Source organism: Subtercola lobariae (genome assembly GCF_014640255.1).
GTDB classification, from domain to species: domain Bacteria; phylum Actinomycetota; class Actinomycetes; order Actinomycetales; family Microbacteriaceae; genus Subtercola; species Subtercola lobariae.
In genome coordinates, this window is record NZ_BMGP01000002.1 from 171,843 (window position 1) to 284,997 (window position 113,155).

The following is a 113,155-nucleotide window of genomic DNA, read 5'->3' on the forward strand; positions in this document are numbered from 1 at the left end:
AAAGACTGGACGTCTTATTAGATGAACGTCTTGAAAGAGTGAGTTGTACAACGATGCGGCGAAAGCTGGGTGGGCTGCAGTGATGAACAGCCCACCCAAATTCGACTATTGGACCGGGACCACCGTCCAGGCGATATCCACGATGGGATTCGTGGGGCCGATGTCCACACCTGTGATCTTCGCCGGGTCTGAGATCGCAACAGCCTTGCGTGTGTAGATGTTGGAGAAGTAGCCAAGCTGCATGCCGGCAAGCCATGCTTGGTTATAAAGATCCGATGCCTCTGAACCGCTCGCAGCTTGCGCCTTTGTCACTAGAGCCGTGATGGAGTCGTCAGTAATCCCAAACGGATTCATTGTCGTCTTGCCGCCTGTGTAGAAGGCTCCCGAGTCTGTGAACGGAGTCAGTCCGCCCCAAGTAAAGATCGAGACGGGATACTTGCCAGCAAGAATGTCCGCATACATCTGGTTTTGGTCCGTGTAGGTCGTCAGATTGGCCTTGATTCCAACCTGGGCCCATTGCTGTACGACCGCCTGCGCCATCAGGTTTGTGTTCTGAATGGAACCAGTTGACACATCGAAGCTAATTCCGTCCGGGTATCCTGCTTCCGCAAGCAGCGACTTTGCCTTTTCGGGGTCATAGCTGTACGCAGCGTCGAGATTGTCTTCGTAACCGGGGAAGCCTTTTACTACCATGGACGCTCCCGGGACGCCGTATCCGTTGTAAACCGCTGTCGCGATGGCATTTCGGTCGACAGCGTACGACAGTGCCTGACGAACGCGAGGATCTTTCAACGCGGGAACTATTGTGCCGTCGCGATCCTGAACGTTGATTCCGGTAAGGCCGTACGCACCGGTGCTTACCGTGAGGCCGGATGCCTGGGCAGCGGTTCCGGTAGTCGCGTCGCCATTCATCAATTCGGCTTCACCGTTTTGCACTGCCTGCAGTGCCGTAGCCGTCGTACCCGCTACCTTCAGGACAATCTTCTTCCAGTGGATTTTCGAAGGGTCCCAATAATTGGTGCTGGGTACGTAAGTGTAATGGTCCCCAACGACAGTGTCCTGGGCGTCCAGTACATAGGGACCAGCGCCGAACGTCGAGCTCTTCATCGACTCCGGGTTGGCGATCCCTGTCGGATTCATAATTGAAGCAAGACGAAACCGCTGCGAAAGAATGCTCGGCAACGAGTCATTCGGCGTGCTGGTCTTGATGACTACGGTGTCGGGACCCGAAGCGGTCACGTCGGTGACTGTGCCAAGGAAGTTCTTATTGACGCCATTAGCCCGTGAATAGTTCAAGGACTGCGCAACCGCATCGGCGGTCAGCGGAGTGCCGTCTGCAAACTTGACGCCATCGCGGATGGTTAGTTGGAACGTTGTGTTGTTGTCCGAGTAGGCCCATGAGGTCGCGAGGTCTGGTTGGATTTGCCCGTCGGCCGTCATTCGAGTTAGCGAGTCGTATGCGGGGATGATGTACAGGGCGTTGACAGGATCGACGCCTTCTCCAGTTGGATCGAGGCTCTTTGCCGAATATGGCGTAGCCACGGTCAAGGTATCGCCTTGCTGAGCGGAACCTGAATCTGTGGAGTCGGGGGTACCCGCGGAGCAGCCTGCTAACGCGAGTACTCCACTGGTGACGATGGCGAGCAATACCGCCGTGCGCCGTTGCACTTTCTTAATTGCCATGGAATTATCCTTAATAGGTTTGGGTGGTACGGAACCGCGTGTGTTGGACGCGGAATTGCTATTGCACCTCCTTTTTTTGTCGAGCCTCTGGCTGCTTAGCTCTTCGACTCGGATGCCAGGGCAGCCCAAGCAGCGCGCCGCTCTCGTTGAATTGCCGGGTCTGGATCTGGTTCGGCAGCGAGGAGTCTTTGTGTGTACGGATGCTGAGGGTCCGCGTACACCTGTTGTGTTTGTCCTTGCTCTACGACGTAGCCACGGCTCATCACCAGCACTCGTTCCGACATCAGCCTGACCACGGACAGATCGTGGGCGACGAACAGGTAGGCCACGCCAGTCTCACGCTGCTCTTGTCGGAGCAAGTTGATAATTTGGGCCTGAACCGAAAGGTCAAGTGCCGAGACAGGCTCATCACAAATGATGAGACGCGGACCGCTCATCAGCGCACGAGCGATCGCGATGCGTTGACGTTGCCCTCCGGAGAACGCACCAGGAAGCTTGTCCATTGCCGCGGCGCCGAGGCCAACCCTCTCGAGAAGCTCCGCTGCACGGTCACGCGCTTGCGCACGCGTTTGCCGACGACTCGCAACAAGCGGTTCGGTAAGGATGTCTCGAATCCGCTTCGCCTCGTTCAGTGAACTTCGCGGATCCTGGAATACGACTTGCAGTTCTGAGGAGATGCCTTGGCGCTCCCGGCGGGATGCGTGCGTGATGTCGTTCCCGTCGAACATGATACGACCGGCGCTCGCCTGGGCGAGTCCGAGAATGGCACGCCCGACTGAAGACTTACCGGATCCGGATTCTCCTACGAGGCCAACTGACTCTCCGGGACCGATCTCGAACGAAACGTTATGCACAGGTGTACTCGCTCGACGCCCGTGCCCGTAGGTGACGTCAAGGTTGTCAACGCTCAGCAGGGGGGTCTCGCTCATGATCTTTTCCTCTCCCACACCGGGATATTCGACGTTCGCGGAGTGTTGAAACTACCCGTAATCACGGGCAGATCCTTGCCGGGTTCAGCGTGATGCGGGTTGGATGCGAGAAGGGCGCGTGTATATTCATGTCCCGGATTACGGTAGATTTCTTCGGCAGTGTTGGTCTCCACGACTTCGCCGCGGTACATCACAACCACCCTGTCGCAAAGGTCGGCAACGACTCCGAAGTCGTGGGTGATAATCACGATGGACAAACCGGTCGATTCTCGGAGTCGCCGAAGTAGGGCAAGGATTCCGGCTTGTACGGTGACATCCAGCGCCGTGGTTGGCTCGTCAGCAACCAGTAGGTCAGGTCGGCCGGCAAGCGCGAAGGCGATCGAGACTCGCTGCGCCATCCCTCCTGACAACTCGTGGAGATACGAACGAGCTACTCGATCGGGATCGCTCAACTCAACTTCGCGAAGCAGCTCTGTCACACGTTCATCTGCGGACGGCCCAGTCAGCCCCTCGTTTACTCGAAGCGTTTCTCGAAGAAGATAGCCAATTCGATACGTGGGATCGAGTGCAACCATTGGCTCCTGCGCTACATAGGCGATGCGCTGACCGCGATAACGGGCTAGCTGCGAATCAGTAAGCGTTGTGAGGTCTGTTCCTTCGAACCAAACGTGACCGGCCGAAATTTCAGCGTTGTCGCCAGGAACGCCAAGAATTCCAAATGCCACAGTCGTCTTGCCTGAGCCTGATTCACCGACAATCCCCACCGTCTCACCTTTCGCCACATCGAACGACACGTTGTGCACGACCGTCTTTGTTGCCCCGTCGCGAAGGCGATAGGCAACTGTGAGACCTTCGACCGAAAGAAGTGGTGCTGATGCGAGAGTGCGGATCCGGGGCTCGTCGTACGCGGTACGCCGAACAGCTTTGGTCAACGTCGACTGCGTCCAGCTGCCTGATACACGATCGCGAAGGCTGTCGCCGACGACGCCGAGTGCAAGAGCGGTCAGGAAGATGATTGCGCCCGTCGGGTAAAGCAACCACGGGTTCAAGACAATCTGGTTGGCCGCCTCGGCTACCATGTTGCCCCAGCTTGGGGCTGGCTGCTGCTCTCCAAAACCGAGGAAGCTCAGCGCACTCTCCAAAACGATGGCGGTTGCTCCGAACACAGTGCCTTGCACAATGATCAGCCCCAGGCTGCGCGGGAGGATGTGCCGGAAGATGATGTAGGCAGGCGAGAGACCGGACACTTTTGCAGCGTCAACGAAGAGCTCATTGCGCAGTGACAACGCCGAACCTCTCACCAGCAAGACCATTACGGGCGAAGCGATGAAGCCGAAGACAAACATCGCCAAATAAACATTCCCTCTATATACCGAGAGAACGACGAAAAGCAGGATAATGTGGGGCAACGCGATGAGGATGCTCGTTAGTACGCCGACAACTCGGTCGGTCCATCCGCCGAGATACCCCGCGATCAGGCCTAGGGCGCTCCCCCAAATGACGTACACGAGGATTGCAATCGCAGCGGCAATCAGGGAGGGTCGCGCGCCATACATAAGCCGCGACATCACGTCCCTGCCCAGGGTGTCGGTGCCAAGCCAGTGTGCCGGACTTGGACCCTGAAGAACGGCCATGAGGTCTTGTTGGTTGGGCCCATACGGAGCGATCAGGTTTGCGAGCACGGCGGCTAGCACCACTACAACGAGCCAACCAATTCCGACGAATGTGAGCACTCGACGCCCGACACCGCGCCGCGCGGGGCCGGCTCGTCGAACTGGTGTTTCGATGGAGGCCGTTGGAACTAGAACTTCGGTCATCGCGCCGCACGCACCTTTGGGTCGAGTATTCCGTACAAAACGTCACTCACGATCAGAATTACGAGGATGACCACCGTGTAGCAAAGGACTGCGCCTTGAATGACAACCAAGTCGTGTTGAGCAGTCGAGGTGGCTACGAGTTGACCGAGACCCGGAATTGCGAAGACAACCTCGAGCGCCACCGTTCCACCAAAGAGGTTTACGAAGCACGCAGTAATCGCGGAGACAATGGGCACGGCTGCGAAATGAAGGCCGTGTTGGAAGATAAGCCGCCGACGAGGAATCCCGTTTGACTGCATGAAACGCATGAACTCTCGGCTCAGGGCATGCGACATTGAGTCATGCGTCTGTTTCGCAACGATCGCGACCCCTGCAAGTGACAGCGCCGCAACAGGAAGTACCAGGTGGGAGATCCAGCCCCCAAAGTTCTTCGAGGGATCCACGTATCCGATCGCAGGAAAGAAGTGGAGGCGTCCAGCAAAGATGACAATAAGGATCAAAGCGAACCAAAAGTTCGGCAAGGCGATCCCCATCATAGAAACCGTGTCGCTAACTCGGGCGCTCGCGCCCTTCCTCACGGAGGCCCACATCCCAAGAGAAACGCCAACGATGCTGGCAACAACAGTCGCGATCGCGGCGATAGCAAAGGTCGGGAGGAACCGCTGCTGGATGGTCTCGGCAACCGACTGTCCTGTGTAGATTGACGTCCCGAGGTCTCCGTGCAGGACCCCCACGACCCAGTGCGCATATTGCACATAAAAGGGCTGATCAAGACCTAGCTCCTTGTTGAGTGCGGCTACGGTCTCTGGCGTTGCGTCCTGGCCAAGCAGCACCGTGCCAACGTCTCCTGGTATCAATGACACCAAGAAAAACGTGAGCACAGTCATGATCAGCAGCACAGGGATCGAGATCGCGATCCGATTCAGAATCAGTCGCGCCACGTCGACCTCAACGATGGTTCATATTTCAAGGTTGTTCCTCACTTCTTTGTGATCGGTCTGAGCCAGCATTTCGCAGCGCAGTGCTTTTCGTCCACGAGACTGAATCAATTCCGTCCGTCAGAAGAATATCCTCTCAAATCCCCACAATACAACATATTTCCACATTTTCCCTCATTCGATTTTGACGAATGAGGCTAACACCGGTCCGTGAGTATGATCCGCAAGACAGTCATCGCTATGTTCGCCTGCTCAACCCTGCGATGTCGGCGGCTGATTGAAGGCGAGCTACGGATCAACTAGAGCCACACATCGCGTCAGAGAAGAACTAGGACGTCCAGATAACGATTCCGAGGACCTTGAAGGCCTGGCCAGACACGTCACATCAAGGTTGGTCGGGCGGCGACTCGGATCGTACACTCGCGCATCATGCTCGCCACGAACATAGCCAAGATCGAGGTGGCACCACTTCGCTGTCCGGAGAGATAGCGGCGATGAATGGCAAGTTCAATCCCAACGGAGTGAATCCATTCGTTGCGGCTCCAAATTGTAATAATTACAACAATCCGACCGGCGGATTGACCCGGCGAACCAGACGTCCTTTAATAAGTGAGCCGAGCAGATGATCCCCGTGCTGCTCGAACTCCTCGTTGAACTGCGACTTCAAGGAGAACCATCCAGGTTCGCCGGTCGCAACACAATGAGGAGGTCACTCTCATGAGTGAGACCACGACCACGCCTGTTTCGTCATACGAAGCAGGCAACCAGATCAGACCGCTGTCCGTTCGGATGACCGATGACGTTCGAGCCCAGCTCGAGATCATCGCTCAGCTCAACGATCGGAGCGTCACCGAAGAGGTGAGGCTCGGTATCGAACACTGGATCGAGAAAAGCAAGACGGATCCGAAAGTGCTTGAACGAGCCTCTGCGGTGCGAGCTGAAATCGAACGCGACGCGGCGACAAAGCGCGGTGCGATCGCGGCGATCTTCGACGCGCCGGACGCTGCAGCGTCTGTCCGCGGCACGAAGTCACCGACAACCGCCTCGCGGAGTTCGAGCAAGGCGGACGACGTCTGATCTGAAGGCCGGCGACCCTACCCGTTCTGCGTTTGCGGAATGGGCGGGGCCCGCTGGCGATCTCCAGGTCCTCGGGACCGGTTCGCGGACTGACTCCTGCAGCCAATCGGCTGTAGGTACATTCCACGAACAAAGGACGTGCACTATGCCTACAGGCATCTTCATCCCAGCAGATGATTCGGTCGAGCTCACGCTTCGCGAGTTCTCGAGTCTTCCCGACTATCAGACCGCCGTTGGCGGATTCATCGAGGCAGTTGATCTTGTTCAGCCGAGGTTCGCTCTATCGACACTCATCATGAACGAGGAAGGCAAGCTGGATGGTTTGCCTATCAACAAGCGCGCGACGTTACTGCTTTGGATTCATCAGCCAGCGCTTCGATTTCGAGACGAGATTGTTGGCGACGCGATCCTCGTCGGAACCGCAAACATCCGCGGAGGCTATTCCGATGTTCCGCCGCGGCTGCGTTCTCTGCTGTTCGATCTGACAGAATTCACCATTGAGACGGTCAGCGAGACCTCAGATAGCACGAAACGGGTGCAGCACCTCGGTTCGTTCTCGAGCTGGGTGAACGCTTACGTCGTTGCACTAGATGTTGCGACGGCGATGCCGTCCGAGACACAAGTTTGTGTAGTCCCCGAATGATCATGGGAGCCTTCGACCTGTCTGGTCGAAGGCTCCCACACCAAATTTCGATTTGTTGCGACAGTTGCGTCGGGTACCGGTCTGATCACCGGATCAATTTAGTTTTTCTCACAGGCTGGCGTGTACAGCTCTGCCATGCAGCAATGATCTGCAACGGGCTCCTTCCAGCTTCCTACAAGTTCGCGACACGCTTCATTGGCAGCAGCGACCTCTGGGATGCTTACGTTGATGAAAGGCCGGGCCAAAAGAGACGATGGATACGACAATGCTGGATCAAGGCTTCGCGACACGCGCCGAGCGATGGAGAGCCGCCTGTGATGAGGGACTGGAGCTTGCTCGGGACTATGTAAGCTCACACGCCTTCGTTCATGACGACCTCTGGAAACACCTACCCGATGACTTCGACGAACTCAGCGCCCACCCGACCCTCTATCACGCACCAGTCGTTGTCACTTCTCGCCAATTAGTCGCAGCCAATAGTCTCAAATCGACAAACTCGACGGGGGCCCAACAGGTCATCAGGACGCCGGGAAGATCTCCATTAGAGGTATTAGCTGCATCGACAGCCAAGCGCGAAGAACTCGCTCGCTTAGTCGTCTCAAACAGACTGCACCTCTCAGCTTTCTACTCGGACCGCAGTGAGTTGCTGACGCTCCAATCAGCGGCAGAGGAGTTGGGGTGGAAGCCACAAATTCATCCTGATCCAGCTCAATACTCGGCCTACGCCCACCACGCGGAGAACCTTAGTATTCTGCGAGGGCTTGTCGAATTGTTCCCGCAATCACGGGTTTGCAATTCGGCTACCGAAGCTTTCGGAGCCTTTGTGGAACTGGGTCCCGAGGTGTTTGTAAAGGGCATTGACTCATCGGCCTCAAGGGCAAACACAGCTGCACGAGTCGAAGAAATAGCGACAGACGAAGGCTTTCCGATCGTTATCCAGAAGGCTATTCCGGCAACATCTTCCCCGACGCTTCAATGGATCTCGTGGAAGGGTGCCGTAAGGCCGCTCTTCATTGCCGATCAGTTGCTTCGCAATTCGCATCATGTGGGCAACGTTTACTCGCAACGACGCGAGGAGCAGATTGCAATCAAATACTGGGAACTATTGATCTTGTGCATGAATACCTTGGACGGGTGGCAGGGGGTCGCCGGCATGGATTTCTTGGAAGATTCTCAATCACGAACCCTGATCCCTGTCGATCTCAACGCACGGTTCAATTCTTCAACGTTTCCGATATTGCATGGATTAGAAAGCCGGAACGAAGGTCGTCGTGACATCGTCTACCGGCGCCACGTACTCGAACTTCCACTCGAACAGGTTCAATACGCCCTTGAGAATAATTCTCAAAGCACTCACGTCAACACGAAATGGTTCGGAGGATCTGTTGATGGATCCGACAACGTCACTTTTAGCCTCACAGTTGACCGGGACGAAATTTCGGTCGACCAAATCAACGCGAATCTAAGCGCGGCTATGAATGTAGCCCCGGACTAAACATTTGGCTTATTTAGTTCAGACAGGATTCTTCTGCCAAAGCCCGTCAGCCTGAAGCCGCCGTCGATGGCGCCGCTCACTAAACCTTCCGACACGAGCACCGCAGTGACCGTGTCAATGACATCAGGTTCGACTCCGCCGAGTCCTGCCCGCATCTCATCCAGCTGACCCTGAGTCGACGCAGATTTAGCCACGAGGCTCAATATAAGGATTTCTGCGGCGTCAACACGTTGCAAGCAGGAAATCACCCGTCGATCGAAACCCAATTCTCGCGATGTGTCATCTAATAACGCTCCCGCCAAAATCGAAGCCAACAGCGCTCGCTTGGCATCAGAGTCAGTTCGAATGGCTTCGTTGATTGTGGCGCTGACCAAATCCGCGAGTGCAGGGTGTTGCGAGACTTTCTCAGCAATGAGTTCAGGAGACAAACCGTGAGCTTCCAATTTCCGCTGGAACGATTTCGAGCGCCCCTCAACCAACGCCTCTAAGGATGCTGTGACGATTGGAACCGCTGCCGCTCCAAGAACCAGACCTATGCCGTTTGTCAACGTACCAGCTACGAAGGCTGCGGCGGCCGCCTCGGTTCCCACCAACCCAATTGTGCCTGCTCCAGATTTCACCCGGGCTAAACGGTCTTTTTCGGTCATTTTTGCTCCAATATTTTCGATCCCACATCATGTCCTTCTGCTGTCGCTGCTTCCAACCCTCTTGGCCAAACGGCATCTCCGACAGTAACGACGGTGAGGCTTTCCTTGACAGATGCAGTTGATGAAACGTGCACAGGGTGTCCATTGCAAACAAAAATCACGCTACTTACATCGTCGCGCGCCGAATACTCGCCTGTGATCTGGTTATAGGTTTGAACCGTATTTCCGTCCACTCTCGATACTTCGGTCCATGTGCGAAGATTCACCCCAAGCCGACTGAGCTGACCGAGACGAGATACTAACGTCACGGGATCGAGTCCCAATCCCACAGCATCGAAAGGAGTTACCACTTCGACCGTGGCTCCTTCGCGACTCAAGTGCTCGGCTATGCCTAGCGCATCCCGCCTGCGCTCTGAATCGACAACAATCACACTTCTTCCTGTCCAGGGTACAGATGTTCTCAAGACCTCGATGTCGGTGATGCAGATCGGCGAATGGCGAAATTGTTGCGGCACTGCGGGGACACTTCCAACAGCAACAATCACAGCACTGAAACTCGCGAGGAGGTCAGGAATGTCCGTGGCGGGGGACATCAGCCTAAGGTCAATGTGAGACTCACGCGCAATCGCCGCCTTGAAGAATTCCACCCCTTCCTTGAACCTACTCCTGCCAGGAAGCTCCGAAGCTAGGAGTAGGCCTCCGCCAACGCTCGCCGTCCTTTCGAAAATTGTGGTGTCGATGCCTCGATGACCGGCCGCCAGTGCAGCCTGCAATCCAGCCGGGCCCCCGCCTATTATGGCCAAGCGCTTACGCCCCTTCAGCGATCTAGTGGTGATCTGGATCGACTCCCGTCCGGTCTTGGGATTCATCGTGCATCGCACCGGGTGGCCGTACCAGGTATTGCCGACACACGCGATATTGCATCCAATGCAAGGGATGATGCTGTCTTGCTTGTTCGCAACGACTTTGTTGACTAGATCAGGATCTGCAATATGCGCCCGAGTCATTCCCACAAAGTCGGCTGTGCCAGCATCGACGAGCGCGGACGCATCAGCGACGGCTCGTATGCCCCCTGCCACGATTACCGGCAACTTTAGCGATGCGCGGATCACTCGGACCGCCGCATAATATCGAGACGTTTTCGTTCGCTCGTCGGGATGCCCGACCAGGTAGCCCAAAGCGCTCGAATTGGTCGCAAAACTAAATGAAACATAATCGATCAGGCCAAGTTCTTCGAGACGCACTGCAAGCCTTTGAACCTCGGCTGTACCGAGATCTTGCGGTTCCGGAGCGTCATGATCCGCTGTGATAATCGGTAGGCGAACTCCAAGCAACAAGGTCGGCATTTCGACTCGGATTCGCGTCAGTAAATCTTCAAGGAATCGGCTTCTCAAAAGAACATCAATGCCCCCAAACTCATCTTCGCGGAAGTTGTATTTGCCTGAGAGGAACTGATGAACGAGCTTCCCCTGGTCGCACTTAATCTCGACGCCGTGCAAACCTCCACGGTGCGCTCGTCTCGCAGCGGCCACGTAATCATCGACTGCGTTCGCAATCTGATTGGTGGTCATGCTCATCGGTACGACGTAGGAGCGGGAATGAGGAATCGCCGACGGCGCGATGGCGGGAACGAGTTCCTCGTGCCAGACCTGCCCCCCGGGATGGTATAGCTGCTCGAAGACGGTTGCATTGACTGCACGCGCGAGCTCGGAAATTCGGCTGTACATGGCAACGATTCCATCGTCGCTCTCAGCGGCGCCCCACATCGGTCCCTGTGCAGCCTGGGTCGGGCCCACCGCGGTCTCACCCATTATCAACATCCCGACCCCGCCGCTGAGTCGGGCACCTACGTAGTCGATCATCGCCTCTTGACCAGAGGCCGATCCATCCACAAACCCATATGTGTGCGCAGTCACCACAATTCGGTTTTTGATGGATCGCGTCGATATATTATGCGGGGTGAGCGCGCTTGCGACTATGCGATAATCGTCTGCGTCAGTCAAATTCACCTTCCTTACTAAGAATTGCGCCACAAAGTTCAATCACCTGCGGGTAATCCTCGTTCAGCTCTTCGTTGATCCAGAACTCTCGCATAGCAGTAGCCAGTCCGTAGGTGTCAAGCAATTCGAGTAGGTTGTCCCACCGAAGTGAAATAATGTCGGCGAAGAGTTCGGCGTTGGATCGAGAATTGCCAAATCTCGCGACGACGGCTAGCCCCTCTCTATACGAGTCAAAGGCATTCGACCGGCGGTCTTGCGCGAAAAGTGCATCACCGAGAATCATCAGGGTCCTACCGCGAAATACGCGGATGCCGCACCCACGACGTTCGAACGCTTCCATCTCAGCGATGATGTCGCGAATACCGTCAATATTTCCCTCTTCACGCATCCTCTCGGCCGTGTGCATGCTGCAGTCCAGAACCATGTAAATGTTGCTCGATCTGCGGGCCTCACGGAGGCCGTTTTCAAGATATTCGTATGCCTGCTTCATCTCACCGATCTCTCGAGCAAGGTGAAATTTTGTGTGCCAATATTCGGCGATTTCGGCCCCAAATCGATGCCGAGATGCAAGAGCGAAACTTTCGTCCTGAAGCGAATGCGCCAGATCAAAGTCATCGTCCAGGAATTCCAGCCATGCCCAGTCAGCCAAGAGGCAACACACTCCGTTGTCGTCACCCACCACTTCAAGTTTGCTTTTCGCAGACTCATAGAGCTCACGTGCCCGCCCAAAGTTGTTCTGATCTCGTCTTAGATTGGCTGTGTAGTACTCCAACACACCGGTTGTACTTTGTACTTCGAACTCACCCTTGTAGCGGTACACGTCGTTGAGAGCGGATTCGGCGTTTGGTAGATCTTGTATGTACCGGAGCGTCTGAACTGTTTCTTGCATAGCCTCAACGGCAAGCACGTTGTCTCCGAGACGTGTCGCTGTGAGCGCAGCGTCGTCGTAGGAGGTTAGCGCCTGTTCACTTTGTCCAGTAGCACGAAGTGCGCGTCCGAGCGTGAAGTGAATGGACGCCAGCAGATCGTCATCGGTCCCGGGACGGGACAACTCTCGAGCCTGTCTAAGCGTCGTGATTGCATCGAACAAGTCGCCGTGAGGTATAGGTGACGGGTTTGCAACACAACGTGCTTCGAGTAAGAGCTGATTAACAAGCAGCCGGCTGTCCGGTGATTGGCTCGCCGCCGAGCGACTCGCGGCCAGAAGACCGCGAGCTTCCGTCGAGGCGTAACTCTCGATTAGGTAACGTGCACGCAACTGACCTACGGCAAGCTCGTAGTCTGCTGGGAGATCGACGCGTTCTCCCGCGGAGATCAATGCGTCGGCGTGATCCAGATCGCCTTGGCTCAGTGCGCGCGAAGTCTGTTGCGTGAGGACGCCCATGCCTAAATTCGCATCGTCGAGAAGTTGGAATGATAGACGGTCTGCTACGAGACTGGTCCTGGCCGTCGGCGTAAGCTCAGTCGCAAGCATTTCACCTGAGAAATCAAAAATTGCTCGCCTAGCACCTGCGAGTTCTGAATGGGCAAGCTCGCCAATCGATAGTGCCACACGGGAATACTGCTGATATGCCATGATTGGCTCGCCCGGTCGCAACGGCCGGACGAAAGGCAACGCGCTTACTTCCGGGAGCGCCCTTCGAATCGACCGGCCCGCCGCAAGGTCAATTCGTCGTAGCAGGTCCTCGTCGTATCTGATCTTGTCATTCGCAAGCATTTGGAGTAAAGCTCGACACTCGCCGCTAAGATTGTTCATCACAGACGAGATGAACGATTGCATCGATTCGAAATGAGGAAATTTCCCGTCGCCGGAGCTTTTTAGGTACTCCAGGGACGTATTGACATCGAGAAAGTTGCCACGAGTTAGCTGCTGAATGCTTACGCAGATGTCGTCAGAAACATCAATTCCCCTCTCGGCGGCAATAGACGCGATCTCCCGGCGACCGATGGGCGCAATGGTGATCACATTGGCTGTGGGTATTGCTCGAAGGCTGGAGACTAAGGCCACTGTCGCGACCTGTGCTGGCAACTTTGCAAGTAGGCGAAAAATCCAGCCACGAAGATGTGTTCCCAGGTAGTCCACGCCATCCAAGAAAATGGCAACCCGCTGATGACTGCCGACCGCGGTGAGATCTGTCTGTAGTAGGTCGACCACACGTTCGAAAGCCGTTGCACGTCTGTTCGCAGGCTCTTGCTCGTAAGCCGCCAACATGTCCAATGTTGCTGCGCCACAATAGGTGGAGATCTGGCGGGCGATTTCGGAGACCACGCTCACTCGACTAGGCGACGCTATCAAGTTGAAGTCCAAGACCACTGTTCGGTTTCCATGAGCCTCAACGAGGGGAATCACTGATCTAACGGCGGCTGACTTACCGGAACCAGATGCTCCGTGCACAGCAAGTGGTCGAGGGGCCGAGCCCGCATTAGAGCGATCTTCGATCAGATTGGCCAACAACATGCCAGAAGCTTGGTCTATACCGTGTGAAGGAGATCGTCCGTCCACGTCACGTCTATCGTTCCGGCTGGCTTCCCGTTGCAAGTGGTCAGGTCCCATTCCAACAACCTCTTAATCTCCGGGTCAGAATCGATGCTCAAAATATTCATGTGCTCAAGCAGCGTAAGAGCGACAAGCGATGCGGCGTTCTCGTTACCGCTGTCTACTTTTACCGCAAGCCCGAGCCCCTTGCCTGGAAGCGCGGCAGCCCAGAGTCCATCGGATCCAGGTTTGGCTAAGACGTCATACGACTTGTTGAGATGTGTCTCAATTCGATCTGTCCCACCCAGAAACGATGGCGAAGTACGGTATGCATCGTGCATCAGGCCGAGCCCCATTGATGCCTTGTTCGCCAGTTGCGCATATGACCGTGCAAGCTCGTTAAGTTGCACAGCATAGGTTGGGGCACCGCATCCATCAATTCCAGGGATGAGCGTGGCCGGAAACTGAGACTGGAGCGACCGCTTTATTAGCTGTTGAACGGGATGGCTAGGGTCGACGTAATTATTCGTTCCCCAACCACGATGTCCGGAAAGAATCAGCATTGCCGCATGTTTGCCCGAGCAATTGTTAGATGCTGGACGGCGCGCTACCCAGGATCTGTAAGGCTCGTGTGTTCCGCAGAGTAGGTCAGTTTCGGACAGCCCATTATCGCTGAGCAAAGAGAGCACCTTCTCGACATGCCAATCCTCTCCGTTGTGAGAACTGCCCATGAGAGCCAGTGCATCGGAATCGTGAACCACTTCTGCGAGTCCTCCGTCGAGTAAGGCCGCGATCTGGAACGGCTTCCCGCAACTACGGAGGGCGGTGGTTCGATCTCGTTCACCTCGCAGATCTAGATCGGACGTAGCGTCCGAAACGACCCACGAGACTTCATGCACCATCTCGACGGAACCACAGCGGCGAACGATGACGCTCGCATTCCCGGCCCTAACCAATGTCCAGGCCAAGGTCGATTAGAATTTTATCATCCACTGTGATGTCGCCTGGAAGTTCTTTGAGGCGTAAGCCGCCAGGGATTCGAATTGGAATGGACTCCGAAACCCGCGGCGAATTTGTTATTTCATCAAATAAGGATTCAGCATCGCCATAAACCTCGTCGCGGTCTCTGAATACGTCGGCTCTGATTCCTATGATGATGGCGCCGTCACCACCGGACACCGCGTCCCGGCCAGCTTTTGCCCCAAGAAGTGGTCCACATAAGAGTTCAATCGCTAGTCCGAGCGCGTATCCCTTGTGCCCAGCCATTGGCAGCTGGCTCCCGTTATCTGCATCAGCGGGGTCGCTCGAGATCTCGCCGGCTGCGCCTTGAACTACTCCTTCCGGGACCGAACTTCCCTGTAGTTCTGCGTTCTTGATTTTGCCGTAGGACCACGCAGCTGTAGCGACGTCTGCGGAAAAGTCAAATTTCTGCGTGGGAAACGCCACTGCGATGGGATTGGTTCCGAGAATTGCCCTTGCGCCACCGTACGGTGCCACGGCGTATTCCGACCCGCAAAGTGCCAGACCAACGAAACCCTTTGATGCCAACAATCGCGTGTACGAACCAAGTTCTCCCGTGGTGCCGATGTAGCCCGTTACCCCGGCGAGGACAATTCCAGATCCATCGACGGATTCAGCGACGGCCAGAGCAGCTTGGTGCAATGCGGCGATACCAAGCTGCCCGTTTGCGTTGTACTTCAGAACCGATGGAGCGACTGCTGAGATCTTTGGGACCGACCATCGGCTTAGTGCCTCGCCGAGGCCCAATATTCCGCGAAGGCGGGAAATTCCATGCGACCTGTAACCATTCGCCTCGGCATCCAACAGATGATGCGCGACGACTTCGGCATCGCCTGCATCAACCCCGTTCTGAACGAGTAGGGTCGAAATTTCTCGATTGAGATCTTCTGTCTTGATTGATTTCAGCATCTTATTTACTCACTTTCTTGGCGCCAGGCCGTACGCGTCAGTCGTCGCAGATCTGAGCACGAAAACTCGAGTCTGCTTGTACTCGCGTCCGTTGCCCCCGTGAGTCTCGACTAGCAAGACTCTTGCTCACGATCTTGGCATGTTCGGGCGAGAAGCCGTTCCAGATTTCCAAAGATCGCAATTGAATTTCAGCACGTCCCCGCGCTATGAATCTATTTTACAATTAAATGATAAATTATCATATTCCCCAAGTTGAGGCCACAGGTGAGGGAGCCTCGGAATGAGAGATTGGCATCATCGCGTCGGACCAGTATTCAGACCGAACACTAATAATCAGCTGGACCTGGCACCAAGCAATTTGTTATAAAGTTCGCCAGCTGAGATCCCTCTCTCAGGCGTAGAGCCGGGACGGTACCAATCCGCGATTTTGAGCCAATCCGCGTCAACCCACTGCATGTAGTCGTTGCAAGCTCGAATCGTGAGCCAAACCTGACTATGTTCTTTTTCGGAGTCGGTCGTTAGTCCAACGCCATCACGCACTAGGTCTTGCCATTTGTCGTGAATCCGCACACCGTCAGGAAACGACAGAATAACTCTCCAAAAATGCTCGAATTCCTCATGCCTGCTGTCGGCAAGGTTTCTTCTAAGCCAGGACTCGTCTTCCGACGTCAGGTTGTTGTGCCATTCAATTCGGTAGACGGCGTCAGACACTTTTGTCTCAGTTTCAGAATCCGACATGAGCCATAACCCGCCGTGCTTGCTGCGGAAGCGCTTCACCCCGAGCTGAAACTCGACGAGGTTATAGAGGGCTGCCCGGGCATAGTGCCTAGCTTGTTTTTCAGGGACATAGGGCGAAATGCTATTTGGATCCCATGGCGGATGGGGGGCGGGCTCCTCCAGGTAGGTATCGAGAGCGGCCTCAAGGTTCGCGGCGAGCGCGTATGCGGGAGTCCAAAGCCTGTTGTAAGCCTCGAAGCGCTCGACCCATTGCACCGCTAAGCGGCTATCGGCAGGGTGTCGTTGGTTTTCCATATCAATTCGCGAGCGCCGCAGTCGCGCTTCATGACAGAGCTCAAGGACCGCGTCGGCCATTTGGCGGAGAACCTCGAGCTCTTGACTCTTTCGGTAGGTGTCTGGCTTTCGGTCGAAGAGGTTGGCTGCTGCCGCACGCCGGGCGGTTTTAGGCCATCGCTGAGTACCACGGACAAGTCCGAGGGAGTATTCAGCTGCCTCCTGCCATACTCCCCCGCCCAGCCGATCCGCTGCTTCTCTCAGTAGCGAGGAAATCGCGGCCGGCCGTTCCTCCGCTTCGCCGTCAGTCAGGTCGAGCACGGTGACTGCGCGACTCAACGTGGGGAGGGCGAGATCACGAATGTAACCGGAGCCTCTATCGCGCAGGACCGTGAGGTCGATCATGACGTCGTCGAAGCGAATTGCCGAATTTTCTCCCACCATGCCCATATATTGCCCGAAATCGTGCCTAGACAAGTTCCGGAATCGGTGACGGCGATTTTTGTCCAATTGATCTAGCCGCAGATCGCGGGAAATTAGGGCAGAAGGGGACGCACGTGTCTCAAGAAATCACCACCCTTTTTGGTGGTACTACGACCGGGTCTGGTCAACGCATCAGTAATGGTGTCGCTCGACAGACGAAGCGCGAAGCTGAATCGATCGCGGCGCGGACCGAGCTCGCGCAGCTGACCGACAATGCGCGGGCGTTTCTCACCTCGAGCGCGCTGACCAACGTCGGGACGCTCGTCTCACAGGCCGAGCAGATGCTGCAGATTGCACCGTCGGGGGCTCGCTACTACGAGCTCATCATCAACGCGTACGGTGTCGGCGCTGCCAATGCCATCGCTCGGTTCTCGTGAGGGCGTGCAGTGACATGGAACAGCTTCTTCTTTGGGTCCTAGTCATCGTGATCGCTGCAGTTATCGGCGGCGCGATTGCCTTGGTCTGCGAGTGGAATGACGACCGCCTCGCGGCTGTACAACGCGCCAAGGAGGCCGAAAAGCGGCGGATCGCCACGAATGCTTTCGCAGTCAAGCAGCAGCTTGACGCAGAGGCATACGCCGCCCGCAAGGCGCTCTTCCAGGCTGCGCAACGCCACTCGGGCGGCTCAGGCAGCAAATAGCCGCACTGCCCAACCTCGAGGCCGTGGCGGCCGTCACCGTCGCCACGGCTTCCTTATTCCTGCGTTTCGAAAGGCGCCGATATTCATGCACGGAAACAAAGAAACACGCACCTATCGTCTCGGCTCGGGGCCGAACGGGTCGGGAACAGCACCGTCACCGGCGGAGGTCATCGACTCGTCCATAGAACTCATGAACTTCGCCTGGCATCAGGCAGAATCACTTCGCAGGGACGTCGGATTCGGCTGGAAGCTTGCAAATGATGCTCCGAACTGCGTCTCGGATCTTCTGCGAACGATCGCTTCCTCCACAGTGAGCGGTGATCCGCTGCCAGTCCCTAACAGCCATTCGGGCCCCTTCTTGTCCGTGGGTTTCGACGCAGCCCTGGCGTTCTGGGGAAGCATCAATCGGTTTCGACGCGACCTAGGCTTCGAGACAATTGACGACCTCAATCTGGCCCTCTGGCAGGTTGCTATGGCCGATGCCAATGCGCTTAGTAATCAAGCAATATCGTTACTAGAGGCCGACCTCGTCGGCGGTGCGCTCCTTCGGGCAGCGACCGGAACAACCCCTAGCAGCCGCCGCGTTTTCGCTCTCGACGTGTTGACTTTCGGCATAGCGGACGCAATAAGTCTCGAATCAGAGCGTCATGCCTAGTAGGTCGACCGTCCGATTGATCTCAAATCCGTATGTCATTTTCACAACATCGGCTCAAAGCTCAACCTCGCTTCCCAAAGCCGTGCCCAGAAAGGAGAATCGCACTGTCTTATCGCCTACCCGGTGGCTCGATGGTGACCCCGACCGGCGGATTGGCAACGCTCACGGCCCGGTCTTAACTACGAGTGTTTCCAGGACCTGGCGCTCAGCCGCTCAGATCCCCACTAAGCAACGGAAGCAAGAGGAGGTGAACCACCATGCCTGAAGAGCAACGAAAATTCAAAACCATTCTGGCCGATCCCCCATGGGATATTCAGCAGAAGGGTGGCCGTGGGGCACATGCCCACTACAACGTGCTCAACCTCGACCAGATCAAATCGCTCCCAGTGGGAGATCTCGCCGAAGACGATAGCCACCTGTGGCTCTGGGTCACCAATGCCACACTTCGCGCCGGCTACGACGTTATTGAGTCATGGGGGTTTGAGCCGAGATCTCCGTTGACCTGGATCAAGCCTCGGTTCACCCTCGGCATGTATTTAAGAAATGCGACCGAGCATCTGCTCTTCGCAACGCGCGGTCGAGCACCCGTCAACTTCCGTTCACAGCCCACCTGGTTTTTCGCACCCCTGCAAGATCACTCTCACAAACCTGAGGAACAGTTCGCAATCATCGAGCGCGTCAGTCCAGGGCCCTACCTTGAGCTTTTTGCGAGACGAGAACCGCCATCGCAAGCCGACTGGTCGGTATGGGGCGCAGAAGTGAAATCAGACGTCACCGTCCCCGGCTTCCCGGTGCCGTCCGATTACGTACGCGACGAAGGGGCCCACTCATGAAAGGCACGTCTCATGTCCGACAATCACAACTCAGGGGGGCCAGTCGCCAGACTATGGCGGGCCAGTCTACTGCTTCTTGGAAGCGTGCTGGCGGTCTGGCTCGCCTTGCAGGTGCTCGCCACTATCTGGGGCTGGCTGCTGATCGGCGCATTGATCCTGTGCGGCATCGCGGCGCTGATCTTCTTTATGAAGCGCCGTTTGGGCGGGTGGTAAATCACCTCTGGCACGTTGCATTTTCCGACTCCCGAATTCTTGAGGTGAGCACCCACCGGCCGCTCCGCCTATCGCTCATTTTGTGCTTGACAGAACGTATCGAATACCTCATACCCATGAGTGTTGGCATCAATAAAGGGGGCCCGTTGGGACGTTCTTCTCGTCTTTTCGTGGCGGTACGCACGTCATGACGAAGAAAAGTTCCAGACAAGAAAGGTCGAGGGCTGATCGCGAAAGTCGCGTCTCTGTTCGCGGGCCGCAAGTTTACGACCGCGCTCGCGCAAGCCAAGCGTTCCTTGCAGCCCAAGCCGACGCAGAAACAAAGGCTCGAAAAGAACATCTAGAACGCATTGAGCTCGAAAAGGCGCAGTTCGAGGAGTCGGCATGACCGTCTCCGAGAACGCGTCGGGAACGGACATGGTGTGGATGCAAATTCACTGGCCGTCTCCGCTCGACGCGACGCTTGCTCGTGAACTTCTTCGACGATTCGCTTCAGACCAGCACCGTTCGCCAATTACATTCGAAGTTCGTTCTCTCGAGGGACTCATGTCGCACTACGTCGGAACACAGGCGCATCAAGTGAGACAGGTCGTCGGCGTCATTGAAGGGCTCGTCCCGGGCGCTACCACCAGCGCGGCGGTGTCGTCATCGATGACAGGTCAGTCAGTCCGATTGAAACTCGCTTCGACCCATCTCGCACTCAAGACAGATTCGCCAGCGACGTCTGCCCGTGCGATTCTCGGCGCGCTCGCTGAAGCCCGATACCGCGGAGAATCGTCTCGGCTTCAAGTCGTGCTTGGCCGGACGGTGCACGCTCGGCTCACACCGGCCAAGCTGCCCGATCCCACCCAGCGCTGGTGGGCTCTGCTTTCTCAAGGCTCGGTGCGCGCGTCGAATGAAGTCGCAGCGAGTATCCGGCAACGACATAGCGAGGTGGGCTGCTTTGTCGTCCTCCGAGCATCGGCATCCGCCAAGTCTGAAGGACGCAGAACGTCCATCCTTCGTGGCATCATCGCAGCGCTCCGCACTACGCACACTCCGGGTGTTCGGCTCAAGTTCGTGAGGGACGATCTTCCCCCGCGAGACGGGTCGGCACTTCGCGGCTCGACGCCTCTTGCCACTTCTGAACTTCTCAGCTTGATTGGCTTCCCACTCGACGCCGAGGATCTTCCCGGTATGCCAGATCCGCACCCAAAACTGCTTCGCCTCGTCACAAACAGCGTCGATCTGACTCGACTGTTCGGCGTCACGAACGCGCCCGGCACCTCGAAACCTGTCGGCATCGCAATCTCAGACGCGCTCTACCATTCGATCATTATTGGACCGACGGGCAGCGGCAAATCGACCCTCATGCTGAACCTCATCGTCGCGGACCTCCGCGCCAAACGCGGTGTCGTCGTCATCGACCCGAAATCGGATTTGGTGCGCGACATTTTGGAGCGAATTCCCGAGAGCAGGAAAGACGACGTGGTGGTGCTCGACCCCACACAGCTGCAACCGGTCGGACTCAACCCCCTCGCGACGCCAGGGACCAGTCCTGAACTGATCGCCGACGCCATTCTTGGTATTTTTCGAGACCTCTTTCCATCCGCCTTTGGACCGCGCACGAGCGACGTGATGCACGCGTCGCTACTGACGCTCGCCAGCAGTCCCGGCGCGACGCTCACATGGATTCCGCGGCTGCTCACCGATGCGCGCTTTCGCAAGCAACTCACCGATGCGCTCGATGACCCGGACGGTCTCGAAGCTTTTTGGGAACAGTTCAACGAACTTTCCGAACGTCAGCAAGCCCAATTCATCGGACCCGTTCTTTCGCGGCTACGCCAGTTCCTCTTGCGGCCCAGTCTCAAGCGGATCCTTGACCAGAGCGTGCCGCGCTTCAGTCTCAGCCAGGTGCTGGATGAAAACAAGATCTTACTCGTGCCGCTCAACAGCGGCCTCGTCGGCAACGATGCTGCGCGTCTCCTCGGCAGCCTGTTGGTCAGCCAACTCTGGCAATTGACGCTCGGCCGTGCGGCTCAGCCGATAGAGAAACGCTCGCCTATCAGCATCTACATCGACGAGGTGCAGGAGTATCTCCGCCTCGGCGGGGCCGGCGACCTGAACGACGCGCTCGCCCGGAGCCGTTCACTCGGGGTGGCATGGCATGCGGCGCATCAGTACCGAAAGCAGCTGCCTGAGGAAATGAGATCCGCCTTCGACGCGAACGCCCGCAACAAGGTGGTCTACGCGACCGGCATCGACGACGCCAAGGCCATGGCTGCCATGACCTCGAACCTGAAGCCGGAAGATTTCATGAAGCTCACGCCGTTCGCTTTCTACGCGAACCTGATGCGTGAAGGCGAACAAACCGGCTGGTTTTCGGCCCAAGCAGATCCTGCGCCAAGAGCAACGTCCGACCCCATCGAAATCATGTCCCTGAGCCAGGCGAGATACGGAGCGCAGATCGACCTGCAAGCGACGGCTACTTCAAAAGAGCGGAATGAATCTCCCTCCGACCCGCGTGCGAAAGACGATCAGTCTCAGCCCACCAACCACACAATCGGGCGCAAGAGGCGAACAATATGACGCCGAATAACAGAGAGGTGAGGCGTCCGGTCGCCCACCCGGTCGCTCCGACATTGAAACGCCCCCAGCGCCGATATTTCGGCCCCTTTCACCCATTTCGGGAGTCGACTAACACCGAATGCACGGTGTTACCAAAGCCCAGAGACGGAGGCCGTTGATGTCTCAGCCAAATCGCAAAGGGACCTTGAGCGTTGCGTCGATCAAACTCTTGCTCACAGCTCGCGATCGCGCCATCTTGCAGTCGTTATACGCTCATAAGTTTCTAACCGGTTCTCAGATCTACAACCTCCACTTCTGGAACCATCACACCTACGCCTCCGGGATTCGAGCATGCAATCGTGTGCTCGGCAGACTTCGAGGTCATCGGCTGATCTATCGACTCGAGCGACCCATGGGAGGGGTGGGTGGTGGCTCCTCAAGCTTCGTCTGGAGTCTCGACGCAGCCGGCGACAGATTCGAACGACGGACGCAAGAGGGAGCAACCACCTCGCGCTCCCGTTCCTTCGTTCCGACCACGATGTTTCTCCTTCATACCCTCGCCGTTGCTGACGTTCACATTCAGCTGATCGAAACCGAACGCTCTGGCCGAATCAAGATCATCGAGTCGCAGTTCGAACCACGCAACTGGCGGACATTTCTGACTCGGAACGGTTCACAGCGAGTGCTGAAACCCGACCTTTTCGTATCCCTGTCATCAGCGGACTACGACGACTTCTTTTTCATCGAGGTGGACCGCGGCACCGAATCCATCCCAACGCTAATCCGAAAATGCCTTTTGTACGAAGCTCATCGACGGTCAGGGGACGAACAAGAGCGCCTCGAGGTCTATCCGCTGGTCGTATGGCTGGTACCCACAGCAGCGCGTCGAGATCTGCTGCAAAAGAGTATCGACGCCGAAAAGCACCTCGACCCGCAGTTGTTCTCGATCTGTGTCAGCGACGATTTTCGCGCTTTCATCGATCAACGGAGTGAACCGCAGTCTGGGGGTGACGGTGTTTGATGCAGCACTCTCACTCCAGGGACACGACGAAGCGGCGGTCCGCAACCGCAATCCAGATGCCAATGACATCACCGCTGCCTTTGAGGGCCTCAGCAGCTGTTCGAACCGTTATAGCGACTCGAACGTTGAAAGTCGATTCATCGGAGTGTTCAACGACCTCGACGAATTCATCGACGAGCAACTTGAACAGCACGGATGGCAGTCTGAAATACGTCGATTGTCGGCGCTGGGGGGCCTCAACGAGTTCGTTCATTTCGACCGACAGGCATTCGAAGAGCGCCTGCGCGATGTCTACATTGTCGCGAATTTTAAGAGGTGGGTCTTCATATTTCGAAGGTAAAAACTACAACTTCATCGGACCCCTGGGACTGCGCACATTTGGCCCAGATTGGCCCAATTTCGCCTCGACTTGGCTTGCAATCAGAGCTACCGTCAGGAGGCCAAATGCCTCTGAACTCGGGCACCTGGGCGGAAAACGGGCAAAGCAGTGGAGGCAAAATGAACTCAACTAACCAACACCAGAATCGGCCGAAGGCAATCTCGTATCTGCGCGTGTCGACGAAAGAGCAAACCGAACGCGATGGCGATCCAGAAGGCTATTCAATTCCAGCTCAACGTGAGGCGAATCGGAGAAAGGCGGACGTGCTCGGTGCTGAAGTCATCGAGGAGTTCGTCGACCGCGGCGAGTCAGCCAAAACCGCAGACCGCCCAGAGTTGCTCCGAATGCTGGAGTTTGTGAAGGAGAATCCGGTCGCCTACTGCATCGTCCACAAGGTCGACCGTTTGGCGCGCAACCGAGCCGACGATGTTTCCATCAATATCGCCCTCCGCGCATCGCACGTTCAACTCGTGTCAGCCACCGAGAACATCGACGAGACGCCTTCCGGAATGCTGCTTCACGGCATCATGAGCTCCATCTCGGAGTTCTACTCCGAGAACCTCAAAGCCGAAGTGTTAAAGGGCATGCAGCAGAAGGCGAAGACCGGCGGCACACCAGGTAGAGCGCCAATCGGTTATCGCAATGTGGGTGTGTTCAACGCTGAGGGCAGAGAGGTGCGGTCTGTTGTGGTCGATCCGAAGCGCGCACCCCTGATCGCGTGGGCGTTTGAAGCATACGCAACCGGAAAGTGGACGATCCGAAATCTGGTCGATGAGCTAGATGATCGTGGGCTCAGCTCACTCCCGACCCCATCTCGCCCGTCAAAGCCGATCACTGCGACCCAGCTACATAAGATCTTGACGAACCCGTACTACCGGGGCGAGGTTCGATTTCAAGGCGCAAGATTTCCAGGTCGCCATGAGGCAATTGTCGACTCGGTCCTATGGCTAAAGGTGCAATCGGTGCTTTCAAACCGTGCAACGGGCGAGAAGGAACGAGAGCACAATCACTATTTGAAGAGCACGCTTTTCTGCCGCAAGTGCGCTTCGCGCATGATCGTTCACCGCACTACCAATCGCCACGGTGCCTTCTACGAATATTTTGTCTGCAGCGGCCGGCACGAGCGGCGAACCGATTGCAAGATGCCCGCTGTCGAGATCGGGCTCATCGAGAATCGGATCTTGGACCTCTACCGCGAGGTTCAGATTCCGTCCGAGGAGCGCTCCGGCCTTGAGCTGCAACTTCGCGCCGATCTCGCCGTGGGTTCAGAGCGAGCCCAACGAGTACAGCATGACCTGGTTCTTGAACAGGCTCGATTGCAAGCTCGAAGCAAAAAGCTGCTCGATGGTCACCTTGAGGGAGTTATTCCAATAGACCTCTATGCAATCGAACAGCGCGACATTACCGAGCAACTCGGCTCCATCTCGGAACGGCTCACGGCGACCACGATGCAATTGGATGAGCTCGATCGGAAACTTACCGAGGTGCTGGTGCTGACCCAGAATTGCTTCGAGACTTATCTCAGAGCGTCGGACGACGTGCGCAGAAAACTCAATCAAGCGTTCTTCCCGAAAATCTTCGTCGATTTCGACGGCGACGTCAGTGGGCCACTAGGCGCTCCATTTTCCGCCGTCATCCCTCGGATCCTCAGATCCGCAAAATCGTCGGATGCTTCAGAAGCAAACGAACACCCAAACCCCTTTTTTAAGGTCGAGTGTTCGAGAGAGTACGAATTGGTGCCCCTGGAGGGACTCGAACCCCCAACCCTTTCCTTAGGACGGAACTGCTCTTCCATTGAGCTACAGAGGCTGACCGCACGAGTTTACCAAGAGCAGAGCCGCGCCCCCGCCACAGCCCCCGCTCAGCATTCCGACAGGTTGACGAAATGCCGCCGCCCCAACCGGGTGACAACCGCACCAGATGTTAGACATGCCAGAGTCATGACTAGAGCACCCAGTTTGAAGCGCGGCCGACCTTCCCGATTCCGGATGCTCGGGGTCGGCCTTCTGGCGAGCGCCCTCGTCGCCGCGAGCGCGGTTCTCGGCGCCCCCGCCGCCTACGCCGACGACTACCCGAGCTGGGCCGACGTGCAGGCCGCTCAGGGCAACGAGAACGCCAAGGCTGCCGAGATCACGACCATCAACAACATCATCAGCGACCTGCAGGCCAAGGTCGTGGCCGCGCAGCAGCTGGTCGCGCAGCGCACCTCAGAAGACGACGCCGCAGAGGCCGCCCTCGCCGCGGGGCAGAGCAAGGCCGACTCGCTCGCCGCGAGTGCCGCTACCTGGAAGACGAAGGCCGACACCTCGAGCCGCCAGGCCGCCCTCATCGCCGCACAGCTCGCGCGTTCGGGCGGCGGCAACAACATCACCAGCTTGTTGCTCGGCGGTAGCTCCGAACAGCAGACCGACCTGCTCTCTCAACTCAGCGCCATGGGCAAACTCACCCAGACCGTCACCGAGATCTACAATCAGGCCAAGCAAGACAGCAACACCGCAGCATCCATCAGCGAACAGGCTCAGGTGGCGAAGGATGCTCTTGCCGGCCTCGCAGCGGCCGCTCAGGCCGCGCTGCAGGCCGCCGCACAGGCTCAGCAAGACATGATCGCCGCTCTGAACGAGCAAACCGCTCACCAAGAAGAACTTCAAGCGCAGCTGGTTTCGCTGCAGCAGAACCTCGCCACGACTCAGCAGCAGTACCAGGCCGGCGTCGCCGCGCGTGCAGCTGCGGCAGCCGCGGCGGCAGCAGCTGCAGCGGCCGCCGCTCGAGGAGGCGGCGCCGTGAGCGTCGGCCCCGTCTCTTCTGACGCACAGGCCTTGGCAGAAGAGCTCATGGGTGACGTGGCCGACGGCAACTTCCACGGCTCGACCCCCGACCACATCATGGAGATCGCCTGGATCGCGCAGGGCAAGTCGGTGCAGAACTGTGGCATCGACGTGGTCATTCTGCAGGCGATGGTCACCGCCGTGCGCGCTTTCGGCAGCGCAGGCGTGAGCGACATCAACCGTCGCTGCACCGGTCAGATCGAGGGTGCCGGCATCTACTCGAACCATTACAAGAACGGCGGCGGTCACGCCGTCGACTTCACGTCAGTTGGCGGCATGGTGCTGAACGGCTCTAACAACGCCTCGATCGCTCTGATCAGAACGCTCGACCCGATCATGCCGTACGGCTCCGGCCTCGGGCAGAGCGAATGCCGCGCCTCAGCCGGTACCTCCATCAGCACGAAGAACTTCTCGGGATTCTCTGACACCTGCGACCATCTGCACATCGACGACTTCTAGCGTCACTGCTCCGCGCATTACCTCGGCCCGAGGCCCGGTCACCGCCGGCGCCGGCGATTTCGGCGCGCGCGGCGCTCGTCAAACTTTTTTTCGCGAAACACCGCCGTGTTGCTACTGTTATCTCTGTTGTTGGTGTTATAGGTGTTGCTCGCGATACGCGTGTTACTCCTGTGACTAATGTGAAACAGTCAGAGGCCCCATGCAGACCACGATTCGCCGCACTCCGCGCCTGAGCGCCCGGCTGCGCGTCGCCATCATCGCCGTCACCATCACTTCTCTCGCCGTTTCGGCCGCCATCACCGGCGGCAGCCCCGCGTACGCCACCAACTACCCGAGCTGGAACGACGTCATCGCCGCCAGAAGCAATGCCGCTTCGACGCAAGACGAAATGAACCAGCTGCAGTCGCTCATCTCCGGTTTGCAGGCCGAGGTCGATGCGGCTCAGGCAGCCGCCGACCAGGCGTGGGCGGCGAATCAAGCAGCTCAGGATGCCCTGAGTGCAGGCAAGGCGAAGGCTGATCAATTGCGGCAGCAGGCTACCGCCGCCCAGACGAAGGCCGACGCGTCACGTAAGCAGGCGACCGCACTCACCGCGCAGTTCGCACGATCGGCAGGCGGCGGAGACCTCTCCATGCAGCTGATGATCGGCGGCGACAAGAGCAACGACCTACTCTATCAGCTCAGCGCCATGAGCAAGCTCAGCGAAACGTCGAAGGGCATCTTCACTCAGGCCACGCAAGACGCGAACGACGCGACATCGCTGAGCGCACAGGCCGACACGGCCGAAGCCGCGCTCAGCACGCTCGCTGCCGCCTCGCAGGCCTCCCTGAACGACGCGGTCTCTGCACAGCAGCAACTGAAGTCTGCCCTGCTCGAGCAAGACAGTCACCAAGCCGAACTCACCGTTCAGCTTGACGCCCTCACCAACACGGCAATCACCACCGAAGCCGACTACAACGCCGGCGTCGCGGCCGAGCAGCAGCGCCAGCTCGAGGCCGAGCAGGCCGCTGCGGCACAGGCTGCCGCCGCACAAGCCGCTGCCGCCGCTGCCGCCGCGGCGAATCCGGGCAGCTCGAACTCCGGGTCGTCGAACTCGGGGTCGTCGAACTCCAACTCAGGTTCGAGTAACTCTGGCTCGTCGGGCAACTCCGGCAGTTCATCCGGTAGCTCAGGCGGCTCGTCGAACGGCAACTCAGGCGGTGGCTCGTCAGCACCCGTGAACGACGCCCCCACCCAGGCCTTCGACGGCAACGCCGTTGTCGCCTACGCCGAGCAGTACGTGGGCGTGGTTCCCTACAGCGCCGGCAACACGCCGAGCGAAGGCTTCGGCTGCGACGGATTCACGCAGTGGGTCTACGGGCACTTCGGCATCTCGTTGCCGCGGCTGGTGAGCCGCCAGACCGCCATGGGCATTCGCGTTTCGTCGTCAGAGGTGCGCGCGGGCGATCTCGTGGTGTGGCCGAACACGCACATCGGCATCTACGACGGTCACGGCGGGGTCATCCACTCCCCCGACTGGGGCCGCTATGTGACCCACAACCCCGGGCTCTGGGGCAGCTACATCTTTATTCGCATCGTCTAGGCAGCCGACTGCAGGTAGTTCTCCCACTCAGGCTGAGCGCGCTCCACTCCACGCACGAACCACCCCGCGTGATGCGGCATGTGCGGCGGGCTCGGCAGCTTCCAGCCCATTTCGGCGGGCGTCTTGTTGCTCTTGACGTTGTTGCACTTGAGGCAGCAGGCCACCAGGTTCTCCCAGGTGTCTTTACCGCCACGCGATCGCGGCTGAACGTGATCCACTGTCGTGGCGCCCGCTCCGCAGTAGACGCAGCGCTGGTTGTCGCGGCGAAGCACTCCGCGCCGGCTCACGGGTACTTGCCGTGACGACGGAACTTTGACGTACCGCGTCAGCAAGATGACCGACGGGCGATCGTACGCACCCGAAGACGCCCACACCGGGTCATCTTCGTCGGCCTCGACGACCTTCGCCTTGTCGTTCATGACGAGCACCAGTGCCCGACGAAATGAGACAACACCCAGCGGTTCGTAGCCCGCGTTCAGCACCAGCGTTCGCATCTTTTCCCTTTCAAAAAGCCCGGTCGGCTACCGGGTATTCGATGTGTGTCGATGTTCGCTTTCCGTCGTCAGAATTTGCGTGCATCCGCTCGTTTACGCACAAAAAAAGGCGTTGTCATGATGACAACGCCTTACCCACGCACAGACGTGCTGCGAGTGTGTATCTGAAATGTGTGTATCTGATGCAGATGCACGCGAACGAGTATTCGGGCACGAAGCAGGTAGTCACCCATGGTGGGGATGCTGCCTGGCTCGGTCACGAACTCTCCTGCGCACTTCGAGGAATATCAGGGCATCAGGCTAACAAACAATTTCGCGTGCGCATATTTTCTGGCGGGGAGTTTCGGCAAGCTGTAACCGACTGTTCACAAACACTCCGCCAACAGCGCCGCGAATCGGCGGCTCGCCTACGATTCGGGCAGCAGCGACGCGCCCCGTGCGGTGATGAAGTCGATGTGCAGATGCGTACACGAGTCGTTGAACTCCGAGAGGTTCACAAAGCCCGAACCGGATGCCCGGCACTCGCTCTGGCCGACGTCAGAGTTCGGCGGAACCAGCGGGTCGAGCACCCGCAGCAACTTCATCGAATCAGAATCTCCGCCAGTAAGACTGTGCCCGTTGAGAATGTAGAAGTCGACCGCGTGACCACCGCCATTGCGGTTGTGTGGCGAAATACTGCCCGCCCCTTCGACCTGGCCGGTGCAGAGCCGGTTGATGTCGCTCACCCCGACCTTGCCGAAGTTGTCGACTGCCACCTTGATGGTTTGCAGCACGCGATAATCCACACCGCAGTTCGGCACCACCTGGCCATTTGCCAGGTACTGAATCTCTTTGATGTGGTCGGGGTGCGAGCCGACGAGCTTGCCAGAGGCCACGGCATCCATCAGCTGTTGCGCAAGCGCCTGAACTTCGGGCGGCACCACCGAGGGGTACGCGTTTGCTGTCACCGCGCTGTTCGACGAGAGCTTGAGCGCTGCGGCCTGAGCTGCGGCCGCGGCAGCTGCGGCCTCCGCGGCCTGCTGCGCTTGCAGTTCAGCCTGGCTCGGCGCCTCATAGTTATCGCGGGCGACCACCATAGGCCCTTGCTGTTGGTCACTCGCGAGCGACTGCGATTCTGTGAGCGAACTCGACGTGACCGGGTCGAACGCGCCGTCAACGCTGAACGCGTAGGCCGGAATCGCCATGGTAGCAATGAGGCCCACGGCAGCAGTCATGACCAGCACGCTCGCAACGCGGCGGGTCGGCGCTTTCACCGGTCACGCCCCAGGCGCGACACGACAGGTGAAGCCTGGTGCCGATTCAAGCGGGTACCGCTAGCTGTTCGGGTAGTACCGCACGAAGTAGTAGCTGCCCCAAACCGGGTCGTACTCAACCATGCGACCCCAGTCGGGCGCCGTGATGGCTTTCCCACCGCCAGCGTAGATCTCAGTGTGGCCGATCGGATAGATCATCACATCACCCGGTTGCGCCTCGGAGGCTGGGATTCGAACCCCCAAGGCCGCCTGGTTACTGACTGTACGCGGAAGATTTACACCGAAATGTTTGAAGACCCACTGAACAAGTCCATCGCAACTGAAGCTTGTGTCTGGGGTATTGCCATTGCCATACGGCACTTTTCCGACGTACTGCATGGCGTAGTCAACGACGGCCTGCCCATCGTAGGGTGCTGTGGGGGCGTTATCGTCGACGGCCAGCGACGCGCCGCTCGACGCCGCCGATGTTACCGCCGTCACTTTCAAAGCTGCTGCCTGCGCTGCTGCAGTCGCTGCATCGGCCGCGGCCTTGGCCTGCGTGGCAGCCAATTCGTCTTTGGTGGGCGCCTGGTAGTTGTCGCGGCCCACCGTGGGCGCCGCGCCGGCCTCGACGGCCAGCGTCTGCTGGCCCGAGGTGATCGACTGAGTGGATGCGCTCGGGTCGAATGCCCCATTCGTCGAGAAAGCGTAGGCGGGCAGAGCCATGGTCGCCACCAGAGCAGCAGCGGCGGTCATCACGACCGTGCTGATGATTCCGCGTTTCGTGGGGCGACGCGAGCGCTTCGGCGCCGCGGCGGCGGCCGGCCGGGGAGCAGCGGTCTTCGCCACTGGATTGGGCTTCACCACGGCGACAGCGGTCGAAGTAGCGGCCTGTGGGCGGGCCGACGCGGCCTGTGCCTCGCGAAGCGAGCGCCGGGTGGGCTGCAATTCGGTACTGGGCTGAGCTGGGGTTTTCGGGTTGTGCTTCGACTCGGGTGAGCCTAGCGATTCGCTCGAAAAGGGCAAAATGTATTCCTCCGGCACGTGTGCGGCAACGTGCGTGCCACCCCGCCTGACACTGCCGCGCTGGGTAAGAGCGCGAAAACGTCAGGCGAGTTCTTCGGTGTCTTGATCTGGGTCGTGTGGCCAGTTTCTGGCCGGTCGGACTTGTTCGAGGATACGGGAGGCATCGTCATTTGTCACCCTGAAACGGCCCTTTGCAACAAATTGGTAACGAACGAAAAAACCTGCCCCCCGAATGGGTGACAGGTTTCGACGGCGGTCAGATCGTTGGTCAGATTCCTACGAAAATGTGGCTCGCGACCTCGTTCGGCAGCTCGAGCCCTTGAGTGAATCCTTCGACCTCGACGAGCACATACGAGCCCGCCGCCGAGAAGGCCGCGCTGTTGCCGGGAACCACTCCCGACTGTTTCAACTGCAGCAGCAACTCCGGGTCGACCTGAGCAGGTTCGCCGAGCCGCTTGATGACTTTGGTCTGCGGGCCCACGGCCCCGTGCACGAGCGTCACGATGTTCACGACACCACGAGTGAACGGAATGGCCTCGACGTCTCCGAGTTCTTCGAGCCCGGGAATCGGGTTGCCGTAGGGCGACTCGGTGGGGTGATCGAGCATCAGCAGAATGCGGCGCTCGACCTGCTCACTCATTACATGCTCCCAGCGGCATGCTTCTTCGTGCACGAACTCCCAGTCGAGCCCGATCACGTCGCTGAGCAGGCGTTCGGCCAACCGGTGCTTACGCATCACGTGGATGGCCTTGCGCCGGCCTTGCACGGTCAGTTCGAGGTGCCGATCGGGAGAAACGACCACGAGCCCGTCTCGTTCCATGCGCCCGACGGTCTGCGACACGGTCGGCCCCGAGTGCCCCAAACGCTCTGAAATGCGGGCGCGCAGGGGGGTGATGTTCTCCTCTTCGAGTTCGAGAATCGTTCGGAGGTACATCTCGGTGGTGTCGATCAAATCCGCCAACGGGCCGCTCCCTGCTTTATTGCGCACGTAGAATACAAGCCTAGTGTTTGGATTGAAAGCCGGGGCACGTGGCGTCGGTACACTTGCAGTCATGCCTGCTCTACAGATTCCCAGTGACCTCTTGCCCGCCGACGGTCGTTTCGGGTGCGGCCCGTCGAAGATTCGCCCCGAACAGCTTTCTGACCTCACGGTTCGCGGGGCATCCATTCTCGGCACCTCGCACCGTCAAGCACCGGTGAAGAACCTGGTCGGCGAGGTGCGCGAGGGCCTGAAGACGCTGTTCTCGCTGCCCGAGGGTTATGAAGTTGTGCTGGGCAACGGTGGTTCGACGGCGTTCTGGGACGCCGCGGCGTTCGGTCTCATCGAGAACCGCAGCGAGAACCTGACGTTCGGCGAGTTCGGCGCCAAGTTCGCCGTTGCGGCCGCTGCTCCGTTCTTGACCGCCCCGCACGTGATCAAGGCCGAGGCCGGGTCGCGCAGCGAGGTCGAGGTTCTCGAGGGCGTCGACGTGTACGCGTGGCCGCACAACGAGACGAGCACGGGCGTCATGGCTCCGGTCACTCGAGTGGCGGGCGATGCGGATGCTCTGACTGTCATCGACGCAACGAGTGCTGCGGGCGGGGTCGACGTCGACATCGCTCAGACCGATGTGTACTACTTCGCCCCGCAGAAGAACTTCGCCTCTGACGGCGGACTGTACTTCGCGGTCTTCTCCCCCGCCGCTCTCGAGCGCGTCGAACGCATCGCGGCGTCGGGTCGATACATTCCTGAGTTCTTGAGCCTGAAGAACGCGGTCGACAACTCACGCCTCAACCAGACGCTGAACACGCCCGCCATCAGCACTTTGCTGCTCATGAACAGCCAGGTCGAGTGGATCAACGCGTCGGGCGGGCTCGGCTGGGCATCCGCTCGCACCAGCGAATCGTCGACGGCGCTGTACGACTGGGCCGAGAAGACGAGTTACACGACGCCGTTCGTGTCGAACCCCGACCACCGTTCGCAGGTTGTGGTCACCATCGACTTCGACGATGCAGTGGATGCTGCGGCCGTGGCCAAAGCCTTGCGCGCCAACGGAATCGTCGACACCGAGCCCTACCGCAAGCTCGGCCGCAACCAGCTACGCATCGCGACCTTCGTGGCCATCGACCCGGCCGACGTGCGCGCGCTCATTGCGAGCATCGAGTACGTGGTCGGAAACCTCTAGCGCCTCGCCCGCGTCCGCGTCCGCTTTGCGAAAAAGCACCTTCTGAGAGCTCAGGAGGTGCTTTTTCGTCAAATGGGCGGCACGGATGCCCGGGGTCAGGATGCCCGGGGGGTCAGGATGCCCGGGGGTCAGTAGGTACGGTCGATCTCCGGGCCGTGCGGGTCTTCGTCTGAACCGTCTTCGGTGGCGAGGGCCTCTTCGGTGAGTTCGATGGCGTCGTCGATGTCGTCGATCAGGCGGAGGTGGTCGAGCTCGCCGGCGTCGAGGCCGTCGATGTCGAGCCCCTCTTCGGCGATGGTGTCGATGTCGATTCCGTCGCGGTCACGGCGGAGCGCGCGTGCGGCGACCTCTTCGGCGTCGAGCTCGTCGTCATCGCTGTCATCGTCATCGTCGTCTGAATCGTCGTCGTCGTCGTCGTCTGAATCGTCGTCGTCGTCATCGTCATCATCATCGTCAGCGCTTGAGTCTGCGGAGTCGTAATCCTCGTCTTCGGAGTCATCACCGCCGGCGCGGCCATCCGCCTCGTCAGCCGAGTCATCGTCGTCGTCGGCGAACTCGTTCTCCGAGTCGTCGATGAGTGACTCGGGAGTCACGCGGTCGGCCCACGGCACCCACGCCGGCGAAAGAATCGCGCCTTCGCCCGGCAGCAGTTCGACCTCGAGCACGGTCGGCGCGGCGTCGTCGGCGGTTCGGGCGACGGTCGCGGCCCAGTGCCAATCGGGGTAGCCCGAGAGTGTCGACGCGAAGTGCAGGCTCAGCACATGCTCGCCCTCGACGACGTGCCCGATCAGCTCGCCGATCGACGTCGCGGGGGTGATCTCGGCGAGCGCAGCGCGAGCCTGATCGACGGCCGCAAGCAGTACAGGGTCTGCCTCATACACGATCTCGGCAATAGACCCGTCGGCTTCGACGACTTCTGTTAGCTCAACCTCAGCGTCGCCAGCAACTTCACCATCGTCGGCTACGTCCGCGTCGCCAGGCACGTTCGTTTCATCAGCCACATCGGCGCCATCAACCATGTCAGCGCCATCGGCCACATCCGCGTCGTCAGCCACGTAGGCGTCGGCCACATCCGCGTCGCCAGGCACATCGATGTCGGCCACGACGTCGATGTCGGCCGCGGGGGCCGAGTCGGGTTCGCCTGCCACCTCGACCGCGTCGACGTCGTCGGTCACTGCCTCGACGGCGATGATCTCGGCGACCAGGTGCGCCGCGACGACGTGATTCGCGACCGAGTGCTCGGCGGGCGCGGCTGAATCAGCGGGCCGTTCGCCCGTGTTCTCGTCTGACAACGGCTACGCATCCAGTTCGTCGGCGACCTTGCGCAGCAGCGCAGCGATCTTGCGGCTGTGACTCGCTTCGGGGTACCGACCGCGTTTGAGGTTCGTGCCGATGCCATCGAGCACCTTCACCAGGTCTTCGATGATGACAGCCATGTCGTCGGCCGGCTTGCGGCTCAACTTGACCATGCTGGGCGGCGCTTCGAGCACCCGAACAGACAACGCCTGAACGCCACGCTTGCCGTCGGCGATGCCGAACTCGAGCTTGGTTCCCGCCTTGACCGTGGCCCCGGCGGGCAGGGCAGACGCGTGCAGAAAGACCTCCTGGCCGTCATCAGAACTGATGAAGCCGAAGCCTTTCTCGTCGTCGTAAAACTTGACCTTGCCGGTAGGCATTTGTGAATCTCCTCAAGTGTTTTGCCGAAAAAGAGCGCTTCGGCCACAGGTAAGCCTATTCGCTCCCCGCCGTGCCCGTATTGTTAGAGGGGTGACCAACACTAATAAACCGGTGATTCATCGGGCCGAGCGTTCGCTCACCTTCATGATCGCGGCTGTTATCGGCCTGTCTGTCTTGTGCATGATCGTCGGGTTCGTCTCGCAGATTGCGAAGATCACTCTGCCGACCGCCGTCTACGACTTCGTCATCGTGCTTCCGCTCATCGGTCTGCCCATCGGCATACTGCTTATTGCGGCCCTCGTCATCACCTATGCAACCAGACGCTCCCGCGAGGCGCGTAGCGTCAGATGAGCGACACGCTCGCTCTGGCCAGTCGGCTGCAGGCCGAGAGCGACGACGCCCTCATCGAACTTCTGACCTCCCGCCACCTGGCCAAACGAGACCTGCGCGACTTCTTCGACCTGGCAGATGCACTGCTTTCGCCAGAATCGGTTTCTGAAGCTCTCTCGCACCTCAATCGGCCGACCTTGGCCGCTCTCGTCAGCGGCCAGCAGAGCATCGCCGGCGCATCCGCTTACCTGCTCGCGGCCTACGCCTCGATGTTGCTGTTCGAAGCCGACGGCGTTCTGAAGCCGTACGACAGCGTGCTCGCGGTGGTTCACTCGTGGCCCGCGCACGGTCTGCCGAGCGTCGACGACTTGGTGCTCGTGCCCGCTCCCGAGGTACCCACGCACAGCAGCAGCGATCTGCAGGCCCAGGTCGACCTGCGTGCGGGTGAACGCGCCTTCGAAACGACGGTGGCCGTCACCGAACTCATCATCGCCGTGCTGCAAGCGCCCGCTCGCGAGCTGGCCAAAGGCGGCCTCGCGGTGCCCGACTCGAAGCGGCTCGCAGTGGCTACCGGCCTCGACGCTTCGCAGATGAACGCCATCATTCGAGTGGCCCAGGCCGCGGGTCTGACGTTTCGAGACGGCGCCACCTGGTTCGCCGCCGAGTCTGCCCGCGACTTCGTGTTACTGCCGCTCGGCGAGCGCTGGGGTGTGCTCGCTGCTGCGTGGCTCGGCGCTCTGCCTGAGCAGATCGTCAGTGTGCTGCAGACCCGGGTCGATGCCGTCTGGGGCGAAAATCTCACCGATTACCTCGCCTGGCTCTACCCGGCCGGCGGCCCCGAGCTGACGGCGCAGATCACCGAACTCACCCTCGACGCCGAGCGACTCGGCGTAGCAAACTCTGGCCGCGCGAGCTCGGCCGGAACGGAGCTGCTCTGCGACAGTCGCGACGCCGCTGTCGCGCTAGTCTCAGCTCAGCTTCCGCCCGAAGTCAGCACCGTCTACGTTCAGCACGACCTCACCGTGGTCGCTGCGGGGCCGCTGCGCCCCGACCTCGACGCCACGCTTCGAGCCATTGCGCAGATCGAGAGCCACTCCATTGCGTCGTCGTATCGCATCTCTGCGGGTTCGATAGCCAAGGCGCTTGCGGCGGGGTACACGGCCACGAGCATCCGCTCATTTCTCGAAAGCATTTCAAGCACCGGAATACCGCAACCTCTCGAATACCTCATTGCCGAGTCGAGCGCGCGGTACGGGCTGTTGCGCGCTGGCAGCGTCGAAGCAGAAGCCGGTGAGCTGGCAAGCAGTTACGTGCGCTCAGACGACCGCGAGTTGCTGCACACCATTGCGGTCGACCAGAATCTCGGCTCGCTCGGGCTCGTTTTCGTGAACGGCAATCGGCTGGTCAGCCGGTTCGGCCTCGACACGGTGTACTGGATGCTCGTCGACGCCCGGTACCCCGTCATCGCTGAAAGTGGCAGCGGCACCCCGAAAACCCTCACCCGCGCGCAGCCGAGCCCACCGCATGTCGTTTCGACGACCCGGCCGGTGGATGAGCTCGTGAACCGGCTGCGCGGCAGCGGAGTTCAGGGCGGCGCCGATACCGCCGAGGCGTGGCTGGTGCGGCAGCTCGACCTCGCGGTGAAGAACAAGTCGGCCGTCTTGGTGACGGTGAAGCTGCCGAACGGCACCGAAGTCGCGTTTCCGATGGTGCCGACGAGCATTGCCAGCGGGCGCATGCGTGGCACTGACCAGAAGGCGGGGGTCGAGCGCACGCTGCCGCTGGCCAGCATCACTCAGGTCGCCGCGGTGAACCCTGTTTCATAAGTCGCTGCTGTGTCGTGAGTCGCTGCCGTGTCGTGAGTCGCTGCTGTGTCGTGGCCGGCATGACGTGCGTCTGCGGAGCCACCCCGACGCGGCCCGCCACGGCACCGGCCCGACACGCGGCCACCCGCGCCCCACTCGTGGCCAGACCCGCCGAGCACACACGATCGCCCGGTAAACTCGATACTTATGCCCGATGGCCCCCTGATCGTTCAAAGCGACCGCACCGTTCTGCTCGAAGTGGCGCACCCTGACGCCGACAACGCCCGGCACGAACTCGCCGTGTTCGCTGAACTCGAGCGCGCACCTGAACATATCCACACCTACCGCATCACGCGGCTGGGGCTGTGGAACGCAAGGGCCGCCGGCCACACCTCAGACGAGATTCTGGGCACGCTCGAGCGCTACTCGAAGTTCGCGATTCCGCAGTCGGTCACCATCGACATCGCCGAAACCGTCGCGCGGTACGGCCGACTGGTGATCGAACGCCAGCCCGACGGTGTGCTGACCTTACGTGCAACCGACACCGCCGTTCTCGCCGAGATCGTCAAGGGCAAGCGCATCGCTCCCCTGCTGCCCTCACGAATCGACGCCGAGACCTACGTCATCGAGCCCTGGGCGCGCGGTCAGCTCAAGCAAGAGCTCGTCAAGCTCGGCTGGCCGGCAGAAGACCACGCCGGCTACACGCCCGGTACGCCGCACGAGATCTCGCTGTTCGAAGACGGCTGGGCGCTGCGCGACTACCAGCAGAAGGCCATCGACAACTTCTTCGAGCGCGGTTCGGGCGTGGTCGTGCTGCCTTGTGGCGCCGGCAAGACCCTCGTGGGCGCGGGAGCCATGGCCACAGCCAAGACGAACACGCTCATTCTCGTCACGAACACTGTCTCGGCGCGTCAGTGGCGCAGCGAACTGCTGAAGCGCACCTCGCTCACCGAAGAAGAGATCGGCGAATACTCCGGTCAGGTCAAAGAGGTGCGGCCGGTCACCATCGCCACCTACCAGATTCTGACGGCCAAGCGAAAAGGCGCCTACGCACACCTCGAGTTGCTGGATGCTCTCGACTGGGGCCTCGTGGTCTACGACGAGGTTCACCTGCTGCCCGCCCCCGTGTTCAAGCTGACCGCCGAATTGCAGGCCCGTCGCCGCCTTGGCTTGACCGCCACCCTCGTTCGCGAAGACGGTCGCGAAGGAGACGTGTTCAGCCTGATCGGCCCGAAACGATTCGACGCCCCGTGGAAAGAGATCGAGGCGCAAGGCTTCATCTCTCCCGCCGAATGCTACGAGGTGCGCATCGACCTGCCGCAGAGCGACCGCCTCGTCTACGCCGCAGCCTCTGACGACGAACGGTACCGTTTGGCTGCCACCGCGCCGGCGAAACTCGAGGTCGTGAAAGAACTCATCGCCAAGCACGCGGGCGAGCGCATCCTCGTCATCGGGCAATACCTCGACCAGTTGGATGCCCTGGCCGACGAATTGGGCGTGCCCGAGCTCACCGGCTCGACTCCCATCGCCGAACGTGAGCGCCTCTACCAGGCATTCAGAGACGGCGACGAACCCATTCTCGTGGTGAGCAAGGTCGCGAACTTCTCGGTAGACCTGCCCGAGGCCACGGTAGCGATTCAGGTATCGGGCTCGTTCGGTTCACGCCAAGAAGAAGCACAGCGGCTCGGCCGGCTGCTCAGGCCGAAAGAGTCGGGGCTGTCAGCCAATTTCTACACCCTTGTCGCCCGCGACACGGTCGACCAAGACTTCGCGCAGAATCGCCAGCGCTTTCTGGCCGAGCAGGGGTACAGCTACACCATTCTCGACGCACAGGCACTCGCCGCCTGACGTTCGCGTGGCCTTGACCGCGCTCCCAGCGTGCATTCAGCCAACCCGCAGATAATAGTGGCATGACCGGACCTCGCATTCTCATCGTCGACGACGAACCCAACATCCGCGATCTGCTCACCACCAGCCTCCGTTTCGCCGGCTTCGCCGTGCGCGCCGTGAGCAATGGCGCCCAGACCATCTCTGCCGTGCTCGAAGAAGAGCCCGACCTCATCATTCTCGACGTGATGCTGCCCGACATGAACGGCTTCGGCGTCACCAAGCGTCTTCGAGCTGCCGGTTACACCGCGCCCATCCTCTTTCTCACGGCGAAAGACGACACCGAAGACAAGATCACCGGCCTCACGGTGGGCGGCGACGACTACGTCACGAAGCCGTTCAGCCTCGACGAAATCGTGGCGCGCATCAAGGCGATTCTCCGTCGCACCATGCAGGCCGACGAAGACGCGATCATCCGCGCCGGCGAGCTCACCATGGATCAAGACACGCACGAAGTCTTCGTCGCCGACACCGCCATCGAGCTCAGCCCCACCGAGTTCAAGCTGCTGCGCTACCTCATGCTGAACCCGAACCGCGTGCTCTCGAAGGCCCAGATTCTCGACCACGTGTGGGAGTACGACTTCAACGGCGACGCCGGCATCGTGGAGTCGTACATCTCGTACCTGCGCCGCAAGCTCGACCAGTACAGCGAAGAGTCGCTCATTCAGACCAAGCGCGGCTTCGGCTACATGCTGAAGGTCAGCAAAGCGTAAGGCGGTACCGCGTACTCTGGTAACCACTCATGGCCGTCACACCCTCCACGTTCTGGAACTCGATATCGCTGCGCACCAAAATCACCGGTGTGACGGTTCTGCTTCTGACGCTGGGTTTGGTCGTCGCCGGGGTGGGCACCATGACGGTGTTGCGCTCGTACCTGCTCAACCAGATCGACTCGTCGCTCTCGACCGCCTATGACGACTACTCGTCGTTCATGGGGCCGACCGCTACCCGAACCACCTTCAGCCTGAGTGACGTCACGTCGGCACCGCAAGAGTATTACGTGGGCCTGCTCAGTTCAGACGGTACTCTCGCCGCCAGCAACTGGGGCACTCAGCCCGTCGCCGAGCAGCCGAATCTCTCTGGATTGCCGCTCGCGCCTTCTGCGAGCGTCATGTCGAAAAAGCCCGTCTACTCCATCGGTTCGACCGGCAATAAGGCCGAATGGCACGCGATTGTGCAGTCGATCAACTTCGCCGACAACACACAGGGCACGCTGGTCATCGCATCGTCGCTCGACAACACCGATCGCATCACCACCACGTATCTTTCGATCTTTCTCGCCTTCAGCATCGGCGTGGTGATCTTGGGCGCGATGCTCACCCGCTTGCTCGTGACGAGCACATTCGCTCCCCTCCGAGCCGTCGAGAAGACCGCGGCTGAAATCGCGAACGGCGACTTCAGCCAGCGCATGGCAGACGGCACCCCGAACACCGAAGTCGGGCGGCTGAATCGTTCACTGAACACAATGCTGAGCCGCATCGACAGCGCGTTCAACGACCGCGCGAAGACCATCGACCAGATGCGTCGGTTCGTGGGCGACGCCAGCCACGAGCTGCGCACTCCGCTGGTCTCGGTGCGCGGGTACGCTGAGCTCTATCGCATGGGTGCGTTGCAGACGCCCGAAGAAGTGGCGAAAGCCATGGATCGCATCGAAAAAGAAGCCATTCGCATGGGCGCACTGGTCGAAGACCTACTGGAGCTCGCGCGCCTCGACGAAACGAAGCCACTCAACCTGACCCGCATCGACTTGGTGCCCATTGCGGTCGACGCGGCTCTGGATGCCCGGGCATCCGCCCCCGAACGAGTCGTTTCGATCATCTTGCCTCGCTCGTCTCAGCCCGTGAGCTTCGCCCCCGCTGTAGATGCAACTCTCGGCGCACCCGCGGCCCAACTCCTCCTGACCACGGGGTCTGAGGCCCAAGCCGGCGCCCCCGCGCTCGGAGGCGCTGGTCTCGGCGCCGACGACAAGACTGCCGTGACGAACCTGACCGGCCCCATCGGGTTCGCGGGGGCCACGCTCGCGCGGCTGCGGCGGCGGCCCCGCGCGGCGGGTGCCGACAGCACGGCTCCGGTCGGCGTATTCACTGCCATCGACGATGAACGTACCGACGGCGATCACAGCGCTGCCGACGCCGCCTCGACCGACCTGGCTGTGACGAATTTCGATTCAGACGACCGCAACGGAACCGCGCCCATCGTCATGGCAGACGAAAACAAAATTCGGCAGGTGGTGGCGAACCTCATCGGTAACGCGCTGCGGTTCACCCCGAACGACAGCCCCATCGAGGTCTCCGTTCAGGTCGACGAGACGCGGCACGTTGCGGTGCTCGACATCATCGACCACGGCGAAGGAATTCCGCCGCAGATTCGCGAGAAGATCTTTCAGCGTTTCTGGCGCGCAGACTCATCACGCACCCGCGAAACCGGCGGTAGCGGTCTCGGCCTGGCCATCGTCTCGTCGATCGTGGCGGCCCACAACGGAACGGTCGAGGCCGTCGAGACAGCCGGCGGCGGCGCCACCTTCCGAGTAACCCTCCCGCTCGCTGGCTGATACATTTGTGCGCCGCCGCCTCTGGGCCCACGCCAGCCAGAGGCTCCGCGCGCCGCTCGCGGCGTGTGGAGAGGCCGGTGGGGACGGCGCACAGTGCGACTGGCAGTACGTGGCACCGAATTGGCCGCTACCAACGCGGGAAGTGACGCACACGCCGCCGCTTCCCGCTGACACCGTTGTGCGCCGCCGCCTCTAGGCCCACGCCAGCCAGAGGCTCCGCGCGCCGCTCGCGGCGTGTGGAAAAGCCGGTGGGGACGGCGCACGAGCCGCCCCGTGAGCCCGTTGCGCCGTTGTGAGGCCGGTATAACAGCCTCACAACGGCTTATTGGGCTCACGAAGTGACGAATGACGCCCGAGTTGCCGCAACCACCATCGAGGCGCCCGCCTGACGGGCCGCCTCGCGGCGCCAAGCGAGGGCACGCTCGATAGCCGCGTCACCGCGACGGCCGGCGTCGACCGTCACGACGAACTCGGGTACGAACAGCGCCCCGGCCTCGGCGAATGCGCGATGCGCCGAGCGGATGATCGCTGCACCCCACAGCTCAGGGTGGGGTAACGACGACGCAACGATGAGGCACCGCAGTTCGATCGGATAGACCGAACCAGCAGGGCCCCACCACACGGCGCGCGCCACCGGTTTGTCGTCGACAAGGGCGAGCCAGATCCATTCGCGGCGAATGCTTCCGGCGGCGAGGCCCAGGCCGAGCTGTTGAGAGTCGACCCACGCAATGGGGTCTCTGGTTGAGAAGCGCAACAACGACTGGTCGTCGGTGCGTTGTGAAACACGGAACACGAGAGGTTTCCTCCGAAGATTGAAACGGAGGCGCCTCCCGGCGATGCAGCTGTCGCTGCGGTTATGCCGTGAGGGGAAGCGCCGAAATGATGGGGGTGTGCCCGATGGGCGTGAGGTGCGCGCGACGTCGTCGCCCTGACCCGCCTGCGGCCTCAAAGCCTGCATGTGCGGTGTCTGCCGTAAAAATCATCATTCCGTTTCACCTCCCCATTTCTTTCGAAAGTCTTCTGCGGCCAACCTGCCGCGGTTGCCCACACTACCGGCCCCCTCCCGCGCCGCGCAAGACCTCTGCGACAGCGAGCTCGGTGAATCACGGCGGCGTGTACGTCGCGATTCACGGCCTCCGGCGTCATCCGAAGGTATCAATTCGACTGCCATGGTGCGCCGTCCCTACCAGCCTCTCCACACGCCGCAAGCGGCGCGCGGAGCCTCTGGCAGGCGTGGGCCCAGAAGCGGCGGCGCACAGAAAAAGCGGGCCGGCCCCGAAGGGCCGACCCGCTTTTTCGCAGCTAACTCAGAAGTCCATGCCACCCGTGGGGTCACCGGCGGGAACCGGGTTTCGCTCGGGCTTGTCGGCCACGACGACCTCGGTCGTCAGGAACAGACCGGCGATCGATGCGGCGTTCTGCAGAGCGGAGCGCGTCACCTTCACCGGGTCGTTGATTCCGGCGGCCAGCATGTCGACGTACTCGCCCGAGGCGGCGTTGAGGCCCCACCCGACAGGCAGGTTGCGCACCTTCTCGGCGACAACACCGGGCTCGAGGCCCGCGTTGACAGCGATCTGCTTGAGCGGAGCGTCGATGGCCACCTTGACGATGTTCGCACCGGTCGCCTCGTCACCCGTGAGCGAGAGCTTCTCGAACGCGGTCTTGCCAGCCTGAATGAGTGCGACGCCACCACCGGCGACGATGCCCTCTTCGACGGCTGCCTTCGCGTTGCGCACTGCGTCTTCGATGCGGTGCTTGCGCTCTTTCAGCTCGACCTCGGTTGCGGCGCCGGCCTTGATGACGGCAACGCCACCGGCCAGCTTCGCGAGACGCTCTTGCAGCTTCTCGCGGTCGTAGTCGCTGTCGGTGTTCTCGATCTCGTTGCGAATCTGCTGCACGCGACCGGCGATGAGGTCGGCTTCGCCGGCACCCTCGACGATGGTGGTCTCATCCTTGGTGATGACGACCTTGCGTGCGCGACCCAGCAGGTCGAGAGTGACGTTCTCGAGCTTGAGGCCGACCTCTTCAGAGATGACCTGGCCGCCGGTGAGAATGGCGATGTCTTGCAGCTGCGCCTTGCGACGGTCGCCGAAGCCGGGAGCCTTGACAGCGACCGACTTGAAGATGCCGCGGATCTTGTTGACGACGAGCGTGGCGAGTGCTTCACCATCGACGTCTTCAGCGATGATCAGCAGCTGCTTGTTGGCCTGAATGACCTTGTCGACGATGGGCAGCAGGTCTTTGATCTGCGACACCTTCGAGTTGACGATCAAGATGTAGGGGTCTTCAAAGACGGCCTCTTGACGGTCGGGGTCGGTGACGAAGTACTGCGACAGGTAACCCTTGTCGAAGCGCATGCCCTCGGTCAGCTCGAGCTCGGTGCCGAATGTGTTCGACTCCTCAACGGTGACGACACCTTCTTTACCGACCTTGTCGATGGCCTCGGCGATCAGCGCGCCGATTTCGGTGTCACCAGCAGAGATCGATGCGGTTGCCGCAATCTCTTCTTTGGTCTCGATCTCTTTGGCGTTGGCCACGAGCTCGGCGATGACGGCTGCAACAGCCTTCTCGATGCCCTTCTTCAGGCTGATCGGGTCGGCGCCGGCCGCGACGTTGCGCAGACCTTCGCGTACCAGAGCCTGAGCGAGAACGGTCGCGGTGGTCGTACCGTCGCCAGCGACGTCATCGGTCTTCTTGGCGACCTCTTTGACCAGCTCGGCGCCGATCTTCTCGTAGGGGTCGTCGAGCTCGATCTCTTTGGCGATGGAGACGCCGTCGTTCGTGATGGTGGGCGCGCCCCACTTCTTCTCAAGAACAACGTTGCGGCCACGCGGGCCGAGCGTCACTCTGACCGCGTCGGCCAAAATGTTGAGACCACGCTCGAGGCCGCGTCTGGCCTCTTCGTCGAAAGCAATAATCTTTGCCATGTGTGTTTCTCGTCCCTCCCGGGCGTCATGAAAGATTCATAAAGGTATTAGCACTCAAGACTGCAGAGTGCTAACACCAATACTGGCACTCACATGGTGAGAGTGCAAGTGACGCCCGGGCGGCGAGAAGGATGCTCGGGGTTATGCCAGGCGAACAGACTCCGCCTGCGGGCCCTTCGAGCCGGTGCCTACCTCGAAGATCACCTGCTGGCCCTCTTCGAGAACTTTGTAGCCCCCCATGTCGATGGCGGAGTAGTGAACGAAAACGTCCTGTCCGCCACCTTCTACCGTGATAAAGCCGTAGCCTTTTTCAGCGTTGAACCACTTGACGGTTCCGTTCGCCATTGTTACTCCCAATTGCTGTGTTACGTGCTCGCCGCTTCGAGTGAAGCGACCCGTTTTCCTAGTAAAACGGTGCAGCTGGGCAAATCAGGCGTGTGTGACGACAATTCAACAAGAATTAAACAAGTCGGAAATACAAGGGCCCGTCAACCGTTGCCCGGGTCTTTGTAGTCGGCTCCGAGTACCGCCGTGAGATCGGTGCCGAGAAACTGATTCGACTGCGCCACGGCGATTCCGCCCAGGGTGGCCGCCAGCCCTTTGGCAGCGCCTTCGTTGTTCGCATCGGCGTAGTACACGGTCGAGACAGCGATGTCAGTGGCACTCGCGTTCGCCTCGGCTCCCACCGACCATCCATCGGTCGTCGCCTGGTCGCCGGCGCGGGTCGCAAGGCCCTCGGTCGTGGTTCCGTTCAGAATCGTCACGGTGGCGGCCGGGTTCACCGTGGGCACGACGGTGGGCGTGGGGGTCGGGGTGTCGGCCGCAGACGTCGAGCCCCCCGTGAAGGTGCTGGTGAAGGTGCTGCTGTTGTTGATCGCGAAGAGCCCGACCGCGCCTAGGCCGACCAGTACGCCGGTGGCCAGGGCGGCCCAGGCGAAGATTATCCAGCCTCTGCCGCGACGTTTGGGGCCTCGATGAGCGCCGCGACGTGCGACGTCTGACGGCACGCGGTCGAAAGAGTCTCGTGGTTCAGTTGCCATAGCTAGGGAGGGCGCCGATCTGGTGTTCGTTACTCGCCACGCGGCAAGAGACGAGCGGTACGGGCCGCCAGCCGGGTGTCTCTCAGCCGCCTGAGTCGTTTGATGAGCATGGGGTCTGTCGTGAGCGCAGCAGGTTCGTCGATGAGCCTGTTCAGAATCTGGTGGTAGCGGGCTGCCGAGAGACCGAATTCTTCGCGAATGGCCTGTTCTTTCAATCCCGCGTGCTGCCACCAGGCCCGCTCGAAGGCGAGAATTCGGGCATCGCGCTCAGGGAGCTGCGAGGGCGTCGCCCGTTCTCGGGAGACGGCACGGTCTTGGCTCTGTGCATCGGCCACGATCATCCCTTCTGCCTGCTGCTGGGCATCAGTCTAGGGCTGGCCTGCTTGGCGTCAGGTGAATGCCACGGTGCGCGCCACGAAGTTGTGCGGCCACTATGAACCGCGCTGTGCCGAATCTGGCTACAGGCCCGTCGTTGCCGACACCGCGCCCGGCCGGTACATAGAGGTGTGCAGGATGCCCGCCTCGTCGTAGTCGTCACCGAACGGCTCGAAGCCGAACCGGGCGTAGAGCGGGGCGACGTAGCTCTGCGCGTGCAACAGCATCGGCAGCTGCCCGTACTGCTCGAGCACGCGGGCGATCAGCTGCTGCGCAAGACCGCGGCCACGGTGATCGGCGGCCACGACTACTCGACCGATGAGGTGCCTCGCGTCTTCGTGCTCGGGGGTGTCGTCTTCGATGACACGAAGGTAGGCGATGACGCGGGAGCCGTCGGCCAGCCAGAAGTGAACGGTCGTGGGTTCTTGGTCACGGTCATCCAACTCGCTTTCATCGACCTTCTGTTCGACGTAGAACACGTCTGTTCGAAGTCGAAGGAAGGCGTAGAGCTCGTCGGTGGTGAGTTCGCTCCAGGGTTTCGCGATGATGGAATTGTCAGACACGCTGGTCAGTTTACTGTGATGATAGAAGGCGCTAAAGCGTCGGCCACTTGGCGTTGGGTGCGCACGAATAGAGGGAATCAGATGAGCTACGACGTATCGAAATCAGACGACGAATGGCGTCACGAGCTTGCGCCCGAAGAGTTCGCCGTTCTGCGTGAAGCAGCCACCGAACGCCCGTGGACGGGCGAGTTGCTCGATGAGAAGCGCGAGGGCATCTACCGCTGCAAAGCGTGCGGGCAGGAGCTGTTTCGCAGCGACACGAAGTTCGACTCGCACTGCGGCTGGCCGAGCTTCTACGCGCCGAAAGAGTCAGATTCGGTCGAGCTCATCGAAGACCGTTCGCTCGGCATGCTGCGCACCGAGGTGCGCTGCTCGAACTGCGGTTCGCACCTGGGGCACCTTTTCAATGACGCTCCGCAGACGCCCACCGGCGACCGGTTCTGCATGAACTCGGTGTCGCTGTCGTTCGACGAGTCGGCGTAGTTCGCGCTGGTGTCGGCCTACGACGCTCTGCTTCACCGGCGGTCGCACTCGAAGGTGGGGCTTCGGGCCCCCTCGCACACGGAGTTGCTGCGGCTGATTGACGCCGCCGCGACGGTGGCCGATCACAGTTCGCTTCGACCGTGGCGGCTCATCGCGTTGCGCGGCGAGCAGCGCGATGCGCTTGGGCAGGCGTTCGCGAACGCGGCGGCGGCGGGCGGCGGCTCGGCCGGCGCGGGTGGTGGTGGCGGTGCGTGGGCGGCAGCGGAGTCTCGGGGCGACGCCGCTGGTGGTGCGATGGATGTCGACGGCCCCGCGCGCGACAAGTTCGTCGCTAAGGCGCGCCGAGCTCCGCTACTGATCGCGATTGTCGCCTCGCCCAAGCCGAGCGAGAAGGTAGCGGAGTGGGAGCAAGCGGCGGTTGCGGCCGGGGTGGCACACAACTTGACGCTGCTGCTCGACGAAGCGGGGTGGGGCGTCATCTGGCGCACCGGCAACCTCACGCGCACTGAGCCTGTTCGACGGCTGCACCGGCTCGCACCGAACGAGCAGTTGCTCGGCTGGCTGTACGTGGGCGATGCGCCGCCCGGGCGTGAGATGCGGCGCAAGCGGCCGAACCCGGCCGATTTTCTGACCGAACTGTGAGCGAGGCCGTGCTCGTTCGGCGAGCCACCATCGACGACCTCGATGAGGCCGCACGTTTGTTCGCCCTCTACCGGGAGTTCTACGGGTACCCGCTCGACGACACAGCTGCTCGAGAGTACCTGCGCGCCCGCATCGAGGGCGCCGATTCGGTCATCTTGCTCGGCTATCGCCCATCCGACGGCGATGCGGTGGCGGGCGCCCAGGCGGTGGCAGGCGGCTTTGCGCTGGCTGACGGCGACGTAGCGGGGCGCGGGCAGGCGGCGAGCGGCCAGGCGGTGGGGTTCTGCCAGCTCTACCCCTCGTACTGCTCGCTCGATCTGGCGCCTATCTTCGTGCTCTACGACCTGTTCGTCGACAGCTCCGCGCGACGTTCCGGGGTTGCGCGGTCGTTACTCGCTGCGGCCGCGGCCCACGGGGTCGAGGTGGGCGCATCCCGACTCGAACTCTCGACTGCCAACGACAACTCGGCCGCGCAGCAGTTGTACGAGTCGCTCGGGTGGATGCCCGACGAAACCTATCGGCACTACGAATTGCCCGTGCCGCGAACCTGACGGCGGGGCTAACTCGGCCGGGGCCTAGCAGGAGCTGCTCGTCGGCAAGACATTTCGTCAGCGGCGCTCTGGCTCAGCGGCGCTCTGGCTCGGCGGCGCTCTGGCTCGGCGGCTCGCGCCGTGGGCGCTGCTCGTAGTCAGCGGCGTTCGTGCAGCCCGAGCGGGTTCACGGGGTCGGGAGCGAGCCGCCTCGAGTGCGCGATCAAGTCGTGCACGTGTTCGGCCATATACGACGCTGCCGCCTCGAGGGTGGTGGTCGATGTCAGCCACACCCGAAGGCCCTGCGAATCGCAGCCGTGGGTGTAAACACCGAAGAGTGTGTGCGATTTTTCGGTGTACCGATGGATCCAGCCGAGGCAACGCCCGTCGTTTGCAAGAAACCACACGTCTTCGCTCCAGGGCGTCGGCGCGTAGACGACGTACGGCTGGGTTTGGTCTGCGGTGGTACCGGTTGGGGTGCTCACCTGATTAGAATATGACCGGCCCCTGACAAAACCCTTTGAAACGCTCTACGACGCGCTGAGAAAGACGTCGATGGCGTCTTCACGTTGGAAGACAAAACCAGTGCGTTCGTACAGTCGGCGAGCCGGGCTGCCTTGCATCACGTCGATGCGAAAGGGCCGGGCATCCCGCGTCAGATTCATGACGTGAACCAGCACTTCTCCCCCAATGCCGCGGCCGTGAAATGCCGATGCGAGGTAGAAGTGCTCGATCCACTGAGCATCGGGTTCTGGGCGCACGGCGATGAGGCCGGCGTCGAGGCCGTCGACCACGATGACCCAGGTGAACTCCGGGCGATAGGCATCGAGAAACCGCGTGCGCACCCGGGTTTCGCTCCAGCGGCCGAGGCGCTCGAGATCGGGGCGCATCACGAGGGCGCGAAGCTCGGCCATCCAGTGCGCGTCACCCACCAGGGCCGGCCGGAGCGCCCATGAAACTGCCATCTACCCAGTCAACGTTTCTCAGCCGGCGAGGTCAAATCGCCGTGTAGCGTTGGGCGACATGGTGCCCGATGCCCCACAGCTCGAGACCGCACTGATCGTGTTAGTGCCATTGCGCGTCGAGCATGCGGTCGAAATGCAGAGCGTGCTCGCTGACCCAGCGCTCGGCGAATTCACCGGAGACACGCCACCGACGCTCGCTGAACTCGAAGCGCGCTATCGGCGGCAGACGCGCGGCCACTCTCCCGACGGCACCTCTCCCGACAGCTACTCCCCCGACGGCACCTCTCCTGACAGCCACTCCCCCGACGGCATCTCTCCTGACAGCATCGAGCAGTGGCTGAACTGGGTCATAGCCGAACGGCCCGGCAACGCTCTCGTCGGCTTCGTTCAGGCGACGGTTCGCGAAGTGGATGCCCGTGCCGAACTCGCCTGGGTGGTGGGTACTTCGTGGCAGGGTCGCGGGTACGCGAGCGCGGCGGCGGTGGCCGTGCTCGAATGGTTGCGGAGCGTCGGCGTGCGCGAGTTCGAAGCGCACATCCACCCCGCGAACCTAGCGTCTGAGCGCGTTGCGAGGCGACTCGGCATGCAGCCGACCGCCGAGCTGGTCGACGGCGAGCGGAGGTGGGTCAGAGTGGTTGCTGCGACCGAGCTGGTCGACGGCGAGCGGCGGTAGGTCAGGGTGGTTGCTGCGACCGACCGGGCTGTCGAGGGCGAGCGCAGTCAAGGCGAGCACGTAGCCGCCTCGCGGGTTCTCCCTGGTGGCCGTCGCAGCGCGTCAGTCGAGCGCCAGGCGCATGTGCTTCAGGTCGAGCCAGCGGCCGAATTTGAAACCGACAGCCTCGATGGTGCCCGCATCGACGAAGCCGAGATTCTCGTGCAGACGGATCGACGCCACATTGCCCGCCTCGATCGCCGCGATCATGGCATGAAAGTCGCTCTTTTTCGCGTCGGCGATCAGAGCGTTCATGAGTTCACGGCCATACCCACGCCCGGCCTGGTCGGTGCGAACGTAGACCGAATTCTCGATGGTGAAGCGATATCCCTCTTTGGCACGCCACGGGCCGTAGGTGGCATAGCCGAGCACCTCATCGCCCTCGGCGGCGACGATGGCGAGCTGCCGAGGCGTTTGATGCTCAGCGAGCCAGGTCTGGCGCTCGGCGAGGGTGGCGAGAGTGTCTGTCCAGATCGCGGTGGAGTGCTCGATGGCGTCGTTGTGGATGGCGAGAATTTGCGGTAAATCGGCTTCGACAGCGGTACGAATCTGCATGCTCACGGCCCCTCGATCTCGCGGCTGAACGGTGGATCGATTCTATGAGGTGGGCGAGCCCCGGAGGTACCTGGCCCCAGAGATGCGCTGACCCCGGGCATCCAGTGGGCCCGGGGTCAACGGGAAAGCAGGTGCTACTCGCCGACCGCTTCGACCGCCGCGAGAATCGCAGCGAGTGCGACCTCAGGGTGCGACACCATCGAAACGTGCGAGGCCGCGACCTCGGTGATGGTGGCGTTCGCGCGCTCAGCCATGCTGCGCTGCGTCGCGGGCGGAATCACACGGTCTTCGGTGCCGACAACGGCCCAGACCGGAATGGTCTTCCACGATTCCACGGACGAGGGCGAGGTATTCGCGCCGAGCGTGATGGGTCGCTGGCTCGCCACGATAAGCCAGCGGTCGGCCTCGCTTAGGTCTTGGGCGAACGAGTTGAACACGGTGTCGTGCTTCAAGAACGCCTCAGCATCGCCCTCGGGCGCGCCCGGGTAGCCGACGATGTCGAGAACCGCGGTGGGGTCTGGCACGTCGAGCGCCGAACCCGAGCCGCCGAGAATCTGGAAGACGGTCTCACCGATCGCAGGGATGAACGCGTCGACATAGACGAGGGCGCGAACGTCGCCACCTTCGGTTCCGGCGTTCGTGATGACGAACCCGCCGTACGAGTGGCCGACGAGAACAACCGGGCCCGTGGTGCGCTGAGCGATGAACGACGCCACGTAGGCGGCGTCACCTGCACCGTGCAGCAGGTTCGGCGGGGTCAACACGGTGAAACCTTGCGCCTGCAGTTCGGTCGAGACGGCGTTCCAGCTCGAGCCGTCGGCCCAGGCACCGTGCACCAATACGATCGTGGGTTTTGCCATTGTCGTTTCCCTTTTTTTGGCGTGAGTGAGTGCGATGTGGCCGTGAGAGCGCGGCCACCACTCGGGAGCTTACGCCCGGCCGGTCAGGCCGCGATAGGTTCGAGTCATGCGACTAGGCGTTCTCGACATTGGTTCGAATACCGTTCATCTGCTGTTAGTCGATGCGCACCCCGGAGCACGCCCGATTCCATTCGGTTCGCACAAGCGGGCGCTGCAGCTCGTGGCCTATCTCGATGCCGATGGCGCCATCAACGAGGCCGGCCAGCGCGAACTCATCGACTTCATCGGCGAGGCGGCGGAGTTCGCTCGCACCAACGAGGCCGAAGATCTGCTGGCGTTCGCCACCTCTGCGATTCGCGAGTCGGCCAACGGCGTCGAGGTGCTCGCCCGGGTGTATGCCGAAACCGGAATACGTCTCGAAGAACTCAGCGGGCCCGACGAGGCCGCCGCTACGTTTCTGGCGGTTCGGCGGTGGTACGGCTGGGGGTCGGGCAACATTCTCAACCTCGACATCGGCGGTGGTTCGTTCGAGCTCGCCATGGGTGCCGACGAGCATCCTGAGCTTGCTGTTTCTGTACCTCTCGGTGCTGGCCGGCTCACCTGGGACCACCTCGAAGCCGACCCGCCCACCGCGAAAAGCGTGAAGGCTGCGCGCAAATACATTCGCGCCACCCTCGCCGAGCCCATTGCGGCGTTCGCCGAGCTCGAGCCTGCAACCATCGTGGCCGCGACGTCGAAGTCGTTCCGCTCGCTGGCCCGCATCACGGGTGCCGCGCCGCGAGCCGCCGGGCCCTACGTGAAGCGTGAGCTTCGCCTGAGCGACCTCACCCTCTGGTCGAGCCGGCTCGCCGCCATGTCATCGGCTGACCGAGCCGAACTGCCCGGGGTGTCGGATGTTCGGGCCAAGCAGTTGCTCGCCGCCGCGCTCGTGGCGGAGGAGGCCATGGCAGGGCTCGGCGTCGACGTTCTGCAGATCTGCCCCTGGGCGCTGCGCGAGGGCCTCATTCTGCGGCGCTTCGACCACCTGCAGTCGGCCTGAGCGCTGCCGCCGCCGCTCAGGGGCGTCTGCTGCGACGTTTGCGGACGAGAGCGACCGCCCCGGCTATCGCTCTCGTCCGCAAAGCTCGCGCTCACGCAGCAGGCCGCGCTCGCTGGTTCGCGCCTTCAAGCTCGTCACCACGAGCATGTCGACCTCATCGTCATTGTGATTCGTCGTGCCTTACCCGCGCTCACCGAGCGCGACTGCGTCGACACCATCGCTGCGGCCACATCGCTGTCGGGAGCGCTCTTTCAGATGGCAACACCCAGCGCCGAAATAGCGGAGCTCTACCGCAGTGACCCGCGACTCTCGCCCGTGGTAATCGATGTCGAGCCCCGGGTGGCGCGGATGCTCGGTGCGATGCTCGCCGGGTTCGTCGCTTCGGCGGGGTGACGTGGGTCACGAGCATCCACTCGTCCATGAGCAGGAGCACCCGCAGCCCATGACTAGAATGAGTTGTTCGATCTGCCGGCGTGGCGCAATTGGTAGCGCACCGCTCTTGTAAAGCGGGGGTTGCGGGTTCAAGTCCCGCCGCCGGCCCCACACCCCTCTGCCAGAGACGGGCGAGAGAAGTCATGGATGAAGTGAGCTTCGCGCGCCCTCGTGGCACTACGGTGGCCAGCGGGGCGGGCCTCGAGGTCGCTGCGGTTTTGTGGTCGCTGGGTGTTGTTAGTGCTCGAACTGGCTACACCCTGACCGTGGCCCGATTCATGTCGAGGCTCGGCCCGGAATTGGTCATGCCTGCCTCGGTGTTTCTCCTCGGGGCCGTCTACGTCTCGTACCGACTCGTCGCCCTTCGTATCGGCGCCGAGAGGTCTTGCTGCAGTGCAAGATTCACCCCAACGGAGGCTGCGCGCGAACCGCCCTGACACGCGAGATTTGCCGGGGGCCGGTGGACCCGCTCGCCATACTCGCCGTCGCCGGGCGGCTGCGCCGGGCGCGTAAGCTCGACGCCATGATGAGCAATCAGCGCCTCGAACCGCTGCTCGAGCAGTACGACTGGGCGACCGAGCGGCTGCTCACTCGCCTCGCCGGGCCCACCAGCAACTCGGGCGACGGGCGCGATGTCGAAGTGCCGGTGCTGACTGACGCCGAATACCTCTGGGAGCCGGTCGACGGCTGCTGGTCGGTGCGCAGGCGCGCCGATGGCCCCGGGCCCGGTGCAACGAAGCTCATCGGCGCGGGCGAGTGGGGCCGCGACGGCTCACCCGAAAGCCCGTGGCCGCCGCCCTTCACCACCATCGCGTGGCGACTCGACCACCTCACCGAGACGCTGTTGGGCCGGGCGAGCCACTTCGGAGGCGACCGGATGTTCGACCGCACGACATACGAATCGCGACCAGATGCGGCCGGTGCTATCGAGAGGTTTCGCGAGGCCGCCGCCGACTGGCGCCAGGCGCTGCTCAGCATCGACGAGGCTGACTACGACCGAACCGGGCTCAGCAGCTACCCCTATGGCAGCGACTCGGAGGAGACGTTTTCGACAATCGTGTGGTGGGAAAACCAAGAGATTCTGCACCACGGAGCCGAAATCGCGCTACTGCGCGACCTCTACGCTCGCCGCACTCGCTAGCACTCGCTAGCATTCGCTAGCCGCGATGACCAACACGCGAAAGACCGAGGGTAGGTTGTGAACATGAATAGTCGTGGTGGTCGAATCGTGATGGTGGTCGTCGGCGTGATCGCTCTGATCGTGGGCGCCGTATTCGCCGGGCAAGGCGCAAACGTCATTCCGGGCAGCTCCATGACGGGTGAACGCATGTGGTTGTACATCGGAGTCGTTGTTGCGGTGGTCGGCATCGTTCTCATTGTGCTCGGCGTGCGCCGACCACGGCGGCCGAACGAGAGCTAGTCCCAGTCGAGGTAGTCTTCGATCGCCCAGGCCGTTTCGCCGGCACGCGTCTCGGGGAAGCGATGGCCCCCGCCGGGAATGGTGACCACACTCACGACGCCTGGAGCTGAATCTCTCAGGGCATCCCCGTTGGCCGACGGCGTGGTCTCGTCGTCGCTCGCCTGCACGACAAGCACCGGAATGCCGCCCGACAGCTCTGGAGCACCTGCTTCCACGCCGAGCAGCAACACGCCATTCACGCGTTCGTGCGTTTCGAGTGCTGCCGCGCGCGCCACGACTCCCCCGGTGCCGTGGCCGCCGATCCAGGCATCGGCGATGTCGAGGTGATCGAGAACGGCAAAGACGTCTGCGGCCGTGCCGGTCTGCAAGCGCACGACACGAAAGTCTGCCGCCGAGACCAAATGCGAGAGCGTCGCAAGACTCTCGAGCTCAGCGCCGCTGTCGATCACGAGTGCGACGGCGGGGCCGGCCCCTTCAACGGCGAAGGCGATCTCACGGCCATCCGCCTCGAAGATCTGCTTGTCGGTCATCCCGCTCCCATTCGATTTTCGGTGCGAGGCAAACGAGCACAGGCACCGAGAAAGGATATACGAGCGAGCGTGGGGCAGACTGACGCCGCGGCTGTCGTGCCAGCATGGGAGCGTGCGACGGCTCGATGAGCGAGCAACGAAACACGCCGAGATGCAAAGGAGCAGTCATGGCCTTCGGTGACTATCAGAACGAGATCTACTTCGGTGGCTTGCGCGGAAGCGTGCCACCGTATCCCGTGGCGTTCGCGGCATTAGAACTCACCGCTGAAGCAGCTCTGCCGACGTCGGTCTGGTCGTACGTCGCCGGCGGCGCGGGCGACGAGCGTACCCAGCGAGCCAACGTCGAGGCGTTCGCCCGGTGGGGCATCGTGCCGCGGATGCTCGTGGGCGCCACCGAGCGCGACCTCTCTGTCGATCTGTTCGGCATACAGTTGCCCTCCCCGATCTTTCTGGCGCCCGTGGGGGTTGTGGGTATCGCCGCTCAAGACGGTCACGGCGACCTGGCTGCGGCTCGAGCATCCGCTGCCACCGGCGTGACGATGATCGCCTCAACACTGTCAGAAGACCCGCTGGAGGCGGTGGGCGATGCACTCGGCGAAACGCCAGGGCTCTTTCAGTTGTACACACCGAAAGACCGAGACCTCGCCGCCAGCCTGGTTTCTCGCGCCGAGGCGGCAGGGTACAAGGCGATCGTGGTCACCCTTGACACGTGGATGACCGGGTGGCGGCCGCGCGACCTGACCACCGCAAACTTTCCGCAGCTGAGAGGCGCGGCGCTGGCGAACTACGTGACAGACCCGGTATTCCGAGCCGCTCTGCCCGAGTCATCGCGAAATGACCCGAGGGCGATCGTTGAGCAGTGGGCTAGCGTCTTCGGCAACCCACTGACTTGGGCGGATTTGCCGTGGCTGCGGTCGCTGACGACACTTCCGATCATCCTCAAAGGCATTTGCGCAGCCGACGACGCGCGACGTGCCATCGATGTCGGCATCGACGGCATCTACGTCTCGAATCACGGCGGCCGGCAGGCCAACGGGGGTCTGCCCGCTCTCGACATGCTGCCAGACGTGGTCGCGGCCGTGGCGGGGTGCGTGCCCGTATTGTTCGACTCCGGCGTGCGTTCCGGAAGCGATGTTGTCATCGCTTTGGCCATGGGGGCAACCGCGGTCGGCATCGGCCGCCCGTACGTTTACGGGGTCGCTGTCGGTGGAACCGCGGGGGTCATCCACGTTCTCCGCTCGATTCTCGCCGAGGCAGACCTGCTCATGGGCGTCAACGGCCTTCCCACTATCGCGTCGCTCCGAACGGCCGACCTGCGCCGTGTGGGAGCCTTGAGCGACTGATCCGACCTGAGCCTCGATGTCGGCGGCTCAGCGAGCTAAGCGAAGACCTCACGCGAAAGGATGCCCTCCACATGTCGTTCTACCTGATTTCCTTCCCCAGTTCGGCCATGACTGTCGACGAGTCGGAGCTCGCCGAAGCGAGCCGTGACAGCCACGCCGTAATCGCCGAAATGAAGGCTGCCGGTGTCTACCGATTCGGCGGCGGCATCGACGAAAGCGTCGCCGCAGTGCACGTGGCCGCCGACGGCACGCTGAGCGAGCAGACCTATCCGCAGAGCCGTGAACTCAACGGCGGAATGACCATCATCGAGGTCGCCACTCGCGAAGAAGCCCTTGACTGGACTCGGCGAATGACGGTCGGCTGCCACACCGTGCAGGAGCTTCGCGAGTTCATGTACGACCCCGAAATCTAACCGCCCGAGCGATTTCGCGTTTTCGGCCCATCCTGCATAATTGGCCCATGAAGGCATCCACCGACCGCTTGAGGGCCGTAGCGGTCGGTCGAGGCGATCGACGCCGTTGCGCCTGGCGAAAACATACCGGTGATGCCTGAACCGGTCTACATACTCGACGTACTGCACACATCGGTCGACGAGGCGAAGACGGGCGCCGAGGGATCCGTGACCACCGACGCCAACGGAGCCCTGCACTACACCATCACCACCGGAGACTCAGCACTAGCTATCGCCGACCGTTTCAGAGTAGACACAACCGACCTTCACATCAGCCGCTGCAACGGATTTCTCGATCTCCAGCCCGGCGATGTTCTCGACGGGCGCTTCACGACGTACGCCGACGTTCACGCTCCCTACCCCGTGTGCTACTAGCCCGTGCACCGAGCATCCGTAGCCCGACGCTCGCGCCCACGTCACGGCTTAGTGTCGATGAGATTCTGCTCCGCTTTGTTCTGAATGCCGTCGATGACGGCGGGTGAGACAGCTGCGTCGTCTGTTGCGGCCACGAACACCTCGGTTCGCAGCACCATATTGTCGTGGCGCATGTCGACGACGTAGAGCTTGCCCGGCGTGCCGTCGAACACCCCATCGATGATCCACGCCGCATGCGGAGTGATCGTGCCCGCGTTGTCCGATAACACCGAACCCTGAAGATCACCGACGTCGATCGTCGTGCAGCTCGATGCCGCCTTCTGCAGCCGCGATATGTACGCACCGGCCTCCGCGGCGTTCGAGAACACTCGCGCCGACTGGTTCACCGCCGATGATGTCGCCAAGGCGGCAACACCGTTCACGCTGGACACAGCTTCACCGGCACCGCCCGGTTTCTCGTCTCCGAAGACCGGCATCGTCGACGACGCGAACCGACACGTCGTGTCGGCGGGTTGTGCGGCGCGAGTGGCCCAGAGCTGCGCTAGCACTGCTGAGGCTTCGCCTGCGGTCGAGTGGATGCTCGTTGCCTGACCCGCGCGCCCGAAACCGGCTGCCTGCTGAGCGGTGAAGAACGCATCATCCACCGCAGCAGCCCCAAAAACGGCCTCGCCCGGCGACGGTGCGTACGGCGCGGCCTGCGGTGTACCACCGTTGCCGCTCGCACTCGGCGAGGTCTGCGATGCGCCCACACTTTTCGCCGCATGCTCCACGCCGTCGGCGACCACAGTTGCGGTGACGATGAGCGCCCCCACCACCAGAATGCCGGCGGCGATCGCCAGAGCGACGAGCGGAGACGCTCCTTGATTCTTTCGAGTCGGCGGTTGTGGTGCAGGGCCCGATGGGTCTTCACCGGGCGTCAAGGCGTTCGCCTCCCCGATCACCGGAGCAGCCCCAGCCACGACGGGCTGTGGTCGCGCCAGAATCCAGTCGCGGAGCCCCGGGTACGTCGCGGGATTGGCGAGAATAACACCACGAAGCTCGGGATACCGGTAGGCGATATCGGCCAAAATGCGAGCATCCGTTCGCGCATCGCACGCCGCCTGCCCCGCAGAATCGGCATCGCCCGAAACGCCCGTCGAATCAAAAGCCATAGCCAAACTATGGCGCACCCAACGAGTTCAGACGAACACGTCGCCCGGTATGACGCCTCTAGATCTGGTTGACTAGCCTCAACGACATGGGGATGGGTGCGAAGTGACCAACACGAAGAGGCTCGTGCGCCATCGCCTGGCGTGGCGGGCGCTAAGCTTCGTCGCCTTCGCCATCGTCGTCGTGTCGGGCATCGCCGGCCTCCGATCGAGCAATCAGTTCTTCATCGTGTTCGGCACGTTTGTGACCATCATGGTTCCGCTGATCATTTTCACTGTCTTGCGGGTACGATTCGTGCTGCGCAGCGGCGAGAGACAAGCGCAGAAAGTGGCAGACGCGAATCCGCTCGACTTCGTTTTCCGTGCCAGCTGGACGCCGCTGTTGTTGCCCGCGATCGTGATCGACGACGTCTCACGAGGGGCGTCGCCTCGCGGCTGGGGCGTCGTTGTCTGCGTGTCATCGGCCGGCGTCGAGGTGTGGAGAAGCTCGCCGAAGAAGCTTGTTGACGCTGGGCTCGTCAGCTGGGATCGCATAACCGCGATCCGAGCCGAAAACGTGCCAGCGGCCGTCGGCACGCGCGAGGTACCTGCCGTGACGTTCGACATTGATCCAACCGGCACTCGACTCGCACCGGCGGTAACGCTGCTGCTGAACAACGGTTCGAAATACATCACTTTCGCAGCGCGCGACACCCTGGTGGCTCGAATTCTGGCGTATCGGCCTCCGACGAATCAGCCGGTCGCCTCTAACTGAACAGTGCTCGGCGTCTCCTGAGCGTCGGGCTACGGGGTCGGGGTGGGCGTCGGAGTTGCGGTGGAGTCTTGACCGGAGACCTGAAGCACGAAGTTCGCGAAGGCGTTGGCGTCAGTGAGCGAGCCCTGGTACTGCTGCCCGTTGACGAGAACGGTGGGCGTGCCGGTCACCTTCGACACCGTCGAGCCCGGTAGCGGCTCTGTGGTGGCCCGGGTGGTGGAGTCGGCGACCCAGCCCTTGAAGTATTGGTTCGTTATGCAGCTGTTGATCTGGTCGCCAGAACTCACCCCCGCCTGCGTCGCGTAACCCTGCAACTGTGCGTCGGTCAGCCCGCTGGAGTTCTCTTGCGGCTGATTAGCATAGAGCAACGAGTTGAAGTCGAAGAAGTTGTTCGGAGAGTAGTTGGCCACGCACGCGGCAGCGTTTGCCGCCCGGGTCGAGTACTTTGTTCCCTGCGACGAACGGTCGAGCAGGGAGAGCGGATGCACTTCATAGGTAGCAGCGCCCTGATTCACCCATTTGTCGATCTGGGTCAGGTTCGTGGTCTCGAACTGGCCGCAGTAGGGGCACATGTAGTCGATGTACACCCGAATGTCGAGCACGCCTTCGGGGTTGGCTGCACTGGGGGTGGGCTGCTGACCGGCAGCGAGCGCCGGAGTGGTCACCGCGATGTTGCCGGTGCCGATCTTGATGCCGTCGCTGGCCATGTTCAAAGGGCCGGGGCCTGCGGTCTTCACCGAACTCGCCACGATCAGAACGACGCACACGACAATCGCGATGACGACCACACCGATGCCGCTGAAGAGAATCGCGCGGTTGCGAACGTCTTTCTTGTGCTGAGCCTCGCGCAGCGCCTTCGCCTTCTCGCGGGCCGCCTCGCGTCGCTGATTCTTGCTCTGGCGAGAGTCGTCAGGTTGGCCGTTGGTCATTCGTAGTGCTCCGGTGCTCGGGTGAGAGAAGAGGGGCCCTGGCCGCGAGAAAAGCGGCGGGCATCCATCGATAGTAATGAATCTGACTGGGAATGCACCAGACGGCAGCTGACCCGCTGCTGGATGCCCGCTGCCCTGCTAGCCCCCTGTCACACCCATATGGGGCACCCGTGCCATACTGGTAGACGGGTCACCATCGATGCTGGCCCATCTTCCATCACAACGGATCGTCCGGCACGTACCTGCCGGTGAAGGAGTAGTAGAACCATGGCATCTGTCACGTTTGATCACGCCACACGGCTTTACCCGGGCTCGACTCGGCCGGCCGTCGATCAGCTCAACCTCGAGACCGCAGACGGCGAGTTTCTCGTTCTCGTCGGCCCCTCGGGTTGTGGAAAGTCAACCTCACTGCGCATGCTCGCGGGCCTCGAAGAGGTCAACGCAGGCCGCATTCTCATCGGCGACCGCGACGTCACCGATGTTCCGCCGAAAGACCGCGACATCGCGATGGTCTTTCAGAACTACGCGCTCTACCCGCACATGACGGTGGCCGAGAACATGGGCTTCGCGCTCAAGATCGCTGGCGTCAACAAAGACGAGCGCGCCAGCCGCGTGCTCGAAGCCGCGAAGCTGCTCGACCTCGAGCCCTACCTCGGCCGCAAGCCGAAGGCGCTCTCGGGTGGTCAGCGTCAGCGCGTTGCCATGGGCCGCGCCATCGTTCGCCAGCCCCAGGTGTTCTTGATGGATGAGCCGCTGTCGAACCTCGACGCGAAGCTGCGCGTGCAGACCCGTACTCAGATCGCCTCGCTGGTTCGCCGCCTGGGCGTCACCACGGTCTACGTCACCCACGACCAGACCGAGGCGCTCACCATGGGCGACCGCATCGCCGTGCTGAAAGACGGTCTGCTGCAGCAGGTCGGCACCCCGCGCGACCTGTACGAGAAGCCCGAGAACATTTTCGTTGCAGGCTTCATCGGCAGCCCCGCGATGAACCTCATCGTGGCCGACGTGGTCGACGGCGGAGTTCAGTTCGGCACCTCGGTCATTCCGGTCGAGCGCGACCTGCTCGCTTCGGTCAACGCCAAGACCGTCACCATCGGCGTTCGCCCCGAAGACATCGTCGTCGCCTCGGCGTTCGGCGAGGGCCTGCCGGTCGACATCGACCTGATCGAAGAGCTGGGCGCCGATGGGTACCTCTACGGTCACTCCGAGATCAACGGCAAGCGCACCGACCTGGTCACCCGGGTCGACGGCCGCGTGCACCCGAACGCCGGCGAGAAGGTCTACCTCACCGCCAAGCCCGGCCACTTGCACCTGTTCGACAACGAGTCTGGTCAGCGCATCGGCAACAAGCCGGTCGTCACCGCCTAACAAACCATTTCGTCGGGCCTGCCGGCCTCGCTGCCCCCCGCAGTCGAGTTCGGCAGGCCTGACGTTTTTTCGCCGGGCGAGTGTCGTTCCCGGTGCACAGGTAAGGAGCATCCATGAGCGGCTCACTGAATATCACATCGGCAACGGTCGACCCTGCCCTGCTCGACCTGCCCTGGCAGCTGCCGCTCGACGAGTGGCCCACCGAGAACATCGCGTCGTTGCCGAAGGGCATCTCGCGGCACCTGGTGAGGTTCGCGCACCTCAGCGGCCACGTCATCGCCATCAAAGAAACCACCGATGAAATGGCCAAGCGTGAGTACGCCATGCTGCGAACGCTGCAAGGCCTCGAGATACCGTGCGTCGACCCGCTCGCCGTGATCACGAACCGAACTGATGCCGACGACGATTCTCTGAACTCGGTGCTCGTCACGCGCCACCTGAAGTTCTCGCTGCCCTACCGCGCCCTCTTCTCACAGACCTTACGGCCCGACACGGCGACGAGGCTGGTGGATGCTCTGGCCGTTCTTCTGGTGCGCCTGCACATCATCGGCTTCTTCTGGGGCGACGTCTCGCTCTCGAACACGCTCTTTCGCCGCGACGCCGGGTCATTCGCCGCCTACCTGGTCGACGCCGAAACCGGCCAGCTCTACTCCGGCGGCCTGTCGAACGGCCAGCGCGAGAACGACCTCGAGATCGCGCGCGTGAACATCGCCGGCGAGCTGATGGATCTCGAGGCCGGCGGCCGCGTCGCCGACGAACTCGACCCCATTCGCATCAGCGACGGCATCGTGGCCGCCTACCGCTCGCTCTGGAAAGAGCTTACCGGCTCTGAATCGTTCTCGTCATCTGAGCGCTGGCGCATCAACGAGCGCGTCGACCGCCTCAACGACCTCGGCTTCGACATCGAAGAACTCGCCATCAAAACCGACGCCGGCGGAACGACCGTGCGCATCCAGCCCAAGGTTGTAGATGCGGGGCACCACCAGAGACGCCTGCTTCGCCTCACCGGCCTCGACACCGGCGAGAACCAGGCCAGGCGCCTGCTCAACGATCTCGACTCGTACACGCTGCGCTTCGGCCGCAAAGACTACGACGAAGAGATGCTTGCCCACGAGTGGCTCGCGAAGGTGTTCGAACCGGTGATGCGGGCGATTCCGAAAGATCTGAAGGGCAAACTCGAGCCGGCCGAGGTGTTTCACCAGCTGCTCGAACACCGTTGGTTCATGAGTCAGCAGCAGAACCGCGACGTGCCGCTCTCTGAGGCGCTCAGCTCGTACGTCAACGACATTCTGCGGCACCGTCGTGACGAGGCCACCGTCGTAGGCCCGCCCACCGGCACCATCACGCTGCCCATCCCGGTGCAGGCCGGCGCGGTCGCCGACGACGACTGGCGCCTCACGGTCTGATTTCAACGGTGTACAACTGAATTGTGCACAACTGTGTTAGTGTCGCTGATGTGAACACCGAAACATCCGCAGCCCCACTGCTCGACGAGCAGATCTGCTTCGCGCTCTACAACGCCTCGCGTGCGATGACGGCGCGTTACAAGACCCTGCTCGAGCCCCTCGGGCTCACCTATCCGCAGTATCTCGTGATGCTCGTGCTCTGGGAGTCGCAGCCCGTCACCGTGTCGCAGCTCGGCGAGCGGCTCCAGCTCGACTCGGGTACTCTCTCGCCGCTGCTGAAACGGCTCGAGTCAGCCATGCTGATCACGCGTGCTCGAAGCGTCGACGACGAGCGTTCGGTGCTGGTTTCGCTCACCGCCGCCGGCGACGCGCTGCGCACTAAGACGGCACGATTTGCCGAGCTCGTCTGCTCGGCCAGCGGGCTCGATGTCGCCGGCATCCAATCGCTTCGCGACCAGGTGGTGGCGTTTGCTTCGGGGCTTCGCTCGGCCCCCTGAATTCTGTCTCGCGAGGTCTGTGTCCTGAGTTCTGCGAGTTTTGCCTGCTCCAGTTTCAACCGATAAAGCGCAACACAACGAAAAGAGAACACGATGCCCACACGTACCGCCCGCACCGCATGGAACGGCAGCCTAGAGACCGGTGAAGGCCAAGTCGAGCTCACGAGCTCGAAGCTCGCCACGTTCGACGTCTCATTTCCGAAGCGTGCTGCCGAAGAGGCGAACGGATTCACGAGCCCCGAAGAGTTACTCGCTGCCGCTCACTCCGCGTGCTACGCCATGCAGTTCTCGGCCGTACTGGGTGCCGCGGGTGGCACGGTAGAGGCACTAGATGTAAAGGCTGATGTGACGCTGGCCCCCGATCCCGCCGGTGGCTTCAGGCTTTCGGGCATCCACCTCACCGTCTCTGGCGAGGTCACGGGCATCGATGACGCCGCCTTCCAGGCTGCCGCGCTCGATGCGAAGGCGAACTGCCCCGTCTCGAAGGCCCTCACCGGTGTCGACATCACCCTCGACGCAACCCTCGAGCGCTAACTCGCACCGTCGAGCACATCACGAACCGCAAAACGCGCCCGTTCAACGGGAAAACGGCGCGTCTCGGTTGCGCAAAAGCACCCTCGCGGCGAAGTCGAGGTGCATTTTGCGCAACCCCGACGGACTCGCGGCGAAGTCGAGGTGCATGTGCGCAACCCCGACGGCTCGCGGGCGCGCTAGTTCTTTTTGGTGGAGAGGGCGCGCAGGCGCGAGATCTCGTAGAGCGTGACGCTCGCCGCGATGCCCGCGTTGAGCGACTCGGTCGCGGCGCTGATGGGAATCGAGACGATGGCGTCGCAAGTCTCGGTGACGAGCCGCGAAAGGCCCTTGCCTTCGCTGCCGACCACGATCACCACGGGCCCGCGCGCCAGGTCGAGCTCTGGCAGTTGAACGTCTCCCCCGCCGTCGAGCCCGATGACGAACGCGCCCTTCTGTTTCAGTGCCTTGAGGCTCTGCGTGAGGTTCGGCGCCATGGCGACGGGCGTACGCGCGGCGGCGCCGGCCGAGGTCTTCCACGCCGAAGCCGTGAGCCCCACCGAGCGCCTGGCCGGAACGATGACGCCCTGGCCACCGAACGCTGCGGTCGAGCGGATAATCGCCCCGAGGTTACGCGGGTCGGTGATGCCGTCGAGCGCCACCAAGAGCGGCACCTCGCGACGGCTGAGAATCTCGTCGTACAGGTCGACGGGGTGCGCGTATTCGTACGGCGGCACCTTGAGCGCCACGCCCTGGTGCACAGCGTCGAACCCGGCGAGCCGGTCGAGCTCGGGCTTCATCACTTCGAGAATCGGGATGCCCCGGTTGGTCGCCAGCGACAGAATCTCTTTAACGCGCTCGTCGTATTCGACGCGCGTTCCGATGTAGAGCGCGGTCGCCGGAATCTTGGCGCGCAGGGCTTCGACCACCGAATTGCGGCCGGTCACCACTTCGCTCTCTTCGCCCTTCGCTGCGGGGCGGCGCTGCTGGCGCGAAGGATCTTGTGGGCCCGTTCCGCGCCCACCGGGGCGCCCGGCACCGGCGCGACCCTCACCCGCAATGCGCTGACGCTGCACCGGAGCAGCGCCCGGCTTGCCCTTGCCGCCGGCGGCGGCGTAACGCTCTTTGGCCGCCTTTGCCTTGCCCGCGGGGTGGTAGGGCCGGTCTTCGGCCTTCGGCGTGGGCTTCTTGCCCTCGAGCGCCTGGCGGCCTTGGCCACCTGAGCCCACAGCGGGGCCCTTGCTGGTGCGGCGAACGGCGCCGGGGCGACCGGGCTTCTTGCCTGAACTAGCCATCAAAACTCCAATGTGCACCCGAGGGGGTGTCTTCTATTGTGATGCCGACCTGAGCCAACTCATCGCGAATGCGGTCAGCGGTGGCGAAATCTCGTGCTTTACGTGCGGTCTCGCGGTCTTCGAGCAACCGTTCGACGAGGCTGCCCAGCGCGCTGGCCATCGACGAGTTCTCACCAGCAGACCAGTGCGAATCGAGCGGATTGATGCCCAGAACACTGGTCATGGCGTACACCTGCCCGAGAAGCCTGGCCGCTTCGGCGAAGTCTTCAGAGTCGAGCGCAGCATTGCCAGCGCGCACCGTTTCGTGCAGCACACCGAGCGCCTGAGGAACGCTGAGGTCGTCGTTCATGGCCTCGCGAAACTCGTCGGGAACCAATTCTACCGTCTCTGAGGCGAATCGCGTGCCATCGAGGCGTCTGACGGCTCGTTCGAGAAAGCCTTCGATGCGCCCGAGAGCCGCTTCGGCCTCGGCGAGCGCGCCGTCGTGGTACTCGAGCGTCGAGCGATAGTGGTTCGCGCCGAGAAAGTACCGAATCACGAGCGGCCGAGCACTGGCGAGCAGTTCGGCGGCGAACACCGAGTTGCCGAGCGACTTGCTCATCTTCTGGCCCGACACCGACACGAGGCCGTTGTGCAGCCAATAATTGGCGAACGGGTCGCCCGCGGCGTGCGACTGGGCGAGCTCGTTCTCGTGGTGTGGAAACCGCAGGTCGAGGCCGCCGCCGTGAATGTCGAACTGGGTGCCGAGGTACTTCGTCGACATGGCCGAGCATTCGATGTGCCAGCCCGGGCGGCCTGCGCCCCACGGGCTCTGCCAGGCCGCGGTGAGTGGCTCGCCCGCTTTGTGCCCCTTCCAGAGGGCGAAGTCGCGCACGTCGTGCTTTCCACGAGGGTCGGAGTCGGCCGCGGGAGCCATGTCGTCGAGCTTCTGGTGGGTCAGTTCGCCGTACTTCGGCCACGAGAGGGTGTCGAAGTACACGTCGCCAGAGCCGTCTGCGGCCGCGTAGGCGTGCCCGGCATCCACGAGCCTGCCGATGATCTCGATCATCTCGGGTATAGACGCTGTCGCGCGCGGCTCGTAGCTCGGTGGCATGACACCGATGGCGTTGTAGGCGGCAGTGAATTCGAGTTCGACGCGGTAGGCCAGGCGCCACCACTCTTCGCCTGAGCTTTCTGCGTTGATCAGAATCTTGTCGTCGATGTCGGTGACGTTGCGCACATAGGTGACGTCGTACCCGCTGTAGCTGAACCAGCGGCGCAGCTGGTCGTAGGCGAGTGCCGAGCGCAGGTGCCCGATGTGCGGCGACGACTGCACTGTGGGCCCGCAGACGTATACGCCGACCTTGCCTTCGACCAGAGGAACGAAGTCGACCAGGGCGCGCTGCTGAGAGTCGTAGAGGCGTAGAGTCACCGCCCTAGTTTAGAAGGCCCGTGCCGTCTGTGACGCGCGGTGGGTCAGCGGGGGTAGACCAGGGCGCTGGCGATGGCGACCACACCCTCGGTGCGACCGGTGAAACCGAGGCCGTCGGTGGTGGTGGCTGAGATGCTGACGGGGGCGGTGAGGATGCCCGAGAGCACCTCTTCGGCCTCAGCCCGTCTGGCGGCGAACCGGGGCCGGGCAGCCACCAGCTGCACCGACACGTTGCCGATACGGTACCCGGCGGCAGCGACGAGCCGCGCGGTCTCGGCCAGAAACACGTCACCGTGGGCACCCGCGAACCGCGGATCGGAGGTACCGAATGTGCTGCCGATGTCACCGAGCCCTGCGGCCGAGAGCAGTGCGTCGCAGATGGCATGTGCTACCGCATCGCCGTCGCTGTGCCCGACGAGCGCCGGTTCGCCGGGCCAGCACAGGCCTGCGAGCCAGAGCTCTTTCGTGGTGCCTGGCGCGACATCCGGCGAGTCGACCGCTGCAGGAGCGGCCGCGGGTCTCGCGCCGCCAGACGCAGAGTCGACCGTGGCCGGTGCGGCCGCCGTGTCGGCCCCTGCAGCTGGTGTCACGAAGGCGTGAGCATCCACCCCCAGGCCGGTGCGCGGCAGCGCCAGGGGGGCCGCGTCGGCGAGCAGCTGCTCGGCACGCCGTAAGTCCCACGGGGTGGTGATTTTGAACGCCAACGGGTCGCCCGAAATGATGGTCACGTCGTGCCCTGCGGTCTGAATGAGCGCCGCGTCGTCGGTGAAGTCTCCCGACGCAGCGGCGTAGGCGGCCTCGAGCTGCGCGCGGGGAAAGCCCTGCGGTGTCTGCACCGCCGACAGCTCAGACCGGTCGACCGTCGCCACCACCCGGCCGAATCCGTCGGTGCGCTTGATGGTGTCGCTCACCGGCAGGCCCGGAATCGCGGCCAGACCCGTTTCGGTGACCGCAGCGATGATCGCCTCGAACTGAGCCACCGGCGTGAGCGCCCGGGCCGCGTCGTGCACGAGCACAACCTCGATCGAAGGCTCGAGCGCGGCAAGCCCGGCGGCCACCGACTCCTGCCGGCTTACCCCACCCACCACAATGCTGCACGACGTGGATGCCCGGCCCGCCGTATCGCGAACGATCTGCTCAGCGAGTGCCGAATGCTGGCGCGGAACCACCACCACGAGCTGCACCTCGCGCTCGAGCGCGAACACGGGGTCGAGCGAGCGCGACAGAATCGGTCGTTGCGCCAGACTCACCAGCGCCTTGGGCAACGAGTACCCGAGACGGGTACCGCTGCCGGCGGCGACCACGATGACGGCAACAGAGACGGTCACGTGATCGGCGCGGCTTCGAATGGAGGAGTCGGTCAGCGGTAGCTACGTTGCAGGGCTTCGTCGCTACGCGACTAAGAAGCCAGAACTTCGTCGAGAACCAGCGAGGCCTTCTCTTCGTCGGTCTTCTCGGCGAGAGCCAGCTCAGAGATTAAGATCTGCCGCGCCTTCGCGAGCATGCGCTTCTCTCCGGCCGAGAGGCCGCGGTCTTGGTCACGACGCCAGAGGTCGCGAACGACCTCGCTCACCTTGATGACATCGCCAGAGGCGAGCTTCTCGAGGTTCGCCTTGTACCGACGAGACCAGTTCGTGGGCTCTTCGGTGAACGGAGCGCGCAGCACCTCGAACACCTTGTCGAGTCCCTCTTTACCGATGACGTCTCGAACACCGACCAAGTCGACGTTGTCTGCGGGTACTTCGATGGTGAGGTCGCCCTGCGTTACACGCAGTTTGAGGTAGATTTTCTCCTCACCCTTGATGATGCGGGTCTTCACCTCAGAAATCGTCGCCGCGCCGTGGTGCGGGTATACGACTGTCTCGCCAACCTCAAAAAGCATGTAGTGATGTCCCTTCTAGACTGTCAAGTTTACCACAGGCGACTTGTAGTAAGGTTCGCCTAACCGTCTCGGCCCCGCCCACCCGATAGGCTAAACTCGTAGCGTTTTACCGCCCGTGTAACTTGACCGGCGGCAGCCACTTCTGGAGGGTTTTGTGAGAACACGGTCACGGTACGCGGCATCCATTCTGGTGGCTCTGGCGATCGGTGCGTCTGCTACAGGATGCGCGTTCATCACGCCTCAGGCGACGACCACCATCGTCGAGTCGGCCAACGGCGTCAACGGTAACGTCGCCCCGAACCTCGCCATGCGCAACGTCACGCTGATCAGCGATGACGGCAAGACGGCGAGCCTCTTGGCCACCCTCGTGAACACCGACATCACGGGCAACCTCGTCACGATTCAGTACGTCAATTCGGCGGGCGCGAGCGTCACCGAGTCAGCCTACGTCGACGCGGGCGCCACGCTGCAGATCGGCGGCGTTCCCGACAAGAAGATCATCTTGACCGGAATCGACGCGAAGGCCGGCACCCTGTTCCCCGTCTTCTTCCAGTACGGCGACCAGACCGGCACGAAGCTCCTGGTTCCCGTGCTCACCAGCGACTGGCCGCAGTACAAGGGCCTAGCCCCGGCCGACGCCGCCATCAACCCGTAACCGCCGCTAGCCACTCACCCGCTGAGCGTGGTCTGGCGCGACGGAATGCAAGGCGGAGGCGGAGGGTCGCACTGCTAGTGCGACTGACGCCGACAACGCCGCAGGCCGACGTGCCAGGCCGCGCTCAGGCCTCGAAGCGGTAACCGAGGCCTCGTACGGTGACGAGCAGCACGGGGTCGCTGGGCGCCTTCTCGATTTTCGAGCGGATGCGCTTGATGTGAACATCCAGCGTCTTCGTGTCGCCGAAGTAGTCTGAGCCCCAGACCCGGTCGATCAACTGACCTCGAGTCAAAACGCGCCCGGCGTTGCGCAGCAACAGTTCGAGCAGCTCGAACTCCTTCAGCGGCATGGGGGTGTCGACGCCGCCGACCGCTACCGTGTGGCGCTCGACATCCATGCGCACGGGGCCGGCCTCGAGCACGGGTTCACCCAGATCATCCGCTTCGGTGCGACGACGCATGACGGCACGGATGCGCGCCAGCAGCTCGCGTGACGAGTACGGCTTCGTGACGTAGTCGTCGGCGCCCAGCTCGAGTCCCACCACCACGTCGACCTCGGAGTCTTTGGCGGTGAGCATGATGATGGGCACCTGCGAGCGCGTACGGATCTGCCGGCACACCTCGGTACCCGGAATACCCGGAATCATCAGGTCGAGCAGAATCAGGTCGACTCCCCCGCGATCGAATTCGACTAGCGCGCTCGGCCCGTCGGGCGCGAGCGTGACCTCGTAGCCTTCCCGCCCGAGCAGGTAGGCCAGTGGCTCGCTCAAAGACGCTTCGTCTTCGACCAGCAGAATGTGTATCACTGTTGTTCTCCTAGTGAGGCCGTTGCGGCGTGAGACGCCGCAGGCAACCGGATGGTGAAGGTCGAGCCGTGCAACGGCTGCGACCAGACGCGAATATCTCCGCCGTGGTTTTCGATGACGTGTTTGACGATGCTGAGGCCGAGCCCCGTGCCGCCGGTGTTACGCGAACGGGCCTGATCGACGCGAAAGAAGCGCTCGAACACCCGCCCGAGATCTTCTTCGGGTATACCGACACCCTGGTCGGTGACGGCGATCTCGACGATACCCTCAGTGACTCGTACTCCGACGCCGATGCGGGTGCCCTCCCCCGAATACTGCACGGCGTTCGCAATGAGGTTGTGCAGAGCCAGCACGAGCAGGCCCTCGTCGCCGAAGACCTGGGCGCCTTTTTCGCCCCCAGACACAATGGTCACCATGCGAGCATCCACTTGCACATGATTCTGGTCGATGGCGTTGGCCACGACTGTGTCGACGTCGACGAGTTCTGCGCTGGTGAGCACGTCAGAGGCCTGCAGGCGTGAGAGCTCGATGATCTCGCGCGTGATGCGGCCCAGGCGCTGAGCCTCGGTTTCGAGGCGCTTGGCGAATTTGCGCACCTGCACGGGGTCGTCTGAGGCCGGTTCGAGCGCCTCGGCGAGCAACGAGATCGCGCCGATCGGGGTTTTGAGTTCGTGGCTGATGTTGGCGATGAAGTCGCGCCGCACCTCTTCGAGGCGGTGCGCCTCGGTGCGGTCGTCGGCGAGCAGCAAAAGGTAACGGCTGCCGAGTCGGGCGACCCGCACCTGCAGGTGAATGGTGGCGTCGCCGAACGGGCCCCGGGCGAGGCTGACGTCTCGCGACACGGGTTCGCCGGTGCGCCTGACCGAGTCGACCATGTCGACGAGCTCCGGATGCACGAGACCCTGGTTCCAGACCAGGCCGAACGCCAAGGCGGCCGGCGACACCTTGACGACGTTATTCGAGGCGTCGAGCACCACGCCCGCAGAATCGATGGCATCGATCACCTGGTCGACACCATCGGGAACAGAGGGGTCGACGATGATCGCGGCACGTTCTGAGCGGCGTGCCGAGGCAAACAGAATGAACACGAAAACCGAGCCGACGGCGAGGCCGAGTGCCACAGAGAGCAGCACCAACAAGCCTGAATCCATAGCGACTACACTAATGACTCGCGCCAGTCGCCTGATCTTCTTTGCCGCCCGTGGGCAGGCGCGCCGCTCGATGTTCAAGCGTTCGGCACCTTCTGTTAACCTCGGATAGGCAAGATGGCGGCATATGCCCGGCGCGCCACGCTCGACGAATACGCGTCAGTGACTCGATCGTGACAGTGACTCGCTCGTTCGAACGAAGCACTGTGGCATCGGTTCGGTGCAACCGCGCCACATCAGCACGAAGCACCGCAGAGAGGATCCACCACACATGCGCGAGGTATTTCAGCAAGAGCTGCGCGAGGTTCAAGAGCGTCTGGTCGAAATCAGCAAGCTCGTTGTGATCGCCATCACCAACGCCACGGCCGCCTTCAACGAGTCGAACGTGTCGCTGGCCGAACAGGTGATCGCCGACGACCCCAAGATCGACGCGCTCGCCTCAGACCTCGACGAGCTCGCCATCAGCATCATGGCGCTGCAGCAGCCCGTGGCGCGCGACCTGCGCATCGTGGTGAGCGCTCTGCGCATGAGCGCGTCGCTCGAGCGCATGGGCGACATCGCCCAGCACATCGCCCAGCTGGCGCGGTACCGCTACCCCGAGAAGGTGGCTCAAGACAAGCTGCTCGGCACATTCAACGAGATGGGCCGCCTCGACGTAGAGGTCGCCGAGAAGCTCGCGCGCCTCATCGAGACCGAAGACCTCACCCTCGCCGACGAGATGCGCGACATCGACGACCGCATCGACGAGCTGCACCTCAGCGTCTTCGAGACCGTACTCAGCGAGAGCTGGGCGGGAACATCCGTCAACACGGTCGACGTCACCCTCGCGTCGCGGTACCACGAGCGCTTCGCCGACCACGCGGTCAGCATCGCGAAGAAGGTCAAGTACCTCGCCACGGGCGAGTGGACGGGCGCCGGCCAGCGCTGACCCCGGGCATCCGGAACCACCCGCTGACGCACACAAACCTTGCCCCGCACCTCGAGCTGCCGAGCCGATGCGCGCGAGGGTTGCGCAAAGGCACCTACAGGCGCGGGCGCGGGTGCTTTTGCGCAACGCAGGCGACGGGGGTGGCGGGTAGCGCGAAAAAGCCCCGCAGCCGAGAGGGTGCGGGGCCTTCGGAAGGCGGGGCCCGCTTACTTTTTGCCCTGGGCGGCTACGGCGGCGGCGCCGGCAGCGGCGGCCTCGGGGTCGAGGTACGCGGCGGGCGCGAGGGGTGCGAAGTTCTCGTCGAGCTTGTAGACCAGCGGGATGCCCGTGGGAATGTTGAGCTCGGCGATGTCGTCGTCTGAGATGCCATCGAGGTGCTTCACGAGCGCACGCAGCGAGTTGCCGTGGGCGGTGACCAGCACGGTCTTGCCGGCAGCCAGGTCGGGTGTGATGTCGCTGTGCCAGTACGGGAGCATCCGCTCGACCACGTCTTTCAGGCACTCGGTGCGCGGAACGGCGTCACCGAGGTCTGCGTAGCGCGGGTCGTGCACTTGCGAGTACTGGTCGTCGTCGGCCAAGGGGGGCGGCGGAACATCGTACGACCGGCGCCAGATCTGAAACTGCTCCGGGCCGTACTCGGCGAGCGTCTGCGCCTTGTCTTTGCCTTGCAGTGCGCCGTAGTGGCGTTCGTTGAGGCGCCACGAGCGCTTCACGTCGATCCAGAGGCGGCCGGCGCCTGCCAGCGCGTAGTTCGCGGTCTCGATGGCGCGCACCAGGCGCGATGTGTAGAGCACGTCGGGGGTGAGCCCCGACTCGGCCAGCAGCTGCCCGGCGCGCTTGCCCTCGGCGACACCCTGCTCGCTCAGCCCCACATCGACCCAGCCCGTGAAAAGGTTCTTCTGGTTCCAGTCGCTGTTGCCGTGGCGCAGCAGTATCAAGGTGTAAGGCTCAGTCATGCTCTCAGTCTAGCGAGCAGTGGATGCCCGGCTCAGGCCGCGCGTACCCCTCAGCCGCTCGCCCCTGGCCATAGGCTTTGGGTATGCCTATCGGCGCCATCACGCGGGGAACCACCAACACGAATCGCCTGCGCCGCGTCGACCGCTTCATCGCCGCAGAGCCCCTGCTGCGCCACGTGCACGACCCGCTCGTGGTGGATCTCGGCTACGGTGCCAGCGGGGTGACGACCTTCGAGTTGCAGCAGCGGCTGGCGAAGGTGCGCTCTGATGTGGCGGTGGTGGGGCTCGAGATCTCGCCCGAGCGGGTGGCGACGGCGCGGCAGCAGCTCGAGCTGGTGCGCGCGGGTTCCACTGGGTTCGCCGCTGAGGCGCGAGTGAGTTTTGCGCTGGGAGGGTTCGAGGTGCCGCTGCCGCGGGGTCGGCGGGCGGCGGTCATCCGTGCGTTCAACGTGCTGCGGCAGTACGACGAGGGTCAGGTCGTTGAGGCGTGGCAGCGCATGGCGAGCCGCCTGCAGGCCGCCGCGCCGGTCGGCGGCGCGGCGGGCGGCGGCGGCACGATCGGCGGCGGCGCGGGTCGCGGCACGGCGGTCGGTGGCGGCGCGCCGGACGGCGGCACGGCGGTCGGTGGCACGGCGGTCGGTGGCGCGGCGGGTGTGCAACCCAGGGGTGGCGCTGGCGGCGGGATGCTCGTGGAGGGCACCTGCGACGAAATCGGCCGCGTGGCGAGTTGGGTATCGCTCTCGGCAGCGGGGCCCCAGACGTTCACCGTTTCGTTGCGGCTGGCGGGGCTCGAGCATCCGTCGATCGTGGCCGAACGGCTGCCGAAAGTGTTGATTCACCGTAATGTGGCGGGCGAGCGCATCCACTCTCTGCTGCTCGACCTCGACGACGCGTGGCAGCGAAATGCTCCGCTCTCGGTGTACGGGCCACGGCAGCGCTGGGTCGCGAGCATCCACGCCCTCGCCGCAGCGGGCTGGCCGGTGCTCGGCACGCCCGCCCGCTGGCGGCTCGGCGAGCTCACCCTGCCCTGGGCCGCGGTTGAGCCCCTCGGGTTCGCTTACCCGAGCTGACAAACGGGCCGCTCGCCGATCAGAGGGTGGGGAGCGCCGCCTGCGCCTGGGCCGAGGTGAGGCCAGTGGCGGTGAGGAGGTCCATGACGAGGGGGCGCAAGTCCATGACAACGGAGTCTTCTTGCAGGGTTCCGTCGGGAAAGGTCTCGTCGGGGTTGAGCTTCACGGCCACGAGAATGAGGTTCTGCCGAACGAGCGGCAGCACCATCGCGTCGTCGAGGCTCTGCTCGAGCAGGTTCACGGCGCTGACCAGAACCGAGAGCAGGTCGGCGAACTCGTGGCGCGGTGCGCCGTCGCGCATCACCACACTGAGCCGCCGGGTGACGACGCGAAGGTCGCGCACGGCGAGATCAACGCCGGTGAGCAGCCGCCGCTGTCGATGCAGTTCGGGCAGCCGGCGCCTCAGCCATGGCGAGATACTGGCGATGCCGATGGCCGAGTCGAGCGACGTGCGCCACTGATCCATCAGAGGCTGCGTCGATCGTGCCTCGTCGAGCACCTGGCCGATGTCGCTGTCGGGGCCGCGGCGAAGCTCGATCACCAGATCGTCGACGATGCGCGAAAACGTGCGCAGCACCCGCCGGGCGTCTTTCAGTGCGACCTTCGACGCGTCTCGCGGCACCAGCGCGGTCACGATCAGCGCGATCGCCCCGCCTACGAGCCCGTCGATCGTGCGCGTGAACGGCCCGCCCGGCGCAATCGGCAGCATGGCGACGAGAGCCGATTGCACGGCGGCCACGATGGCGAATCCCGGCTGCGGCGAGATGAATCGCGCCACGAAGAGCGTCACCACGAGACTCAAGCCGAGCTGCCAGAGCCCCTGCCCGAAGCCGAGCAGAATGAGCTCGCTGAGGGTGATGCCCAGGGTGACGCCCAGAGCGGTCTCGAGAACCCGAATGGGTCGGGCATCCCGAGCGAAACCGAGGCTCGACAGGGTGACCGTCACGGCCGTGATGGGCGCCGCATGGGCGAGTCCGTAGTGCGACACCGAGTACGCCGCGACCACGGCGATGACGAGCTGCAGGATGGCCGGGGCAGACCCTACCGACCGCCGAAACCCGGTGCGCGAGGTGACCCTCATCCACCGCGAGCCCGCCTTGGCTATCACGGTCGCGTCTCAGCCACGCCGATCAGCGCCGCTGGGCGCTTAAGCGCGGCAGGCGCGGAATGCGCCCGACGGCCGCCCCCGCCTCGGGCGGAACGATGATCTCTTGCGCAGCCGGCACCAGAATGCCCTCGCTCGCCACGACGAGCACGGCGTCAACCGGAGTGCTGCGCTTCACGATGGCCAGGGCGATGGGCCCGAGTTCGAAGTGCTGGGCGCTGGCGGTGATCGTTCCGACTGAGTTCGGCCCTGCAGAGTTCAGCCCCGCAGAGTTCGGGCCCGCAGAGTTCGGCCCCGCTGAGCCTGACCCCACGGCGCCTGACCCCGCAGCGTCTGAGTCGGCGGAGTCTGAGCCCGCGGAGCCTGACCCGGCAGCGGCCGGCGTCGCCTCGGCATCGGCCCGGGCATCCTGAACCCGCACCTCGTCGCCAGGGGCCGGCAGCACCGAATCTGAGCCGTCGAGGTGCAGCAGCACGAGCCGGCGGGGCGGATGCCCGAGGTTGTGCACCTTCGCCACCGTCTCTTGCCCGCGGTAGCAGCCCTTGTTGAGGTGCACGGCCGAACGCATCCAGTCGACCTCGTGCGGAATCAGCCGCTCGTCAGCTTCCGTCGCCAGCCGCGGCCGCCACGCCGCGATGCGCAGCGCCTCGGCGGCCAGGGTTCCGGCCACTTCGATCTCGCCACGCGAAGCAGCGGCCGCGAGCGCGGGCAGTTCGTCGCGGGCGACCAGCACCTCGCTCCAGCTGTAGTCGGCACCCGGATGCTCGTCGATCTCTGCGTACTGATGACCACCCGTGACGACCGCACTCCACGGGTCGCGCCACACCACCGCAAGCCCGTTCGGAGCGGAGACGAACGCCTCCACAGCAGCAGCCGCTCCGGCCTCGCCCTCGCCCGCACTTTCGAGTGCGGAGTCTGCAACCGGCGCCCACCCCACCGTGGCGAACTCGTCCGTACGGTCGGCCACCTCGACCCGCAGCGTGAACCGCATGCGGTCAAGCCAGGTGTAAAGAGGCAGCGTCTCGGCAGAATCGATCAGCAGCCACGCCGTCACGCCGTCGTCGAACACCCGAATGGCGTGCTCGATGCGTCCGCTCGGGTCGAGCAGCAGCGTTTCGGCCGACGAACCAGGTGTGAGGTTCTTGAGACTCTGGCTGGTGACCGAGTCGAGCCAGCTCAGCCGGTCGACTCCGGTCACCGAGAGAACTCCGCGGTTGGAGAGGTCGACGATGGCCCCGCCGAGCAGGCGCCGCTGCTCTCGCAGGGGGTTTCCGTAGTGAGCGGGCACCCCGGCGGCGTCGCCACTGCCTTCGACGGCGCCGGGAAGGGCGAGAAACGGCGAAGCGGTCATGGCGAGCATCCAGTCAGTTGTTATGTCGACTCGGGCATCGAATCAACGAAAGTCATCGAATCAACAAAAGTCATCAGATCAACAAAAGTCATTCGATCGACGCGAGTCACTCAGTCGACCCGGGCCAGACGGGCCGAAGCGTGTGTGCGCAGATCTTGGCCGAGGGCCGCGATGTCCCACGCCCACAGAAGATGACCCTGCACTAGACCATAAATGCGAGTGGCTGCCGAATATTGCTTCGCCGAGTGAGACCGCATCACGGCATCGGTCGCCAAATCGATGCGAGCCGACTTGACCTGGCCGATGTACAGCTCGTCGACGCCGCCTGGGTGCAGGAGGGAGACTTCGATGTCGAAGCCCTCATCAGCGTTGCGCAGGGTCTCGACCGCCTCGGTGCTGGCGTACGGCCGCGGGTCGGCGCCGGGCAGCATTGCCGGGCCCGGGTCGCCATCGACCGCGGGGCGGCTGAGCCGCCAATAGCCCATCTCGGTGACGAGCGGCGTCTGCTTCTCGTCGAGCAGCCAGGCATACGAGCTGTAGTTCAGGTACGGCAGGCCGTCTTGGCTGAAGCTGATGCGCTGGCCGAACTCGTAGTTGACCTTCTCGTCACCGATCGTGTAATCGATGACACCCGTACCCTCCCAGACGCCCAGCAAGAACGACAGGGGAACGATCTCCGGCGGCAGGCCGGTGGGAATCTCGATCATGAGAAGCGCTTAGCGCTGGCCGCGAAAGAGCCTCAAGATGACGACGACCGAGGTGAACGCGATGCCGATACCCGCAAGGCCCAGCAACCCGAGATAGAAAAGTTCAAGAGGCACATATGACATGCACCAATTCTAGAGGGAACTTGATCTCGAACAGCACCAGCGTGGCCGGAAGGCCTGCGTCGGAGCCCCGTCAGCGTCAGAGTAGCACCAGCGTCGCTACGGCCAGAATGACCACCGCCCCCGCCACACTCGCAGCCACCCGGTCGACGAACCCCTCGGGCCGGCCGAGCCCGAGCTGCACCACAAACGTGAGAATCACGATGACGCCCAGAACAATAGGCAACATCACGAAATACTGACCCGGATGCGACAGTATGCCCACCAAAAGGGCACCCACGAGCGCTACCAGCCAGATGGGCGTCACGCTTTTCACGAGCAAGTTCACACGCCCATTCTGCCCTGTCCACGGGCACGCAGGTCAAGCCGCTAGTATTGCGTCAGGCATTATCTGGAGGATCTCTGTGGCGCAGTTGTTGATCCTGACCTCTGCGGTCGACAAAGAGGTGCTTCCTGCGCTCTCGCTGCTCAGCCACCGCACCCGGCACATTCCTGCCGAGGCGGCACAGCTGGTGAACACTCCCAACTGCGACTTGATCTTCATCGACGCCCGCCGCGATCTGGCGAGCGCTCGTTCGCTGTGCAAGATTTTGAAAACCACGGGCATCGGCGTGCCGATCGTGCTCGTGCTCACCGAGGGCGGCCTCACCGCGGTCAGCGCCGAGTGGGGTGCGGCAGATGTCGTGCTCGAGAGCGCAGGGCCCGCTGAGGTCGACACGCGCATCCGTCTCGCCATCGGCCGCCAAGTTCAAGAGCAGTCGTCGTCGAAGATTCAGGCCTCAGGCGTGGTCATCGACGAGGCCAGCTATTCGGCCCGCGTGCACGGCCGGCCGCTCGACCTCACCTTCAAAGAGTTCGAGCTGCTGCGCTTCTTCGCCCTCAATCCTTCCCGTGTCTTCACCCGCGAGCAACTGCTCAGCGAGGTGTGGGGGTACGACTACTTCGGCGGCACGCGCACCGTCGACGTGCACGTGCGGCGGTTACGCGCGAAACTCGGCGACCTCGAGTCTCTCATCGGCACGGTGCGTAATGTCGGCTATCGCTTCAACTTCTTCGAGGACGAAAATGAGCGACTCGCTCAAGCTCGAAACGCTTAGGGCCGGCGACAGAGCGGCACTGCTTGATTCGCGCGGGTACCGTGACCTCGTGGCGCTCGGCGCCGAGGTCGTGGCCGCCGACGGTCAGCCTCCGTTCAACGATCAGACGCTGGTGGATGCCCGTGCCGGCCGCTGTGTCTTCACCCTCGCTTATCTCGACGAAACTCTCGCCGGTGCGGCCGTCGTGAATGGTGACACCCTCGAACTCGTGATCGCCCCCGCACTGCGGGGCCGAGGGCTCGGGGCCGCGCTCACCGCGCACATGCTCGACGAAGACAAAGTTCTGGTCGGCCGACGCCGACCGCACGTGTCGTATCTGTCTCGGCTGCTCGAACCCTTTCAGTCTGACGCACCGCTGGCGATTCCCACGCTCGCGTGGTCGCACGGCGATCACCCGGCCGCGGCGGCCCTGGCCGCGAAATACCGGTTCTCGGCGGTTCGCCGGCTGCTGCAGTTGCGGCTCGAGCTCGAGTCGCCGTACACGGCTGAAGCATCCGCGCCGAACTCCCCCGCGCAGACCGATTTCACGATCGATTCGTTCGTGCCAGGGCGCGACGACGATGAGTGGGTAGCGCTGAACGCGCGAGTGTTCGCCGAGCATCCCGAGCAGGGTTCGATCACGCAGAGCGACCTGCGGGCACGCATCGACGAGCCCTGGTTCGAGGCAGGCGATTTTCTCGTGGCTCGAGGCCCCGACGGCGCCATGGTCGGCTACAACTGGCTGAAGATCGAACCGACCGACATCGCGGCAGCGGCGACGCCGACACCCACGCCCGCGGCAGAGCGCGTGGGCGAGATCTACGTCATCGGCGTGGCCCCCGAGGCTGCGGGCGAGGGTCTCGGGCGCCTTCTGATGCAGCACGGGCTCGCGGCGCTGGCGGCGCGCGGATGCACGACCGCGGCGCTCTACACTGACGACGACAACGCTTCAGCAGTACAGCTCTACCGCAGCCTCGGCTTCACCGACTACACCGTCGACGTGCAATACCGCGAAGACGCACACCGCTGAGCCCCGTTCACCTGGCGTTTACTCTCACGACCGCCCCGTCAGTGACATGATGATCAGATGGACGGCGACAACATCACCATGGACGCGGGGGTCGGCAGCGACTACCTCGACGACGACTTCGAGATCATCGAAGACCCGAACGACCCCGCGCTGCCCGAAGGCCGCTACCTCGACCGCGAACTGAGCTGGCTCGCCTTCAACCAGCGCGTGCTCGAACTCGGTGAAGACCCGTCGCTGCCCGTGCTCGAACGCGCGAACTTTCTCTCGATCTTCGCCAGCAACCTCGACGAATTCTTCATGGTGCGAGTCGCCGGCCTGAAGCGCCGCATTCTCACCGGGCTCGCCGTACCCACGAACGTGGGCCGCGGGCCGCAAGAGGTGCTCGATGACATTTCGATCGCGGTGCATGAGCTGCAAGAGCGTCATGCTCGGGCCTACCAGAACCTCGTCAAGCCCGCGCTCGATGAGTCGGGCATCCACATCGTCACGTGGGATTCGCTCGATCAGACCGAGCAAGACCGGCTCACCGAGGTGTTCAGCGAAGAGATCTTTCCGGTGCTGATGCCGCTGGCCGTCGACCCCGCTCATCCGTTCCCTTATATTTCGGGGCTTTCGCTGAACCTCTCGGTGCGTGTGCGCAACCCGAAGTCAGACCGCCAAGAGTTCGCGCGGCTCAAGGTGCCACAGGTGCTGCCCCGGTTCGTGCGGGTCAGCCCGAAAGAACGCGGCAAAGACCTGCGGTTCATCAGCCTCGAAGACCTGATCGCTAATCACCTCAGCCACCTCTTTCCCGGCATGGAGGTGCTCGAACACCACGTGTTCAGGGTCACCCGCAACGAAGACGTCGAAATCGAAGAAGACGACACCGAGAGCATCATTCAGGCGCTCGAGAAAGAGCTGCTGAAGCGCAGGTTCGGCCCGCCCATCCGCCTCGAAATCACCGACGATATGGATGATGTGACCCTCGGCCTCATCGTTCGTGAACTCGATGTCACCGAACAAGAGGTGTACCGCCTGCCCGCGCCGCTCGACCTCGGCGGTCTCTTCGAGCTGAGCAAGATCGACCGGCCCGACCTCAAGTACCCCAAGCACGTACCGACGACGAACGTCTACCTGCTGCCCCCGGAGCCGAACGCGCGCCCCGACATCTTCAAGGCCATCGCCCGGCAAGACATTCTGGTGCACCACCCCTACGAGAGCTTCGCCACCAGCGTGCAGGCGTTTCTCGAGCAGGCCGCGGCCGACCCCGACGTGCTGGCCATCAAGCAGACGCTGTACCGCACCAGCGGCGACAGCCCCATCGTCGAAGCTCTGATCGACGCGGCTGAGGCGGGCAAGCAGGTTCTCGCCCTGGTCGAGATCAAGGCCCGATTCGACGAACAGGCGAACATCACCTGGGCACGAAAGCTCGAAAAGGCCGGCGTGCACGTGGTCTATGGGTTGGTGGGCCTCAAAACGCACTGCAAGCTCGCCCTCGTGGTGCGCCGCGAAAAGGGCAAGCTCAGGCACTACAGCCACATCGGCACCGGCAACTACAACCCGAAGACCTCACGCATTTACGAAGACTTCGGGCTGTTCACTGCCGACGACCAAGTGGGCAAAGACCTCACCCGGCTCTTCAACGAGCTCTCGGGTTACGCCATCGAGAAGAAGTTCAAGCGCCTGCTCGTCGCACCGCTTCACCTGCGAAAGGGCCTGCTCAAGCGCATCGCGCAAGAGGCGGCGAACGCCGAAGCCGGCCTGCCGTCGGGCATCAAAATCAAGCTGAACTCCATTGTCGACGAGGCCATCATCGACGGCCTCTATCGTGCGAGTCAGGCGGGAGTACCCATCGACATCTGGGTGCGCGGCATCTGCGGCATCAAGCCGGGTGTGCCGGGTCTCAGCGAGACCATTCGGGTGCGCTCCATTCTCGGCCGGTACCTCGAGCATTCGCGAATTTTCAGCTTCGTGAACAACGGCGACCCGCAGGTTTTCATCGGCAGCTCAGACATGATGCACCGTAACCTCGACCGCCGAATCGAAGCGCTTGTGCGTTTGACCTCAGCGGAGCACCTGAAAGAGGTGAGCTCGCTGTTCGAACTCGCCATGTCAGACACAGTGACGTCATGGTGGCTCGACGGCGACGGCGAGTGGACTCGTCACACCGAGAATGAAGCGGGAGAGAAGCTCATCAACCTGCAAGATCGGTTGTATTACCTCACGTCTCGCCGAAAGCGCCCGGGAATACTTCGTTGACCGTCTACGCCGCGGGGGCGGTTTGCTGGCGGGTCACCAACGGCAAAGTTCGCATTCTGGTCATCCATCGGGCCCAGCGAAACGATGTGTCGCTGCCGAAGGGCAAGGTGGAGGCGGGCGAGACCCTGCCCGAAACCGCTGTTCGTGAGGTGCTCGAAGAGACCGGGCTCGCCATCGACCTGGGCGTGCCGCTCGGTGTGACGAGCTACACCATGCCGAACAACCGCGACAAAGTCGTGTACTACTGGGCGGCAGAAGTGAGCCCCGAATCGTTCGCCGCCTCGAGCTTCGAGCCGAGCGAAGAGGTGGCCGGCTGCGAGTGGATGTCGCTGCGCAAAGCCAAGAAGACGCTCAGCTACGAACGCGACGTCGAGGTGCTCGAACGCTTTCAATTGCTCATCGACCAGGGCGTGCTTCGCACCTTCTCCATCATCGCCCTGCGGCACGCCAAAACCATTCCCGGCAGCGAATTCGACGGCCCGGATGCCCTGCGACCGCTCACGCATCGGGGGCGTACTGAGGCGAACGTGATCGTTCCCTCCCTTCGCGCGTTCGGCCCCTCAGTTCTCGTCTCGAGTACCGCCAGGCGCTGCATCGAAACGGTGACGCCGTTCTCCGAGGCAGCCGAGGTGCGCGTTCGCAAGACGCCGCTGATCAGCCAAGACGCCTTCGAAGACGGCACCAGCGACGTGCGGCACGTGGTGGCGAAACGGGTGCGCAAACTCACCAGCGCTATCGTCTGCGCGCACGGCCCCGTTTTGCCCGAAATCGTGCGGGAGGTCGGTCTCGCCGCCGGCGGAACGCGACAGGCCTCGCTCAGCCGCGCCGGCGATCTACCCGTGGCGGGCTTCTCGGTGCTGCACCTCTCGGTGGATCAGCCGGGTTCTGGCATCATCGCCATCGAAACGCACGTTCCCCAACTCGTCAGCTGACCGCTACTGACGCCTGCTGACGACCTCCTGACGAGCTGCTGACGCGGCTCGATCACGGGGGTCGGCCACCGGGGTGATCTCGGGGCGCGACCCCTGATCGACGCTTCTCGTTTACCTTCCGTTCACCGGGTGGGGGGAACGTCGTTACGAGGTCGGTTTACCTTCGTCAAGGGCCTGCACCGGCCTGCCAGCACTTGCGCCCGAATCTTTTCTGCAGTGCTGATGACTACCCCAATTGAAGGGAACACAGTGAAGTTCAAAAATGTAGCTGCGACAGGAGCCGTCTTTCTTGCGGCCGCCCTCGCGCTCTCTGCTTGCTCGTCGAGCACCTCGAGCACCGGATCGAGCACCGCAGCCTCAACCGGCACCGCTGCTGCAGCGGCCGTCGTCTCCACCCCCGACTCGAGCCTGACCGGCACGATCACCGCTGGTGGTTCGAGCGCCCAGGCCAACGCCGAGACCGCATGGACCGCCGCGTACACCGCTCAGGTCAAGGGCGTCACCGTCAACTACGACAAGTCACAGGGCTCGGGCGGTGGCGTCACCAACTGGCTCGCCGGCAGCTACGACTTCGCTGGTAGCGATGCTCCCCTCAAGGCAGACCAGCAGACCAGCTCGCAAGCCATCTGCGGCACCGGCGGCGGCCTCAACCTGCCCGTCTACCTCGACGGCGTCGCCATCATCTACAACCTCCCGGGCGTTTCGGCCCTGAACCTGTCGACGAACACTCTCGCCGACATCTTCGCCCTGAAGATCACCACCTGGAACGACCCGGCCATTGCAGCCGACAACCCCGGTGTGTCGCTTCCCGCCACGGCCATCACGACCGTGACTCGCTCAGACGGATCGGGCACCACGCAGAACTTCTCCAACTTCCTCAGCGCAGCAGCGCCGTCGATCTGGACCTTCCCGCCCACCAACACGTGGCCGATCGCCGGAACGAGCGCCCAGAAGGGTGGCTCGGGCGTCGTACAGGCTGTCGGCGCGGGTGCTGGCACCATCGGTTACGCTGACCACAGCGCCATCGGCACCGCAACCGCTGCGACGATCAACAACGTCGCCTTCAGCCAGGCGGGCGCGACCGCAGCGTTCACCGCTGGTGCAACCACGGTTCCCACCACCACGGGTGACCTGTCGCAGAAGTTCGACTACAGCAAGCTGACCGGCCCGAGCATCTACCCGATTCCGCTGATCTCGTACCAGATCGTGTGCTCGACGTTCAAAGACCCGGCTCAGGCAGCACTGACCAAGTCGTACGTCGGCTACGTCGCCTCGAGCGTCGGCCAGCAGATCGCTCAGAAGAACGCGGGCTCGGCTCCGATTCCCGACTCGATGCTCACGCAGATTCAGGCGACTCTCGCCACTGTCAAGTAGTAGCCGGTTCGTTGTAGCTTTATCTATCGGTCTTTAGCAGTGCCCCGTACGAACTCTCAAGAAAGAACGCTGTGAGCGACAAAACTTCAGTGCAATCTGCTCCCACGAGCTCGTCGGGGTCTGCTGTCAAGACCTCAAGCACCACCCCGCTTGGTGGTGGTGGGTCGAATGACTCCACCGCCACCAAGCGCAGCACCCGGGTTCGCCCGGGTGACTTCATCTTTCGCGGGCTGAGCACCGGCTCGGCCGTGCTGATCATGGTCATTCTGGCCGGCGTCGCACTGTTTCTCATCATCTCGGCCATTCCCGCCATCACCGCCGACTGGTCGACCAATTCCCAGCTGAACACCGGCCCCACCGCTGCGTTCCCCAACTTCTGGGCTTACGTCGGCCCGCTGATCTGGGGCACGCTCTGGTCTGCAGCCATCGCCCTGTTGTTCGGTGCCCCCATCGGCATCGGCATCGCGCTGTTCATCTCGCACTATGCGCCGAGACGGCTGGCGAGCATCCTGGGCTATCTCGTCGATCTGCTGGCCGCAGTGCCGTCGATCGTGTTCGGCCTCTGGGGAATCATTGTGATTCGGCCCTTCTTGCTGCCGCTGTCTGACTGGCTGAGCGCCAACCTCGGCTGGATTCCGCTCTTCGGTGGGCCCGTGACCACCACCGGATCGACCATCCTCGCCGGCGCCCTGGTGCTGGCCGTGATGATTCTGCCCATCATCACCTCGATCTCACGCGAAATCTTCTTGCAGACGCCGCGGTTGAACGAAGAAGCCGCCCTCGCCCTTGGTGCGACGCGCTGGGAGATGATTCGGCTCGCCGTCTTTCCCTACGCCAAGTCGGGCATTGTCAGCGCGACTCTGCTGGGCCTTGGTCGGGCGCTCGGCGAGACCATGGCCATTGCGCTCATCATCTCGCCGGCTATTCTCGTCTCGGTTCGCCTCATCACCGAGGGCCAGAACTCGCAGACCATCGCGGCGAACATCGCGTTGAACTTTCCCATCGCTACGACGCTGCAACGGGATGCCCTGATCGGCACCGGGCTCATGCTGTTCGTCATCTCGTTGGCGGTGAACTCGATTGCCCGGCTCATTGTGAACGGCAAACGCGGAAAGCGAAAGAAGGGCAAAGACAAGCCCTCTACGCCGGGCCCGCTCAGCACGTTGCCCTCGGGTGACTTCGCCTCCGCCACCGCCATCGACGTGGTCGCCGGCACACCTCGCATCGGCGTGAGCGACATCGAAGGCCCCACCCCCGAAGAAGACATCGAAGGAGCGAGATATTGAGCGTGCTCAGCCCGCGACTCAAGCCCACGGGCCCCGTCGCCAACTCGCTGACCACCGGTCAGCTGCCACGCTTCGTCGAACTCTACGTTCGGCGGTTCTGCCCTCGTCACCGCACTGCTCTTGCTGCTCATCGGGTTCACCGTTGTGGGCTGGCTCGTGCTCACCGCCGTGGTCTACCTCATCGCCCTCGGTATTCTCTCGGTGGTCGTCGAGAATCGTCGTAAGGCGACCGACCGGCTCGTCAGGGGTCTCGTCACCGTCGCGTTTCTGCTGGCGCTCATTCCCCTGGTCTCGACGCTGGCCACGGTCATCGCGCAGGGCGCCAGCCAGATCAGCTGGAGCTACATCACCTCGGTGGGCGCCTCGACGTTCGACCCGAACACTCTGACGGTCACGCAGACGCCGGGTGCGTTGCAGGCCATCGTCGGTACGCTCATCATCACCGGAATCGCGGCACTCATTTCGGTGCCCATCGGGTTGTTCACCTCGATCTACCTGGTGGAGTACGCGCTACCGAAACAGTGGCTCGCCAGAACCGTCACATTCTTGGTCGACGTCATGACGGGCATCCCGTCGATCGTCGCCGGTCTGTTCGCGTTCTCACTGTTCTCCATCATCGTGGGGCCGAAGGCGTTCAGCGGGTTCTCTGCGTCGGTCGCGTTGTCTGTGCTGATGATTCCGACGGTGGTTCGGGCCTGTGAAGAGATGCTGCGGCTCGTGCCCGGTGACCTTCGCGAGGCATCCCTCGCCCTCGGTGTGTCGAAGTTCGCCACCATCGTGAAGATCGTGCTGCCGACGGCCATCGCCGGGCTCATCACGGGCATCATGCTCGCCGTGGCCCGCATCATCGGTGAGACGGCGCCCATCTTCTTGGCGGCGAGCTTCACCGACAACTTCAACGCGAACCCGTTCGAGGGGCCGATGCAGACTCTGCCCGTGCTGGCCTACACCGGCTATGCGTTCCCGGGCAAAGACATCGCGGCATCCAACGCCTCGGCCTGGGGCGCAGCGCTGCTGCTGGTGATTCTCGTTGTCATTCTGAACCTCATCGCACGCATCGTGGCCAAGATCTTCGCGCCGAAGGGCATGCGCTAACCGCGCAGTCCGGCCGCCCACACCTTTCATCTCCCGAACTCACGCACAAAGGAACCCCGTGTCGAAGCGCATCGAAGTCAATGACCTCAACGTGTACTACAGCGACTTTCTCGCCGTCGAGGGGGTCTCGATCACTATCGAGCCCCGCACCGTGACGGCCTTCATCGGCCCGTCGGGCTGCGGAAAGTCGACCTTTCTGCGCACGCTGAACCGCATGCACGAGGTGATTCCGGGCGCACACGTCAAGGGCGAGGTGCTCATCGACGGCAACAACCTCTACGACCCCGGGGTCGACCCGGTGCTCGTTCGTCGCCAGGTGGGTATGGTGTTTCAGCGGGCGAACCCGTTTCCTACCATGTCGATTCGCGACAATGTGCTGGCCGGGCTGAAGCTCAACAACCGCCGCCTGTCGAAGGCCGACGGCGACGATCTGGTGGAGAAGGGCCTGCGCGGCGCCAACCTCTGGAACGAGGTGAAAGACCGCCTGAGCCTGCCGGGCGGCGGCCTCTCGGGTGGTCAGCAGCAGCGTCTCTGCATCGCGCGCGCGATCACGGTGTCACCGGATGTTCTGCTGATGGATGAGCCGTGCTCGGCCCTCGACCCCATCTCCACCCTCGCCATCGAAGACCTCATCACCGAGCTTAAAGAGGATTACACGATCGTCATCGTGACGCACAACATGCAGCAGGCCAGCCGCGTGTCAGACCGCACGGCGTTCTTCAACATCGCGGGCACGGGCAAGCCCGGCAAGCTCATCGAGTACAACGACACCACCTCGATCTTCGGCAGCCCCACCATGAAGGAGACCGAAGACTACGTCTCGGGCCGATTCGGGTAAGCCCCCCCCGGCCCGGTGTGGAGTCATGCCCTAGGTTGCGAAGAAGCACCTCGATACGATCATCGAGGTGCTTTTTCGTAACCCAGGCGGGTGCAAGGGTTCGAGTGTGGGGGTTGGTAAGTGTGTCAGCTGGCGGCGCGACAGGTCAGGCGGCGGAGGAGACCGCGAGGATGGGGTTTGTGGTGGGAGCCTGCGAGCCGCCCGCGGGTTCGACCGTGAGGCCGATGGTGTCGCCGGTTGTCATGGTGCCGCTGAGCACGTGCCACGTGGTAGCGTCGCCGCCGGGCACGAACGTGCCGGCCGGAGTCGCAACGCCCGTGCTGCCGTTGATGAACCAGGCCTCGTAGGTCTTGTTCGACGGCAGCGAAGGCATGCCCTGCGCCACGATGGCAGCCGCGCCGGTCTTACCCGACCAGACGACGGTGGCTTGACCGCCGCCCTCGATCGAGCTGTGCGTGCTCTTCACGTCGGCTGCCGAGAAGATCTGCGCGAGCGAGCTGGCAGAGGCGTCTTGCGAGGTCGAGGGTGTGTTCGAGGTGAGCGCGTTGCCTACCACTCCCCCGCCCACGAAGAGTGCCACGGCCGCTGCTGCCGCCACGAGAACTCCCATCGGCCGGGTGAACCACCGCGACTGCGCCTTGGCGGCGACGGGCGAGAGCGGAACGCCCGCAGGGCGGTCTGCGACGAGCGGTTCGGGCGAAGTCTCGGCGGGGAGCGCTGAGGTGGTCGTCGATGGACTCGGGGCGAGAGCCGAGGGCGGTGTGGATGCCCGAGGCGAGGCCGGAGCATCCTGAGCCGTCTCGGCAAGCTTCGCCATCAACGAGGCTTTCAGAGAAGCAGGCGGCTCGACCGGCGCCGTAGCCAGACCGAGCAGCGTCGCCGTGGCGCTCAGTTCGTCGGCCTCGTCGGCAAGTTCGGGCGAGGCAGCCAAAGCCTGCTCAAAGGCTCGAGCCTCGTCAGCGCTCAACGCGTTGATCGCGTAGGCACCAGATGACAGGTACTCATCGTCGCGGGTCATTTGGTCACCCCCATCTCATCTCTCAGACGGATCATTCCGTCACGTAATCGGGTCTTCACCGTGCCAATTGGCACGTGAAGTAGTTCTGCGACTTCGCTGTGGCTGTAACCACCGTAGTAAGCGAGGCTGATGGCTTGACGCTGAAGCTCTGTCAGCTGACCCATCGCCCTTTTCACTCGTTCGTGTTCGATTCGAATCTCGACGGTTTCGGCTGTCTGGTCATATTCGCGTTCCAGATCTCGAATGCCGATCTTCAGGTCGCGATCGTGACCCGACTGCGAGGCTCTGACGCGGTCGACGGCCCGGCGATGCGCCATGGTGAGAATCCACGACATGGCAGCACCACGCTCGGTGTCGAACTTCGGCGCCGTCTTCCAGATCTCCAAGAAAACCTCTTGGGTGACCTCTTCCGACTGAGCGTGATCGACCAGTAAACGCCTGATCAGACCGAGCACCCGGGGGCGACTCGGTCGTACAATTCAGAGAAAGCACGCTGGTCTGCCGTGGCAATCTGCTGCAGAAGAGTGTCAAGACTCACCTCTGGCGCAGGATCTTCACGTTCGTTGTGGTGGGTCACGAGCTTAAGCATCTCAGGTTCCACCTCATTCGGTGTCGACCCCGGGCGGGTCTTGACACAAAGCATTCGGTGCGGGGGTGCCGTCGGATTGGTCGAATGCAGAGAATTTTCAGCGACGACGACCTGTCGCGGCCACGATTGTGCCGCTGATCACGATGAAGAGCTGGGCGGCGGCTGAGATGGCCTTCTCGGTGGTCCATGAGCTCATTGGCACGGCAGGCAGACCGAAAGGCAGGTGCAGGGGCATCCAGACCGAGGCCACCAGCGTCAGCAACCCGATGAGGGCGACCACAATGGCAAACAGGGCCGACCAGAGGCGGGGGCGAACCAGCAGAAAAACCGCGGCGAGCGCATTGACGCCAGCCTCGATGAGGTACAGCGTGCCGAGGTTCATCAGCCGGCCGGGCACATCGCTGACGCTCGGAGCCAGGGTGAAGTGGATGTACGCGTTCAGCCCCAGGGCGATGATCGTCCACAGTATGGCGGCGAACCGAAACGGTCTCACGCCGCGCCCCCCGCCCGCGCGCCCGCACAACTGCCGCGGGAGTCATACGCGATCTGCGGCGTGTACGTCAAACTTCGGTCGGAGTCATACGCGATCTGCGGCGTGTACGTCAAACTTCGGTCGGAGTCATACGCGATCTGCGGCGTGTACGCCGCAGACGCCATAGGTACCGGACCGCAGAAACGCCTCTCGGCGCGAGGCCGCTCGGAGCGGCTAAATTTGGAGCCCGGGGTTACTGCGGCCCGGCTGTAACAGTTTACCAGTGGTTCGGGTGGGTTCAATCGAGGCTGTCCGAACGCCACAGAGTCGCGCACGCTGTGAGCTCAGCTGCGATCGAATGAAAGCGCAGCGCTCGCGTGGTGAGCTCGCTCGCTCGGCCTGGTGAGACCGTTTCTGCGTCATCGGCGAGGCTCGCGCATCCGGTCGACATCAATCGGCAGAACGCGGCCGCCCGCTCGAGCGCCACCGCGAAGTCGCCTTCGAAGAGCCCGCGCAGAATCTGGTCGGCCAGTTCGGTGATCTCGTCGGGCCCGGTCGGCGCCTGCGCGCCGGCCACCACAGGGTCGATGGTCGACGAGATCTCGGCCCCACGCTGAAAGACGAACGCAGACTGCTCGGGGTCTTGCCGGGTCAGCGCGCGCAATAAGTAGATGCGCCAGAGGGCGCCCGGCAGCGAGCGAGCGGATGCCCGTGACCACAGCTCGGCGATAGCGTCGATTCCGTTGACGTCGGTATACGCGATGAGGCGTTCGATGACCTGCGGGTCAGGATCAGCCCGCACGCGACTCAACAACGCCGCAGCGGTGTCATGCGCCAATCGGGAGATCTGCGCGGGGTCGTCGCCGCCCTGAAAGGCCTCGAACGTCGAGCCGGCGAACAGCGTCGGCTTGTGAAACTCGTCGCCCACCTGAAACCTTTCTGTACCTGAAATTCGTGCGTATCAACGCTACTTCAGAAACCTTCGCCCGCCCGGTTCGAACGCCGAACCCTCGGCGGATGCTCGGCAAGAGCACTTCGGGCTCATACTGCTGCCGGGCATCCACTTCGCGCCGCATCTCACTTCTCGCGAAGCTCCCCCACAGCCACCACTCTGAGAGGGTGCATCAAGATCTCGGGGCTCGGCACGTGGGTGCTCGCGACTCTCATCGTGTGGCTCATCACGGCGATCGCCAGCTTCGTGCTCGCCACGTTCTTTCTGCCCGCCGTGACGAAGGCGCGCCCGAAGGGCGCGATTTAGAACTCTCGGCGCCAACCCGGTACATTGGTCTGTAAGGGCCTCTAGCTCAGTTGGTAGAGCATCGGACTTTTAATCCGTGGGTCGTCGGTTCGAGCCCGACGGGGCCCACCCATAATTCGCGTGAACCCATTCGTCGCTGCGTGGCATGGCGATCACAGCTTCCGTAGCTGCCCAGGGCGGCCCCAAAATTTCGTGACGCAATATTCACGATCAGCGCGAAAGACGTTCTGCGCGCCCGTTTCGCGTAACCCGTCATCGGCAACGCATACTTCGAAGTTTGTTGGTACCGCACCTGGAGGACGTGTATGTGCCAACGGATCGATTGGGCCGGTCAAAATGACTTCCTGCTACATCTGGGAGCAAATCGCCAACCAATCGGGGATTCGTCCGGTCGTTCCATTCGTGGGGCCGGCGATCGCGGTTGCTGATTCCCGGTAGCTGCCGTCGTCGGGTGCATTCACGGCGACGACTGCCGTCGTCGGGTGCATTCACGGCGACGACGGCTGTCGTCGGGTGCATTTTCGCCGCCGTCGTCGGCCTGCGTTGAGTCGTAATTATGCCGTCGAGAGCCGGAGCCACGTCCACAGGCGTTCGTCGCGATCATTTAGGTTGAATCCGAACTCGTTAACGAGACGATCGATGCGGTAACGAGCCGTGTTGCCGTGAATGTGAAGCGATTTCGCGATCGAAGCAATGTTGCCGTTCGACTGCAGGTATGCATGGAGCGTGGCGACGTATTCGGTATGGTTGGCAAGATCGTGGTGGCGCAGCCGGTCGAGGTCGTTGTTGTCTTCTCCCTCACGGGAGGCGAGAAATTCCCCGACCGAACGCAAACCCAGCCGGGCTCGAAAATCTTCAAAGAGGCCGATTGCTGGGCCTCCTGACTCTGAACCCGCGGCGACCAGTTGAAGAGTGCTGAGGGCATCCGTTTTGGATTGGACAAGCCCTTCGATGCTCATCGCGATTCGGCCCACCGCGGCAAAGACGGGATAGTCGGTGATATTGCGCGCAGACGCGCAGATGTCCGCGGCTATCCGACTGTGCGCCAGTCGAGGGTCAGCCCCTGTCGATGGGATAAGCGCGACAACGTATGAGCCAATGAGCGTGCACAGGCTAACGTCGAATTGGAGATGGCATGACAAGGTGACCAGGTTGAGCAGGCGGCGCAATTCGCGAGCTGTGTCTAGGCTCTCGCGATCGATGCGGGCGAGCTGAAATGCGATGACGGCGAATCCGTTGGATGCCTTCATTCCAAGCTGGGTGGCCGCGAAATCAGCATGTGGTGCGCCGGTGAGGACCGTGTTCATGAGATCAGCGTTTCTTCGGTCTGCGAAGTCCGACCCTGATCTGGCGTGCAGCATGTGCAGTCCAGCGAGTGGTGCGAGTCGTTCCAGTTCATCGATTGTCTCGTCGTGACGTTCTCGGCCTGGGTCGATGGTCCAGATTGTGCCGAGCAACTCGTCGCCGGCGCGAACGGCGATAGCGACGCGAGCCATCTCTCCCACGGCTCCGGGGATGAGAACCGCGTGTTCTGTGGAATAGACGGATCTGAAATCTGAATCAAAGGCTGGGGCGGTGGTTTCCTGGAGCGCGAGTGTCGTCGCACGCCTCAGATCGTCGATAGGCTGGCCAGATAAGGTCGAGTAGCCCAGGATACGGCCCAGCGGATCGACGATGCTGGTAGCACCGTTGGTGATGGAGGCAATCGAGTTCGCCAGCGAGTAAAGGTCTCCGAGTCGAACACCCGACACGGAATCGGTTGCCGTACCGAGGGCAAAAGATCTGATCAGCGTTGCAAGATGCACCCAGTCTGCGTCGTCGCGTACGAGGAGAACGGCGACGCCGGAGGAAGTAGCGATCTCGTGGACGACTGCCAGGTTGCTTCCGTACGCCTTGACTGCGACCGCTCCAGCTTCCTTCGCCTCTGCGTGGTGCACGAGCTCGGAGAACTCGGGTTCGCTGGGCGCTAGGCCCACGGCCATGATGATGCTGTCGCGCCATGAACTCGCGCCGCTCGCCTTGTCGTACAGTTCGGCGCTAGAGATGGGGTGTGCTGTCGTGACCGGCGTGGGGTTGAGGCAGACGACGTCGGGGAGGAGCCTGAGAACGTCAGAGAGTTGGGCTAGAGCAGGGCTGGTAGAGACCCCATTTAGACGAACAGCTGAGTTCATTGTTGGAGAATATCACTAATCAAAGGGAATGCATTCATAAATATGAACATGTGAATTGCTGACTGTACGCGCAAGAATCTTGCTATCCCGACCAGCGAAGAGGACAGCAATGAGGCTCCAAGACATCCGCTCTTTGGCGGCGTTTCCTAAACCAGCGAGGAGTGTGACGGAGCGGTTGTCCAGGCAGCTGCACAGCGTCGAGGACGTTCGCAAGCGCGCGGAGAGGCGGCTGCCACGCAGCATCTTCGACTACATCGAGGGTGGCAGCGAAGATGAGGTATCACTGCGCCGTAACCGCGCCTGCTTCGATGACTGGGCGTTTGTACCGAAATGGGGTGCGATAAAGAATTTCTCGCTCGACTCGACGCTGCTTGGCGCACCCGTCGCCATGCCTTTGACCTTATCGCCGACAGGGGGAACACGCCTCTTCCACTCCGGCGGCGAGATCTCGGTTGCTCGCGCCGCGCGCGACGCCGGACTCCCTTATGGATTGGCGCATCTGAGCACAACAACGATGGAGAAGGTCAGCGCTGCGACGCCTGGTTTGCGGAGGTGGTTCAATCTCGAACCCATCACAGACAAACGCGAATTGCAAGCGGTGCTCGAACGGGTGAAGAACGCTGGCTATGAAGCAATCATGGTCAACGTCGATGTGAGGGCCATCGGTCATCGCGAACGAGACTACCGGAATGGGTTCACCGCACCGCCGTCGATCAAGCCGAAGACGGTCTTAGAGGGGGCACTGCATCCGCGGTGGGCTCTAGGTTTTTTGACTCACGAGGCAATCGCTTTTCCCAACCTCGATGAGCACGAGCCCGCCGGACCTCTTGCTAGTTCGCCCGATATGTGGCGAACTTTGTTGGACGGCGCATATGAAGCAACCGATTGGGACGATCTGGCGGAAATCCGTGCCAGGTGGCAGGGCCGAATGATCATCAAAGGCTGTGTCAATCCGGCCGATGTCGTTCGGGCGGCGTCCCTGGGAATCGATGCCGTTCAAGTCAGCAATCACGGTGGTCGGCAGCTGGATCACATGGCGTCACCGCTCGATGTCTTGCCTGAGATCGTCCAGGCAGCAGCTGGACGGATCGAGATCATCATCGATGGCGGCATACGTCGCGGATCCGACGTGGTCAAAGCGTTGGCGCTCGGAGCCGATGCCTGCGCTATCGGCAGGCCGTACCTCTACGGTCTGGCTGCGGCAAACCAAGCCGGTGTCGCACACATCCTGTCGCTCTTCGCCGCTGAAATGAAACGCACCATGATGCTCCTCGGTGTCTCATCGATCGACGAACTCCGAACAGAAGGCAAATCACTCATCCGGCACCGTGCCAGCCATCACACCACCACAGAAAAGAGCAATCAACGATGATCACTCAGACCACTTCGCATAGCAGAGCGCCGAAATGGCGAACCATCCTCGCAATGGCAACAGCTAGCGCAGCACTTTTGGCCGTCACCACCAGCTGTTCACCTTCCTCAGCCCCCGCAGCGACGAGTAGCGCCACAGACGTTCCTCCAGTCGCAGTCGACTCCGCCGCGGTTAAACTTTTGCCGCCCGGGATCGCCTCAAGCGGAGTACTGCGCGTCGCCATCCCCACGAACGAGCCGCCCACCCAATACTACGAAGATGGCACCCAGACGATGACCGGGATCAATCCCGATATCGCCAGGCTCATCGGTGCGACCCTCGGCCTGAAGGTGGAAATAGACGTCGCAAACTTCGACTCGATCATCCCCGGCATGGCCGCCGGGCGTTATGACATGACCGTGTCCTCAATGACCCCGACAACCGAACGGATGCAAGTACTCGACTTCGTCGACTATCTGCAGATCGGCAGCTCACTTGCGGTAGCCCAAAACAATCCACTCGCGTTGAAGGTGACGACTCTCTGCGGACACAAAGTCGGGTTGCTTACCGGCTCCTACCAGCTCACGGAGAACATTCCAACCTACGACGCAGCTTGCGTGTCGGCCGGTCAACCCACCATCGAGACAAGCGAGTTCCAAGACACCCGGCAAGCGATCTCTGCTCTGACCAGCGGGCGCATCGATGCTGTTTTCGCCGATTCGCCGATCGTGAGTTACGCAGCGTTACAGAATCCGAGCATCGCTGTGGCAGACACCATCGATGTCACCCCGGTTGCCGCAGGAGTGACCAAGAACCCGCAACTCGTGACAGCCGTTTCGGCGGCCCTGGCCTCCCTGATCACGTCCGATGCCTATCGCCAGGTACTCAATAAGTACGGCTTGGGTGACGGAGCGATCACCGATGCCCGCGTTAACTTCGCGCAGGGATGAGAGACCTAACGTGACGTTCGTAAACCGGTCCGTTGAGACGGATGCTCTGACATCGAGCCAGTCTGATCCAGTCGTTCCTCTGAGACACCCCGTTCGACTCGCAATCGCGATTGTTCTGGTGATCGTCGCAGCGGGTGTCGCGTGGGACGTCGCGATGAATCGTGGTTACCGCTGGGATGTCGTCGCACAGTACGTTTTCGCGCCCCGAATCATTTCTGGGGCCGCACTCACCGTTGGTCTGACCATCGTCGCCATGGCGATAGGCATCGTTTTCGGCACAATTCTTGCGATCATGCGCCTCTCCGCAAACCCGATCTTCCGCGTCATTGCCGGGGCATACGTCTGGTTCTTCAGAGGTACACCCGTACTCGTGCAACTCATCTTCTGGTACAACATTGCTGCGCTGTACCCGGTGATCGTGCTCGGCCTGCCCTTCGGCGGTCCTGGCATTGTGATCGGATCAGCAAACGTCTTGATCGCGCCGATCACCGCGGCCTTACTCGGACTGTCACTGAACGAAGCCGCCTACATGGCCGAGATCATTCGCAGCGGAATCGGCGCTGTCGATCGAGGCCAATACGACGCTGCGCGGGCGCTCGGCATGAACGGACGGTTGCTGATGAGCCGCATCGTGCTTCCGCAAGCGATGCGCGTAGTCATCCCGCCCACAGGCAACGAGATCATTTCGATGCTGAAAGGCACCTCGCTGGTCAGCGTGCTGGCCATCTCCGACCTTCTGTATTCAGCACAAATCATTTACGCGGCTAACTACCAGATCATTCCGCTGCTCATCGTCGCCAGCCTCTGGTATCTCGCGATGACATCGGTTCTCAGCTTTTTCCAGGGAAAGCTCGAACGCCGGTACGGCCGCGGCTTCGACGTCAGAACATCCCGAAGCAGACGATGGCCACTCAGAAAGGCATCATGAACACCGCAATGGTCCAAGCGATCGGCGTGCGTAAGCAATTCGGTTCAACAGAAATACTCAAGGGCATCGACTTGACGGTCGAGCGGGGGTCCGTCACGTGTCTCATCGGCCCGTCTGGGTCAGGCAAGACAACCTTCCTCCGCTGCATCAACCACCTCGAGAAGGTCAGCGCCGGCCGGCTCTACGTCGATCAAGAACTCGTGGGGTACGAGGAGCGAAATGGTCTTCTGCATGAAAAAAAGGAGAAAGACACAGCCCGAGCCCGGATGAGCGCGGGCATGGTCTTCCAACGATTCAACCTCTTCCCCCACATGACAGTTCTTGAGAACATCATCGAGGCTCCCACGCGCGTCGCAGGTCGGCCGAAACGCGATGTCATTCCCGAAGCACAAAAACTGCTCGAACGGGTCGGACTGGGCGACCGAGGCATGGCATACCCCCAGGAGCTTTCAGGCGGTCAACAGCAGCGGATCGCTATCGCCCGGGCACTAGCAATGAAGCCGAAACTCATGCTGTTCGACGAGCCGACGTCAGCACTCGATCCCGAACTGGTCGGTGAGGTACTCGAGGTAATGCAGGCTCTTGCCGAGACAGGAATGACCATGGTCGTCGTCACCCACGAACTGGGATTCGCCCGGCAGGTCGGCGATCACGTCGTCTTCATGGATGCCGGAGTCGTCGTCGAAAGCGGATCTCCAGATGACGTATTCAATTCACCACAACACGCACGAACCCAAGCATTTCTCTCAAAAGTTCTCTAGCAAGAAGTCAAAGAATCGGAGCCTCATGGTGCCGCACCAGCACACCGAAACACCGCCGCCATCTGCTTTGCCATACTCGCCGATCGTGATCCGAAACGGGTTTGCGTTCTCCGCCGGCCAAACACCGCACGACCCCGACACCGACCAAGTCAGCGGCAACACCATTGAAGAACAGACGGTTCAAACCCTTCGCAACGTCACCGCAGTGCTCGCGTCGCGCGGATTGAGCCCAGCGGATGTGGTCAAGGTGAACGTGTATCTCGCCAACATCGAGCGCGACTTCAGCGGATTCAATACGATCTATCAGCAATGGTTTTCGAAACCATACCCGGCACGCACAACCATTGGTGCCAAACTGGACGGCTTTCTCATCGAAGTCGACTGTGTCGGGACTGTCTCTTAGTTGGCGCCTCTCTGGGCTCGTTTTTTGAAGCATGGCGCTGCCGTTGCCTTGGTGCGCGCGCTTTCATAGGCGCTGCCGTCACGCAAAGTGGTCGCCTTGACCGGTGCGCGAGACGTTTCGGCATTTCACGAGCCCATCGTGGGGTCGGCCTCTGCGGACGGGGTTTTCTTGGTTTGCCATGGCCACTTCCCCGTGATCTCCAGCTCGAGCGAGAAGCTCAGGAAGGTGCGGATCAGGATGATTGCTGCGAGCACCGCGACGCTGTCAAGCGTGGGTGTGACGGCGACGGTGCGGATGATGTCTGCTGCGACGAGGAATTCGAGGCCAAGAAGGATGGATCGACCGAGGTACTGCCGGTAGGCCCGGTAAACGGGCCGCTGCCCCCGGATCAGCCTCGTGATGACGAGCGCTGTAGAGATGGCGGCGCCGCCGAGGATGATCAGGACTCCTGCGCAGCATGAGCAGACCGCGCCCAGAGCACACCCCTAAACCCGGGGAAATCGCGACCTGCGACGCCGAGATGTTGCTACCGACGACCCGAATCTTTCCCTTTTTCGGCCGATCGAGTACGACCACATCACTCGCAGATATTGTGGGGCAAGCGGGTAGTCCGCTGCGACCCCGCGACCAGACCCGATTGTGATTCGCGTATCCACGTGCGCGAGTGACCGTGTCGCTGACATGGATTTGGAACCAAGCATGTCCGCCAAGTGGAGCGCGGGGTCGCCACTCATACGGCGCGGCCGACACAACTGATTCTGTCTCAGCCCGCTCATGACCCCCTGTAAATCAACACCTCGAATTTTTCCGTCAGTTCGTACCGCCCAGGTAGGCGGCCCAGGGGTAGTAGACGTAGTCGAAGGCTGCTGGAGCTCCGGTGATTTTGTTGTTCATGAACACGCTGTTGTGCACCTCAATGCCGGGGAGCATCGGAGTACTTTCGTCGTTCAGTTGTTGTTCCATTTGGGTTACGAGGCTTGCTCGCTCAGAATCGTCGGGGGTCGAGACTGCCTGTGCGTACAGATCGTCGATTCCGCTGTAGCCAGATTGGTTGAAAGTCCCGCCAGTCACCGCAGTAATCCCAAGCCAGTCGAGCGGGTTCGGGATGTTCGGCCAGAACTCCGTGTACAGAAGATCAGTGTCGCCCCGAGTCGCAGGGTCGTAGAGATAGTTGGAGTACCCCGTTGCTGGGACTACCTTGAGGTCGAAATTCAGTCCAATTGCATCCGCGGCGGATTTGACCGCGATGCCGAGCTGTTGAGTTTCTGCCTGTGCCGGTACTACGAGGCTGATGGATTGCGCCTTCACGTTGGCTGGCACGTCGGCCAAAAGCTTTTTCGCCGCATCGAATTGAGGAGCACCATCGGTCTGAACCTTGGCGGCCAGCGCGTCTAGGTCATCCTGTGCAAATCCGTAAGCTGCGGACGCAGTTTGTAGTGCACTGGGGGTTCCGAGACCGCCGTAGACCTGCTTTCCGATTCCCTTCCAGTCGATGGCGAGTTCGAGGGCTTTCCGTACGTTCGCGTTGGACAACGCACCGTTGGGGTTCGCGACGACTAAGTTGACCGCTAAGGGCGCAGGGCCCTCATAGTACTTTCCCACGCTCGAAGCTTTCAATTGTGCCTCGCCTGCAATTGGTGGACTGTAGGTTCCATCGATCTGTCCTGAGAGCAGTCCTGAGGTTATCGCAGCGTCGTCGGTGAGAAAGGTAAAGTCGAGTTCTTTGACTTTGGGCGTAAGGCTCTTGTTCCAGTAGTTGTCGTACCGCGTGAGCGTGATCGACTGACCTTGAGTCCAGGTGTCGTATTGATAAGGCCCGGTACACATGACTCCCACGGTTGGTGTGCCGACATCGGTACCGTGTTCATCGTAGAACTTCTTTTCGACAACGACGCCGGCGTAGCTCGCGAGCTCCTGATTGAAAAGGTAATCGGGCGCGTTCAACTTGACCGTTACTTCGCTGTCACCCGTCTTGACAATTGAAGCGACGTTCGCGTACAGGTAGTTGTAAAAGCTCGTCTTATCGGTCAGATTGTGCTCCATGCTGAACACGACATCATCGGCGGTCATAGGCGTTCCGTCCCAGAACGTGACGTCGGTTCGCAACTCGTAAACCCAGGTAAGCGGGTCGGGGTTGGTGAACGACGCTGCGAGGTTTGGTTTGATCTGAAAATCCGGCGTCTGAGCCATGAGGTTTTCACACATGTTCGAGTTGATCATGTTCGGGGTGTAATCGGCGGACTGGAATGGGTCGACTGTTCGCGGTTCGCCCTGAAAAACATTCCAGGTGACCTTATCGACCTGCCCGGTTCCCGCCGGAGTTAGCGTTGTGAGTGCCGTAGCTGAGTTGCTTGTACCCGTGGATGCCCCCGCGCATCCTGTTAAGACCATGAGAGACGCAATCCCGACTGTGAAGCCGGCGATGCGAGCGCCTGTGAAGTTGAATGGCATACGTATTTCTACTATTCAGAGTCGAGCTGTGATGGTGGAAGGGTCCCAGCCCTCGCGCGGAACGCTGTCGCGCAGGAGGCGGGTATATGATTCACGCGGGTTATCGAGCAGGTCGGCCGTGGTGCCCTGTTCGACGACACTGCCGCGGCGCATGACGATCGTGTCGTCGGTCACTTGGCGAATTACGGCCAGGTCGTGGCTGATGAAGAGGTAGCTGACGCCGCGCTTTTCTCGGATATCCGAGAGAAGGTTGAGGATCTGCGCTTGAATGGAGACATCCAATGCAGAGACGGCCTCGTCCAAGATGAGAATTTCCGGCTCCGTCGCGAGAGCTCGCGCGATGGCCACGCGTTGTCGTTGCCCTCCGGACAAAGCGCGGGGAAAAGCATTGAGTTGGCGGTCGTCAAGGCCGACTAGCTCGCCAAGTTCGCCTACCCGACGCTTTGTCTCGTCGCGCCCGAGTTTGAAGTGCACGCCGAGTATCTCTGCAAGACAGTCGCCCGCACGTTGCCGTCGGTCGAGAGAGGTATACGGGTCTTGGAACACGATTTGTATGTCGCGACCGCGTTCTCGAAATTGTTTGGTGCTTCGGGCGGGCTGCGTGCGGTCGTGTCCGCGGAAGGCGATCCGGCCACCGCTTGGTCGCTCCAGACCGATTATCATTCGTGCCGTGGTGGTCTTACCGGAACCGGATTCGCCCACGATTCCGAGCGAGCCGCCCGCAGCCAGGGTGAAGCTCACCTCGGAGACAGCTGTGGTCTCCGACCGGCCACGGCCAAACGTCTTCGTAAGGTGCTGAACGGTTAGCAAAGGCTCGCTCATCGAGCGACCTCCTCTCGCGAGATACCCTCGGCAAGGAGCATTGTCGAGGCACGCAGTTGGTTTCGGATCTCCGGCATTCGAACGCACCGCGTGACACCCCGCTGGTCAATCTGCAGCAAAGGAGGTGCCGCTACCCTGCACTGGTCTTGTGCGAACCTGCACCGGGGGGCAAACGCACACCCTTCGGGCGCTTCGTATGCTGACGTCGGGTGGCCAGGAATGGCGGGAAGTCGCACTGAGCGACGGTCGATCTCTGGTCGCGCCTGAACGAGTGCAGCCGTGTAAGGGTGAAGAGGCTCAGTGTGTAGGTTGTTCGAAGCCTGCCGTTCGACGACCATACCCGCGTACATCACGATTGTTTCGTCACACACGGCACTGGCAAGCTCGAGGTCGTGGGTGATGAAGAGCATCGCCATACCGTAGTTCTGCTGCATGCGTCGCAGAATCGACATCACTTCTGCCTGAGTGGTCACGTCCAGAGCAGTTGTCGGTTCATCTGCGAGAATGAGCCGCGGTCGAACAGTGACAGCGGCCGCGATCATCACGCGTTGCAGAAGCCCACCAGACAGCTCATGCGGATACTGCCGCAGACGGCGCTCAGGGTCGCTGATCCCGACCTCTGCTAACAATGCAATCGCGCGCTGTTCAGCCTTTTTTGCCGGCAAGCCGTCGTTGGTGCGTAGTGCCTCGGTGAGGAAATCTCCGATACGTCGCACCGGATTGATGTTCGCTCGTGCATCCTGAAAAATCACGGAAACGCCGTTTGCGCGGTAGCGGCGCAGTGCCTCGCCCCGAAGCTCAAAAACATTCGCTCCGGCAAATTGAACGTGCCCGGCGACCGTGGCTCCCGATGGCAGAAGCCGCGCAATCGCACGCGCCGTCATGGACTTGCCGGAACCCGACTCGCCCACCATTCCAAGAGTTTTCCCCTCGTCGAGGGAGAGCGACACGTCCCGTAACACCGTTCGAAGTTCACCTTTGACGGGCAATCGCACCGTTAGAGCGTCTACCTCCAGAAGCGTGCTCAAGAGTGGGCCTCCGATCGTTCCGTAAGCCGATCACCCAAGATGTTGACCGAAGCGACCGTGATAACAATAAGGAGGCTCGCGGATAGCGCCTCAAGGGGCTGCTGTTGCAGTACGCCTGACATGCCTTCGCCTACCATGGCTCCCCAATCAGCAGTAGGTGGCTGAACGCCGAGGCCGATGAACGACAGACCCGCGAGATCCATCAGAACGAACCCGAACGAGAGGGTGCCGTTGGCGACAATCAGCCCCGAAACGTTAGGCAGAATATGTCGCGTCGCGATCACGAAGCCACGCACGCCTTGCACCCGCAACGCTGCGACGTAGGGAAGCGAACGTTCCGAAAGGGCGGCGCTTCGAACAATGCGAGCGATATATGGAATGTACGCGATAGATAGCGCAGCAACAGCTGCCGTTAGCCCCGAGCCAAACAACGCGGTGGCCAGAATGGCCAGCAGAAGCCCGGGGAAAGCGAAAATAGCATCGACGACACGAACAACGGCCTGATCAAACCATCCGCCAAACCACACGGCACACAATGCAAGGGCGGTTCCGAGGATCGTCGATGCAACGACCACCAGCAACGGCCCGACGAGTGCGGTCTGTGATCCCATGATCAGCCTGGACAGTAAATCTCGTCCGCTGGCATCGGTTCCGAGGGGGTGAGAACCTGAGGCAGGGAGGTAAGCGTCTGAGAGACTCACCGCGTTCGGATCAGTCGGCACAATGAGGGGTGCCAGAAGCGCAACGAGGCCGAGAACCACCAGCGCACCAATCGCAATCCAACCAGAGACGCCCAACGAACCGGAGCGGCGGAGTTTGCGCGCCTCCCGAGCGAGCAGACGGTCGTCTGCTGCTGCGGCGGCGGCGACGACGGAGACGGCGACGGTCATGATGATTTCCTTCCTAACGAGACACGCGGATCGAGCAGCGCGTAGGCCAGGTCGATAAGAGTGTTCAACACGATGAATGCGGCGACGTAGGTCAAGCAGATCGCTTGAACCACGGGAAAGTCTTTTTGCTGCACCGAGCTGACAAGAAACTGCCCGATACCACCGAGCTGAAAAACTTGCTCTACGATCACACTTCCGGCGATGAGGCCCGCGATCGTGAGGCCTGCAACAGTGAGCACGGGTATCGCCGCGTTGCGCACGATGTGTCGTTGCACGATGTACCGCCGAGGAAGGCCTCGGCTTACGGCGGTTTGAACATGTTCCGCCGAAAGTTCCTGACGTATCGCCGCCTGAGTGAGGCGTGCGACGAACGCGACTGATGCAAGCGCTAGCGCTACGGCAGGGAGGATCGAGTGATAAACCGCATCGAGCCCTGGCGCGCCAGAGCCGAAAACAGGAAACCAACCCAGATTCACTGCGAAAACAATAATGAGCACTACGGCGGCGACGAACGTCGGTATTGCCATGATCGCGGTTGCACCCGCCATAGTCCAGCGCGAGAGCCAACCAGGGCGCAGACCCGAGTAAGCGCCGATTGCGAGCCCGACGGCGAGAACGATGGCCGCCGCCATCACGATGACGAGAACCGTTGCCGGCGCCCGTGCGGCCAGCAGCGTAGAGACCGGCTGGTTGTACACGATTGACGTCCCAAAGTTGCCGTGGAGCAGCTCGCCGAGCCAGCGGAGGTATTGCATCCAGATCGGGTCGTTCAGGTGGTACTGCGTTTCGAGAGCGGCGATTGCTTCCTGGCTCATCGATCGGCCCTGAGTCAGGAATGTGAGCGGGTTTCCGGGGGCAAGGTAAAGCGCGCCGAATACTACGATGCTGGCCACAAAAAGGGTCGCTAAGAGGCCAAGTATGCGCCCGAGAATGAAACGGAGAGTCGGCCAGCCGGCCCAGCTGGAGGCCAGCTTATCTGGAAGGGGGATGGATTTAGTTTCAGTCACGGTCGGCCTCCGCGCCCTGCACCTTGTGCACGGTTCGCCCACCAACGACTGTCCGGATAACTCTGGCATCCAGAAGCTCATCGATGGGCCGCCCAAAGATATCGCGGTCAAGCACGATGAAGTCCGCCCACAATCCGGCGGCGAGACTCCCATAGGAGCTCTCGCCTTGGCAAGCCCACGCAGCATCTCGTGTAGCGTGCACGATCGCCTCTTCGAGAGGAAGAGCGAAGGCCGCGATGTTGGCAGGAAGGGACGGGTCAAGCGCCGACCGGCGAGTCGCTGCAACGAACATGTTCGGCAACGGTGAATGCGGCGAAGTCGGCGAGTCTGTTCCAAAGACCAAACGAGCACCCGCCTGCGTCATTTCGGGCCAAGGAAAGCCTCGGTTGATTCGGGCATCGCCGAGCCTTGCACGCCAGTTCTCCTGAATAGCAGGGTCAGCGTGCACAGGCTGCATGCTCGCAGTGATCCCGAGCGCGGCGAGGCGCTCGATCTCGTCGGGCCCGACTACTTCGAGATGCTCGATCCGGTGCCGACGGGATCGAGCACCATTGACAGAGACTGCGTACTCGATGCTTCCGATCGCTACCCGGATCGCCTCGTCTCCGATTGCGTGCATGGCCACCTGGAGACCGGCCGCGTCAGCTGCTGCTACAACCGGGGCGAGATCTTCAATGCTCCAAATCGGATTCGCATTGGTTCCGTCTGAGTACGGATGCCCGAGAGCCGCCGTGCACCCATCGACCGTTCCATCGACCATGATCTTGATACCCACAACGCGCAGAAACGGCGAGTTGTGACGCAAAGCCATCCTCGCGACGTCACCGACTTGGCGAAGAGCCTCTGCAGGGTCGTCGCTCCACTGAATCCGCCAAAACGCGGCGATACGACTGGTAAGTGTGCCCAAATCTTCTGCGCGGACGAACGCTGCGAGGTCCTCTTCAGTGAGAGCCATATCGGTGGAGGCGGTCACGCCGGACTGCCTGTACAGCTCGAGAACAGTCGCCAACGCCAGGTCGCGCTGCTCGTCATCGACGAGCGCGTTCAACACCGGCCACACCAGCCTGTGCATCGCAGTTTCATCGATGTAACCGGTCGGGTGACCGTCTGAATCCCGGTGAACGGAACCACCAGCTGGAGAGACCGTTTCATCACCGATTTCAGCGTCAATGAGGGCTGCGGAATTCAGCCAAATTGAGTGAAAGTCATACGCTGTTGCATAGATAGGACGATCCGACACCACGTCCAGCATCTGACGGGTGGGCATCCCGTCGGGGATGGATGCATGATTCCATCCCTGAGCGATAATTCGTGGAGCATCAGGGTTTTGGTCTCCCCATTGCTTTATCCGGCGCTGAATCTCGGCGACATCGTCCGCACCCCAAAGATTGACTTGTCCCGCAGCTTCACCCGTGCCTACCACGTGAGCGTGACCGTCGACAAAACCGGGGAGCACCGTCGATTCTTCGAGATCGATCACCTCTACATCGAAGCTAGCGATGCGTCGCGCAGACGACTCGTCGCCGATGTAGGCGATCCGCCCCTGCTCAACGAGCATGGCGTCGGCATGCGGCTTCACACCCGCACTAAAAATTCGCGCATTCCTATATAACTGTGAAGGCACTCTCGTCCCGTCTTTCATTTCGATTGCGAATAAGGTTAGAAGTGCTTCAGACCTTGTGCTGCGGCCATTTCGGGACTGCCCTCGCGGTAGTCGAGCGCAAACCCGGGGACATCTAGAGCTACGGTCAGAAGCGTGCCCCACTGCTCATGAACCGGCTTGGTCGGATCAGGCCGCACGCAGACCGCTGCCCCGAGTCCGTCCGGTCCACAGAAAGCTGCTGCCCGAGCAACGGGATCAAGCCCAGCCATGTCAGCACGCACGCGGTCAACGTGGTCAAAGCGTTCCAATGTGGTAGATGCGGGATCATATCGATCCCCGCCGATCAGGTCTGGCGCAAGGAAATGGTTCGTGTGAAGAAGCCATCCGTCAGCCCCGGGCGCGACTACCGAAACCCCTGCCGGGGAAATCTCGATGCTGGCGGCATCGGCGACGCCCTCGCTGTAAGTGACGACTGTGAGTACCGTCGATGCCGTCACGGTTGCAGTCGTCGCGATATGCCGGGCCTCATCAATGGTCGTAGCTCGCTCAAGAATAGAACGAGCTATTGCGTGTACCGGCACTCCACCGGCTCCACCGTCGCTCTGGTGGGAAAGAATATTGAAATGCAAGCCAAGCCCGGCGTCGTTCACACCGATCTTTGCAGCAGTGCCGAACTCTGTGAACAGCTTTACCCGGCGCCCGGCCGCGGTTGTCAGCTGAAGCAGCAGTCCATCTGTCGCTAGCTCACTGTGCCAGTCCCAGGTCTGAATCGTTTCCGGGGCACCTCGGGCTGGAATCAGCACAGCTGTCGAGCACTCCCCTTCGCCTGGATTACGAGTAACAGCGAGTACTTCGGTTCGGGCTCCGACTGCAGATACCCGCCATCCGGCTATGCCGGCCGCTTTGGCGATGGCATCGGATTCGACAGCTAGGTTCGGAGCCCAATCATCAAGAGCGGAACGACTGCTTTCCACGATGTCCCGCACCTGCTCGCTTTGAATGCCGAGCGCTTCGAAGTGCCGCAGGTACCGCGCGCTTGTTGCTCTCACGTAGTGACCGTATGTTTCGCCGAGTGCGCGCCCACGCTCCTCTGCTGCGGCGTCGGTCGATAGGCGATGAAGCTTCATTGCTGTTCCGTTCAGTTTCGATCCACCACAATTCACGGCGATTTCGACTAAGTTAGAGGCATTAAACGTTTTATACAATGCGTTTTTCAAAGGACATTCATGGTACGAGCTAAAGGAGTGACTATTCGCGATGTCGCACGTCGCGCCGGCGTCTCTATTGCCGCAGTATCCATGGCCCTCAATGACACCGGAACTCTGAGCGCGGGTACCCGCGTTCGAGTGCGTGCGGTGGCAGCAAGCATGGAGTACGAAGCAGACGCTCTAGCGAGGGGGCTGCGCGGATCGTCAGTCGGTGTGGTGGGCCTCGTCGTTCGCTCGCTCGATGCGCTCGGTGAATATGCGCCGAGCGGCGTCGACGTCTTCTCCCGATACATCGGGGCAATCTCGTCCCTCGCGATGGACCGCGGACTCAGCTTGATGCTTGTTCCCGACCTCACCCGGCGACCTGCGCCCCCGCTCGCATTGTCGCTCGACGGCTATGTGGTGCTTTCGCCGCATCGAGACGACCCTGTCATCGCCATCCTTGAGCGCCGCGAGATTCCCTACGTCACGCTCGGCAGGGATGTTAGCCGCCCAGGCTTCACAGATTGGGCCGCCGAAGATGATGCCACAATGATCCCGCGCGTGCTGAACCATCTCGTTTCAGGTGGAGCGCGTCATACGGTGCTCGTGACCGGAACTGACTCCAATGCCTGGAACATCGACGCGGACATGTTCTATCGCAGGTGGTGTAGCGAACGCGGACTTACCCCCCAGGTCTATAACGTTCCAGAGGCTGAGGGAGTCTTCGGGGGCGAACGAGTCGGCGACCTCATACTTGCTTCCGGAATTCCAGATGCTGTTCTCTGCGTCACCGGCCGACATTCAGCAGGGGTGCTCAACACTCTTCAGGCTCGAGGCATCACCGTTCCCGAGAGAACAATGGTAGCTACCGCGTCCGACTCAGAACACACCAGGCAAAGCCACCCTGCCATTTCCGCAATCGAACTCAACCCATCGGCCACGAGTGCCGCGCTCCTAGACCTCCTCCAAGATCGAATGTCAGGTTTGCCGAGCACTGGACCCATCCTGACAGCCTCACGATTCCGGCCTCGAGCTTCGACGAGGAGGGAGCCTCTGATGCCACTTGACGCCTCACCTCACAACGTCTGACGCATCGTCGAGACTGTGCTGAATTTGGTGCTTCTGGCCTAACACGCCGGGCGTGAGCCTGGAGGGGAGGGTGCCGTGATGACGACACTTGATGTTGTGAACGGAGGGGACGACCATCATGACTGGTATCGCATTGCTGCCGGCCACCGGGCTTCAGACCGTGTGCGTGAGTCGGTGGGTTGCTGCTCGGGGCTTGGAGAGCGGGAAGAAGCTCGCGTTGATACGTCTTCACGGTGATGTAGCAGCACGGGCGCCAGGCCTGGGTAGAACACCACGACTACTGCTTCCCCGCCCAGAACGTCGACCCGCTGCACGGTATCGCCAGCCGGAGTGTGCAGAATAGCTTCTGGCAGAGCGCCGTCGGCGACGCTATTTCTAGGGATGCCGGCTTCGTTCAGGGCGCGAAGTCCTGGTGCACGACTCGACGTCAGCGATCACGAATCGAAGCCGATGCCGAAAAGTTGCATGGTTCGGATGAGCAGGCCGTCGTTGCCGCCGTTGCGATCGGATTTGGCAATCGCCCTTCTCATGACCTGGATCGTTGGGTAGGCAATGGGCTCGGGCGGAATCGGGAAGGGCTTCGTGGTTGCGAACGCGAGGGCAGTTCGTGCGGTTTGTTCGCCGCCCAGGAGATCGAGCATGACGGAGGCCCCGAATCGAGTGGTGCCGACGCCGAGCCCGGTGTAACCAGAGCTATAAGCGACCTTGCCTCGAAGTGCGGTGCCTTGGAACGCGACAAATTTCGTTGACATGTCGATCATGCCTCCCCACGCGTGCGTGAAGTGCGTGCCGCGAAGGGTTGGGTACGTTGTGAAGAAGTGGTCAGCTAAACGCTCGAATGTCTCTGGTCGCTGGTCATATTCGGGTTTGATGCGCCGGCCTCGGTGGTAGACGGCGTCGTACCCACCCCACAGAATGCGATTGTCAGCTGTCTTGCGGTAGTAATGAAATTGGCGAGAGAGGTCGGTTATGCCGTAGCGGCCTCGCCATCCGATGTCGTCGAGCTGCGTGTCGGTCAACGGTTCAGTGACAAGTACGTAGTCGTAGATCGGCACCGTACGAAGCACGTTGCGTCGGAGCAAAGATGGAAATCCGTTCGTCGCCAGAGCCACGCGTCGAGCATTGATTCTGCCGGAAGGCGTTGTCACTCCGACCGTGGAGCCTGCATTCTCGAGACCTAATGCCCGCGTGTTCTCGAAGATTTGCACTCCCAATGAGAGGCAGGCATCGCGGAGTCCCCGCGCAAGCTTCACCGGATTGACCAGACCGACATCCTCCCGGGTGAACACGCCGGCCCGCGCGACGGGTGACTTCGTCAGGGTGGCCAACGCACGACCTTCCAGAACGGTGGCGCCAGTCAGGCGCAACTCCTGCACCTGGTGCGGTTCGGTCGCAACGCTGAGAACGCCCTCCTCTTCCAGCTCGGCATCGATGTTGTACCGCCTGAGGGTCTGCTTGAACTCTTCGAAGTTAGACGCGGCGAGTCGTTCAATCGCATCGAGTTCTGAGGCGAAGTGACGCTCCCCGTTCTCCATACCGTGGGTGAGCGACGCCTCTAAAAACCCGCCGTTCCGGCCTGACGCAGCCCACGCGATCCGGTGGGCTTCGATGAGTACAACGTCGCGCTGGGGCTCACGCTCCTTGGCCATCAGAGCTGTCCAAAGCCCGCAGAACCCGCCTCCCACGATCAGAAGATCTGTCTGCGATGGCAGCGAAGCGATTGCTGCGGGCTGCTGCTGCGTGTCGAGCCAGAACGGTGTCGCCGATGCGCCTCGCAACGACTCAGCCAGCTCGTCTCGCGGAGACCTGAGGTCGTGCCCGTATGCCGTATTCGTCATCGGTCCGTCACTTTCGATGCCGTCGTTACGTGTGCGGCGTCTTTCGCTTCAGGCAGGGTGATGTAGACCTTTCGAAGGGTCTCGGTAACCGTCCAGCGTGAGCGGGTTCCTGCCCGCAGACGCCCAATGGTGCCCGCTGTGAGGTGCAAGAGACACTCTGTGTTCTCAAATTCAACCACGGCCGAACCCGAAATCACGACGAATACCTCATCTACTTCTCTGTCGGTCACCACACCAGGCGTGATCTCCCAGACACCCACCGTCACGCTGTCGATGGTCGCCAGTTCTGAGATACTGGTTCGTGGTTCACCCCAGATTACGGTGCCGGAATCGATCGGAAGCTCCTCTAGGCGCACCGACTCGGCTTTCAGTACGGTGTTGGGCTGTAACGGCGTGGTCATGATTCTTTTACCCTCTGATCTGATGTGGCAGCGGCATGAGCATCGGTCTAGGCGATCTCGGCAAGCGCGTCATCGATGATTGCCAGGCCGCGTGCAGCCTCAGCGGGTGTCACGACGGCGGGGGGAACGACGTGGATGCGATTCTCGCTGGTGAAGGGCAGGAGCCCCCGGCCGAGCAGTTCGCTCTTCACCTTCGCCATCGTGCCAGCGTCGACTGGTTCGCGCGACGCCCGGTCGGATACGAGCTCTACGGCCCAGAACACACCCGTGCCCCTGACCTCTCCGATGACATCGTGTTTCTGAGCCAGCACACCGAGACCCGGGCCCAGCACATCGGCACCGATCGTCCTGGCGTTCTCGATGACACCCTCATCATCCATCGCGGTGAGTGTCGCGACGATGCTTGCCGCGGCTAGCGGATGCCCGGAGTAGGTGAGTCCGCCCGGAAACACTCGTTCGTCGAAAAAGTGCGCGATCTGCGAGTTGATGATGACGCCGCCGGCCGGCACGTAGCCGGAATTCACTCCCTTGGCGAAGGTGATCAGGTCGGGAACGACATCGAAAGCGTCGAGTGCCAGCCATTCGCCGGTTCGCCCGAACCCGGCCATGACTTCGTCGAGAATGAGCAGTATTCCGTAGTGGTCGGCCAGTGCGCGCACTCCTCGAAGGTAGCCCGCTGGCGGAACCAGTACGCCGGCGGTGCCGGGAATGGTCTCCAGAAGCAGCGCGGCGATGGTTTCGGGGCCTTCTGATTGAATGACCCGCTCAAGGTGACGCAGAGCTCTTTCGCATTCCTGCTCCGCCGTTTCGGCCCAGAATTCTGAGCGGTACAAGTAAGGGCCGAACGCGTGCACGTGACCCCGGGCGTACTCATTCGGCATCCGCCTCCAGTCACCCGTGGCCACGATCGCCGCGCCGGTGTTGCCATGGTACGAGCGGTAGTGAGAGATCACTTTGTCGCGGCCGGTGACGAGTCGTGCCATGCGGATGGCATTCTCGTTGGCGTCTGCGCCACCGTTGGTGAAGAATACCTTCTCGAATGAGGCCGGCGCGTGACTGAGTACCAGCTCCGCCGCCCATGCCCGCATCTCGTTTGCGTGTGCTGGCGCAACGGTAGCAAGGAGGGCGGCCTGTGCCTGGATGGCAGCGATGACTTTCGGGTGCTGGTGGCCGATGTTCACGTTGACAAGCTGACTGGAGAAATCGAGGTATTCGTTGCCTTCGAAGTCCCAGACGGTCGAACCCGAACCGCCGGCGATCGCCATCGGTGCAAGGCTGCCTTGCGCCGACCATGAATGAAAGACGGAGCTGCGATCGGCTCGGCTGACAGATTCGTTTGTGCTCATGGGTTTCAGTCTTCTGCCTTTCAGTGAGCCGAGATTTGCGGGATTGTCGAGCGCTATGCTCGATGTTCGACAGAAAGGAGCGTTGCCGTATGCCGACGACACTCAGGGAGATGATTTCGCACCGAGAACTCCGGATGCGCCTGATAGCAGGCGCAGAGGCTGGCGACGCGGTGATGAGCACGCCGGTGAACTGGGTGCACAGTTCTGACCTGCAAGATCCCACGCCGTGGCTTGAGCCTGGGCAGGTGTTGCTCACGAACGGGGCCCAGTTCCCCGCAATAACAACCGCAGGGCAAGCGAAAGGCCGCGCTCTTGCCGGTGCCTACGTGACGCGCCTGCATGACAGCGGTGTGCTCGCGCTCGGCTTCGCAGCGGGTATCGTCACCGACAGTGTTCCTGCCGAGCTCATCGAAGCCTGCGATGAGGCAGGGCTGCCGCTCATCGAGATCGACCCGACGACGCCCTTCATCGCGATCATCAGGTTTGTCGCCGACGTCATCTCTGACGACCGACGATCGCGGCTGGAGTGGTCACTCGAAGCGCAGCGTGCAGTCGCTCGCGCGGCGCTGCGAGCTGATGGCCTGCCCGCGATTCTGCTCGAACTCTCCCGACGCCTGGGCTGCTGGGTCGCCCTGTACGATTCAGCCCGAAACGTTCTTACGGTGCCGGGGCTCGCCCCGATGCCAGGTGAGCTCCGCGCCGACATCGACGAGGCTGTGCATGCCAGTTTGGCTCGAGGAGCGCGCGGCAGCGTGCGTGTAGCTGACGAGGGCGTCGGGTACACCATGCAGACTCTCGGGCAGACCGGTCACCTTTTGGGCGTGCTCGTTGTGGGAACGATGACTCCACTCGACCCTGCCGAGAATGATCTCGTCGGCAGCGTTATCGGACTCGCGAGCATCGCGCTGGAGCAACGCCGTGCGCTCGATGCCGCCCGGCGCCGACTGCGTACGGGCCTGTTCGAACTTCTGCTCTCGGGCGTCGTCGACGTCGCAGACCGTACCGCGACCAGCCTCTGGGGGCCATTGCCCGAAGAGCCGGTGCATGTATCCGTTGTCACAGGCACGGTCACTGGTCAGTCGTTGTTCGACGAGTTGGAGCTCGCCGCGGCTCGTCCCGAGGGAGGCCTGTTCTTCGCCGAGCGTGGTGACGAGATACTCGTCGTCTCACGCGAGCCGAAAGATCTTGAGGCGGTACTGCAGCGCCATGGTCTCGGTTTCGGATGCTCGGCGCCCGTTCGGTGGGCAGATCTGCCGCGCGGGCTGACCGAAGCGCGGCGCTCGGCACGCTCGGTGAGCCGCGAGCGTTCCTTCGTTCGGTTCGAGCACCTTGCTGAACAAGGTTTGCAGGGGTTGCTGGCGAGTTCGGGTGGGCAGTTGGTTGCCCGGCGCCTGCTTGAGCCGGTTCTCGACCTGCCCGACCAGGAACGAGACGAGACGCTCAGAACGCTTCGAGTCTGGCTCTGGCACAACGGCGCGTGGGATCCTGCGGCGAGGGAGCTGGGAGTGCATCGGCACACACTCCGCAGCCGAGTGCGGGTAGTCGACGCCCTGTTGGGAGTCGACTTGGAGAGCTTCGCCGCTCGCGCTGAGTTGTGGTCGGCCCTTCAGCTGCTCGAATGAGTGTGCCGAAGGGCCGACAAGGCGCTGTCAGTTCTGAGGGAACCCGAGGTTGAGACCACCGTGGGAGGGATCTGGCCAGCGCGAGGTGATTGCCTTCTGCTGCGTGTAGAACCTGACACCCTCGGCACCGTGCGCCTTCGTGTCGCCGAAGAGCGATGCCTTCCAGCCACCGAACGAGAAGGTCGCTACGGGCACCGGGATCGGCACGTTGATGCCAATCATTCCCACCAGCACCTCGTTCTGAAACCGGCGGGCTGCTCCTCCGTCGTTGGTGAAGATCGCGGTGCCGTTGCCGAACGCGCCCTCATTGATCAGCCGAACACCTTCGTCGTAGCTCGCGACTCGAACGATCGCGAGTACCGGGCCGAAGATCTCTTCGGTGTAGGCCCGAGAGGTCAAGGGCAGCCGGTCGATGAGCGTCGGGCCGAGCCAGAACCCGTTGGCGTCTCCGTCGGGCTGAACGGTGCGCCCGTCTACAACGATCGTGGCACCATCGCGCTCAGCGATCTCGATGTACGACGCGACCTTGTCTCGGTGCGCCTCGGTGACGAGCGGCCCCATGTCGCAACCGCGTCGGCCGTCTCCGACGCGCAATGTGGCGATGCGGGCGGTGATCTTCTCAACGAGTGAGTCCGCGACAGGCTCCACGGCGACGACCACCGAGATGGCCATGCACCGCTCACCGGCAGAGCCGAATCCCGCGTTGACGGCAGAGTCGGCGGTCAACTCGAGATCGGCATCCGGAAGCACCAGCATGTGATTCTTCGCGCCTCCCAGCGCCTGCACTCGTTTGCCATGCCGAGTTCCCGTCTCGTAGACGTACTGGGCGATCGGCGTGGAACCGACAAACGATACGGCAGCGACATCGGGGCTCGTGAGGAGTCCGTCGACAGCGTCTTTGTCGCCGTTCAGCACGGTGAAGACGCCGTCGGGCAGGCCAGCCTCCTTCCAGAGGGCGGCCAGCCACAGCGCCGCCGACGGGTCTTTCTCCGACGGCTTCAGCACCACCGTGTTGCCGGCCGCGATGGCGATCGGGAAGAACCACATCGGCACCATCGCCGGAAAGTTGAACGGAGAGATGACGGCGACGACGCCCAACGGTTGCTTGGTCGAGTACACGTCGATATCGGTCGAGACCTGCTCTGAGAACTCCCCCTTGAGGTGATGGGCGAGCCCGGAAGCGAACTCGACGACCTCCTGCCCCCGACTGATCTCGCCCAAGGCGTCGGAGAGTTCCTTGCCGTGCTCCGACGTGATGATCTCGGCCAGCTCGCCCTTTCTCTGGTTCAGCAACTCGCGAAAGCTGAAGAGAATCGCCTGGCGCTTTGTCAGCGACAGATCTCTCCACGTTGGGAATG

The 113,155-nt window shown here is 62.0% G+C and carries 111 protein-coding genes, 3 tRNA genes and 2 pseudogenes (1 of these 116 running past the window's edge); 55 read left to right on the forward strand and 61 right to left on the reverse strand.

Features of this window, described 5'->3' with window-relative positions; genetic code table 11:
- Positions 1-105: 105 nt before the first annotated feature.
- The 4 genes from IEX24_RS05010 to IEX24_RS05025 form a co-directional block, all read right to left on the reverse strand.
- Positions 106-1,683, reverse strand: coding sequence for an ABC transporter substrate-binding protein (locus tag IEX24_RS05010; protein WP_188674782.1), 1,578 nt, complete (start codon positions 1,681-1,683; stop codon positions 106-108).
- A 95-nt stretch (positions 1,684-1,778) separates the two neighbouring features.
- Positions 1,779-2,612, reverse strand: a complete 834-nt coding sequence (locus IEX24_RS05015; RefSeq protein ID WP_188674786.1) for an ATP-binding cassette domain-containing protein — start codon at positions 2,610-2,612, stop codon at positions 1,779-1,781.
- Entirely contained in the window at positions 2,609-4,429 is a 1,821-nt protein-coding gene (locus IEX24_RS05020) for a dipeptide/oligopeptide/nickel ABC transporter permease/ATP-binding protein (protein WP_188674789.1), read from the reverse strand. Before IEX24_RS05020 ends, IEX24_RS05015 begins: the two co-directional genes overlap by 4 nt.
- A complete protein-coding gene (locus IEX24_RS05025) occupies positions 4,426-5,370 on the reverse strand; it encodes an ABC transporter permease (RefSeq protein WP_188674792.1) in 945 nt (314 codons plus the stop codon). Before IEX24_RS05025 ends, IEX24_RS05020 begins: the two co-directional genes overlap by 4 nt.
- 714 nt (positions 5,371-6,084) lie before the next feature.
- On the opposite strand from IEX24_RS05025, the gene IEX24_RS05030 reads away from it, so the two are divergent.
- The 3 genes from IEX24_RS05030 to IEX24_RS05040 all read left to right on the forward strand — a co-directional run bounded on the left by IEX24_RS05030 (position 6,085) and on the right by IEX24_RS05040 (position 8,582).
- On the forward strand, positions 6,085-6,444 hold the full coding sequence (locus tag IEX24_RS05030) for a hypothetical protein (protein WP_188674794.1): 360 nt from the start codon (positions 6,085-6,087) through the stop codon (positions 6,442-6,444).
- 145 nt (positions 6,445-6,589) lie between these two features.
- The gene (locus IEX24_RS05035) at positions 6,590-7,087 is read left to right on the forward strand and encodes a DUF3846 domain-containing protein (RefSeq protein WP_188674797.1); all 498 of its coding nucleotides are present in this window, start codon (positions 6,590-6,592) and stop codon (positions 7,085-7,087) included.
- Between the two features lie 265 nt (positions 7,088-7,352).
- Positions 7,353-8,582, forward strand: coding sequence for a hypothetical protein (locus IEX24_RS05040; protein ID WP_188674800.1), 1,230 nt, complete (start codon positions 7,353-7,355; stop codon positions 8,580-8,582).
- Here IEX24_RS05040 and IEX24_RS05045 read toward each other — a convergent pair.
- The 6 genes from IEX24_RS05045 to IEX24_RS05070 form a co-directional block, all read right to left on the reverse strand.
- Complete coding sequence (locus tag IEX24_RS05045; RefSeq protein ID WP_188674803.1) at positions 8,579-9,229, reverse strand: hypothetical protein; 651 nt, start codon at positions 9,227-9,229, stop codon at positions 8,579-8,581. The genes IEX24_RS05040 and IEX24_RS05045 overlap by 4 nt on opposite strands.
- Positions 9,226-11,232 carry an oxidoreductase gene (locus IEX24_RS05050; RefSeq protein ID WP_188674806.1) on the reverse strand — a complete coding sequence of 669 codons (2,007 nt, stop codon included), beginning with the start codon at positions 11,230-11,232 and terminating at the stop codon, positions 9,226-9,228. Before IEX24_RS05050 ends, IEX24_RS05045 begins: the two co-directional genes overlap by 4 nt.
- Positions 11,225-13,783 carry a tetratricopeptide repeat protein gene (locus IEX24_RS05055; RefSeq protein WP_373283848.1) on the reverse strand — a complete coding sequence of 853 codons (2,559 nt, stop codon included), beginning with the start codon at positions 13,781-13,783 and terminating at the stop codon, positions 11,225-11,227. Before IEX24_RS05055 ends, IEX24_RS05050 begins: the two co-directional genes overlap by 8 nt.
- On the reverse strand, positions 13,702-14,673 hold the full coding sequence (locus IEX24_RS05060; RefSeq protein ID WP_308419027.1) for an asparaginase: 972 nt from the start codon (positions 14,671-14,673) through the stop codon (positions 13,702-13,704). Before IEX24_RS05060 ends, IEX24_RS05055 begins: the two co-directional genes overlap by 82 nt.
- Positions 14,654-15,634: an Ldh family oxidoreductase gene (locus tag IEX24_RS05065; RefSeq protein WP_188674815.1), complete on the reverse strand. Its 981-nt coding sequence runs from the start codon at positions 15,632-15,634 to the stop codon at positions 14,654-14,656. The genes IEX24_RS05060 and IEX24_RS05065 overlap by 20 nt, the downstream gene beginning before the upstream one ends.
- Positions 15,635-15,967: 333 nt before the next feature.
- The gene (locus tag IEX24_RS05070) at positions 15,968-17,089 is read right to left on the reverse strand and encodes a hypothetical protein (protein ID WP_188674818.1); all 1,122 of its coding nucleotides are present in this window, start codon (positions 17,087-17,089) and stop codon (positions 15,968-15,970) included.
- Positions 17,090-17,202: 113 nt separating this feature from the next.
- On the opposite strand from IEX24_RS05070, the gene IEX24_RS05075 reads away from it, so the two are divergent.
- The 9 genes and pseudogenes from IEX24_RS05075 to IEX24_RS19990 form a co-directional block, all read left to right on the forward strand.
- Complete coding sequence (locus IEX24_RS05075) at positions 17,203-17,505, forward strand: hypothetical protein (RefSeq protein ID WP_188674821.1); 303 nt, start codon at positions 17,203-17,205, stop codon at positions 17,503-17,505.
- A gap of 14 nt (positions 17,506-17,519) precedes the next feature.
- Positions 17,520-17,768, forward strand: coding sequence for a hypothetical protein (locus IEX24_RS05080; protein ID WP_188674824.1), 249 nt, complete (start codon positions 17,520-17,522; stop codon positions 17,766-17,768).
- An 85-nt stretch (positions 17,769-17,853) separates the two neighbouring features.
- A complete protein-coding gene (locus IEX24_RS05085) occupies positions 17,854-18,423 on the forward strand; it encodes a hypothetical protein (RefSeq protein WP_188674827.1) in 570 nt (189 codons plus the stop codon).
- A gap of 257 nt (positions 18,424-18,680) precedes the next feature.
- Positions 18,681-19,256, forward strand: a complete 576-nt coding sequence (locus IEX24_RS05090) for an MT-A70 family methyltransferase (RefSeq protein ID WP_188674829.1) — start codon at positions 18,681-18,683, stop codon at positions 19,254-19,256.
- Between the two features lie 12 nt (positions 19,257-19,268).
- On the forward strand, positions 19,269-19,469 hold the full coding sequence (locus tag IEX24_RS05095) for a hypothetical protein (RefSeq protein ID WP_188674832.1): 201 nt from the start codon (positions 19,269-19,271) through the stop codon (positions 19,467-19,469).
- Between the two features lie 384 nt (positions 19,470-19,853).
- Entirely contained in the window at positions 19,854-22,037 is a 2,184-nt protein-coding gene (locus IEX24_RS05100; protein ID WP_188674842.1) for a type IV secretory system conjugative DNA transfer family protein, read from the forward strand.
- 157 nt (positions 22,038-22,194) lie between these two features.
- The gene (locus tag IEX24_RS05105) at positions 22,195-23,037 is read left to right on the forward strand and encodes a replication-relaxation family protein (protein ID WP_188674845.1); all 843 of its coding nucleotides are present in this window, start codon (positions 22,195-22,197) and stop codon (positions 23,035-23,037) included.
- Positions 23,006-23,377 carry a hypothetical protein gene (locus IEX24_RS05110; RefSeq protein WP_188674848.1) on the forward strand — a complete coding sequence of 124 codons (372 nt, stop codon included), beginning with the start codon at positions 23,006-23,008 and terminating at the stop codon, positions 23,375-23,377. Before IEX24_RS05105 ends, IEX24_RS05110 begins: the two co-directional genes overlap by 32 nt.
- 158 nt (positions 23,378-23,535) lie before the next feature.
- Positions 23,536-24,549: pseudogene (locus tag IEX24_RS19990) on the forward strand (recombinase family protein); the annotation flags it as partial.
- Between the two features lie 132 nt (positions 24,550-24,681).
- On the opposite strand, the gene IEX24_RS05125 reads toward IEX24_RS19990, so the two are convergent.
- From IEX24_RS05125 to IEX24_RS20000, 4 genes are all read right to left on the reverse strand, one after another.
- On the reverse strand, positions 24,682-24,975 hold the full coding sequence (locus tag IEX24_RS05125; protein WP_188674851.1) for a hypothetical protein: 294 nt from the start codon (positions 24,973-24,975) through the stop codon (positions 24,682-24,684).
- A 175-nt stretch (positions 24,976-25,150) separates the two neighbouring features.
- A tRNA-Arg gene (locus IEX24_RS05130) sits at positions 25,151-25,225 on the reverse strand.
- Between the two features lie 398 nt (positions 25,226-25,623).
- Positions 25,624-26,490, reverse strand: coding sequence for a hypothetical protein (locus IEX24_RS19995; RefSeq protein WP_188674854.1), 867 nt, complete (start codon positions 26,488-26,490; stop codon positions 25,624-25,626).
- On the reverse strand, positions 26,487-26,669 hold the full coding sequence (locus IEX24_RS20000; RefSeq protein ID WP_188674857.1) for a hypothetical protein: 183 nt from the start codon (positions 26,667-26,669) through the stop codon (positions 26,487-26,489). The genes IEX24_RS19995 and IEX24_RS20000 overlap by 4 nt, the downstream gene beginning before the upstream one ends.
- A 230-nt stretch (positions 26,670-26,899) precedes the next feature.
- On the opposite strand from IEX24_RS20000, the gene IEX24_RS05145 reads away from it, so the two are divergent.
- The gene (locus tag IEX24_RS05145) at positions 26,900-28,282 is read left to right on the forward strand and encodes a C40 family peptidase (RefSeq protein WP_188674860.1); all 1,383 of its coding nucleotides are present in this window, start codon (positions 26,900-26,902) and stop codon (positions 28,280-28,282) included.
- On the opposite strand, the gene IEX24_RS05150 is transcribed toward IEX24_RS05145, so the two are convergent.
- From IEX24_RS05150 to IEX24_RS05165, 4 genes are all read right to left on the reverse strand, one after another.
- Positions 28,279-28,776, reverse strand: coding sequence for an HNH endonuclease (locus IEX24_RS05150; protein WP_188674862.1), 498 nt, complete (start codon positions 28,774-28,776; stop codon positions 28,279-28,281). The two genes, IEX24_RS05145 and IEX24_RS05150, sit on opposite strands and share 4 nt — an antisense overlap.
- A 407-nt stretch (positions 28,777-29,183) precedes the next feature.
- Positions 29,184-29,990 (reverse strand): hypothetical protein, encoded by an 807-nt coding sequence (locus IEX24_RS05155; protein ID WP_188674864.1) that lies wholly within the window; start codon positions 29,988-29,990, stop codon positions 29,184-29,186.
- A gap of 99 nt (positions 29,991-30,089) precedes the next feature.
- Entirely contained in the window at positions 30,090-31,034 is a 945-nt protein-coding gene (locus IEX24_RS05160; protein ID WP_188674867.1) for a C40 family peptidase, read from the reverse strand.
- A gap of 268 nt (positions 31,035-31,302) precedes the next feature.
- On the reverse strand, positions 31,303-31,995 hold the full coding sequence (locus IEX24_RS05165) for an iron-dependent transcriptional repressor DtxR (protein ID WP_188674870.1): 693 nt from the start codon (positions 31,993-31,995) through the stop codon (positions 31,303-31,305).
- Between the two features lie 91 nt (positions 31,996-32,086).
- On the opposite strand from IEX24_RS05165, the gene serC reads away from it, so the two are divergent.
- The gene (gene serC / locus IEX24_RS05170) at positions 32,087-33,199 is read left to right on the forward strand and encodes a phosphoserine transaminase (protein WP_188674874.1); all 1,113 of its coding nucleotides are present in this window, start codon (positions 32,087-32,089) and stop codon (positions 33,197-33,199) included.
- Between the two features lie 128 nt (positions 33,200-33,327).
- Here the strand turns inward: serC and IEX24_RS05175 are convergent, their stop codons facing one another.
- A complete protein-coding gene (locus tag IEX24_RS05175) occupies positions 33,328-34,491 on the reverse strand; it encodes a DUF3027 domain-containing protein (protein WP_229715106.1) in 1,164 nt (387 codons plus the stop codon).
- A 3-nt stretch (positions 34,492-34,494) separates the two neighbouring features.
- Positions 34,495-34,875, reverse strand: coding sequence for a cold-shock protein (locus IEX24_RS05180; protein ID WP_188674875.1), 381 nt, complete (start codon positions 34,873-34,875; stop codon positions 34,495-34,497).
- Between the two features lie 91 nt (positions 34,876-34,966).
- Here IEX24_RS05180 and IEX24_RS05185 point away from each other — a divergent pair, with 91 nt between their 5' ends.
- The 5 genes from IEX24_RS05185 (at position 34,967) to IEX24_RS05205 (ending at position 41,449) form a co-directional block, all read left to right on the forward strand.
- Complete coding sequence (locus tag IEX24_RS05185) at positions 34,967-35,227, forward strand: hypothetical protein (RefSeq protein ID WP_188674878.1); 261 nt, start codon at positions 34,967-34,969, stop codon at positions 35,225-35,227.
- Entirely contained in the window at positions 35,224-37,032 is a 1,809-nt protein-coding gene (locus IEX24_RS05190; protein WP_188674881.1) for a helicase-associated domain-containing protein, read from the forward strand. The genes IEX24_RS05185 and IEX24_RS05190 overlap by 4 nt, the downstream gene beginning before the upstream one ends.
- Positions 37,033-37,218: 186 nt before the next feature.
- Positions 37,219-38,859 carry a DNA repair helicase XPB gene (locus IEX24_RS05195; protein WP_188674884.1) on the forward strand — a complete coding sequence of 547 codons (1,641 nt, stop codon included), beginning with the start codon at positions 37,219-37,221 and terminating at the stop codon, positions 38,857-38,859.
- A 62-nt stretch (positions 38,860-38,921) separates the two neighbouring features.
- On the forward strand, positions 38,922-39,611 hold the full coding sequence (locus IEX24_RS05200; protein ID WP_116419165.1) for a response regulator transcription factor: 690 nt from the start codon (positions 38,922-38,924) through the stop codon (positions 39,609-39,611).
- Between the two features lie 29 nt (positions 39,612-39,640).
- Positions 39,641-41,449 (forward strand): sensor histidine kinase, encoded by a 1,809-nt coding sequence (locus IEX24_RS05205; RefSeq protein ID WP_188674887.1) that lies wholly within the window; start codon positions 39,641-39,643, stop codon positions 41,447-41,449.
- 331 nt (positions 41,450-41,780) lie between these two features.
- Here the strand turns inward: IEX24_RS05205 and IEX24_RS05210 are convergent, their stop codons facing one another.
- From IEX24_RS05210 to IEX24_RS05235, 6 genes are all read right to left on the reverse strand, one after another.
- Positions 41,781-42,242 (reverse strand): hypothetical protein, encoded by a 462-nt coding sequence (locus IEX24_RS05210; protein WP_188674891.1) that lies wholly within the window; start codon positions 42,240-42,242, stop codon positions 41,781-41,783.
- Between the two features lie 514 nt (positions 42,243-42,756).
- Positions 42,757-44,376 (reverse strand): chaperonin GroEL, encoded by a 1,620-nt coding sequence (gene groL / locus IEX24_RS05215; protein WP_188674894.1) that lies wholly within the window; start codon positions 44,374-44,376, stop codon positions 42,757-42,759.
- Positions 44,377-44,517: 141 nt separating this feature from the next.
- Positions 44,518-44,721 carry a cold-shock protein gene (locus IEX24_RS05220; protein WP_104242705.1) on the reverse strand — a complete coding sequence of 68 codons (204 nt, stop codon included), beginning with the start codon at positions 44,719-44,721 and terminating at the stop codon, positions 44,518-44,520.
- Between the two features lie 143 nt (positions 44,722-44,864).
- The gene (locus IEX24_RS05225) at positions 44,865-45,416 is read right to left on the reverse strand and encodes a LytR C-terminal domain-containing protein (RefSeq protein WP_188674897.1); all 552 of its coding nucleotides are present in this window, start codon (positions 45,414-45,416) and stop codon (positions 44,865-44,867) included.
- Between the two features lie 29 nt (positions 45,417-45,445).
- The gene (locus IEX24_RS05230; RefSeq protein WP_188674900.1) at positions 45,446-45,757 is read right to left on the reverse strand and encodes a DUF3263 domain-containing protein; all 312 of its coding nucleotides are present in this window, start codon (positions 45,755-45,757) and stop codon (positions 45,446-45,448) included.
- 117 nt (positions 45,758-45,874) lie between these two features.
- Positions 45,875-46,354 (reverse strand): GNAT family N-acetyltransferase, encoded by a 480-nt coding sequence (locus tag IEX24_RS05235; protein ID WP_229715108.1) that lies wholly within the window; start codon positions 46,352-46,354, stop codon positions 45,875-45,877.
- 81 nt (positions 46,355-46,435) lie between these two features.
- Between IEX24_RS05235 and msrB the strand changes: the two genes are divergently transcribed.
- From msrB to IEX24_RS05250, 3 genes are read left to right on the forward strand one after another with little or no spacing between them, the layout of a single operon-like run.
- Positions 46,436-46,837 carry a peptide-methionine (R)-S-oxide reductase MsrB gene (gene msrB, locus IEX24_RS05240; RefSeq protein WP_188674903.1) on the forward strand — a complete coding sequence of 134 codons (402 nt, stop codon included), beginning with the start codon at positions 46,436-46,438 and terminating at the stop codon, positions 46,835-46,837.
- A gap of 9 nt (positions 46,838-46,846) precedes the next feature.
- Positions 46,847-47,479 (forward strand): nitroreductase family protein, encoded by a 633-nt coding sequence (locus IEX24_RS05245; RefSeq protein WP_229715109.1) that lies wholly within the window; start codon positions 46,847-46,849, stop codon positions 47,477-47,479.
- On the forward strand, positions 47,476-48,030 hold the full coding sequence (locus IEX24_RS05250; protein ID WP_203585887.1) for a GNAT family N-acetyltransferase: 555 nt from the start codon (positions 47,476-47,478) through the stop codon (positions 48,028-48,030). Before IEX24_RS05245 ends, IEX24_RS05250 begins: the two co-directional genes overlap by 4 nt.
- A gap of 137 nt (positions 48,031-48,167) precedes the next feature.
- Here the strand turns inward: IEX24_RS05250 and IEX24_RS05255 are convergent, their stop codons facing one another.
- Positions 48,168-48,494: a hypothetical protein gene (locus IEX24_RS05255; protein WP_188674906.1), complete on the reverse strand. Its 327-nt coding sequence runs from the start codon at positions 48,492-48,494 to the stop codon at positions 48,168-48,170.
- A 45-nt stretch (positions 48,495-48,539) separates the two neighbouring features.
- Complete coding sequence (locus IEX24_RS05260; RefSeq protein WP_188674909.1) at positions 48,540-48,974, reverse strand: GNAT family N-acetyltransferase; 435 nt, start codon at positions 48,972-48,974, stop codon at positions 48,540-48,542.
- A 58-nt stretch (positions 48,975-49,032) separates the two neighbouring features.
- On the opposite strand from IEX24_RS05260, the gene IEX24_RS05265 reads away from it, so the two are divergent.
- The gene (locus IEX24_RS05265; protein WP_188674912.1) at positions 49,033-49,647 is read left to right on the forward strand and encodes a GNAT family N-acetyltransferase; all 615 of its coding nucleotides are present in this window, start codon (positions 49,033-49,035) and stop codon (positions 49,645-49,647) included.
- 102 nt (positions 49,648-49,749) lie between these two features.
- On the opposite strand, the gene IEX24_RS05270 is transcribed toward IEX24_RS05265, so the two are convergent.
- Both IEX24_RS05270 and IEX24_RS05275 read right to left on the reverse strand, forming a co-directional pair.
- The gene (locus tag IEX24_RS05270; protein WP_239082789.1) at positions 49,750-50,241 is read right to left on the reverse strand and encodes a GNAT family N-acetyltransferase; all 492 of its coding nucleotides are present in this window, start codon (positions 50,239-50,241) and stop codon (positions 49,750-49,752) included.
- 134 nt (positions 50,242-50,375) lie between these two features.
- Positions 50,376-51,101: an alpha/beta fold hydrolase gene (locus tag IEX24_RS05275; RefSeq protein WP_188674917.1), complete on the reverse strand. Its 726-nt coding sequence runs from the start codon at positions 51,099-51,101 to the stop codon at positions 50,376-50,378.
- Positions 51,102-51,207: 106 nt separating this feature from the next.
- Here IEX24_RS05275 and IEX24_RS05280 point away from each other — a divergent pair, with 106 nt between their 5' ends.
- From IEX24_RS05280 to IEX24_RS05300, 5 genes are all read left to right on the forward strand, one after another.
- The gene (locus IEX24_RS05280; RefSeq protein ID WP_188674920.1) at positions 51,208-52,140 is read left to right on the forward strand and encodes a Ppx/GppA family phosphatase; all 933 of its coding nucleotides are present in this window, start codon (positions 51,208-51,210) and stop codon (positions 52,138-52,140) included.
- A 165-nt stretch (positions 52,141-52,305) separates the two neighbouring features.
- Positions 52,306-52,533 (forward strand): hypothetical protein, encoded by a 228-nt coding sequence (locus tag IEX24_RS20005; RefSeq protein ID WP_229715110.1) that lies wholly within the window; start codon positions 52,306-52,308, stop codon positions 52,531-52,533.
- A gap of 74 nt (positions 52,534-52,607) precedes the next feature.
- Positions 52,608-52,683 (forward strand) — tRNA-Thr (locus IEX24_RS05290).
- 349 nt (positions 52,684-53,032) lie between these two features.
- Positions 53,033-53,713, forward strand: a complete 681-nt coding sequence (locus IEX24_RS05295; protein ID WP_229715111.1) for a DinB family protein — start codon at positions 53,033-53,035, stop codon at positions 53,711-53,713.
- 63 nt (positions 53,714-53,776) lie between these two features.
- The gene (locus tag IEX24_RS05300; RefSeq protein ID WP_203585886.1) at positions 53,777-53,992 is read left to right on the forward strand and encodes a hypothetical protein; all 216 of its coding nucleotides are present in this window, start codon (positions 53,777-53,779) and stop codon (positions 53,990-53,992) included.
- On the opposite strand, the gene IEX24_RS05305 is transcribed toward IEX24_RS05300, so the two are convergent.
- The gene (locus IEX24_RS05305) at positions 53,989-54,522 is read right to left on the reverse strand and encodes an alpha/beta fold hydrolase (RefSeq protein WP_188674924.1); all 534 of its coding nucleotides are present in this window, start codon (positions 54,520-54,522) and stop codon (positions 53,989-53,991) included. The two genes, IEX24_RS05300 and IEX24_RS05305, sit on opposite strands and share 4 nt — an antisense overlap.
- 167 nt (positions 54,523-54,689) lie before the next feature.
- Here IEX24_RS05305 and IEX24_RS05310 point away from each other — a divergent pair, with 167 nt between their 5' ends.
- The 3 genes from IEX24_RS05310 to IEX24_RS05320 all read left to right on the forward strand — a co-directional run bounded on the left by IEX24_RS05310 (position 54,690) and on the right by IEX24_RS05320 (position 56,692).
- Positions 54,690-55,865 (forward strand): alpha-hydroxy-acid oxidizing protein, encoded by a 1,176-nt coding sequence (locus tag IEX24_RS05310; RefSeq protein WP_188674938.1) that lies wholly within the window; start codon positions 54,690-54,692, stop codon positions 55,863-55,865.
- A gap of 71 nt (positions 55,866-55,936) precedes the next feature.
- Positions 55,937-56,278, forward strand: a complete 342-nt coding sequence (locus tag IEX24_RS05315) for a YciI family protein (protein WP_188674942.1) — start codon at positions 55,937-55,939, stop codon at positions 56,276-56,278.
- A gap of 132 nt (positions 56,279-56,410) precedes the next feature.
- The gene (locus tag IEX24_RS05320) at positions 56,411-56,692 is read left to right on the forward strand and encodes a LysM peptidoglycan-binding domain-containing protein (RefSeq protein WP_188674945.1); all 282 of its coding nucleotides are present in this window, start codon (positions 56,411-56,413) and stop codon (positions 56,690-56,692) included.
- 41 nt (positions 56,693-56,733) lie between these two features.
- On the opposite strand, the gene IEX24_RS05325 is transcribed toward IEX24_RS05320, so the two are convergent.
- Complete coding sequence (locus IEX24_RS05325; protein ID WP_188674948.1) at positions 56,734-57,843, reverse strand: variant leucine-rich repeat-containing protein; 1,110 nt, start codon at positions 57,841-57,843, stop codon at positions 56,734-56,736.
- Positions 57,844-57,946: 103 nt separating this feature from the next.
- Between IEX24_RS05325 and IEX24_RS05330 the strand changes: the two genes are divergently transcribed.
- A complete protein-coding gene (locus IEX24_RS05330; RefSeq protein WP_188674951.1) occupies positions 57,947-58,594 on the forward strand; it encodes a hypothetical protein in 648 nt (215 codons plus the stop codon).
- A gap of 29 nt (positions 58,595-58,623) precedes the next feature.
- On the opposite strand, the gene IEX24_RS05335 is transcribed toward IEX24_RS05330, so the two are convergent.
- A complete protein-coding gene (locus IEX24_RS05335) occupies positions 58,624-59,523 on the reverse strand; it encodes a DsbA family protein (RefSeq protein WP_188674954.1) in 900 nt (299 codons plus the stop codon).
- Positions 59,524-59,790: 267 nt separating this feature from the next.
- Between IEX24_RS05335 and IEX24_RS05340 the strand changes: the two genes are divergently transcribed.
- The 4 genes from IEX24_RS05340 to IEX24_RS05355 all read left to right on the forward strand — a co-directional run bounded on the left by IEX24_RS05340 (position 59,791) and on the right by IEX24_RS05355 (position 63,331).
- Positions 59,791-60,894 (forward strand): ABC transporter ATP-binding protein, encoded by a 1,104-nt coding sequence (locus tag IEX24_RS05340; RefSeq protein ID WP_188674957.1) that lies wholly within the window; start codon positions 59,791-59,793, stop codon positions 60,892-60,894.
- 113 nt (positions 60,895-61,007) lie between these two features.
- Positions 61,008-62,300, forward strand: coding sequence for a DUF4032 domain-containing protein (locus tag IEX24_RS05345; protein ID WP_188674960.1), 1,293 nt, complete (start codon positions 61,008-61,010; stop codon positions 62,298-62,300).
- Between the two features lie 50 nt (positions 62,301-62,350).
- Complete coding sequence (locus IEX24_RS19485; protein ID WP_307821268.1) at positions 62,351-62,797, forward strand: MarR family winged helix-turn-helix transcriptional regulator; 447 nt, start codon at positions 62,351-62,353, stop codon at positions 62,795-62,797.
- Between the two features lie 93 nt (positions 62,798-62,890).
- The gene (locus tag IEX24_RS05355; protein ID WP_188674963.1) at positions 62,891-63,331 is read left to right on the forward strand and encodes an OsmC family peroxiredoxin; all 441 of its coding nucleotides are present in this window, start codon (positions 62,891-62,893) and stop codon (positions 63,329-63,331) included.
- A 176-nt stretch (positions 63,332-63,507) separates the two neighbouring features.
- Here the strand turns inward: IEX24_RS05355 and rlmB are convergent, their stop codons facing one another.
- From rlmB to IEX24_RS05375, 4 genes are all read right to left on the reverse strand, one after another.
- Entirely contained in the window at positions 63,508-64,602 is a 1,095-nt protein-coding gene (gene rlmB, locus IEX24_RS05360) for a 23S rRNA (guanosine(2251)-2'-O)-methyltransferase RlmB (protein WP_188674965.1), read from the reverse strand.
- Positions 64,595-66,013 carry a cysteine--tRNA ligase gene (gene cysS, locus IEX24_RS05365; RefSeq protein WP_188674968.1) on the reverse strand — a complete coding sequence of 473 codons (1,419 nt, stop codon included), beginning with the start codon at positions 66,011-66,013 and terminating at the stop codon, positions 64,595-64,597. The genes rlmB and cysS overlap by 8 nt, the downstream gene beginning before the upstream one ends.
- Before the next feature lie 44 nt (positions 66,014-66,057).
- Positions 66,058-67,341 carry a 2-C-methyl-D-erythritol 4-phosphate cytidylyltransferase gene (ispD, locus tag IEX24_RS05370; protein ID WP_188674971.1) on the reverse strand — a complete coding sequence of 428 codons (1,284 nt, stop codon included), beginning with the start codon at positions 67,339-67,341 and terminating at the stop codon, positions 66,058-66,060.
- 71 nt (positions 67,342-67,412) lie between these two features.
- Positions 67,413-67,895 (reverse strand): CarD family transcriptional regulator, encoded by a 483-nt coding sequence (locus tag IEX24_RS05375; RefSeq protein WP_188674974.1) that lies wholly within the window; start codon positions 67,893-67,895, stop codon positions 67,413-67,415.
- 154 nt (positions 67,896-68,049) lie between these two features.
- Here IEX24_RS05375 and IEX24_RS05380 point away from each other — a divergent pair, with 154 nt between their 5' ends.
- On the forward strand, positions 68,050-68,550 hold the full coding sequence (locus IEX24_RS05380) for a hypothetical protein (RefSeq protein ID WP_188674977.1): 501 nt from the start codon (positions 68,050-68,052) through the stop codon (positions 68,548-68,550).
- A gap of 124 nt (positions 68,551-68,674) precedes the next feature.
- On the opposite strand, the gene IEX24_RS05385 is transcribed toward IEX24_RS05380, so the two are convergent.
- Both IEX24_RS05385 and IEX24_RS05390 read right to left on the reverse strand, forming a co-directional pair.
- Entirely contained in the window at positions 68,675-69,355 is a 681-nt protein-coding gene (locus tag IEX24_RS05385; RefSeq protein ID WP_188674980.1) for a response regulator, read from the reverse strand.
- Positions 69,352-70,506: a sensor histidine kinase gene (locus IEX24_RS05390; RefSeq protein WP_188674983.1), complete on the reverse strand. Its 1,155-nt coding sequence runs from the start codon at positions 70,504-70,506 to the stop codon at positions 69,352-69,354. Before IEX24_RS05390 ends, IEX24_RS05385 begins: the two co-directional genes overlap by 4 nt.
- A 268-nt stretch (positions 70,507-70,774) precedes the next feature.
- Here IEX24_RS05390 and phoU point away from each other — a divergent pair, with 268 nt between their 5' ends.
- Positions 70,775-71,431 (forward strand): phosphate signaling complex protein PhoU, encoded by a 657-nt coding sequence (phoU, locus tag IEX24_RS05395; RefSeq protein WP_188674986.1) that lies wholly within the window; start codon positions 70,775-70,777, stop codon positions 71,429-71,431.
- A gap of 206 nt (positions 71,432-71,637) precedes the next feature.
- Here the strand turns inward: phoU and IEX24_RS05400 are convergent, their stop codons facing one another.
- Entirely contained in the window at positions 71,638-72,387 is a 750-nt protein-coding gene (locus IEX24_RS05400; protein ID WP_188674988.1) for a phosphoglyceromutase, read from the reverse strand.
- Between the two features lie 83 nt (positions 72,388-72,470).
- Here IEX24_RS05400 and IEX24_RS19490 point away from each other — a divergent pair, with 83 nt between their 5' ends.
- Positions 72,471-73,457 (forward strand): class I SAM-dependent methyltransferase, encoded by a 987-nt coding sequence (locus IEX24_RS19490; RefSeq protein WP_229715112.1) that lies wholly within the window; start codon positions 72,471-72,473, stop codon positions 73,455-73,457.
- A 19-nt stretch (positions 73,458-73,476) separates the two neighbouring features.
- On the opposite strand, the gene IEX24_RS05410 is transcribed toward IEX24_RS19490, so the two are convergent.
- The 4 genes from IEX24_RS05410 to IEX24_RS05425 form a co-directional block, all read right to left on the reverse strand.
- On the reverse strand, positions 73,477-74,538 hold the full coding sequence (locus IEX24_RS05410; RefSeq protein WP_188674991.1) for an FUSC family protein: 1,062 nt from the start codon (positions 74,536-74,538) through the stop codon (positions 73,477-73,479).
- A 49-nt stretch (positions 74,539-74,587) separates the two neighbouring features.
- Complete coding sequence (ygfZ, locus tag IEX24_RS05415) at positions 74,588-75,913, reverse strand: CAF17-like 4Fe-4S cluster assembly/insertion protein YgfZ (RefSeq protein WP_229715113.1); 1,326 nt, start codon at positions 75,911-75,913, stop codon at positions 74,588-74,590.
- Positions 75,914-76,023: 110 nt separating this feature from the next.
- A complete protein-coding gene (locus IEX24_RS05420) occupies positions 76,024-76,620 on the reverse strand; it encodes a heme-binding beta-barrel domain-containing protein (RefSeq protein ID WP_188674993.1) in 597 nt (198 codons plus the stop codon).
- A 199-nt stretch (positions 76,621-76,819) separates the two neighbouring features.
- A complete protein-coding gene (locus tag IEX24_RS05425; RefSeq protein WP_188674996.1) occupies positions 76,820-77,068 on the reverse strand; it encodes a hypothetical protein in 249 nt (82 codons plus the stop codon).
- A 76-nt stretch (positions 77,069-77,144) separates the two neighbouring features.
- Between IEX24_RS05425 and IEX24_RS05430 the strand changes: the two genes are divergently transcribed.
- From IEX24_RS05430 to pstB, 8 genes are all read left to right on the forward strand, one after another.
- Positions 77,145-77,837 (forward strand): response regulator transcription factor, encoded by a 693-nt coding sequence (locus IEX24_RS05430; RefSeq protein ID WP_188674999.1) that lies wholly within the window; start codon positions 77,145-77,147, stop codon positions 77,835-77,837.
- A complete protein-coding gene (gene mshD / locus IEX24_RS05435; RefSeq protein ID WP_188675002.1) occupies positions 77,806-78,846 on the forward strand; it encodes a mycothiol synthase in 1,041 nt (346 codons plus the stop codon). The genes IEX24_RS05430 and mshD overlap by 32 nt, the downstream gene beginning before the upstream one ends.
- 57 nt (positions 78,847-78,903) lie before the next feature.
- Positions 78,904-81,084: an RNA degradosome polyphosphate kinase gene (locus IEX24_RS05440; protein ID WP_188675005.1), complete on the forward strand. Its 2,181-nt coding sequence runs from the start codon at positions 78,904-78,906 to the stop codon at positions 81,082-81,084.
- Entirely contained in the window at positions 81,081-82,016 is a 936-nt protein-coding gene (locus IEX24_RS05445; protein WP_188675008.1) for an NUDIX hydrolase, read from the forward strand. Before IEX24_RS05440 ends, IEX24_RS05445 begins: the two co-directional genes overlap by 4 nt.
- Positions 82,017-82,265: 249 nt before the next feature.
- Entirely contained in the window at positions 82,266-83,390 is a 1,125-nt protein-coding gene (locus IEX24_RS05450) for a phosphate ABC transporter substrate-binding protein PstS (protein WP_188675011.1), read from the forward strand.
- Positions 83,391-83,608: 218 nt separating this feature from the next.
- Complete coding sequence (gene pstC / locus IEX24_RS05455) at positions 83,609-84,676, forward strand: phosphate ABC transporter permease subunit PstC (protein WP_229715168.1); 1,068 nt, start codon at positions 83,609-83,611, stop codon at positions 84,674-84,676.
- 120 nt (positions 84,677-84,796) lie between these two features.
- A complete protein-coding gene (pstA, locus tag IEX24_RS05460) occupies positions 84,797-85,771 on the forward strand; it encodes a phosphate ABC transporter permease PstA (protein WP_229715114.1) in 975 nt (324 codons plus the stop codon).
- Positions 85,772-85,829: 58 nt separating this feature from the next.
- Positions 85,830-86,609 (forward strand): phosphate ABC transporter ATP-binding protein PstB, encoded by a 780-nt coding sequence (gene pstB, locus IEX24_RS05465; RefSeq protein ID WP_188675014.1) that lies wholly within the window; start codon positions 85,830-85,832, stop codon positions 86,607-86,609.
- A 145-nt stretch (positions 86,610-86,754) separates the two neighbouring features.
- On the opposite strand, the gene IEX24_RS05470 is transcribed toward pstB, so the two are convergent.
- The 4 genes and pseudogenes from IEX24_RS05470 to IEX24_RS05485 form a co-directional block, all read right to left on the reverse strand.
- Positions 86,755-87,627 carry an anti-sigma factor gene (locus tag IEX24_RS05470; RefSeq protein ID WP_188675017.1) on the reverse strand — a complete coding sequence of 291 codons (873 nt, stop codon included), beginning with the start codon at positions 87,625-87,627 and terminating at the stop codon, positions 86,755-86,757.
- A pseudogene (locus IEX24_RS05475) lies at positions 87,624-88,216 on the reverse strand (sigma-70 family RNA polymerase sigma factor). Before IEX24_RS05475 ends, IEX24_RS05470 begins: the two are co-directional and overlap by 4 nt.
- Before the next feature lie 97 nt (positions 88,217-88,313).
- Complete coding sequence (locus IEX24_RS05480; protein WP_188675020.1) at positions 88,314-88,709, reverse strand: hypothetical protein; 396 nt, start codon at positions 88,707-88,709, stop codon at positions 88,314-88,316.
- A 277-nt stretch (positions 88,710-88,986) separates the two neighbouring features.
- Complete coding sequence (locus IEX24_RS05485) at positions 88,987-89,616, reverse strand: DNA-directed RNA polymerase subunit beta (RefSeq protein WP_188675023.1); 630 nt, start codon at positions 89,614-89,616, stop codon at positions 88,987-88,989.
- A gap of 365 nt (positions 89,617-89,981) precedes the next feature.
- On the opposite strand from IEX24_RS05485, the gene IEX24_RS05490 reads away from it, so the two are divergent.
- Positions 89,982-90,054, forward strand: a tRNA-Lys gene (locus IEX24_RS05490).
- Between the two features lie 446 nt (positions 90,055-90,500).
- On the opposite strand, the gene IEX24_RS05495 is transcribed toward IEX24_RS05490, so the two are convergent.
- Positions 90,501-92,117, reverse strand: a complete 1,617-nt coding sequence (locus IEX24_RS05495; RefSeq protein ID WP_188675026.1) for a PucR family transcriptional regulator — start codon at positions 92,115-92,117, stop codon at positions 90,501-90,503.
- Positions 92,118-92,226: 109 nt separating this feature from the next.
- Here IEX24_RS05495 and IEX24_RS05500 point away from each other — a divergent pair, with 109 nt between their 5' ends.
- The 5 genes from IEX24_RS05500 to IEX24_RS05520 are packed head-to-tail and all read left to right on the forward strand — an operon-like array spanning position 92,227 to position 96,510.
- Positions 92,227-93,489, forward strand: a complete 1,263-nt coding sequence (locus IEX24_RS05500; protein WP_188675028.1) for an alpha-hydroxy acid oxidase — start codon at positions 92,227-92,229, stop codon at positions 93,487-93,489.
- A 53-nt stretch (positions 93,490-93,542) separates the two neighbouring features.
- Positions 93,543-94,418 carry an ABC transporter substrate-binding protein gene (locus tag IEX24_RS05505; protein ID WP_188675031.1) on the forward strand — a complete coding sequence of 292 codons (876 nt, stop codon included), beginning with the start codon at positions 93,543-93,545 and terminating at the stop codon, positions 94,416-94,418.
- Between the two features lie 10 nt (positions 94,419-94,428).
- Positions 94,429-95,346, forward strand: coding sequence for an amino acid ABC transporter permease (locus tag IEX24_RS05510; RefSeq protein WP_229715115.1), 918 nt, complete (start codon positions 94,429-94,431; stop codon positions 95,344-95,346).
- Positions 95,343-96,107, forward strand: a complete 765-nt coding sequence (locus IEX24_RS05515) for an amino acid ABC transporter ATP-binding protein (protein ID WP_275411838.1) — start codon at positions 95,343-95,345, stop codon at positions 96,105-96,107. The genes IEX24_RS05510 and IEX24_RS05515 overlap by 4 nt, the downstream gene beginning before the upstream one ends.
- A gap of 25 nt (positions 96,108-96,132) precedes the next feature.
- Positions 96,133-96,510 (forward strand): RidA family protein, encoded by a 378-nt coding sequence (locus IEX24_RS05520; protein ID WP_188675036.1) that lies wholly within the window; start codon positions 96,133-96,135, stop codon positions 96,508-96,510.
- Positions 96,511-96,635: 125 nt separating this feature from the next.
- Here IEX24_RS05520 and IEX24_RS05525 read toward each other — a convergent pair whose 3' ends face one another.
- The 8 genes from IEX24_RS05525 to IEX24_RS05560 form a co-directional block, all read right to left on the reverse strand.
- Positions 96,636-96,986 carry a DUF1622 domain-containing protein gene (locus IEX24_RS05525; protein ID WP_188676428.1) on the reverse strand — a complete coding sequence of 117 codons (351 nt, stop codon included), beginning with the start codon at positions 96,984-96,986 and terminating at the stop codon, positions 96,636-96,638.
- A 334-nt stretch (positions 96,987-97,320) separates the two neighbouring features.
- Positions 97,321-98,961: an ABC transporter substrate-binding protein gene (locus IEX24_RS05530; RefSeq protein ID WP_188675039.1), complete on the reverse strand. Its 1,641-nt coding sequence runs from the start codon at positions 98,959-98,961 to the stop codon at positions 97,321-97,323.
- A gap of 15 nt (positions 98,962-98,976) precedes the next feature.
- Entirely contained in the window at positions 98,977-99,783 is an 807-nt protein-coding gene (locus IEX24_RS05535; RefSeq protein ID WP_188675043.1) for an ABC transporter ATP-binding protein, read from the reverse strand.
- Positions 99,780-100,811: an ABC transporter ATP-binding protein gene (locus IEX24_RS05540; protein WP_188675045.1), complete on the reverse strand. Its 1,032-nt coding sequence runs from the start codon at positions 100,809-100,811 to the stop codon at positions 99,780-99,782. The genes IEX24_RS05535 and IEX24_RS05540 overlap by 4 nt, the downstream gene beginning before the upstream one ends.
- Positions 100,808-101,701, reverse strand: a complete 894-nt coding sequence (locus IEX24_RS05545; RefSeq protein WP_188675048.1) for an ABC transporter permease — start codon at positions 101,699-101,701, stop codon at positions 100,808-100,810. Before IEX24_RS05545 ends, IEX24_RS05540 begins: the two co-directional genes overlap by 4 nt.
- Positions 101,698-102,789 (reverse strand): ABC transporter permease, encoded by a 1,092-nt coding sequence (locus IEX24_RS05550; RefSeq protein ID WP_229715116.1) that lies wholly within the window; start codon positions 102,787-102,789, stop codon positions 101,698-101,700. The genes IEX24_RS05545 and IEX24_RS05550 overlap by 4 nt, the downstream gene beginning before the upstream one ends.
- Positions 102,701-104,287 (reverse strand): amidohydrolase, encoded by a 1,587-nt coding sequence (locus tag IEX24_RS05555; protein WP_307821264.1) that lies wholly within the window; start codon positions 104,285-104,287, stop codon positions 102,701-102,703. Before IEX24_RS05555 ends, IEX24_RS05550 begins: the two co-directional genes overlap by 89 nt.
- 80 nt (positions 104,288-104,367) lie before the next feature.
- Positions 104,368-105,528: a C45 family autoproteolytic acyltransferase/hydrolase gene (locus IEX24_RS05560; RefSeq protein WP_229715117.1), complete on the reverse strand. Its 1,161-nt coding sequence runs from the start codon at positions 105,526-105,528 to the stop codon at positions 104,368-104,370.
- A gap of 9 nt (positions 105,529-105,537) precedes the next feature.
- Between IEX24_RS05560 and IEX24_RS05565 the strand changes: the two genes are divergently transcribed.
- Entirely contained in the window at positions 105,538-106,590 is a 1,053-nt protein-coding gene (locus tag IEX24_RS05565; protein ID WP_188675067.1) for a LacI family DNA-binding transcriptional regulator, read from the forward strand.
- A gap of 434 nt (positions 106,591-107,024) precedes the next feature.
- Here IEX24_RS05565 and IEX24_RS05570 read toward each other — a convergent pair whose 3' ends face one another.
- Genes IEX24_RS05570 through IEX24_RS05580 form a run of 3 tightly spaced genes read right to left on the reverse strand, consistent with a single transcriptional unit; the run spans position 107,025 to position 110,175 of the window.
- Positions 107,025-108,428, reverse strand: coding sequence for an NAD(P)/FAD-dependent oxidoreductase (locus IEX24_RS05570; protein WP_188675069.1), 1,404 nt, complete (start codon positions 108,426-108,428; stop codon positions 107,025-107,027).
- Entirely contained in the window at positions 108,425-108,829 is a 405-nt protein-coding gene (locus IEX24_RS05575) for a cupin domain-containing protein (protein WP_188675072.1), read from the reverse strand. The genes IEX24_RS05570 and IEX24_RS05575 overlap by 4 nt, the downstream gene beginning before the upstream one ends.
- Positions 108,830-108,876: 47 nt before the next feature.
- Complete coding sequence (locus IEX24_RS05580) at positions 108,877-110,175, reverse strand: aspartate aminotransferase family protein (RefSeq protein WP_188675075.1); 1,299 nt, start codon at positions 110,173-110,175, stop codon at positions 108,877-108,879.
- A gap of 110 nt (positions 110,176-110,285) precedes the next feature.
- On the opposite strand from IEX24_RS05580, the gene IEX24_RS05585 reads away from it, so the two are divergent.
- Positions 110,286-111,797, forward strand: coding sequence for a PucR family transcriptional regulator (locus tag IEX24_RS05585; protein ID WP_188675078.1), 1,512 nt, complete (start codon positions 110,286-110,288; stop codon positions 111,795-111,797).
- Between the two features lie 27 nt (positions 111,798-111,824).
- Here IEX24_RS05585 and IEX24_RS05590 read toward each other — a convergent pair whose 3' ends face one another.
- A protein-coding gene (locus IEX24_RS05590) for a CoA-acylating methylmalonate-semialdehyde dehydrogenase (RefSeq protein WP_275411835.1) crosses the window boundary here: on the reverse strand, positions 111,825-113,155 show its 3' portion. 175 nt of this gene lie beyond the right edge of the window; 1,331 of the gene's 1,506 nt are visible here — the last part of the coding sequence; its start codon lies beyond the right edge, outside the window — the gene reads right to left on this strand; its stop codon occupies positions 111,825-111,827.

What these genes read in the sequence shown, in the direction of transcription:
- IEX24_RS05520 (WP_188675036.1), top strand. Translation starts at nt 96,133, where the DNA reads ATGGTGCCGCACCAGCACACCGAAACACCGCCGCCATCTGCTTTGCCA.
- IEX24_RS05505 (WP_188675031.1), top strand. Translation starts at nt 93,543, where the DNA reads ATGGCAACAGCTAGCGCAGCACTTTTGGCCGTCACCACCAGCTGTTCA.
- IEX24_RS05040 (WP_188674800.1), top strand. Translation starts at nt 7,353, where the DNA reads ATGCTGGATCAAGGCTTCGCGACACGCGCCGAGCGATGGAGAGCCGCC.
- IEX24_RS05565 (WP_188675067.1), top strand. Translation starts at nt 105,538, where the DNA reads ATGGTACGAGCTAAAGGAGTGACTATTCGCGATGTCGCACGTCGCGCC.
- IEX24_RS05055 (WP_373283848.1), bottom strand. Translation starts at nt 13,783, where the DNA reads ATGGGACCTGACCACTTGCAACGGGAAGCCAGCCGGAACGATAGACGT.
- groL (WP_188674894.1), bottom strand. Translation starts at nt 44,376, where the DNA reads ATGGCAAAGATTATTGCTTTCGACGAAGAGGCCAGACGCGGCCTCGAG.
- IEX24_RS05150 (WP_188674862.1), bottom strand. Translation starts at nt 28,776, where the DNA reads ATGCGAACGCTGGTGCTGAACGCGGGCTACGAACCGCTGGGTGTTGTC.
- IEX24_RS05270 (WP_239082789.1), bottom strand. Translation starts at nt 50,241, where the DNA reads ATGCAGATTCGTACCGCTGTCGAAGCCGATTTACCGCAAATTCTCGCC.
- IEX24_RS05400 (WP_188674988.1), bottom strand. Translation starts at nt 72,387, where the DNA reads ATGACTGAGCCTTACACCTTGATACTGCTGCGCCACGGCAACAGCGAC.
- IEX24_RS05195 (WP_188674884.1), top strand. Translation starts at nt 37,219, where the DNA reads ATGCCCGATGGCCCCCTGATCGTTCAAAGCGACCGCACCGTTCTGCTC.
- IEX24_RS05180 (WP_188674875.1), bottom strand. Translation starts at nt 34,875, where the DNA reads ATGCCTACCGGCAAGGTCAAGTTTTACGACGACGAGAAAGGCTTCGGC.
- IEX24_RS05080 (WP_188674824.1), top strand. Translation starts at nt 17,520, where the DNA reads ATGGAACAGCTTCTTCTTTGGGTCCTAGTCATCGTGATCGCTGCAGTT.
- IEX24_RS05570 (WP_188675069.1), bottom strand. Translation starts at nt 108,428, where the DNA reads ATGACGAATACGGCATACGGGCACGACCTCAGGTCTCCGCGAGACGAG.
- IEX24_RS05390 (WP_188674983.1), bottom strand. Translation starts at nt 70,506, where the DNA reads ATGGATTCAGGCTTGTTGGTGCTGCTCTCTGTGGCACTCGGCCTCGCC.
- IEX24_RS05320 (WP_188674945.1), top strand. Translation starts at nt 56,411, where the DNA reads ATGCCTGAACCGGTCTACATACTCGACGTACTGCACACATCGGTCGAC.
- IEX24_RS05275 (WP_188674917.1), bottom strand. Translation starts at nt 51,101, where the DNA reads ATGGCAAAACCCACGATCGTATTGGTGCACGGTGCCTGGGCCGACGGC.
- IEX24_RS05155 (WP_188674864.1), bottom strand. Translation starts at nt 29,990, where the DNA reads ATGACTGCTGCCGTGGGCCTCATTGCTACCATGGCGATTCCGGCCTAC.
- IEX24_RS05410 (WP_188674991.1), bottom strand. Translation starts at nt 74,538, where the DNA reads ATGAGGGTCACCTCGCGCACCGGGTTTCGGCGGTCGGTAGGGTCTGCC.
- IEX24_RS05340 (WP_188674957.1), top strand. Translation starts at nt 59,791, where the DNA reads ATGGCATCTGTCACGTTTGATCACGCCACACGGCTTTACCCGGGCTCG.
- IEX24_RS05500 (WP_188675028.1), top strand. Translation starts at nt 92,227, where the DNA reads ATGAGGCTCCAAGACATCCGCTCTTTGGCGGCGTTTCCTAAACCAGCG.
- IEX24_RS05225 (WP_188674897.1), bottom strand. Translation starts at nt 45,416, where the DNA reads ATGGCAACTGAACCACGAGACTCTTTCGACCGCGTGCCGTCAGACGTC.
- IEX24_RS05070 (WP_188674818.1), bottom strand. Translation starts at nt 17,089, where the DNA reads ATGGTGGGAGAAAATTCGGCAATTCGCTTCGACGACGTCATGATCGAC.
- IEX24_RS05045 (WP_188674803.1), bottom strand. Translation starts at nt 9,229, where the DNA reads ATGACCGAAAAAGACCGTTTAGCCCGGGTGAAATCTGGAGCAGGCACA.
- rlmB (WP_188674965.1), bottom strand. Translation starts at nt 64,602, where the DNA reads ATGGCTAGTTCAGGCAAGAAGCCCGGTCGCCCCGGCGCCGTTCGCCGC.
- IEX24_RS05095 (WP_188674832.1), top strand. Translation starts at nt 19,269, where the DNA reads ATGTCCGACAATCACAACTCAGGGGGGCCAGTCGCCAGACTATGGCGG.
- IEX24_RS05545 (WP_188675048.1), bottom strand. Translation starts at nt 101,701, where the DNA reads ATGACCGTCGCCGTCTCCGTCGTCGCCGCCGCCGCAGCAGCAGACGAC.
- IEX24_RS05550 (WP_229715116.1), bottom strand. Translation starts at nt 102,789, where the DNA reads ATGAGCTTCTGGATGCCAGAGTTATCCGGACAGTCGTTGGTGGGCGAA.
- IEX24_RS05300 (WP_203585886.1), top strand. Translation starts at nt 53,777, where the DNA reads ATGAATAGTCGTGGTGGTCGAATCGTGATGGTGGTCGTCGGCGTGATC.
- IEX24_RS05090 (WP_188674829.1), top strand. Translation starts at nt 18,681, where the DNA reads ATGCCTGAAGAGCAACGAAAATTCAAAACCATTCTGGCCGATCCCCCA.
- IEX24_RS05230 (WP_188674900.1), bottom strand. Translation starts at nt 45,757, where the DNA reads ATGATCGTGGCCGATGCACAGAGCCAAGACCGTGCCGTCTCCCGAGAA.
- IEX24_RS05470 (WP_188675017.1), bottom strand. Translation starts at nt 87,627, where the DNA reads ATGACCCGCGACGATGAGTACCTGTCATCTGGTGCCTACGCGATCAAC.
- IEX24_RS05535 (WP_188675043.1), bottom strand. Translation starts at nt 99,783, where the DNA reads ATGAGCGAGCCTTTGCTAACCGTTCAGCACCTTACGAAGACGTTTGGC.
- IEX24_RS05345 (WP_188674960.1), top strand. Translation starts at nt 61,008, where the DNA reads ATGAGCGGCTCACTGAATATCACATCGGCAACGGTCGACCCTGCCCTG.
- IEX24_RS05355 (WP_188674963.1), top strand. Translation starts at nt 62,891, where the DNA reads ATGCCCACACGTACCGCCCGCACCGCATGGAACGGCAGCCTAGAGACC.
- IEX24_RS05035 (WP_188674797.1), top strand. Translation starts at nt 6,590, where the DNA reads ATGCCTACAGGCATCTTCATCCCAGCAGATGATTCGGTCGAGCTCACG.
- IEX24_RS05100 (WP_188674842.1), top strand. Translation starts at nt 19,854, where the DNA reads ATGACCGTCTCCGAGAACGCGTCGGGAACGGACATGGTGTGGATGCAA.
- IEX24_RS05280 (WP_188674920.1), top strand. Translation starts at nt 51,208, where the DNA reads ATGCGACTAGGCGTTCTCGACATTGGTTCGAATACCGTTCATCTGCTG.
- IEX24_RS05010 (WP_188674782.1), bottom strand. Translation starts at nt 1,683, where the DNA reads ATGGCAATTAAGAAAGTGCAACGGCGCACGGCGGTATTGCTCGCCATC.
- IEX24_RS05420 (WP_188674993.1), bottom strand. Translation starts at nt 76,620, where the DNA reads ATGATCGAGATTCCCACCGGCCTGCCGCCGGAGATCGTTCCCCTGTCG.
- IEX24_RS05220 (WP_104242705.1), bottom strand. Translation starts at nt 44,721, where the DNA reads ATGGCGAACGGAACCGTCAAGTGGTTCAACGCTGAAAAAGGCTACGGC.
- IEX24_RS05580 (WP_188675075.1), bottom strand. Translation starts at nt 110,175, where the DNA reads ATGAGCACAAACGAATCTGTCAGCCGAGCCGATCGCAGCTCCGTCTTT.
- IEX24_RS05020 (WP_188674789.1), bottom strand. Translation starts at nt 4,429, where the DNA reads ATGACCGAAGTTCTAGTTCCAACGGCCTCCATCGAAACACCAGTTCGA.
- IEX24_RS05305 (WP_188674924.1), bottom strand. Translation starts at nt 54,522, where the DNA reads ATGACCGACAAGCAGATCTTCGAGGCGGATGGCCGTGAGATCGCCTTC.
- IEX24_RS05030 (WP_188674794.1), top strand. Translation starts at nt 6,085, where the DNA reads ATGAGTGAGACCACGACCACGCCTGTTTCGTCATACGAAGCAGGCAAC.
- IEX24_RS05315 (WP_188674942.1), top strand. Translation starts at nt 55,937, where the DNA reads ATGTCGTTCTACCTGATTTCCTTCCCCAGTTCGGCCATGACTGTCGAC.
- msrB (WP_188674903.1), top strand. Translation starts at nt 46,436, where the DNA reads ATGAGCTACGACGTATCGAAATCAGACGACGAATGGCGTCACGAGCTT.
- IEX24_RS05265 (WP_188674912.1), top strand. Translation starts at nt 49,033, where the DNA reads ATGGTGCCCGATGCCCCACAGCTCGAGACCGCACTGATCGTGTTAGTG.
- IEX24_RS05495 (WP_188675026.1), bottom strand. Translation starts at nt 92,117, where the DNA reads ATGAACTCAGCTGTTCGTCTAAATGGGGTCTCTACCAGCCCTGCTCTA.
- serC (WP_188674874.1), top strand. Translation starts at nt 32,087, where the DNA reads ATGCCTGCTCTACAGATTCCCAGTGACCTCTTGCCCGCCGACGGTCGT.
- IEX24_RS05335 (WP_188674954.1), bottom strand. Translation starts at nt 59,523, where the DNA reads ATGACCAACGGCCAACCTGACGACTCTCGCCAGAGCAAGAATCAGCGA.
- IEX24_RS05200 (WP_116419165.1), top strand. Translation starts at nt 38,922, where the DNA reads ATGACCGGACCTCGCATTCTCATCGTCGACGACGAACCCAACATCCGC.
- IEX24_RS05575 (WP_188675072.1), bottom strand. Translation starts at nt 108,829, where the DNA reads ATGACCACGCCGTTACAGCCCAACACCGTACTGAAAGCCGAGTCGGTG.
- IEX24_RS05260 (WP_188674909.1), bottom strand. Translation starts at nt 48,974, where the DNA reads ATGGCAGTTTCATGGGCGCTCCGGCCGGCCCTGGTGGGTGACGCGCAC.
- IEX24_RS05515 (WP_275411838.1), top strand. Translation starts at nt 95,343, where the DNA reads ATGAACACCGCAATGGTCCAAGCGATCGGCGTGCGTAAGCAATTCGGT.
- IEX24_RS05205 (WP_188674887.1), top strand. Translation starts at nt 39,641, where the DNA reads ATGGCCGTCACACCCTCCACGTTCTGGAACTCGATATCGCTGCGCACC.
- IEX24_RS05085 (WP_188674827.1), top strand. Translation starts at nt 17,854, where the DNA reads ATGCACGGAAACAAAGAAACACGCACCTATCGTCTCGGCTCGGGGCCG.
- IEX24_RS05585 (WP_188675078.1), top strand. Translation starts at nt 110,286, where the DNA reads ATGATTTCGCACCGAGAACTCCGGATGCGCCTGATAGCAGGCGCAGAG.
- IEX24_RS05015 (WP_188674786.1), bottom strand. Translation starts at nt 2,612, where the DNA reads ATGAGCGAGACCCCCCTGCTGAGCGTTGACAACCTTGACGTCACCTAC.
- IEX24_RS05190 (WP_188674881.1), top strand. Translation starts at nt 35,224, where the DNA reads ATGAGCGACACGCTCGCTCTGGCCAGTCGGCTGCAGGCCGAGAGCGAC.
- mshD (WP_188675002.1), top strand. Translation starts at nt 77,806, where the DNA reads ATGAGCGACTCGCTCAAGCTCGAAACGCTTAGGGCCGGCGACAGAGCG.
- IEX24_RS05530 (WP_188675039.1), bottom strand. Translation starts at nt 98,961, where the DNA reads ATGCCATTCAACTTCACAGGCGCTCGCATCGCCGGCTTCACAGTCGGG.
- IEX24_RS05065 (WP_188674815.1), bottom strand. Translation starts at nt 15,634, where the DNA reads ATGCTGAAATCAATCAAGACAGAAGATCTCAATCGAGAAATTTCGACC.
- IEX24_RS05440 (WP_188675005.1), top strand. Translation starts at nt 78,904, where the DNA reads ATGGACGGCGACAACATCACCATGGACGCGGGGGTCGGCAGCGACTAC.
- IEX24_RS05310 (WP_188674938.1), top strand. Translation starts at nt 54,690, where the DNA reads ATGGCCTTCGGTGACTATCAGAACGAGATCTACTTCGGTGGCTTGCGC.
- IEX24_RS05145 (WP_188674860.1), top strand. Translation starts at nt 26,900, where the DNA reads ATGCAGACCACGATTCGCCGCACTCCGCGCCTGAGCGCCCGGCTGCGC.
- IEX24_RS19490 (WP_229715112.1), top strand. Translation starts at nt 72,471, where the DNA reads ATGCCTATCGGCGCCATCACGCGGGGAACCACCAACACGAATCGCCTG.
- phoU (WP_188674986.1), top strand. Translation starts at nt 70,775, where the DNA reads ATGCGCGAGGTATTTCAGCAAGAGCTGCGCGAGGTTCAAGAGCGTCTG.
- IEX24_RS05105 (WP_188674845.1), top strand. Translation starts at nt 22,195, where the DNA reads ATGTCTCAGCCAAATCGCAAAGGGACCTTGAGCGTTGCGTCGATCAAA.
- ygfZ (WP_229715113.1), bottom strand. Translation starts at nt 75,913, where the DNA reads ATGACCGCTTCGCCGTTTCTCGCCCTTCCCGGCGCCGTCGAAGGCAGT.
- IEX24_RS05325 (WP_188674948.1), bottom strand. Translation starts at nt 57,843, where the DNA reads ATGGCTTTTGATTCGACGGGCGTTTCGGGCGATGCCGATTCTGCGGGG.
- IEX24_RS05375 (WP_188674974.1), bottom strand. Translation starts at nt 67,895, where the DNA reads ATGCTTTTTGAGGTTGGCGAGACAGTCGTATACCCGCACCACGGCGCG.